This window comes from Vibrio rhizosphaerae (assembly GCF_024347095.1).
Classification (GTDB): Bacteria; Pseudomonadota; Gammaproteobacteria; order Enterobacterales; family Vibrionaceae; genus Vibrio; species Vibrio rhizosphaerae.
Window position 1 is genome coordinate 57672 of record NZ_AP024904.1, and the last position, 115343, is coordinate 173014.

The following is a 115343-nucleotide window of genomic DNA, read 5'->3' on the forward strand; positions in this document are numbered from 1 at the left end:
GGTTGCCAGTCCGGTGGATTGTTGACAGCGTTTCTGGAAGAACGCTGGAAAGGTATCAAACCGATTTTCTGGGGCAATGCATTACGGGAAGCCGAGTTCAGCTACTGGATCTATCAGGGATTGCTTGGGGTTGGAGAACAACCGGTGATAGAGATGGACGTGCAGCCGCAGGAGGAACGCCCATGATGAACTATGACATTGCCGTGATTGGGGGGGGAATTGCCGGCTATTGTGCAGCGATCCGCAGTCAGCAGGCGGGTAAGAAAACGGTGCTGATCAGTCAGGGGCAAAGTGCGCTGCATTTTTCGTCGGGATCGATTGATGTACTGGGGCGGTTGCCGACGGGCGAACCCGTGAATGATCCATTTGCCGCAATTTCCCGGCTCAGGTATGACTCACTCGGTTGCTCGCCATTACTGAAACAACCCGCGTCAGGATCGGCGATACCACATCCCTATGTGAAGGTTGGTCATTCAGCCGTTAAGCAGAGTCTGTTATGGTTTAAAGAGATGCTGGCTGCCGAGCTCCCGCTCTTTCATCAGCCCGACGATGCCAATCATTGGCGCATCACACCGTTTGGTACGCTGAAAGCAACGTGGCTATCTCAGCCGTATGTGTATCAGCATCGTTCGCAAACGAATTTCCGCGAAATTGTGGTGGTTGCGCTGGCCGGATACCGTGATTTTCAGCCTCAAATCCTCAAGGATAATCTAGCCCGCGTTGCGGATTTTGCGGGTATCCCCATCCGGATTGCCACAATTCATCTCCCCAGTGTTGCGCATGATCAACGTCATCCCTGTGAACGGCGGTCGCTGGATATTGCCCATCTGCTGCAACCGGAGTCAGCTTGGTCTGCATTTTGTGAGCAACTGAAACAGATGACTCAGGCAGATGATTTGGTGATTTTACCTGCGGTGGTCGGGCATGGTAACGGGATCGAGACACTGGCGCGTTTGCAACAAGCCACGCAACGTCAGTTTCATGAAGTCCCGACGATGCCGCCTTCGCTGATGGGGATTCGTCTCGAAACAGCGTTACACCGGATTTTTATCCAAGCCGGTGGTGTCCACCTGAAAGGGGATCAAGTGCTGCGCGGCCAGTTTGACGGCGCTCGTCTGACAGAAATATATACCCATCACCTGAGCGATATCCCAATTCGGGCCGGGCACTATATTATGGCGACCGGCAGTTATTTCAGTCAGGGTTTGCAGGCGTCCCGACAGGCGATTAAAGAGCCCGTGTTTGGTTTGGACGTCGCTCAAACTATCCCGCGAACCCAATGGGGCGGACAGGACTTCATCGCCCGTCAGCCGCATCCGTTTATGACATTCGGGGTCTCAACCAATTCACACCTGCATCCGAGTTATTGCGGAAAGACGATCGGGAATCTGTATTGTTGTGGTGCGATGCTGGCCGGATATGACCCTGTCTTTGAAGGCAGCGGTGGCGGGGTTGCGATTGCCACAGCCTATCATGCCATTGAACAATGTCTCAGCCATGATGCTTGCCCTGAAACGGGTCAGGAGGTACTTTTATGAATCGTGTTTTTACTCAGTTTGCCCCTCAGGGGACCTCGTTCGAACAGTGTATTAAATGCACGGTCTGTACCGCTTACTGTCCGGTTTCGAAGGCCAACCCGGACTATCCGGGGCCGAAGCAGTGTGGCCCTGACGGAGAGCGTTTACGGATCAAAAATCCGGCTTATTATGATGAGGCCTTGAAATATTGCACCAATTGCAAACGGTGTGAAACGGCTTGTCCTTCCGGGGTCAAAATCGGCGATATGATAGCCGTAGCCCGGGGCAAATATGGTCAGGAACCGCTCAATCCAAAACGTATCCGCGATTATATCCTCAGCCATACCGATCTGTTTGGTTCACTGGCGTCACCTTTCGCACCTGTCGTGAATGCCATGACAGCATTACCGGTGGTTAAAAAAGCCATGCATCAGGTCATCGGGGTGGATCAGCATAAAGCGTTACCCAAGTATTCACACGGAACATTCCGACGCTGGTTTAAACAACATCAGACGGAGCAGGCCCGGTATGCCGCGCAGGTTGCTTATTTTCACGGCTGTTATGTCAATTATAACCATCCGCAGTTGGGAAAAGATTTGGTGAAAGTGCTCAATGCGATGAATATCGGTGTTCGTTTGTTGGCGCGTGAAAAATGTTGTGGTGTGCCGTTGATGGCGAACGGGTTTCATCATAAAGCCCGGCAGAATGCGCAAGCCAATATTCAGGCGATGATCACTGCAGTAGGGGAGGATAACATCCCGGTTCTGGCTACATCATCAACCTGTTCTTATACCTTGCAGCAGGAATATCCGCATGTTCTCGGGGTCGATAATTCACCGGTGGCGGACAATATCGAATATGTAACCCGGTTTTTACTGCGGATGCTGATGAATGGCCGGCAACTGACGATGAAACCCCTGAATCTCAAAGTGGCTTATCACACGCCTTGTCATTTGGAACGCAGCGGACAAGCGATATTTACCATTGAGTTACTGAAAATGATTCCGGGGGTTACCGTCACGGTGCTGGATAGTGAATGTTGTGGCCTGGCCGGAACGTATGGTTTTAAGGCCGAGAACTATCCGGTATCGATGAAGATCGGTGCACATTTGTTTGAATCGATTGATCAATCCGGTGCAGATCTGGTGATCACGGATTGTGAAACCTGTAAATGGCAGATTGAAGAAAATACCCGGCTTGAGGCGATCCATCCGATCAGTTTGCTGGCGATGGCGGTTGAGTAGCAACCGGACCAATTGGGTGTTGACTTGCTTTTTTAAATATAAAACAGGGGAGCAGTGCTCCCCTGTTGTTTAGGTTGGGCCGAAGGCCCTATGGACAGTATCGATTTGGATTAGTGTTGTACTGAGATAAAGCGATGAGTGACGATTTGCTCACCATTTGGTTCTTGGACACTAATTTTGAAGCTACGCGCATGGTTTTCATTGTTTTCGACAATGACCGTACCGTGTTCAGACGTCATTAATGTTTGATGCTGACTACCGCCATCAACTTGAACAGGCACCTGACTAACCGGTTGGCCGTTTTCAGTCACTTTGACAATCGCCTGTTCTGGCAGCGTATAAATACTCATGTCATATTGTGATTCAGATGCAAATACATTGGCTGAAAGTAGCGTTGCAATTGCAGTAACGGCAGCTAGTGATAGTTGTTTTTTCATAATCTCACCCATATTCGTTGTTGGTTGTATTTATTATTTCTTGATGTCGGGAGTGATTATGGGCCGAAATAATTGTGACTTCGATAGCATAAAATCGTTCATTACTTTCTAATTTTTTGAACTTAGTCACATTTAAAATATATATGAGAGAAATCATTCTATTGACTTATATTTGCTTATCATATAGGGGTTAATTTTGGGTTAAGACCATGTCAGTATCACCCATGCCTGTTTATGCCAGCCCATAGAATCAGCACATGGCTGGCGGCAGACGGAGAAAAATAAGTGTCATGCTGATGAAGCGACCACTAACGGCAGGTTATCAGAGCGGATGTGTTGATTCGCGTAGTTCCAGTGAGCCGGAATATTCAAAATGCTGTGGGGGAATGGTTATTTTATTGGCCAGGCTAACTGCCAGATTCGTTGCATCGATGGTGAGTTGTTCGACAGGCAGAGAGACAGTCGACAGGCTTGGGATAGCATAAAATGCCGCTGGCTCATTATCGATACCCATGACTGAGATATCCTGAGGCACTGAAAGCCCCCGTTCATATAACGCCCGAATGGCTCCGAGTGCCATATCGTCATTACAAGAAAAGATGGCACTGAAGGTTTGCCCTTGATCCAATAACTGCATGACGGCGTTGTATCCCCAGACATGGGTACTTTCTCCCTCGACGATCAGGGCTTCATTGACTGGGATATTGTTTTGAGCAAGATGATCACGATAAGCCTGTAAGCGCAGCTGGCCGGTTTGATGATTGAGTGGTGTGGTCAGACAGGCAATATGCCGGTGGCCAAGTTGCAGCAGATGGTTTACAGCAAGGGAACCGAGTTGGTATTGATCAAAGCTGAAACTGATCAATTGTTGTGTCGATAGGCTGCGGTTCAGTATCACCAATGGTCTTTGCAACTGCTCTTGATAATGGATGAGTTGGGGTTCGCTGAGATGCCGACTATAGATCATGATCGCATCACAACGTTGCTGCGCGAGTGTATTCAGCGCTTCAATTTCGCCGGCGTCACTGTTGTGGCTTTCCATAACGAACAGTTTCTTTTGGGATTTTTGGAGCGTTTGGGCGGTTTGTTTTAAGATTGAACCGAAGTAATAGCTGTCAAAGTGAGGCAGGATTAATCCAATTGTGTTCGAGGTGTTGGTCGCCAATGCCTGCGCGAGAACGTTGGGTTGGTAGCCCAATGATTTCATCGCATCAAGGACGCGTGTCCGGGTTTTCTCTTTGACCTGCGGGCTGCCGTTGATCACGCGGGAGACGGTTGCTTTTGATACTCCGGCTGCTTTACAGACATCAATGATGGTCGCCATCTATTCCCTCAATGGATCACTTGCATGTATAAGGCGCGATTTTACCGAATTCACGCCAGCGGGGGAATGATATTTTTGTGTGTCCATGAAGCAGACACCATTTCTCTTTCATCAAAGAAATGGTGTCGTATCCGGCAGAATTACTGAGCTTGAGATTCGGTTAACCGGGTGATGGTCAGAACATTCTGATCAATTTGTGCCAGTTCAGACTGGACCTCATTGATATCATGGATGCTCTCTTCAATACTGGAAGAGGCTTCGCTGGACAAGGTTAACATCTTGCCCATTTCCTCATGCAAACCCAGTGAAGAGTGATTGACGTGCTCCATCAGTGCGACGGTGGTTTCAATGACATCTTTGATGGCATCAATTGAAGAATAGAGATTATTCACTGTTTCGCCGGTAGAACTGAGACTTTCCTGAGTATTTTTGGATAAGTTTCTGACTTCATCGGCAACCACGGCAAACCCGCGTCCTTGTTCCCCCGCCCGGGCTGCTTCAATAGCCGCATTGAGTGCCAGCAGGTTGGTTCTCTCGGCTATCCCATCAATCACATCCAGAATATCCTGAATTTTGTTTGAATTGGTTTTTAAGGTTTCAACATACTGCTGGAGCTCCTGACTATGCTCCGTCTGTTTTTTCACTTCACCGGATAGCCCGGCAAACTGAGTCTGAACTTTTTGCAGGACGTCTGAGGTATCCTTGGCGTAGGATGCGACGCTCTGTAAGCTTTGGAGCATGCGACCTAATAATTCTTTATAGCGGAACAAGTCGCGGATGGTGGACTGCTGCAGTGAGGCGACTTTCTTCAAGCTGTGCAATTCATTTTGTAAGAAGTAGGCTTTGAAATGACTGTAGTAAATCGGGAAATTATTGGTGTATTCATCGTGAAATGACTCACCTTCATGCACTTGATAAAGATAAAGCGCTGTCAGGGTCTCATTTTGATGGAGTCCCAAAAATTCACCGAAGGTACTGAACCCGGCAACCGCAGGGATATGATCAAAATTATGCACGGCTGAGAGCGAGGGGCCATTATGCAAGCGACGCAGGATACAGTCGTTTGCCAGCATCGCAATAGGCTCTCGCGGTTTACCGCGCTGAAATGCGGCATAATCGCGCTGGATTGAACCGGAGAAGTCTTTTGCCTTCATCAGATAGAGTTTGTCACCGAATGAAAAGTCGCAGAAGAAATGAATGGTTTCGTCTTCATAGTTAATATTGGCAATGGAGCGAATGTATGTTTCATTGCCAATTTTCACTCCGAAACTATAGTGTTCGAGCTGTGATTCCAGTTCGGCCGGGGGACAGCGAAAGTGTTGGCATAACATCGATAGTGGTGACTGGAGTGTCATGTTCGTTTCATCGAGGAATGTTTTGACCGTGCGCGTTGCTGCATTGGTTTCGGCAATCGTAAAGTGGGTTGAGGTCGCTTCAAAGTTGTGGGTTTTTAAAATGCCATATCGAATTGCCGGGGCCAGTTTCACAAAGACCAGACAGGCTTTGTTGGTCAGGATTTTTCCGTCTAAGGCAACATCGGCCTGACCAAAATCCAGTTTGCCACCGGCTGAGCTGCCAATGAAATAACAGGGGAAGCAATCAGATTGGTAGAGGGCTTGTACAAAGAAATTTTCAGAAGAAGACAGGCCATCGAAGAATGTCAGTGCGACGGTATCGAGGTAACTGACGGGGAAATCAAGGGTCACTTTTTTGATTTCATCCTGAATGCGTTTGATTCGGTCTTGGCGGCTGAGTTTGATTTGACCACTTTTGATATCTTCACAATGGAGCCCGACCTGTGCAATGGATATCGCTGCAAATGCCTGTTCGCTAAAGCTTTGGATGACAATGTTGTCCCAGCTTTCCGGGGCAGCATGATAGAGCCCCTTTTTACCCCGGCCTCCCAACTCACCGGCACTCATCACCGAGACGATATGTTTTGCGAAAGGCATCGCCTCTTTTAACTTTCTTGAAATGGCTTCAAAAGGAAGGTGTGGAGACACATAAGCGAGAACAAGCGTAGTTGTACTGCCATGAAAACTCATTTCTTTTAATTGATTGACACCAATCTCATGGCTGGTGATTGCCTTAACCTTGACTGGAGGTTCATGATGTAAGGATGGTTTTTTGGAGGCATTTCGCCAGGATAGGTTAAACATAAAGCCACTCCGCCTGTTAGGATTCCGGAAAAGTCTACATAATTATTATGTGCATATCTTGAGTGCATATCTGTTAATTGGATTTATTTTTATCGTACGTAAACAGCCGAAATATTATAAACAGGATGCATAAAAAACAATACAAATAGTATGGATAAGATCTCGATATGAAAACAAGTACATTATGACTGATTTCGAGAGGTAAGAGGACTGGTTAAATAGGTTTGGCAATTAGTTTGATTATCAAATATTATGAATTAAGTAAATTTTGATAATCAAGGTATATTATGCGTGCACCCCACTGTTCTCATATCGATGTATTTTCTCGCTTCAATCCAAACAATGAGCGGAAAACCTACTACGTTTTACTGCTAACCGCTGTCACCATGGTTATCGAGATTATCGCCGGGAGCGTCTATGGTTCGATGGCACTACTGGTAGATGGCTGGCATATGGGGACACATGCGGCCGCTTTTTGTATCACCCTGTTTACTTATCGTTATGCCCGTCAGCATAAAGACAGTCGTAAATATAGCTATGGAACCGGGAAAGTGAGTGTGCTCGGCGGTTATTCCAGCGCTGTTGGACTGGGATTAGTCGCAATCGTGATGTTGTTCGAATCACTGTATCGCTTTATTGATCCCGTTCAAATCCATTTTACCGAAGCAATGATCGTGGCTTCTATTGGTTTGCTGGTGAATGTGGTCAGTGTTTTTCTGTTACATGACCATGACCATGACCATGACCATGACCATGACCATGACCATGACCATGACCATCATAGCCATCATGATCACAACCTGAATGCAGCCTATATGCATGTTTTGGCTGACGCACTGACTTCAATTCTTGCGATCGCTGCGTTGTTGATTGGTAAATTTTTGGGATGGGTTTGGTTGGATCCGGTAATGGGAATGGTCGGTGCCGTTGTGATTACTCGCTGGGCGATCCGCTTAATGAAACAGACTGCCCCCGTTTTATTAGATGAAAGTATTGATCGTCACTATGCAGCGCAAGTGTTGCAGAAGTTGGAGGCACTGGATGCGGATGTCACGGATATGCATATCTGGCGAGTCAGTGCTGATCATTTTGCTGCATCAATATGCTTGAATGTGCGTGATATGCAAAGTCCGGGTTTTTTTAAACGTCAACTGGCAGAGTTTGGTAAAATTCACCACCTGACGATTGAAGTCAATCATATCTGATTGTGATGTTGACCATATGTGAGGTAAAAATGTCATCGCTGAACGAGCTGAATAATCTTTTGACGGAGTTTTACGACAAGATGTCATCTTGGGAACTTTCGGTTGTCAAAGGCACGGGTTATTCTCTGGCGCAAATTCATACGCTGGAAGTGTTGGGTAGCCACGGCGCAATGAAAATGAAAGATCTGGCAAATCGGCTTGGGATCACGACAGGAACCTTAACGGTTCAGATCGACAAATTGGTTAAACTCGGTCTGGTTGCCCGGCACTTCTACGAAACGGATCGCCGTTCGATTCTGGTTGATTTGACTGAATCCGGCCAACAGATTTTTCGTCAGCATAATCAGTTGCATCTTTCTCTGACTGAAGAATTGACTAAAAATTTGGATTCAGAAACCCGATATGCACTGACCTCAATCCTGAAACAAATCAATCAAGAGTTCTGATTGACTTCCAATGTTCACTTCTCTTTTGAGGAGAGAAGCTGAACGGATTGCATCACGCGATCCTTATTTCTTTACGTACTTTGTTATTCCTTTCTTTTTTATCCAGCGAGCTGGTATGACGAGTTCATGATGAACTGATATGACCAGTCTATAGATTGAGTGAATATAATTTAAGCATTTTAAATATACCGATGATTAAATATCCGAAATATCATGGATGAAAATAAGGATGTTGCATATTTTTATCTGAGTGAAATAAAAAAATATTTATCTGAATTGGATTAAAAATGGAATCAATGTCATGTTTTTATGATCTTATTATATGTGAAATCACTTATTTTTTTTATTTAATTCAACAAAATTATTGGTGTTTTTATCGAAAAACCGACTATTGTACATTTTTTTTGTCAAAATGAAAATTTTTTTGTGAAAATTCTATGTAAATTATCGGTGTTTATCATAAATGTAATCTGTTTGACATGTGAGAATGGGGCGTTTTGTGATCTTGTGCGGTAAACGAAAATTTATTAAATAATAAAAATGTTTTTAGATATGCTGCACTAGATTATTTTGTCAATATAAGAGAAAATTATTTCACCAATCAGGCAATATATTGCTTGAGCTAGGCAAGATATTGCCCAGTCGAATAAAAAATAACCGGCAAGAATAAATAAAATAGATAGATTCTAAGTAGTTGCCGACAAAATTTGGTTGTTTTTCAACCGGTTTTGTATTGATTTACACTTTTATCAGCTAACAACAGAGGCATAATATGGGAAACGGAATCGTTGTAGGTAATACAGGTTCTGATCATGATGGCTTTCCTCCTACTCCTGTCACTGCAGGGTCAGGGACCGTTAAATACGATGGTATTCCTGCGGCTCGGCAAGGTGATCCTCTTGCACCACATGATAAGCCGAAACATCCACCTCATGGACGCTCTATTGCAGCAGGTTCAGGAACGGTAATGGTTGATGGAAAGCCCGCAGCCCGTGCTGGTGACCCGATCAGTTGTGGCGGTGCTTTACAAGGTGGTAGCAGTGTTAATATCGGCTAAAAACAAAGCATTTTTGCTCAGTGCTATTGTATGCGGCTCTTGTAGCAGTGTTGTCATGGCAGATGATGTTGTGAATCCTGAGGCCGCGGTAACAATTGATGAAAACCCATATGGCACAACGATTACAACTGGCAAAAGTGCCACAGCGAATAGAGAAGATATTGCTGATGGAAACTTGAATCGTGTCTCGATTCAGATGCCAGAATCAGATCAGCAGGCAGATAATCAGCAAAAGTATGATTACGATATTAAATTTTTGACGCCTGCTCAGGCTTATGAGAAAGGGCGTTTGCTGCGCGCACAGTTTAAAAATGAAGAAGCAAGACATTATCTGCAATATGCTGCCGACAAAGGCGATGCGGATGCTGCTTATTTATATGCGATAGAGTTGTCGGAATATAACCCGACTATCCGCACCCCACGGCTTGTCAGAGAGTATGTCGAGCAGGCGGCTAATCTGGGTAATCTCCACGCGATGAATTACTTGTCTCAACGTGGAACTTGGTTGCGTACGACGATTCGGCAGTCATGGCAAAAACGCTATCATGATGGCTTAGTCAGGCTCGCAGCAACGCAACCCGCAAAGGCTGCTTACTATCTGTCTCTTTATTATGAAAAAACGGATCCCGAACAGTCTGAGTACTACTTAAAACGAGCGATGGATTATAGCTATCCGCTGGCATGGATGGATAATTCCAGACGTTCACTCAATGATATCAATCAGTTATATACCGAGACGCGTTTTTCGACTGGTATTTACACCAACTATCGTCATGCAGCAGAACATCATTTTATTCCGGCGATGAAAGCATGTGTTGAACTCTATGAAGGTCGCGGTGATTTTAAGAAAGCTTTTGAATGGCGTCAGCGGGCACTGGATGCCGGTGACCTGACATCTCTGGCGGTTGTGGCGAAAATATATGCAGGTGAAGCCCCATCTTATCGGTTTGTGGATGAAGACTTAATTAAAGCCCGTGCTTATTCTGAACTCTATCTGGATTATGCCGGTAGTGATCGTCTGACAAGTTTACATAAATCAATGGAACAGTTTTTTGTTGATATTACCAATGAGATGACGCCTCCGGATATTGAGCGTTCTCAAAGTATTACAGACACTTATAAAGAAAAGGTAACCTTTTATAATCACGACACTTATTGGGATTTATAAATAAGACAGCGTGTTTTTTATTTATTCCCACGAATAAAATAGGGGAATTGAATAATTGGTTGAATTTAAGTGTAATCTTATCGGTTTGAAAACATTATTAAATAAGTGGTTTTTTCATTTATTTAATTGATGCGAATGTTATTCGTGTTCTCATATCTGAGTCAGAATATTATTTTCTGCTTAGATACCATTTTGCTGGTGAAATGAATATACGCAAGCAACGACAATTGGCATAGGTATTGGAGACTTGATATGTCTAAAGAAGGTAGTGTCGCTCCGAAAGAGCGCATTAATATTAAATATGTTCCTGCAACCGGGGATCAACAGGCCGAAATTGAATTACCACTCAAAACATTAGTGATTGGTGATTTCAAGGGTCATACGGAAGAAACACCGGTTGAGGATCGTCAATCTGTTTCAGTTGACAAGAACAACTTCGAATCAGTGATGCGTGAGAGTAACCTCTCAATCAGCGCAACTGTAAAAAATAAATTAAGTGATGATCCTGATGCTGAGTTACCCGTCGAACTGAGCTTCAAGTCGTTGCAAGATTTTGCTCCTGATTCAGTTGCGGCTCAGGTTCCGGAATTGAATAAGCTGATCGAACTCCGTGAAGCCTTGGTTGCTTTGAAAGGTCCTTTAGGAAATATCCCTGCATTCAGAGAGCGCTTACAAGCACTGATTGCATCTGAAGAATCGCGTGAAAAGCTCCTTGCTGAACTGGATATTGTCGGCGGGTCTGAAGAGAAAGAACCTCAAGAGTAACGATAGACGCAATACTTTTGGTGTTTTTTAACTTATTGTCATAGGAACTTGATTAATGTCTGCTACAGAAGAAACGGTACTAGAAAGTCCCCAGGCTGGTGAACTCAGCCTGTTAGATGAAATTATGGCTCAAACACGTCTTGCGCCGAATGAAGAAGGTTATGATATCGCGAAAAAAGGTGTTGCCGCGTTTATCGAAAACCTGATTGGTTCGAGCCAGGAATCAGAACCGGTCAACAAATCACTGGTTGATCAAATGCTGGTTGAGCTGGATAAAAAAATCAGTGCGCAAATGGATGAGATCCTGCACCATGAAAAATTCCAACAAATGGAATCTGCATGGCGTGGACTGAAGCTGTTCATCGACCGTACCGATTTCAGAGAAAACAACAAAGTTGATATCATCCACGTCACTAAAGAAGAGCTGCTGGAAGATTTTGAGTTTGCACCAGAAATCTCTCAATCAGGCTTGTATAAGCAGGTTTATTCTTCCGGTTACGGCCAATTTGGTGGTGAACCGACAGGTGCGATGATCGGTAACTATGCGTTTACGCCATCAACGCCAGATATGAAACTACTGCAATACATGGGTGCGCTTGGCGCAATGGCTCATGCACCGTTCATTTCAAGTGTTGGTCCTGAATTCTTTGGTATTGACTCTTTTGAAGAACTTCCTAATATCAAAGACGTGAAATCGATCTTCGAAAGTCCGAAGTATACCAAGTGGCGTTCTCTGCGTGAGTCTGAAGATGCACGCTATCTGGGTCTGACTGCTCCACGTTTCTTGCTGCGTGTGCCTTATGATCCAATCGAAAACCCAATCAAAACGTTTAACTACCAAGAAAGTGTCCGTGAATCTCATGAACATTATCTGTGGGGTAACACCGCCTTTGCATTTGCAACGCGTCTGACTGACAGCTTTGCGAAATACAGATGGTGTCCGAACATCATTGGTCCTCAAAGTGGTGGTGCGGTTGAAGATCTGCCTGTTCACGTTTTTGAAACCATGGGTGCTTTACAAGCGAAGATTCCAACAGAAGTGCTGATCACTGACCGTAAAGAATTTGAACTTGCTGAAGAAGGTTTCATTGCCCTGACCATGCGTAAAGGCAGCGACAACGCAGCATTCTTCTCTGCCAACTCGATTCAGAAGCCAAAAGTCTTCCCGAATACGAAAGAAGGTAAAGAAGCAGAAACTAACTACAAGTTGGGTACGCAGCTCCCTTACATGATGATCATCAACCGTTTGGCGCACTACATCAAAGTATTGCAACGCGAACAGATTGGTTCATGGAAAGAGAGACAGGATCTTGAGCGTGAGCTGAATGGTTGGATCAAGCAATATGTTGCGGATCAGGAAAACCCACCAGCAGACGTTCGTAGCCGTCGCCCACTTCGTGCTGCACGCATCGAAGTATCTGATGTGGAAGGCAACCCGGGTTGGTACCAAGTATCTCTGGCGGTTCGTCCACACTTCAAGTACATGGGTGCGAACTTCGAACTGTCACTTGTTGGCCGTTTAGATCAGTAATATGTCTTATATTGCGCCTGAAGAGGTTGCATTTGGCGTCGGCTTCTTTGAACGCTTAGAAGCCGGCGAAAGACCTCGGTCGATGACCCAAGGACCAGATGCAAACGATGTGCTTAATTCGATCAAGCGGAACGTTTCCAATGTTCTGAATACCCGGCTGGGAGAAGCGCAGAGCGCACCTGAGCTGGGGCTCGTTGACTTTAACGATGCAACACTGGAAACCCTTGATTTAGCTGTCAGAATCCGCATGGCGATTAAGGACTGTCTGAGAAAATATGAGCCACGGTTGAAAGAGATTGTGGTGACGTCAGAAAGAGACGATTTGAACCCATTATCATTGAGATTTCGGATCACGGCTGAGGTGAACAGTAGTGCTGTTCATGAAACGGTCAAACTGAATCTGTTATTGGATCAGAATCGTCAATATCGAGTGTATTGATGCATGGCACAAGATAAGTACTTTCGAGAAGAACTTTCATTTCTGAAAGAGCAGGGGAAGCGTTTCACTGAAATTCATCCCCAGCTTTCTCGTTTTCTTCACGGTCAGGTGACCGACCCGGATGTTGAACGTCTGTTGGAAGGCTTTGCATTCCTGACAGCACGCTTGCGTGAAAAAGTTGAAGATGAATTTCCTGAGTTAACGCATTCGATTATTAATATGCTATGGCCGAACTACCTTCGGCCTGTTCCTAGCATGAGTATTGTTGCGTTTCAGCCGGAATCGAAAGTCAGTGAAAAGCAGATTGTCCGCGCCGGTATCCAACTGGATAGTTCCGAGAAAGTGCTGGGCACGGTATGTCATTTCCGAACCTGTCGTGACGTCGCGGTTTACCCGTTAGTGATCGAGGACATTACCTCTCACCATACGCGGGAATCGAGTACCGTTGATATCAATCTGGCAATGAAAGGTGAGATGTCAGTTGGCGAAGCGCTGGTCGATAGCCTGCGTTTTTATCTCGGCGGCGAAATTTATAGCGCGCAGATGCTCTACCTGTGGCTTCATCATCATCTGGATAAAATGGTGATTGACGTCAATGGGACTGAATTTAGTATTCCGCGCAATGCATTGCAGTCGGTCGGATTTGCCGGTGAAGACGCACTCTTGCCATACCCGAAGAATGTTTATGAAGGGTATCGGATTCTGCAAGAATATCTGTCATTCCCAGAGGCTTTCCACTTCTTTGACATTGGTGAACTGGATAAAGTATTGCCGAAATCTGTCCGCGGCAAAATGACACTTCGCATTCATTTTTCAAAAACGCTGCCGACCGATGTTCGGATTAATCAGAGTAGCTTCCAGCTCTACTGTGTGCCGATTATTAACCTGTTCGAACATGATGCTGATCCGATTGACTTGACCGGTAAGCAGTCTGAATACCGCGTGATCCCGTCGAGTCGTTATCCGTCCCATTATGAAGTGTTCAGTATTGATGGGGTATTCGGCTGGCAGGATAAAACACAAGATAGTCAACGGATTCGCGGTGAAAAACGCGTTTATCACCCGTTTGAAAGTTTTCAGCATCAGGTAGAAAGAGCCAGACAGCGTGAGGTGCTTTACTACCGTTCACGCGTCAAAGACAGCCAGCGTAATGATGGCTTCGATACCTTTATTTCGTTTATCCGCGGGGATGAAACGTTATCGGTCAATGTCGATGAAGCGATTTCGATCCAGCTCACTTGTACCAATCGGCTGTTACCGATTGAGCTCGGCGTCGGGGATATTTGTCAATCGACGGACACCTCGCCCGATTATGTGACCTTCAAGAATATTACGGCCCCGACTCAGCCGTTACGTCCGGTTTTGGATGGCAGCCTGCTGTGGGGGTTGATTTCAAATTTATCTTTGAACTACCTGTCGTTGCTTTCAAAAGATGCACTGAGCAGTGTACTCAGAACTTATGACTTCCGGGCACTGGTAGACCGTCAGGCCGAGCGTGTGGCGAAAAAACGTCTGGAAGGCATTATCAAAATCGAATCGAAGCCCATAGATAAATTATTAAGAGGGCTTCCGGTACGTGGTCTGCAATCCGAGATTCATATTGATCAGAGCTGTTTTGGCTCCGAAGGTGATCTTTATCTGTTCGGTCGGGTGTTGAGCCACTTTTTTGCTTTGTATGCCAACATCAATTCATTTCATGAACTGATTTTGGTCAACGTCAGTAATAACGAGAAATACTCATGGGGAACCCGGACAGGGATGCAGCCGCTGATCTAGATTCAGCTCAAAAAGAACAAGCGCTCATACCAATACCGGATAAGGTGAGGTCGTACAATTTCTTCCAGTTGGTGGAATTGCTACAAAAACTTCAGCACTCAAATCCGGAAGATGAAGATTGGGAAAGAGTTTGTCGCCTGATATTCAGTGCGAATCCCAGTTTGGGGTTCTCGCCTGCTGACGTGACAGATTTGACCCAGTTCGATGACGAGCATTTGATTTTACAAACTAATTTTTTTGGGTTGACCGGATCACAGTCTCCGTTGCCGGGTTTCATTCTTGAACAGTTGGTGACCGAAGAACCGGGTGGATTCAAACGTCCTTTTTTGGATTTTTTCAATAACCGCCTGATCAATCTGGTTTATCGGATCTGGCGCAAATATCGTTATTACGTTCGTTTTCAGGATGACGCACAGGATCTGTTTTCACAGCAATTATTTGCATTAGTCGGACTGGCTGATCCTGATTTGAGAGGTGATACACCGATCAACTGGTGCAAGATGCTGGCCTATGCCGGTGTGTTAGCCGGACGAAGTCGGTCTCCGCAAGTGGTTGCCGGGATTATTGCCCACTGTTTTGATTTGGAAGATGTCAGTATCCGACAGTGGGAAAAGCGCAGAGTGATGATTGACCCGTCTCAGCAATTCAGTCTGGGTCAGCAGAATGGCAACTTAGGGATGAACACTGTCATCGGTGAGTCGGTGATGGATTGCAACGGTAAGTTTGTGATTTGTATTAAAGGGTTGTCACGCCAGCGGTTTGCAGACTTTCTGCCGATCGGTAAGGAGTTTCAACCGCTGTGTAAATTGGTGGAATTCGTGTTGCGTGAGCAGATGGCTTATGACCTTGAGCTCTGCATGGATGAGAAAGAAGTTCCCGTCCTGCGACTGGACTCTCAGGATAGTGTGGCTTTGGGCTGGTATTCGTTTCTTGGCTCCGGTGAGCGTGAGAAAAACGTGTTAATTCAGGTGAGGCAATAATGATGGTTCAGAGTAAGCAGCCTTCCCTCAATATCATTGTTACCAATGTTCAGGTGTTGGAGTCCGGTTTGACCTCGCGGACGACTTGGACGCCTGCGGGGGGAACAATCGGAACGGCGGCAGATAGTTTCTGGCTTCTCACAGACAAGAATGGGGCGATTTCCCCCAATCATTGTGAAATCCAGGTCGTCGACGGTGCTTTTTGTGTCCGTGATAACTGCGGTGAAACTTATGTGAATGGTTCATCGATGCCACTGGGCCGCAACAAATTAGCCCGGCTGGAAAACAAAGATGAAATTCAAGTGGGGCCCTATTCCCTGCGAGTCCATCTCGGCAACAACGGTGAAGATGATATTGCATCAAGCAACGTGCTGGAGCAGTTATTTGACGATGACCGGCACAGCCTTTTAGCCGACGATGACGGAGAAGCCGCAACTTTACACCGGAGCGATGAAGTCGATCACAGTGTGATTGATCCGCTCATGGCACTGGATGAACTGTCGCCCCAGAACAAAGACGACAGCAATGTGCTGATCGACGGGGACGAAGAAGAAGCCCGCGCAGAAGAGGAAGCTCAGGAGCAACCTTTACTGGCGGCGGAAGAATACTACCAGCGTCCATTACAGGAGACGCAGCAAGAAAATGGTGAATACGATATGACCGCCTCGATTAGTCTGAAGAAAATTTTCAGATTCGGGGCGCTTAAATTGGGCAGAAAGTCCAAATCAGATGTCGCGCAGGCCGCGCCTGCCAATACGCGCAGTAGCAGTACCGTGAATCACAGTACCGTAAATCACAGTACCACGCGTAGTAACAATACCGATGCGCCAGACAATCAATCTGTGCACAACCGATCTGTGAGTCATGGATCAGTCGATTATCAATCAGAGAACAACGAATCAGAGGGCTATGGGATGGATGAGAACGTACTCGATCTACTCGAAGAAGAAGTCGCAAAAAGCATGTCATCGACATCAGAACAGTCTGTTGGCACAAATCATCATGGAAAACATCTGCTGACTGGCCCGATGTTGGATGGTCTGGGAGTCGATCTGACCGATAGTCATGATATGGAGAAAATGCACTTCCTTTCCGAAGAGCTGGGCCTGTCGCTTCAGGCATGTGTCAAAGGATTACTGGATCTGCACAAGCAGGTGAATCATGGCCGTTTCGATATGATGAACCGCAATCTTCAGCCGATTGAAGATAACCCGCTACGGTTGGGCTTGTCTTATGAAGAGACCATGAAAACCATGTATGACTCGCAAAAGAGTCTGGTTCACCTGTCAGCGCCAGCCGCGATTACCGAGAGCCTGAAAAGCATTCAGGATCATAATGAAGCGGTTCAGTATGCGACGACAGAAGCGCTGAGCCAGATTCTGGCGGCATTCTCACCTCAGGTCCTCCTGCGTCGTTTTAATAATTATAAGCGCCCGAATGAACAGCGTAGTGACTCCGAAGATGCGTGGGCGTGGAATATGTACAGCAGCTACTATCAGGAACTGACCTCGAACCGTCAAAAAGGGTTTGAAAAGCTGTTCTGGGAAATCTTCGAACAGGCTTACGACAAGAAAATCCGTGAGAAGCAACTGGAGTTCTGATTGTGAAAAAGTTTGCTTGTGTTTTATTCGCTTTGCTCATGCTCACTGCGTGCAGCAGTGGGAGCAGTAGCCCCCCGGCGGATGAATATAATCCGGCAGAAGCTCCGACAACAGTGACATTCAGTATGGTGACCGATGCGGGTGTCAACCCCAATATTTGGGGAGAAGCATCACCGGTTGAGGTGCAGGTCTTTGAGCTGGAGGACGATTCCATGTTCATGTCAGCTGACTATGACACCATCAAAGCCAGCTATAAAAAGGCACTGCGCAGTAACTTTGTCAGAGATTACGATTACATGCTGATGCCCGGCCAGTTTAAGTTTGTCAACGCATTCAAAGTGTCTCCGGAGACGCATTATATCGGCGTGATGGCGCATTTTGCCGAACCTGAGCTGAGTGAATGGAAGAAAGCGGTCAAAGTCCTGAATAAAGGCCGGGAGTATCACATGCTGATGCTGTTCAAAGACTACGATGTTAAATTAGAAAAAGTGGAATAATCGAGATGTTTGCACGTAACCGTGTTATCTGGAACGAAGGATTGTTTATCAAACCTCAGCATTTCCAACAACAACAACGATATACAGAATACTATGTTGATGCACGGATGAATTCTGTCAGTGGCTATCTGTACGGCATCTCTGAGCTGGCATTAAATCCGGAATATCTGGCATTCGGCCGGATTGCAATTGAACGTTTATCGGGCGTTATGCCTGACGGGACGGTCTTTAATGTACCGCAGGAAGATTCCCTGCCGGATCCGCTGGAGATCGAAGACGCATCACTGGCAGGGCAGCTGGTCTATCTGGCATTGCCATTGCGGACGGAGTCGCTGCTCGAGGTCAGTTGGCCGGAAGAGCGGGGCACCGGGCGTTATGAAAGCCGCCGGATGGATGTCCGCGATGTGCAGAGCCGACAAGGCGACACCACGACGATTGATGTCTCTCCGGTGCGCATGCATCTGATGCTGGAGAAAGAAGATCGCAGCTCTTATGCCTCATTCGCCATTGCCCGGATTCTGGAAAAGCGCCCGGACGGCAGTCTGGTGCTGGATCCTGAATTTATCCCCTGTCATCTCAACTCTGCTGTCAACGTGACGCTGCACCGGGTTGTGACTGAAATTGCCGGCTTGATGAATGAACGGGCCAAAAGCATTGCGGAGCGGATTAGCTCTCCCGGTCAGGGTGCCGTTGCGGATGTGTCTGACTTTATGCTGTTACAGGCCCTGAACCGTTTGCAGCCGTTGATTGAACATTTATCCAAGCTTCGGACCTTGCATCCAGAGCGGTTGTTTGAATGTCTGGCCTCAATTTGTGGTGAGCTGGCAACCTTTACGGATGAAAGTCGTCTGCCACCGACCATTCCTGTGTATAACCACGACATGCCAACCGACTGCTTTATGACGCTGATTCGTCATATGAGACAGAGTCTGAGTGTGGTGCTTGAGCCTCGTGCGGTCTCTATCCAACTGGATAAACGGAAGTACGGCCTCATGGTGGCGCCAATCCACGACACGAACCTCATGGAAGATGCCGACTTTATTATTGCGGTGAAAGCGAGAATGCCGTTGGACGAGTTGCGTCGTGTATTTGTCCAGCAGACTAAAGTCGCTTCCGTTGAGAAGATCAGAGAGCTGATCTCTCTCCAACTGCCGGGTATTCCTCTGACGCCGCTGCCTGTTGCGCCGCGTCAGCTCCCTTACCATGCGGGTTATACCTATTATCAGCTTGATAAATCCAGTGCAGCCTGGTCAATGATCAAACAAGCCAGCGGCTTTGCTTTCCATGTGGCAGCGGCATTTGAAGACCTTGACTTACAATTCTGGGCGATAAGGAGTTAATTGTGGTGCAGAATACGGGTGAACACATTGACAACCTACTGTTTGATAATGTGGAAAATATCAACCGGGACCAAGATTATTGGTTCCAGTTACGGGGGGATAACCCCAATGTCCTGATTGATGCAGCGACCCCGTTATTTGGTCTGTCACTCCGGGTCCGGAGCATGACCAGTTGTCCGAACATTGAACAGATCTATCATCAGACGGTTGAAGAGATCAAAGCGATTGAGATCGAACTGACCGAAAAAGGGTTTGATAACGCGGTATTGATGGCTTATCGATACATCTTGTGTACCTTTTTGGATGAAGCTGTCATGGGGACCGAATGGGGCTCTTCCAGCATCTGGGCATCCCACTCCATGCTATCCCGGTTTCATAATGAAACTTGGGGTGGCGAAAAGGTTTATACCATTCTGGCGCGTCTGGAAGGTGAACCGCAACGCTACAAATTGCTGCTGGAATTTATCTATCACTGTCTGATCCTCGGCTTCGAAGGCAAGTATCGCGTGATGGAAAATGGTCACAACGAGCGCGAAAGAGTGATCAGTCACTTATACGATATGCTGGCAGCGCTTGAAGAGAAAAAAATTCCACCGCTTAACCAAGCGAATCAACATATCGTCGATGCCAAGTACCGCCTCAATCGTCAACTACCGGTTTGGTCGGTTTTTCTTGGATTCTTCCTGCTTTGGAGCGGGATCTTTCTGGGTTACACATGGTTATTGCATGAGAAATCTGCTGACGTTGTGAACCAGTTAAGTCAACTTCTTAATTAATCTTTAGGCTAGGTGATCGCTGTGATCCGAATTGAATTACCCACTCTTATTTCAAAATTAAATCAACAAAGTAAGCTGGCGCTTGAGCAGGCAGCTTCTTTATGTATTGAACGTCAACATCCGGAAGTGACTTTAGAGCACTACCTTGATGTATTACTGGAAAATCCACTGTCAGATATCCGTGTCATCCTCAAGCAGGCCAACATTGATTTTGAGAGTGTCAAACAGGCGATCGCCAGCTCGTACACACGCGAGCATGTACTGGATACCTATCCGGCATTTTCTCCGTTATTGGTTGAATTGCTTCAGGAAGCGTGGCTGTTGTCGACGACTGAACTGGACCAACACGAACTCCGTTCTGGCGCGATCTTCTTGGCGGCGTTAACTCGCGTAGACCGCTATTTACCGGTGCGCTTGATTTCGCTGTTAGAAAGCATCAACCGGGAAACTCTGAAGAAAAACTTCGCTGCGGTTGTTGCAGATTCTTCAGAAACCGCAGTTGAAAAAACCGCAGAGAAGCGGGGCGCTAAATCACCATTGACAGAAGCAACCACACCGCTGCAAAAATATTGTTCAAATGTCAGTGAACAAGCCCGTCGTGGTGAACTTGACCCCGTATTATGCCGTGAAAATGAAATCAATCTGATGATCGACATTCTGTGCCGTCGTCGTAAAAACAACCCGATTGTGGTCGGTGATGCCGGTGTGGGTAAAAGTGCCATGATTGAGGGCCTTGCGCTGCGTATCGAAGCGGGCAACGTGCCTGACCAACTGAAAAATGTCGATATCATGGCGCTTGACTTAGGTCTGCTTCAGGCCGGAGCCTCAGTGAAAGGGGAATTCGAGAAGCGTCTCAAAGGTGTGATCGATGCGATTAAATCATCGCCGTCACCGATTATCCTGTTCATTGACGAAGCACATACCTTGATCGGTGCGGGGAATCAGGAAGGCGGCGCTGATGCGGCCAACTTGCTTAAACCGGCACTGGCGCGTGGCGAACTGAGTACCGTCGCAGCGACAACCTGGAAAGAGTACAAAAAATACTTTGAAAAAGATCCGGCACTGACCCGTCGTTTCCAACTGGTCAAACTGGAAGAGCCGAGCATCAATCAGGCGGTTGATATCCTGCGTGGTCTCAATAGTGTCTATGAGAAAGCACACCATGTGCTGATCACGGATGAAGCTCTGAAAGCGGCCGCAGAACTGTCGGCGCGTTATATTTCAGGTCGTCAGCTCCCGGATAAAGCGATTGACGTATTAGATACCGCTTGTGCCCGGATTGCGATTCATCTGACCACGCCACCCAAGCGTCTTGCGCAATTAGAAACCAACTGCTATCAGCGTCAGCTCGAAATCGACATGTTGGAAAGAGCGCAGTTCCTCGGTAGTGAAAATGATGTCAAACGTCTCGATGAGCTGCGCGCTCAGGAAGAGGCCGACGAGGCAGAAAAATTAACTCTGCTTGAAAGCTGGGAAAGTCAGAAAGAACTGGTTGAAACCATCATTGAACTGCGTTCACAGCTGATCGCCCTGTCGTTACAACAAGCTGAAGCCGTTGCTCAGCCGGTTGAAGCGGCTTCATTTGAAGTTTTAGATGAATTGGTTGAAGGCCAAGACGTTACCGTCGAGCAATCTCCGCAAGAACTGATGGAAACGCTGAAAATCGAGCTGAAAGAAAAATATGCAGCCCTTGAAGCCATTCCGCATCGTGAGCGTCTGATTTACCCACAAGTCGATGCGGACCAGATTGCAGAAGTCATTGCGGACTGGACGGGTGTGCCTGTAGATCAGATGAACACTGATGAACTGCACAAAATTACCCACCTGACGTCTATTTTAGGCGAAGCCATCAAAGGTCAGGATACTGCGATTGAACGGGTGCACCGCCACCTGTTGACAGCGCGTGCTGACCTGCGTCGTCCCGGCCGTCCGAAAGGCGCGTTCCTGTTGGTAGGGCCAAGTGGGGTCGGTAAAACGGAAACCGTGATTCAGTTGGCCGAACAACTATACGGCGGTCAACAATTCCTGACGACTATCAATATGTCTGAATATCAGGAGAAACATACGGTTTCGCGTCTGATCGGCTCACCTCCGGGTTACGTCGGTTACGGTGAAGGCGGTGTGTTGACCGAAGCGATTCGTAAAATGCCGTATTCAGTTGTGTTGCTGGACGAGGTTGAAAAAGCCCATCCTGAAGTGCTGAATATCTTCTATCAAGCATTTGATAAAGGTGAGCTGGCTGATGGGGAAGGTCGGGTGATCGACTGTAAGAACGTGGTGTTCTTCCTGACGTCGAACCTCGGTTATCAGACCATTGTGGACTATGCAGATGAGCCGAAAATCATTGCTGATCGGTTGTATCCGGAATTGGCTGAATTCTTTAAACCGGCGTTGCTGGCACGGATGGAAGTGATTCCTTACTTACCGCTGAACAAAGAAGTCTTGGCTGAAATCGTACAGGCAAAACTGGCTCGTCTGGAAAAACTGTTCCAAGAGCGTTACAGCGCTGAAGTTGAGATTGCCGATTCACTGATCGAGGAAATCCTGACCCGGGCGACCCGTTCAGAGAATGGTGCGCGGATGCTGGAAGCGATTATCGAAGGGCAACTGTTACCACCAGTCTCGCTGGCACTACTGAACAAACTTGCACAGCGCGAACCGATTAACCGCGTCTATCTGGCTGCGGTGGATGGTGAATTCATCGGTGAGGTCGAATAACGATGAACCGCTGGTTAACTTACGCGACCGATCTTGTCGGTATCAGAAAGCCGCAGCAACTTGCGACGCTTTTTATCGACACGGTTTCACGTGAGTTGGATCTTGATACTTGCTTATTGCTTGTCCCCAGCGCTGATGGGCGGACACTAGTCCCCCATCGGTCCGATCTGGAGATGGTCTGGTCGGTGACGGATTTTGATTGTCCGTTTGCCCACGTGCTCCAATCCTCAAAACCGATGGCGTTGTCATTAGACAGTCTGGTGTTTTGGCAGTCGAACCGGGCTTTTGTCCAGTTGACTGAGTCGGTCGGTTTGTTTGACGTTGTCCGCATCGTCCCGCTGCCCCTCAATCAGGATGTCGTCAAGACCGTGCTGTTTATGGTGGGTGAAGCGGATCATCTGCAGCAGATTTTTTCTGATGACGATTTTTGTCGTTATGTGGATGTGTTCAGCCAACAGTGGGCTTTGCTGACCGATATTGAACGGGAAGAGCAGAATCAGCGCGATCTGCGCGAATCACTGTTTGATGTTGAACGTGCCCGCCAACAGCAACGTCTGACCGATACATTGTCTCAGACACTGGTCGGGCAGAGTCAGCCAATGGTCAAACTCAGAGAGCAGATTGTCAGTGCGGCCGGCTCTCAGTTATCGGTCATGATTCAGGGTGATACGGGAACCGGGAAAGAGCTGGTGGCGCAGGCCGTACATGACCTGTCTGAACGGGCTAATCAGCCGTTTATCGCAATCAACTGTGCTGCGATTCCGGAAAATTTACTGGAGAGTGAGTTATTCGGCTATAGCAAAGGGGCTTTTTCCGGCGCTGAAGCCGATAAACAGGGGCTGATCGCACAGGCCAATGGCGGCACCTTATTCCTCGATGAAATCGGCGATATGCCTTTGGTGCTGCAAGCCAAGCTGCTGCGGGTGCTTGAAACGCGTACCTTCCGTCCGGTTGGTGGTAAAGAAGAGCAGACATCTGATTTTCGTTTGGTGTCTGCAACGCACGTTAATCTCTTGGGTCAGGTTCGTCAGAAAGCATTTCGTCAAGATCTCTATTACCGACTGTTTCAATATCCGATTACGGTGCCGTGTCTGACCGAACGCATCGATGATATTGCGTTATTGAGTCAGCATTTTGTTCAGTTATTTAACGATTCACACGGGACCCAGATCCGTGGATTGAATTATAAAGCGATTGATTGCCTGAAACAGCACAGCTTTAACGGCAACGTGCGGGAACTGAAGCATTTAATCGAGTTTGGATGTGCACAAACGCAAGACGGTCATGAAGTTCAGGTGAGTAGTTTTATTCACCGGATTCTGCCTCGCGAAGAGGTCAATCTGTTTCAGGTTGAAGAGCCGGAGTCGTGCACTGTGATTAAAGATCTCAAACAGGCGATTCAGGATTTTGAGTCAAAAATCATCAGAGAGCGCCTGCGATTGTTTTCCGGTGACCGTGCCAAAGCAGCTGAAAGCTTGGGGATACCCAAACGGACACTGGCTTACAAATGCCAGAAACTGGAGATTAAAGCGCCATGAAATTAGGAATTTCTCGCTCAGTTATGCGTCTGGCGACACTGATATTCTTTCCTGCGGTTGCAGCGACTGCTGCAACCGATCCTCAAATGCCGAAACTGCCGGTTTTATCTAAATCCGAGCAGTTAGTTGAACAGGCAAATCAGTGTCGCAGTGTTGCAGAGCGTCTGGAAAGATTACGTTGTTTTGACCGGGTGTTCGAAACCCCGCTGCATCTGAAGCCTATCGAAGAGCAAAAAGTCGGTGCATCTGAGTCGTGGTTACATGCGATGGATTCACTGGCGAAACTCGGCGATGGCAAAATGATGCATCTGACCGAACAAGGGGATGATGCATGGCTGATTCTGTTGGCATCCAATCCTGCGTCCCGGTTTGCGGATGACAAAAAACCGGTGTTAATGATGAGTTGTATTCACCGGATCAGCCGGGTTGAACTGGCTATGCCGAGTGAGATTCCTGATGCAAGGGCTAAAGTCACCATCCAGCGGGAAACACAATACTGGCGTAGTGATGATGCCGGCTTGTTACTCTCCTCGGGACGCGGTATGCCGGCCATTACTCTGATGAAGATTATGTCCGGGCAGGACAATACGGTGTTGCGTTCTAATTCAAAGGTGGTTGATGGCCTGACTTTTGACACCTCGGGTTTGAGCGAAGCACTCAAGCCGTTAAGAACACGTTGTGATTGGTAGCAGAAATTATGGAACTATCTGAATATCGCCCGTGCATTACCACACCGATTGCGGGAGAAAATCCGGTCGGTGATCGTCTGATTGACGATTCATTATTTGATTTTGTTGAAGATCAGATGATGAAGGTCGGTTCACTGTCCCATGCCAGTGTGCAGTGGGAAGAAGTTGAGCACAGTGTTTTAAAACTACTCAAAGAAAAATCAAAAGATATCAAACTGTTGGTTTATCTCTTACAGTGCTTACATCATCAGGTGACACCGGCCCGGTTCAACTTATCCTTGTTTATCTGGGCGGATTTTGTCTCGCTGTTTTGGGAAGAAAGTTATCCGGCACCGGGGCCGCGAGGTGCACTGCCGCGCCGTAAGTTTTTTGGACAGATCATCCAACGCTTTGGGATTGTGATCGACAAACTGGATTTCAACCGTTTTTCCGGCGAGTTAATGAGCGATCTGGAAAGCGCGCTGGAGAGTCTCAATCAGGCGGTGGAAAGCAAAGGCTTGGTGACGGAAGACTTTTCAGGATATCTCAACACCGTTCGCTCAAAAATGCGCTTGGCAGAAGAGCGTCAGCGTGCAGAACAGAAAGCCCAGAAACCGAAAGCGCAGCCACAGCAGGAAGCGAGCAGCCCCGCGAGTACCTTGTCGGTTGACAGTTCCAGTGATAAAGCGGCCAGACAGACCCTGTTAAAAGTATCTGAATTTCTGGCAGAGCAAGAGCAAGGCATTGGTCTGGCAATTCGTTTGCGCCGTCATGCGGTATGGTCTGGGATTCTCTCTGAACCGGATCACAATACCGACGGGGAAACCATGTTGCGGCCAATGCAGCAAGACCGCGTCAAAGACTATCAGGATCTGATGCGCAGTCCCGATTTGTCTTTATGGCGCAAGATTGAACAGAGTCTGACGATGGCGCCTTATTGGTTTGAAGGGCAGATGATGAGTTATCAAATTGCTCAGGCACTCGATAAAAAGGACTGGTGTCGGGCAATCCGGGAGGAAGCGGGATATTTTCTTGAGCGCTTGCCCAAATTAAAAGAACTGAAATTTAAAGGCGGACAACCGTTTGTTCCAGAAGAAGTCAATGCATGGTTGGGAGAACAAGAGCAGGCGACCACGCAAGCCTCGGTGGTCGGCAGCTGGCAGGAAAAGCGTAAAGAAGCATTTATGTTGGCAAAAGAAGCCGGCATTGCGGTCGCTCTCTCCATGATTAATGGCGGCCTTGAAAAGGCGGTCGAACCCAGAGATAAATTTTATTGGCGGATGATGTCTGCTGATTTGCTCAATGAACATGGCTTTTCCGCCATGGCCGAAGAGCAATATCAGACCTTGTACCGTCAGGCGGGTTCAGCAAGTGTTTCAGAGTGGGAACCCTCACTCATGCAACGATTAGAAAAATATTCAACGTCAGAGTAAGCGAAGGATATCGTCCATGTTGAAAAAGATTTTCGGGCTGCTAAAAAAATTAATGCCGAGTATGGTAGCACTGGTACCGGCATTGCTGTTGATTAGCTTTATTTTAATTAATATTGCCATTTGGTGGGCCGGCCCGTGGCTCACAATTTATGACACCAAACCACTGGCGACGATCACGGCGCGTTTCTTTGCCAGCCTGCTGGTCTTCTTGCTGGCCGTCGCAATTTGGGGGTTCTGGCAGTGGCGGAAATTACAAAGCTACGAGGCTGAACAGCAAAAAGAAGAGATCTTCCGTCAGGATCCGATCAAGTTAATGGAAGAACGCCAGGAAGTTGAGCTAAATCAGGTGATTACCAATATGCGTAAGAGCCTGAAGAATAAGCGCGATTTTCTTTACTCTTCGCCTTGGTATCTGGTTCTGGGCCTCGAAAATGCGGGCAAAACCAGTCTGATTAACCGCTCCGGACAGAATTTTACCCTGTCTTCAGTGATGCGTGCTTCCGGTCAGCGCAGTGAGAATCAATATTCATTTGACTGGTGGATCGGCGACAAAGCCGTGGTGATTGACCCCGATGGTGAGCTGCTGACGCAAGGCAATCGCGATGAAGACAATGACGGTGAGATGGAACGCCGTTTATGGAAGCACTTTGTTGAATGGCTCGAGCGTACCCGTAGTCGTCGTCCGCTCAACGGGATTGTGCTGGCGCTGGACGTGTCACATCTGGCAACCGCCAAAGCCTCTGAACGAAAAGCTTATGCCAGTATTTTGCGTGCCCGCCTGCGCGAGCTGATGGAAACCATGTCCATCCAACTACCGGTTTATATTGCACTGACCAAGCTGGATCTGCTTTATGGCTTTGAACCTTTTTTCAGACACTATTCCAAAGCAGAACGGGAAGAAGCGTTAGGGTTTACCTTCCAGCTGAATCCGAATGATGATCAGGACGCTTGGCTCAAAGAGTTTGAAGGTGATTATCTACAGTTCATGTCAACGATTAACGACATGTTGCCGAAAGCGGTCTCTGTACCGATGGAAGCGGAAGAACGGCACGGTGTGTATAGCTTCAGCCGCCAGATTTCCGGGCTGAAAGATATCCTGACCCAGTTCTTCCGCGAAACCTTGGGCAATGACCAGTATTCTCTGTCTGCTGTGGTTCGCGGGGCTTACTTTACCTCGGTGTACCAGCAAGGTGTGCCGACCAATGCATTTGATGATGCGGCGTCACGTCGTTATGGCTTAGACCATGCGATCAACCGGGCACAGATTGCAAAAAATTCGACGGTCTATTTTGCCTCGCAGTTATTTAGCAACATTATCTATGCCGAGTCCGGTCTGGCATCAGACAACCGTCGGGTTGCCAAACGCAAACGGCGTCTGATGATGTTGTCGGGGGTCACCTGTGCCATCGCTTCGCTGCTACTGTTTGGGGCGTGGCAACGTTACTACGCAGTTAACGTGGCCCATGCGGATGCGGTACTGACCAAAGTAAACGAGTTTAAAAACGAGCTGCCGAAAAATATCTATCAGGCCTCGCAACGCGATATGCTCGACTCGCTCAACAAAATTCGTCAGGCCACACTGGAATTCGGTTTCTTCCGTAATAAGTCGAAATATTTTTCAGATATGGGTCTGTATCAAGGTCACACCATCGGGCCGATGGTGGAGAAAACTTATCTGAATCTGCTTGAAACCCGTTTTCTGCCGATCCTGCTTTCTGATGTCGTCGTGCGCATGAACGAAGCAAAAACAGAAGTTGAAAAGCTGGATGCGCTGCGGGTCTACCGGATGATGACCGACAAAGAAGGGCGTTATAAAGACATCGTGCTGGATTACTTCGGTAAATACTGGCAGAAAGAGTTCCCGGCACGTCGTGCAGTGCAAGAAGAGCTGATGGGACACTTGGACTATGCGATGGATCATACCGACCTAACCACGGCGCGGAAAAATGGTGATCCGAATGCCGAGCAAATTATGGGGGCATACGATCAGACCATTACTAAAGTTCAGACCGAACTCAATGCAATGCCGAACAAACAGCGGGTCTATCGTAACCTGAAATTGAATGCACCGACGGTTCTTGGTCCGTCCTTGAACCTGCGTAATCTGGTCGGGCCGGTGTTTGACCTCGTCTTCGATGAGCGCGTCATGAACGGCGACGGGCTATACATTCCACAGATGCTGACCAAACGCGGCTTTGAAGACTACTTCATTCCACAGGTTGAATCAGTATCGAAACTGGCGTTGATCGATGGCTGGGTTCTGGGACAAAACCGTTCTGCTGAGTTCAGTGAAGCGGACAAACAAGATCTGCGGGATAAAATCCGGGGACTGTATGTCGCCGACTATACCAAGACTTGGCGTGCTGCACTGGCAGAAGTGGATATCAAATATTTCAAAGATATCAACGATGCGGTGACCGTACTGGATAATATCACCAGTAGTGTCGAGCCGATCCAGCGCCTGTTGAGAACGCTGGAAGCCAACACCAAAATGATTGCGGGCATTCCGGATGATTCTTCAGCGCAAAGTGAGCTGCTGAAATCACCGAAATACCGGGTTGCTTCAATGATTGATACCCCGTTTGCTGATTTGAACGGCATGTTGGACGCAGTCGGTGACAAGCCTGCTTATATCACCGAAGTGATGGGCGCCATTGATGAGCTGAAGCTGTATCTGAAAGGGATTCAGGCCTCACCGGATATGGGAATGGCAGCGCTGAATGCGACCAAGGCGAGAATGAAACTGGTGAACGGTGATCCGATCTATACCCTCAGACGGGTGGCATCGGGACTACCGGCGCCACTGGATCGCATTCTGACCAAACTGGCCGATGAAAGCTGGTATGTGATCAAGCAAGAAGCGGTTAAATATCTGGAAGTGCGCTGGCATGATGACGTTTATCGCGTCTTCCGTGAAAAACTGGCGGATCGCTATCCGTTCAATCCGAACTCAAACAAAGATGCATCATTGACTGACTTTGAAGAGTTCTTCGCACCGAACGGTATCTTAGATAGCTTCTATCAGAATCAGCTGAAGATCTTCATTGATGAGAAAGTCGGCTTGTCTGATGCGGACAGTGGCCAGAGTGTGGTGAAATCTGAAGTATTGGAGCAGATTGAGCGGGCACGCCAAATTCAGGATGCATTTTTCAACCGTAAAGGTGTTCTGGATGTGAGCTTCTCGATTGAGCCGATTCGCCTGACAGGTAACAAACGTCGCAGTGTACTCAATGTTGACGGACAGTTCTTGTCATACAGTCATGGTTCAAGAGAAAACGTCGAACTGATTTGGCCGAATACGCTGCGTGATTCTGCAATTTCGAAAATCACACTGATTCCGACCAAGTCGAATCTGTCGCCACGGAGTATTATTATTCAGGGGCCATGGGCATTCTTCCGCTTACTGGATGCGGGTGATGTACTGGCCGCGAGCACAACCTCGGTTGACTATAAGTTTACGGTTGATGGCGGTGACATGGTGTATCGCATTAACTCTGAAGCTGATGTCAATCCGTTTACCCAGCGTTTGTTTAAATCATTCAAACTCTCAGGTAACCTGTATTAATACTCAACAAATTGCGGAGTGCCTTCGGGCACTCCCTGCATTGATTAGGGCAATTTAACGCCATGTCTCCACGACTATTGATTGAAAACACACCCTTCACACTGACAGCCGAACAAGAAGAACTTCATAATCACACCCTGTATCAGGCGGTTAAGAAAGAGATCTATCGCGAGCGTTCTCCTTTCGCAGGCGGCACCGACTGGGAGCTGGTCAAACAGAATAGTGAACAGTTAGCGCAGATCACCGGCCTTGATCTGGCAATGTGCGTCTATTACAGCATTGCTTGTCTCAAGCTGGACGGCTTGCGCGGTTATACCAACGGGCTGGAGCTGATGTATGGTTGTCTGGTCAGTCTGAAAGACGAGATCAAAGAAACCGATAAGTATATCGAGCGTTTATTCCATTGGGCGAATGCACAAGCGTTGATTGAGCTGCAAAACCTCCGCGCCAGTTATGAAATGCTGCGTGAGCTTTACCGTTGTGAACAGTTGTGTGATCGCATCAGCTACTTACTCCAAGCGGAAAGACCGGGTGTGAAAGCTGATTTTGAGTCGATTGGATATCTGATTTTTGAACAGATTGATCGACTGGAAACCTGTTATCAGGTCGCGTTAAAGCGGCGTGAGTTCACCGAAACCGGTCGCCCTGCGGCGGTGGTTCAGGTCTCTCAACCGGGCACGCGCTGGTGGAAGTTGCTGCTGATGTTCGTGTTGGGCGGTGCGATTGCCGGCAGTGGTGTGTACTGGTGGTTGTTGCAGACACTTGGCAGTTGAATGACTTTTCAACGGCATAGGTTAGAACGATTGAAAGCCCCTGATGAAAGGGGCTTTTTTCGTTTTACAGTGTAAATAGTAGGGGATTTGTTGTATTGCTGTAGGTTGTTGTAGCCTCCGGCGTTGCAGTTTGACGCACAATTGCGTTCCTCAATTTCAGAGGTATCGGTGCCCTGTGCGCCAGTTACTCTTGCAAAGATGCAAGCGTAACCAGAAGATCTTTTTTGTTTGGCGGCGTCACACGCTTTCCAGAACCGGCTTTTACGGGCGTCCTGCCCGGAAAAGCCTAACCATTCTTCCATGAATGGTTTTCTTGGTTGAGTGGTTGATTTGAGTTGGGTGAAATCTCTTTAAGGCGAAGCCAACTTGATCGATGCTCTCAGGGTGAAAAATCATGGAAGATTTTTCAGGATTGCCTGAGCAGGATGCGAATCAATCCGACCCTGATTACGCGTGATGGACTCAACCCCGAGGCCTTTTGGGGTACTTTTTCGGCCGTGAAAAAGTACCTGGGGCGCAGTCGGAGATGGTAATGAGATCGAAGAAAGTCATTGCGTCCCAAACTCAGCATCCCCCTTTTACTTTTCCAGCCTTCGGCGTTGCAGTTTGACGCACAATCAGTGTCAGTGATTTCAGAGGCATAGGTGTTCTGTGCGCCAGTTACTCTTGCCAAGATGCAAGCGTAACCAGAAGATCTTTTTTTGTTTGGCTTGGTCACGCGTTGTCCAGAACCAGCTTTTACGGGCGTCCTGCCCGGAAAAGCCTAACCATTCTTCCTTGAATGGTTTTCTTGGTTGAGTGGTTGATTTGAGTTGGGTGAAATCTCTTTAAGGCGAAGCCAACTTGATCGATGCTCTCAGGGTGAAAAATCATGGACGATTTTTCAGGATTGCTTGAGCAGGATGCGAATCAATCCGACCCTGATGACGCGCGCTGAACTTAAACCTAGGCCTTTTGGGGTACATTTTCGGCCTTGAAAAAGTACCTGGGGCGCAGTCGGAGGTGGTAATGAGATCGGAGAAAGTCATTGCGCACCAAACACCTGCATCACAAGTTTTATCTTCCTAGCCTCCGGCTCCCAAATTTGACGCACAATCAGCGTCAGTGATTTCAGAGGCATTGGTGCTCTGTGCGCCAGTTCATCTTTCAGAGATGAAAGACGAACCAGAAAATCTTTTTTTGTTTGGCTTGGTCGCACGATTTCCAGAATCGGCTTTTACGGGCGTCCTGCCCGGAAAAGCCTAACCATTCTTCCATGAATGGTTTTCTTGGTTGAGTGGTTGATTTGAATAAAGTGAAACATTGAATCAACGAAGCTCAACTGATCGATGTGCTCAGGGTAAAATTCATGGATGAATTTTAAGCTTTTCGTGAGCAGGAGCGAATAAAAGCGACCCTGATTACGCGCACCGAACTCAAAAAGATGCTTTTGGTTCCTTTTGACATCCATCAAAAGGAACTGGGGCGCAGTCAGAGATGTCGATGAAATCGAAGAAAGTCATTGCGTCCCAAACCACAGCATTACCATTCCACATACTAAAATACAGTTTAATTACCTCAACCGAGCCTCCCTGTTACTCCCATTCCAAAAATAACCACTTCCCATCAAAACCCCAAATTTAAACATGTTTTATAAATCCATTTGAGTATAATTGTGGGTTCATATGAAAATAACTTTATCAATAAGCATTCACCAATAAAAACAATCACGGCTCAGCCAACAACGTCAATGAACTATCAAACCACTCAAATCTACAACCTGATGATGTACGAATTTGCTCAAGTTGAAGGGGATTTTGCATCTTTAAGTGAGTCAGATGTGAAATCTGTCATACCAGCTGGAATGCGCTTTGCTGATTTTCTCGAACAACTTCACTACGGTCATCAGGTGTTACTGACGGATGTGCCATCGATTCCGTTGCTGATCCGGGATCGGGATGAATGGGGCAATCTATACTGGCGAGTGAATCTTGCGGTTGAGCCTCATCTCGATTTGCTGGCTAACAAGGCTTATACCGCCAGAGTTGAATGGGTCAATCATGGCATTGGTTCAACTTATTCCGGCAGCGTTAACGCTTCTGTTTATACTGAGCCTTATGTCGAACGCGAACCTGTGAAGTTGAGTTTACAAGAGCGATTGATCAGGCAGCGTCAGGAGCGACTACGGGAGCTGGATAAAATCCCACTGCCTTCATCCGCATGGCAGAACGCATTTAACAAACCGCCAGTCAAACCTTCCCGTTTCGCCAAATCTGCGCGAGTGCCGAGCGGTACGTGTGACATCGGTACACAAAGAGAGTCGCTTTCTGCGCTGGGGGATTATGCAGCTTATACACTGGCCGTCGGGCAAGGGGTAAGTGCAGCATCTGGAGAAGCTTTTTTAACGCGTATTGGCGGCGCAGCGCTGGCAGAACTGCCGGGAATGGCGATGAAGATCGTCGGGCGAGCTGGCATTCTTGCTGCATTTGTGCCGAACAAATTAGCGGACAGTACGCTCTACAGCGCTGCTGATATGAGTAATAAAGACACGGTTGAAACCAATATTCGCTTGGGGTTCAATACGGAAGGTCGGATTTACGGCTATCACGTTAATGGGACGAATATCCCTAAGCGTGAGGTAAAACGGGTCGGTGAGCGGTTTGCTGTTGAGTTAGAGCCGGATATCATCATTGAATGGGTGCCGATCAGCGGCGATTTTGGCGGTAAACCGATCCTTGTCAATCCTATCCCGGAGATGGAAAAGTTCGATATCTGGATCCATCCGCAAGCGGATCAAGGCCAAGAATTTGATAACACCTACATCACCCCAATTGCTGATGCAGATCTGCAAGACTATATTCTGACCTTTCCGGTAGAGACTGGGTTACCGCCGTTGTATGTGGTGTATAATTTGACACCTAAAACGCGATTACCACGAACGAATGGACGGTGGATTCAAGGTGTGCCCGGTAATGGGCTATGGCAGTCTGATTTAGATGTAGTCAACAGAGTAACCAACGGTGAGGCAATCCCCTTTAAAAATGGGAGACCGATTTTTGATAAATGGTCAAAAGGTCGTCTTATCTTTGAAAATGGCGTGTTAGACGGGACGAAAGACGATTTCACTAGAGTTTATGATGAAATAGCAAACGCTAAAAATCTTTCTAGTAGTCATGCAGCAAAAACCCTTTTGAGAGATAAAGGATTAACACCTCACCATCATACTTTAACTGAAATACAGCTTATTCCGACGGACTTACATAGTAATATTCCACATATTGGTTCAGCATCAGACATGAGGTCACATAACAAATGATCAACATAGAGAAAAAACTTGAAGAACTCAATGTGATACTAGCTATTGAAGAGGTAAATACCGCGCTTCCACCTATGCCATCTAGTGCGAGCCATATTGTTCGCCACTACAAGAGATCAGTTCTTTTTTCTGAAAATGTCATTTTTAAACCGCAGTACAAAACGAGTTTAGAAGGCAGGAATGGAGATCTGTCATTAGAGGTTCTGTGGGGAATAGAGGATAGTCCTTTTAACATCGAGAAAGCCAACCAAAGTTTGAAAAATTTAGAAGCAGAGAGTGACCTTTACTCAATTGGCGGTAGTTCAGGAAGTAATCATATTTGTGTATCAACGGATGACAATGCTATTTATTTGTTCACGAATGGTATTGATATGACAAGGTTTAAATTATTTGATCATGCTGATGATTTTTTTAATGCCCTGACAATTGAAAAAAGCAGTGGTTCGGACAACTCTCAAGCGGTATCTGTTCAATTGGATTTCTAGACTTAGTCAGCTTGCGGAGGCTGTTCATTCTTGGTGTCATAGCTCGAAGCCGAAGCCTGAGAAAATCATTGGGGAAAGAAATAAAAAAGAACCGCGTCGCATTTTACCTTTGAGTCGTGCTAAAACGATGATAAACGGTGTTTTTTGCTGAGTGCTTCTTTTATGCTAGCGCTATTCATCCACAACGAGTTTCAATACTGCGATTATGAAAACATCCCTCGACCATCTGCCCGAATATAAACAGCGTGAGCTGGCGGACATCTCAACGATTCTGCGCGATACACTGGAAGATTACCTGCAAGGCAAACAGGGCAGTAAGCGTGAGTTTCGCATTCTGAAAATTATTCTGTTCGGCAGCCATGCTAAAGGCAGTTGGGTCAAGGATCCGGTCAATGGTTATATTAGTGATTACGATATTCTGGTGATCGTTAATAAAGCGGCTTTGGTGGAGGATTATGTAGTCTGGCAGCGTGCCGAAGAGCGAATTGATCGTAAAGTGAAATCGGCCCCGTTAGGTTTGATTGTCCACGATTTAAAGGAAGTGAACGAGCGCTTGCAACAGGGTCACTATTTCTTTAAAGATATTCGCGAAGAGGGCATTGAACTATTTGCCGCGACGCCGAAACCACTGGCAATGCCGGGGGATTTGACTGAGGAAGAGCTGCGAGAGATAGCCCGTAAGCATTATGAACAGTGGATAGAGAATGCCGCTGATAGTATTAAAGTTTTCCATTATACTTTTCATGAATCCATGCTTAATGCAGCAGCATTCAACCTGCATCAGGCAACGGAGCGTCTTTTTGCCTGTACATTGCTGACTTGTACTAACTATCTCCCGAAATCCCACAATATCGAGAAACTTGGCAACCTGTGCGCGCAGATTGATCCGGCCTTTGCTGAGATTTTCCCGATGGACAACAAATTTCACCGCCGTAGTTTCCGGCGTCTGCAACGGGCGTATATTGATGCGCGTTATTCAGCGCACTACGAAATCACTGAAGAAGAGTTGAATTATTTGGTGGCAGAGGTGCAGCGGTTGCAGGCGTTAACCGAACAGGTTTGTCGGGGGAGGATAGGGGATTGAGTGTTGTATTTTGGTTCTCTTAGCCTCCGGCTCTCAAATTTGACGCACAATCAGTGTCAGTGATTTCAGAGGCATTGGTGTTCTGTGCGCCAGTTCATCTTTCAGAGATGAAAGACGAACCAGAAAATCTTTTTTGTTTGGCGGCGTCACACGCTTTCCAGAACCGGCTTTTACGGGCGTCCTGCCCGGAAAAGCCTAACCATTCGCTCTCGTTGGCCGCGGGACGTCCAAAACGCTGCACTCATCTGGTTTCCTCTGTACGGGGGTAGGTTCTCCAGAGATTATGTTTTAATTTGATGCTGTATATAAATACAGTAATTTTATGATATTATCGAAGGCTAACAATTAATCACTGGGTAGTAAAATGAAAGAGTTTAAACTGGATAATAATGTGATTCTTCGGTATCAGGATCTTTCTGGAGACGATGTTCCGATTGTATTTATTCATGGACTTGGTTGCGCTTCATCATTTGACTATCCACAAGTAGCATCAGTGAGAAGCTTATCTAATCATCGACGCATTCTCGTTGACTTAATCGGGTCGGGTTACAGTGATAAACCAGAGTTATTTGATTACACGATAGCCAATCATGCTGATTGTATAAAAAAATTATTAAATCATTTACGTCTCGATAATGTTGTCATTTATGGTCACAGCATGGGGGGCGCAGTATCTATCGTGTTAGCTAATCTGCTAAAAGATAAAGTGAATACCCTTATCCTGAGTGAAGCTAATCTTGATGCTGGTGGCGGTTTTTTCAGTAAAAAGATTGCAAGTTTTACTGAAAATGATTTTAAAAATTTCGGATATGCGAATCTTATTAAAGAGAGTGTAGCAAGTGGTAATACTGAATGGGCTGCTGGATTGTCAAATAGTTCACCAATTGCGATTTACAGAAATGCAATATCTTTGATAAATGGTCAAGTGCCAAGCTGGAGACAATTATATTACTCACTTGACTTAGCTAAAACATATATTTTTGGAAGTCATAGTCTGCCAGATTCAGACTATGATGAATTGAATAAAAATAATATTAATGTAGTTGTAGTATCGAATGCCGGACACTCAATGGCATGGGAGAATCCGCAAGAGCTAGCATCAGTCATCGCTAGTTCGATTTAAACAAAAATAACAAACGTATCAATTGTACTAACTCATACACATTCTGACAGTTTAATCGTACACCTACACTCAAAATCTCTGGCTCACTTTTGGACATTAATCCGTTAGAGTAGCTCGCCTAGAATCTTATCGAAGTGAACAGCGCTCATACAACCTCAGATCGCATGGATATTATTTATTTAGATACTTGCATTTCATGTATTCTAAGGAGTTAGCGATCATCTTGCGGCTTTAAATGTTCCATTCCATTGAATATGTAGTCATTCAATATCACACGTTTGAAAAGTAACTTTCGAGTAACTTCAGGGACATCTACTTCGTTACACACGGATTCAAACTCTTGGATAATCGTATTAATTTGCAACCTAATAATTTCTTCTGCTTTTTCAGCCTTAATATTGAAGCTTGGTGCTGCTTTCATACAAAGTGATAACAGAGACAAATTAAAATTTTCGAAGAGCTTCATTCCATGACTCGCCTCTCCACCTGTACGGTTTTGTGGACAAATATCATAAGCAGGTGACAGGGATATTTTATCCCCTTCTACAAAGAAAGCGTGATTGCGAGCATGGTCATCCGTATTGCCGATCAGTACATTAAATACCATCCGTGCAAATAGCTCTTGGCTATCAGAGGCAAAATCGTTGCAATACTGCTTCATAATATTCACTAGGTCTACGTAAGATGCCTCTCTAGCCCATGCTTCATCTAAGCCTAAAACTGTCAGCCCTGACACCATTGAGCGACGACACCATGCCCCCCCAACTAACTCTCTATCAAATCGTTTTACAAGAAGAACATCTTTTCCTAATACTTTTTCGAAAATAACTTCGGCAACATTGAGTCCTGCTAACTTGGCTAGCCTCATGGCTACGTATTCTGATTGTACAACTTCGTAAGTATCATTTGATGCTGAAAACTTAGCAATATACTTAGCTTTACCAGTGATCATCGCTTTCGGACGAGCACCACCGAGCGATGTACCATGCATAAGTGCTCTATCCAAATCCGGCGAGATTTCCTTACCTTGACTGACGATTTCAGACGCTTGGTATAATTCTTCAAGAGTGGCCGCATCAGTAGAACGATCAACATACTCAGTGGCCGATTCTTGAAAGTCGAGAGAACCGATCCGGTCTGAAGCGGAATGCATCAAATACGTCATTTCGTCTAACTCAGCATCGTAGTCTTTGCCCATCAACCGAGAATTAATGACCCTGCGCCCCCAAGCATCAGGAGCTGCATCACGCAAGCACGAGAATATAGGCATACCTTGAACTGGCTCCTTAGTACCAGCAGAAAGCGGTAATTCATTTGAGTAAATTGGCTCTGCATCTGGACGCTTCAAGTAAGACTGACCGTACGTAAAATATTGGCCGGTTTCATCAATAGTGAGTCTACCGGCTACCACAGGCTCTGATTGTCCTCTAAGCCATTTCCAAACGAAGCATTGGTTACTAGAAGTCGTCATCTAAAATTACCTTTTTCCTTCTCACTCGATTAGGCAGCAATGCCTCAAATTTCGCATTTGTTTTACGTTTAATAGCAAACTGGTTTTCATCGGGTTCAAATAAGGAAACGCCTAACACCCAAGCAGTTTCGAAGTAGAGTCCGATACTTACAGACGGATCACCCTTAAGAATCTTTATCATCGTGGGCTTAGATACCCCAACTCGTGAACACAGCTCTTCTACAGTGATTTTCTTTTCCTTACGCTGGATTGTAAGCATAGTGGCGAAATGAGTTAGTGCAGCACTAGCAACAGTGCTAACCTGAGTATTTCCCCTTCCCATAGTAAATTACTCTTTACCATAAATTATATAAGGTAAAGAGTAATTTACCAATCTCTGAATGTCAAAGCGATAGGCCAGAAATAAAGGTAGTAAAATATATTTTACTATAAACCAGTTAAGGTAAATTATATTTTACCGTTCAAATGGTCATTGAAATGACAGTAAATGAACAACAGAGATCCAGTCTGAACTCTCTATTGAGTAATTGCTTTAACACACTTCGGGGCAATAATTAGTTGGGATACACGAAGATTGTTCATTTCAAAAGCTACACAGATGTTACATGAGGTTTTTATTTTGCTTTTACTTTATGTATAACTTATTGAAAGTAATGGGTTAAAGTGTTTTATTGCAACCCCTTAACAGGACGTTCGTTAGCTTGCTTAAAATATGTTAGCTCAGGCTGGCTCGAAGATCAGCAATCGTGATAAATAGTCGGTTTTCTGTATCTTTAAATGCGGTAAACCCATATTGTTCATAAAAGTGTTTTGCGCCGTCTTTTGCATCAACGATAACAACAGGAAACGCGACAGTATCACTGGCAGTCAGTAGTTTGCGAAGAGCGTCGATCAATAACCATTCGCCAAAACCTTTCCCTTGAAAATTGGCATCAACAGCTAAACGAGCAATGAGTCCGCCAGACGTTGATGAGTGGTGCTTTTTCTGTAGTTTATCTGGTAAAGCATTTAGATCAATTGGCGTCATGGTTAAAGTGTAAAATCCAATAATTCTGGATTCATCGTTATCATCTTCCAGAATAAAAGTTCTGGTGTTATCTTTCTTTGCTTGCTGACTCGCCATAACTTTCAGATAGTTATTCAGAGCACTGATACCGCAGTCGAATCGGTTTCTGTTATGTTTAGACTTATCAAGGAGTACCGTATTCATTGTTGAGTCTTATCTTCATAACGTTGAGCCGCAGTTTTCAGTTTTGCATTTGATGTAGCCGGACGGTCGAGTGCATCCATCAATAACATAGCGTCAGCTTGGCTAAGCTTTAGTGTTTCTTCGCGTTCGATAACTTGCATTGCTTTTTCAGTAGCGGCGCTGAGAACGAATGAATTAATACTCGGCATACCGGCAATAGCAGCAGCTTTAGCCAGTAAGTCTTGTGTTTCAACATCGACTCGGGCAGTGATGCGAGGTAGTGTTGCCATAAATAATCTCCCTTTGTGCCAAAATGGCACATCGAATTATGGTATCAAATAGCGAGAAAAGCAACCTGTGTGTCACTTTGGCACATAAACCTAACAAATCACATCAATTGACAGGTATTTTGTAACTGAACTCAGCATTAGCTGCTGCTTGTTGTTTGAGATTTATCATGTTGAAGAAATACAACATGGTGGTGCTATCTATGATGTTGATAATATGAGCGTTGTGGCTCCCAAAATCATAAGAGAACCACTATGGAGATAAGCAATGATACCGTTTAAGAACAGCCTCTCAGAGTATACAGAACGCGCATTTACTCAATTTGTTGAACTTATTTGTGATAATGAATGACCTGAGTCGGAAGAAGATAAACTGGTTCGTCATTGTTGATTGTTCGATGAAGTAATACTTCACTTGATCCAATTAACTACAGAACAGGCGTGCAAGACGGCGATATCTCAGAATTCTGAGTATGGCATTGTGTGTCATGCCTCGAAGCTGGAAGCGGAGACAAATCATAGAGGCAAGAAATAAAAAAGAACCGCGTCGCATTTTACCTTTGAGTCGTGCTAAAACGATGATAAACGGTGTTTTTTGCTGAGTGCTTCTTTTATGCTAGCGCTATTCATCCACAACGAGCCTCAATATTGCGATTATGAAAACATCCCTCGACCATCTGCCTGAATATAAACAGCGTGAGCTGGCGGACATCTCAATGATTCTGCGCGATACACTGGAAGATTATCTGCAAAGTAAGCAGGGCAGTAAGCGTGAGTTCCGCATTCTGAAAATTATTCTGTTCGGCAGCCATGCCAAAGGCAGTTGGGTCAAGGATCCGGTCAATGGTTATATCAGCGATTACGATATTCTGGTGATCGTTAATAAAGCCGCCTTGGTGGAGGATTATGTGGTCTGGCAGCCGGCTGAAGAGCAAATTGATCGTAAAGTGAAATCGGCCCCGTTGGGTTTGATTATCCACGATTTAAAGGAAGTGAACGAACGCTTGCAACAGGGTCACTATTTCTTTAAAGATATTCGCGAAGAGGGCATTGAACTGTTTGCCGCGACGCCGAAACCGTTGGCAATGCCGGGGGATTTGACTGAGGAAGAGCTGCGAGAGATAGCCCGTAAGCATTATGAGCAGTGGTTCAGTAGCGCTTCCCATTCACTGAAGAAATTTTATTTTTCCTTGAAGGAGCTGACTTTGAATGAAGCTTCTTTCGATCTTCATCAGGCAACAGAACGTCTTTTGGCCTGTACACTACTCACTTGTACCAACTACTTGCCGAAGTCTCACAATATCGAGAAACTCGGTAATCTGTGCGCACAGATTGATCCGGCCTTTGCTGAGATTTTCCCGATGGACAACAAATTTCACCGCCGTAGTTTCCGGCGTCTGCAACGGGCGTATATTGATGCGCGTTATTCAGCGCACTACGAAATCACCGAAGAAGAGTTGAATTATTTGGTGGCAGAGGTGCAGCGGTTGCAGGCGTTAACCGAACAGGTTTGTCGGGGGAGGATGGGGGATTGAGTGTTGTATTTTGGTTCTCTTAGCCATCGGCTCTCAGGTTTGACGCACAATCAGCGTCAGTGATTTCAGAGGCATTGGTGTTCTGTGCGCCAGTTACTCTTGCCAAGATGCAAGAGTAACCAGAAAATCTTTTTTGTTTGGCTTGGTCACACGCGTTCCAGAACCGGCTTTTACGGGCGTCCTGCCCGGAAAAGCCTAACCATTCATCCTTGAATGGTTTTCTTGGTTGGGTGGTTGATTTGAATAAAGTGAAACATTGAATCAACGAAGCTCAACTGATCGATGTGCTCAGGGTAAAATTCATGGATGAATTTTAAGCTTTTCGTGAGCAGGAGCGAATAAAAGCGACCCTGATTACGCGCACCGAACTCAAAAAGATGCTTTTGGTTCCTTTTGACATCCATCAAAAGGAACTGGGGCGCAGTCGGAGGTGGTAATGAGATCGGAGAAAGTCATTGCGCACCAAACACCTGCATCACAAGTTTTATCTTCCTAGCCTCCGGCTCTCAGATTTGACGCACAATTGCGTTCCTCAATTTCAGAAACTATGGTGCCCAGTGCGCCAGTTACTCTTGCCAAGATGCAAGAGTAACCAGAAAATCTTTTTTGTTGGGCTTTGGGCGTTAGCTTCTTAACTCACATGACTTGTTCGTTGAGTTAACCAAGCGGACCAAAATAAGCTGGAAAAAAACTGCTCAGCTTCAATGAACCCCGATTCTTCAAGAAGCTTGACTGCTGCTTCATTTGACATAATAGGATCTGCGCCTTTAAGTATTTTCGCCTGCTTACTTTCAACTTCTTCCGGTGAAGCTCCATTTATTCGCCAAAGCTCTCCCCAAGCTTTTAAAAATTGGGGCTTGCTTGCATATGGAAAACGATTTCCAGCCATAATAAAAGGGGCTTTTGGCTTAAGTTTTGCTGCTATATCACTGAGAATCTTTTTCTTTTCATTTATACCGTTTAGGTGGTGTATTACTCCGATTAACATAGCCGCATCAAATTTTTCAATGGTTTCTAGTTCTCTTAAATAGCCCAAATGAAATCTCGTTCTGCTAGTTAGCCCCGCTTTTTCTACTGCATCTATAGAAAGTTGTAACATTGATTCAGAAGGATCTACTGCAGTAAACTTCCATTTTGCCCCTAATTTAGATGCGGCTATAATTTCTTGGGCAGTACCTCCTGCACCAACGACGAGAATATTTGCATCGTTTTCAGCGCCGATAATTGCAGAGAGTAGGCACGCGGACAGGTCGTGACATGCGTCATAACCCGCCAATCCTATTCGGCTTTGAACTGCGTATTCACTTGCTCGCTCGTTATCAAATTTTCTTGCTGACTCGGTCATATGATGAACATCCTTGGTTTAATGAAGCTAACGTCTAATTTAATGGTACATAAACACCACGATTACAAAAAATAAGCGACTTACAACACCAAGAGTACCAGATGTTATATTCATCCATTGAAATTTCTTTCAAACCCTCCCCGTATCAAAGAAGAATTTACAATCTTTCAGGCCAATTTGGGCCTTAATCTTCATCCATACCTTGTTGAAGGTATAAGGGAGTCCATATATTAAACAGCAACATGGCCTAATTGACCCAAATAGTTAATTCGGCTCGATATCCATTCAGCTATTTTCTCTACGTGTTCTTGCGGCATAAAACTATGACGGTAGATATCAAGAATGGCATCTTGCTTGGCACACAAATCTTTAATCATTTTGGTCGCCAGCTTAGGGTTGAGGCCAATATTTTGTGCGAAGATGAGAAAGTCATAGCCGGTGTAGGTACAATGTGACTGATAGCCACTGGTATTGCCATTATCGCCTTCTTCACTAGCGAGCAGAGGTAATGCTAATGGGTTCTCGTTTGCGATGTAGCCTGGATAAGGTGCTATAGATACGTAATCATAGATTGGCGCTAGCCGAATGGCCTCTTGTTCCGGTAGCAGCACACCCATATTTCTAAGGTGCAGGTCATTATTCCCGAGAAAGTAGGCTACGAGTATTCGGTTAAATAACTCTTTCTTAAAGTTTAAGCTGCTGTCTACTTTATTCATTAAGAACTTACAGGCTTGCTCGTAGCTAACGTATCTCTCAGTATCGCCTTTTGTCTTCCCGTACTTGTCACGCACGTCCATTGCGGCATCCAATTGCTCTTGATGAATCGCTTCTTCACCTGCTTTTAAGCGGTCATAGCGCCTAATAATAAATGCGAGTTCACCTGCTTCATTCTGATCATGAAATCGAACTAATCCAAATGGAGGAGTGTCGAAACCGAGGAATTTCATGACTAACATTGTCGCGTGCTCGTTTTCGGCAAGATGAGGAAATTCTTCTGGTGAGGGCTTGAGAATAAATAGCGCTTTATCCGCTACTACCCCTAGCTGATTATCTTCATTGATCGCAAGAGAAAGCTTTGGCTGATAACCGGAAATACTCATGCCTTTTTGTTTCTTTGGCAACTCATTAACAAACTCAGCACGCGAAAAAGGTAATTGAATCTGGAATCTATTCGAACCTAGTAGGGTTTTGATTTCCCCTTTTTTGTACTCGACTTGTTCTCTATTTTGTTCATTGAGCTCATCGAGGCTAATAAGGCTTCTATTGCTCGGATACATGGTCTTCTAATCTCAACAGTTGGACAGCACCAAGTAAATTTTTGCCGTTGGACAAAAGCATACCTAGCGGATCGTTCTCATCAATTTTTTGTAGTTCTGAGTAGCGCTTCTTCAGCCATCCTTCGGGTGCAAGACTCTGGAAAAAAGGGTGTAGCGCTTTACTCTCAAATGGCCCATCTTCTAGGGGCATACTCAGCGATAAGCTACGACCTTTGTAGCTAGGTTCGTATTCGAATGTAAAGCCTTGTTCATTTTGAGACAAAACACCGCAAAACTTTCCGTACAAAAGAACTTTTACTTTTCGATCCATATTTTCATTCCGAGTTCGTTAGCAACGGTTAAAAAGTTCTCTAGTGAAGTCTTACTTGGGTCTTTAAGCATTCGTTTTATCGTTGATCTAGAAATATCCGTCTGCAATTCAAGGTCTTCTAATGAGATAGCTTTCTTTCGTGACTGCATATCATCAATCAGAGTGTCCGTCTCGTAAATTGAGTAACTTGAAATAGGGCGGTTGCTTGAGGCTTCAACATTGCTAAGCATTGCTTCGAAAACTTCGTGAATTTCGGACTCAAGTTTACTTGTAAGATTTCGAAGTTGTAGCACTTTAGGATTCATATTGTTGCCTCTGATGTATCAAATATGAGCCGTATATCGATTTTGTGTAAATATAAGCTCAAAAATAGGCCTTGTAAACCATTGATATGTCATTTTTGACCTTTATACAGTTTTTGGGATTGTAATGGCTCATATTTGAACTTCTAATGCGATTCAATTTGAAAAATTGGAAATTTTATCATCGAGGTATGTGCGTCTACCCTGAAAAAGCATCCGGGGGCGCTTTCAGAGATGCCATTGAAGTTGGGGAAAGTCATTGCGTCCCAAACAACAGACTCACCGTTTATTTCCCCAACCCCGACATCATTCGCCCCCAGAAAATCTACTCATCCACCACCACAATCACGATGAGCTCCCTTGGCCCGTGTGCGCCATAAGCCAGTGTCTGCTGGATATCCGCGGTTTTTGATGGGCCGGAGACTAAAACCACGTTGGTTGGCATCTGTTGGTGCCACTGCTGCGCGATCATCAGCTCCGAGAAACTGTTAAACAGCGTTGATTGACGGATCACGGCTACGTGGCATGGTGGCACCAGTGATAACGTGCGTGGCTGATGGTTATCCGGCCAGAGCACCAGCGCACCGGTATCGGCAATTCCGGCTCGTGCATCGGTCAGCCCGACATCAATGGTGGTGAATAAATCATCTTTCCACTGTTCGATGGTTTGCTGATATTCGGTGATCAGGATGGTTGCCAGCCCTTGGTAAAAATCCTGATGCCATTGTCCGCCGGTGCCGATCGCCGCATGTTGCCAGCCACGTTCTGCGCATAATTGCTCAAGAGTTGCCGTCAGTTGCTGCCGCTCGATAGGGAATACCTGCGCATGGTTGGACTCTAATGCGCTCTGGAAATGGGTCAGCTTTTCCTCGCGACTGAAGTCGTTGGGATGGAAATGCCGGGCAAGTTCTGCCGAGCCATTTTCCAGCGGTGCGGGCTGGGCGGCCTTGAGCCGGTTGAAAATCTGCTGTCTGGCGTTGTTCATGACGACTTACCTCCTTTCTGTGGCTGGTTGGCTCGTTCCTTCATCAATTGATGTAAGGTTTTGGCAGCCGGTTTCGGCGCGGTCCGGCATTGCGTCCACGGACCCAGTTTGGCCGGGATCAAATGGCGCATCTGTCCGGCAAGGCGAGTGCCGATTCGGTAAATGGTCGGGTGGGTCGCCGAATACGCAAAACTGCGCATTGCCAGTTTTTCGGTGGGTTTGTACGCCGACTTCTGGCCGCGCATGGCTTCAAGGCCGGGTTTCGGCGCGTGTTTTGCTTCACGACGCAGGCGCAATAACATGTCGGGAATCGGAATCCGAACCGGGCAGACTTCGCCACAAGCACCGCACAAACTGGAGGCGGTGACCAGATCTTGGGTTGCTTCGAGCCCCATCAGATGCGGGGAAATAATTTTGCCAATCGGACCGGGATAAACCGTGCCGTAGGCATGGCCGCCAATGCGGGTGTAAACCGGACAGTGGTTCATACAGGCACCGCAGCGGATGCATTGCAGCGTTTTGCGTAGCTCTTCATCCCGATAGGCTTGGCTGCGCCCGTTGTCGAGCAGCACCAGATGGACTTCTTGCGGACCGTCTTTCTCACCGGCCTGACGGGGGGAGGTGATCATGTTGAAATAGGTCGTAATCGCCTGACCGGTAGCCGAGCGGGTCAGGGCACTGAATAACGGTGGCACGTCGGTGAGAAATTCCACCACTTTTTCGATCCCGGTGATGGCGATATGGACGTTCGGCACGGTAGTGGACATTCGGCCGTTACCCTCATTTTCCACCAGACACAGAGTGCCGGTTTCAGCGACCGCAAAATTGACACCGGATAAACCGATATCTGCAGTGCGGAACTTTTCCCGCAGCTCGGTACGCCCGGTCTGAATTAAGCGATCCACATCGAGAGTCGGCTGAAAACCGGAGAGGTTATCGCGGAACGTGTCACTGACTTCCTGCTTATTCTTGTGAATCGCGGGCATGATGATATGTGAGGGCTTGTCACCATCGAGCTGAATGATGTACTCACCCATATCACTTTCCAGACAGGTCACGCCGTGCTTGGCCATTTCATGATTGAGTTCAATCTCTTCACTGACCATCGATTTACCCTTGACCATCAGTGACGCCTGATGCTGCGCAGCAATCCCGGCGATAATGGTATTGGCCTGTGCCGCATTGTCGGCCCAATGCACCTGAATACCGTTGTTCTGACAATTGGCTTCCAGTTGTTCCAAGAGTTGCGGCAGTTTACTCAGGCAGCGCTGACGAATCGCTTCCGCCAGATCCCGGGTCTGTTTTTCTTCCTGCGGGTCGGCAAAGGCGGCTTTGCGTTTATCTTTGAGGTAGTCCATCGCACCGCGAAAATTGGCGCGTAGCTGTGGGTCACCCAGTGCCGTTTTGGCCTGTGCATGAAATTGTTGCGGAGAGTCACTCATGAGGATTGCTCCTGTGTCGGCTCAGTGGTGGTTCTTTCCAGTAAGAAGCTCGCCAGATGACGCCCCTGTAGCGTGGCCGGATCGCCTTGCTGATGCTGAAAATCCAGTGCGCCATTGATATTGAGCAGACAGCCCCAGTCGGCACTGACCAGATGATCGGCTTGGGTGGCTTTGATGTGACGGGTTTTATCTTCCACCATCGCTTGAGAAATGTTCGGATGACGCACAGAGAATGTCCCGCCGAAGCCACAACATTCGCTTTCGTAGTCTTGGATTTTCAGCTCAACATGCTCAAGCTGGTTGAGCAGTTGGGTGGCGGTGACATGGACATTCATCTCTCGCCGGGCGGCACAGGAGGTGTGCATCACCACGGAGGTTGCCGGGCCGTGATCCTGCAACTTGACGCGACAGACATGCACCAGAAACTCGGTGAATTCAAACACCCGGTCACAAAAGCGATTGACCATACTTTCCTGTTCGCTGCCTGCAAACAGGCGACGATAATGGTGATGCATCATGCCTCCGCAAGAGCCGGAGAGCACAATCACCGGATAAGGTTCGGGAAACAGTGCGATTTGACTCAGCGCTACGGATTGCGCTTCATCATCATAGCCGGAAGAATAGGCCGGTTGGCCACAACAGGTCTGTTTTGCAACATAAATCACCTCGATGTTTTGCTGCTTAAGCAGGGTGATGGCATCGAGGCCCGCATTGGGGTCGAACAGATCCACCAGACAAGTCGCGTAGAAATAGACTTTGTCTGGTTTCGCTGGGTAAATTCTCATAAGGTTCTCCAGTGAATGCATGAGTAAATAAGGCCATCACCCTCAAAGAAACACGACGTTGGGGGAGTGTCGGTTGGGAAGAAGAGTGATGGCCAATGGGTAATTTTTATCGTTAACTGTCCGTCAGTTTGTTCTATTTCATCAGCGCGTCTGTGGCATGAAAGCCATAAATCACCAGCAATCCGATCAATCCGGTTACGACGAGATAATAGGCCGTTGGGATAATGGTCTTGCGCAAGGTTGCGCCTTCTCTGCCCAACAGGCCGACAGTCGCTGATGCTGCCACGACGTTGTGAATTGCAATCATGTTGCCCGCAGCCGCCCCGACGGCCTGCAAAGCAATCACAATCACGCTTGAAACCGAGAGTGTGTGCGCCACTTCAAACTGAAACTGACTGAACATCATATTTGAGACGGTATTTGAACCGGCGATAAAAGCACCGAGCGCGCCGACTGTGGCACTTAAAGCCGGAAACGCATTGCCGACCAGCCCGGCAGCGAAATCAGCGGTCGTGACCGGCATACTCGCAAGGTCAGCACCGTTGACGCCGGAGTTGATAAAGATCCGCACCATCGGGATGGTAAAGACCAGTACAAATCCGGCTCCGACCAGTGTTTTACTTGATTCACCGAGTGCGCGGATCATCGGGGCCGGATGTCTGGCCTGAATCAAAACGGCAAGCAGTGCCACGAATACCAGAATGCCTCCGGGTAAATACAAAGGCTGGAATGCGGTGCTGACACCGGCTTCGCCGAGAATATTGCTAAACGAGAGATTGAGGCTCTGTAATAGCGCTTTAAAGGCAGGGCTGACCCGGCTGGCGACCAGAATTACCGCAAGCAACAGGTAAGGTGTCCATGCCAGAGTGAGGCTCATCGGATTCGAGCGGATGCTGTTCAGATCCATTTTCAGCGAGCCGAGCCATTCGCCAGGCCATTCTTGCTCAGGGCGGAAATCCCAGACTGTGCGCGGCACGAGGAAGCCTTTTTTCGCCGCAGTGACCACCACCGCGAGTCCGACTAACCCACCGATCAGCGAGGGGAATTCAGGGCCGAGCAGTGCACCGGTCAGCGCGTAAGGGACAGTGAAAGCCAGTCCGGCAAACAGGGCGAATGGCAGAATGTCTAATCCTTCCGTCCAGCTTTTATTTTTGCCAAAAAAGCGCGTCAACATCATTGCCATCAGTACCGGCATCAGGGTGCCGACTGTGGCATGGATCAGTGCCACACTGGTGGTAATCTGCTGTAGATAGCTCTCCCAGCTGGAACCGTGCGCTGTCAGAAGCTGGCTGATATTGTGGCTGTCGAGCCCTTTACTGACACCGACCAGAATCGGGGTGCCGACCGCACCGAAAGACACGGGGGTCGATTGAATCATCATCCCCATCAGCACCGCTGCCAATGCCGGAAAACCAATCGCAACCAGCAGTGGTGCGGCAATGGCCGCAGGTGTGCCGAAGCCCGATGCCCCTTCAATAAATGACCCGAAGCACCAGGCAATAATAATGGTCTGAATGCGTCGATCCGGAGAGATATCGGTAAAACCGTTTCGGATGACGGTAATGGCACCGCTGTGTTTGAGAGTGTTGAGCAGAAAAATTGCGCCGAAGACAATCCAGAGTACCGAAACGGTTATACCCAGCCCCTGTAGTACCGAGGCTAAGACGCGATTGGCAGACATGTCCCAGACGAATAAGGCAATGACAACGGTCAGGCCGAATGCTATCGGCATCGCTTTTTTGGCGGGCCAGTTCAGGCCGACCAACAAAATTGCGGCGACCACAATCGGAGAAAAAGCAAGTAAGGCGAATAATGTTTCACTCATGGAGGCGACTTCCTTATGCGTAGAATAGAGCCATGGGGCGTGGTGACGTTTCATACGTTGAAACCAAGAGCCACATGGGTAGGGGGTTCTACAATTTGTTTTTATTTATGATGTTATTGTTAATTCAGTGTGAATTTAACGCTTTCTTTTTTTGGGATATACGGAAATAATGAAAATGATTGATTCCTAAAATGACATAATCAAATGAGAGCTGATGATCTGATTTTATTTTCTTCCGTGGTTGAACTGGGTAGTTTTAGTCTGGTGGCTGAGAAAAATAACCTTACTAATTCAGTGGTTAGCAAACGTATTGCGCGTCTGGAAAAAGAAATCGGGGCACAGCTGTTGTACCGGACGACCCGTAAACTGACCCTGACAGAAGCGGGAAAAGCCTTGCTTCAGGGTGCAAAAAATGTGAAGCAAGCCACTCAGGAAGCGTTGGATGCCGTGGCGGGGTACGGCGAAAATCTCAGCGGGCATATCCGCATGTCGGTGCCGACGATTTCCGGTGAGTTGCTGTTAGCCGAGGCCGTTGCTGAGTTCTGTCAGATGCATCCGGGACTGACCGTGGATATGTCGCTGGATAATCGCTTCGTGGATCCGATTGGCGAAGGCTATGACTTGGTGATTCGGACCGGATTACTGGAGGACTCGAGTCTGATTGCACGGCACATTATCGATTCGCAATGGGTGGTATGTGCCACGAGCAGTTATATTGCCCGCGCCGGGATACCGTATCAGCCAGAAGACTTGGTCAATCACAATTGTCTTCAGTATGTCTATCAGACCACCGGTGCCAGTGACTGGGAATTTAAAGGGCCGGATGGCAACTATTTATTAAAAGTCTCGGGGAGTTTTTCCAGTGATAATGCCGTGGCTCTGAGAAAGGCGGCACTGAGCGGCTATGGTATTGCCTATCTGCCGCGCTGTCTGGTTTACCCTGATCTGCAGGACGGGTCATTGATTGATCTCTTCCCGCGGCAAGTCGGCAAAAGGCTGGGGGTTTATGCCATCTATCCGTTCACCCGCCAGCCGCCGAATAAAATTCGGTTGTTGATCGAGCATATCCGCGACAGTTATCTCAAGATTGACTACTATTTTTATTAAATCACGATTAGGTATTCAATTACGATTGATGATGAAATGACGATCAGGGATGTGTGCTTTCAGTACAGCAAGCCATGGATATTTGACTTGCTATGTGAATGATTCCTGCGAATATTATAGCTTTGGTGGATTTTTTATTTGGTAATAAACAATAGGAATCATATGACGGTTGACAATGGATTGTTGAAGAATCGGTTTATTTTTTTACTCGCATTTCTCAGCGGCTTTTGCATTATGTCGGTCGAGCTGATGGGAGGGCGGATTCTGGCCCCTTATTTTGGCAGTAGCATCTATGTGTGGGGCAGTATTATCACCATTTTCATGGTGGCTTTGTCGGCGGGCTATCTGTTGGGCGGACAATGGTCGATGCATGCGCCTTCTTTACGCAAATTCAGTTTACTTTATCTGTGCGGTGCGGTGACTTTGTTGCCGCTGGTGTTCTGGGGCGATACCGTCATGGAACAGGTGTTCATCCGGATCATGGATCCACGGTATGGTTCTCTGGTGGCTGCAATGCTGCTGTTTTTCCTGCCGACGTTGATTTTAGGTATGATCTCGCCTTATTCGATCCGCTTGCTGATCAGTGATTCCGGGCGTAGCGGGCAAGTTGCCGGTAAGCTCTATTTTGTCTCGACCTTGGGCAGCGCACTGGGGACGCTCTTGACGTCGTTCTATCTGGTGCTGTGGTTTGAAGTGAATACGATCCTACTGAGTTTGATTGGGATTTTGTGTGCCGGCGGCGTGATTGCCTTTTATGTCCGGTTTCCCCGGGTGGTTGCAGAGGCTTAAAGTGATGTTGAAAAAGATATTATCGGTGCATATCTGGATGCCCGTTGTGATGTTGTTGATTGGTTTTTCCGCCCAGAGTGAAGTGATCTATACCCAGAAGTCGCTTTATCGGGATATTGCGGTGGTCGAGAAAAACGGTTTGCGCTGCTTGGTGTTTGCGCTGGTGAAAGGTGATAGTGTCCAGACGTGCCAGTATCAGGACGAGCATGACCAGCGGTTGGTCTATTCGTACAGTCAGATGGTGATGGGAGGATTGTTACTCAATCCTCAGCCAACACGGATCCTGTTGATTGGACTGGGCGGCGCCTCGATTCCGAATGTCTTAACGCAGCTCTACCCGGATGCTGAAATGGATATTGTGGAATTGGATCCGGGCGTGGTCAAAGTCGCACGGGATTATTTTCACTTCAAAGAAACCCCGCATACATCGGTGGCTGTCGCGGATGGGCGTGTTTTTGTCAAACGTGCGCTGCTGCGGAAGAAAAAATATGACTTCATCATTCTCGATGCGTTTACCGGTGATTACATTCCGGAGCATTTAATGACCCGGGAGTATCTACAGGAAGTGCAACGACTGATGACCGAAGATGGTGTACTGGTGGCAAATACCTGGTCGTCGAGCCGGCTGTATGCGCATGAATCCGAGACATATCGGCAGGTGTTCGGTCCGTTTTTCAATTTCAAAATCAAACAGGAACAAAATTACGGTAACCGGATCATCATTGTCGGTAATGGCAAACAGGCGCTGCCTTCCCGGCAAGTGATGCAGCAACGGGCGAAATCATTGGCCAAGCCGTTGGCACCGTATAATGTACTGATTGATCGCTATCCGGCACTGATGTCCACCAAAGCGGACTGGGATCGCACTGCCCGTCCTTTAACCGATCAGTATTCACCGGCCAATCTGTTGTGATGTCTTGCCATGCTTGATGTAAAACAGGCAGTCTGTACAGACTGCCTGTTCGTTTTTGGCTTGATGCTAAATCAATCCCAGTGATGACAGCACAAAAACCCCGAGAGTGGTGGTGAACAGCGACAACAAGGTTGTCAGCACAATGATATTGGCGGCGAGTGTTGCGTTGCCACCCATGGCGCGCGCCATCACATAGCTTGCCGCCGCCGCCGGGGCGGAGCTGCATAAATAGATAATTCCCAGTTCTGCGCCCCGGAACCCACAGACCCACGCGCCGAAGGTGATCAGAATCGGACAGGCAAGGAGTTTGAATGCCGTTGCTGACCATGCCGGCGCTTTATCATGATTGAGTTGACGAATATCCAGTGAGCCGCCACCGCAAATCAGAGCTAATGGCAGGGTCATATCGGCGAAATATTGTCCGGCTGTCCCGGCGATATCCGGCAGGGTCAGATTGAGACGGGAGAAAGCGAGCCCTGATAAGATAGCGATAATCAGCGGATTTTTCGTCAGGGTTTTGATCACGATGACCAGTGCTTTCATCCCGGATTGTTTGCCCTTCGGGGTAAGCGTGAACACCGCCTGTACATTAAACAGCAGCGTCAGCGCTGCCACGTAAAGAGCGGCCTGTGCCAAGCCGTCAGACCCATATGCGTTGGTAATTAAAGCCAGCCCGATAATCGCACTATTACCGCGAAACGCGCCTTGAATGATGACGCCTTGATCCGCTGCGCGCTTGAAATAATATTTGACCACCAGTGTGATCAACAGAAAAAAGGCAAAATTAGAGGCAACCCCATACTGCACCAATGAGCCACCACGCGTGATGTCATGTGGTGAGTTGGCAATACTCAGAAAGAGCAGTGCCGGGAGCGTGATCTTAAATACCAGACGCGATGCCACCTCGATAAAATGATCATCAATGAGCTGACTGCGACGGAAATAGATTCCTAAAAAGAGCATCAGGCAGATCGGGCCGGTCACTGACAGAGAAAATTGCAGTTGTTGTAGTAGTAAATCCATAACGCTCCTGATTGAAAAATAAAGCTATGATTCATGCTCTCTGGCATGATGACCACCGAATGGCCGGCCGATGAACGAAATTGGTATCATTTTTACTGGGACAACCGCTTTTATTGACTCGCGTAACAGAACCAAGATATGGGTTATGTCATTAATTGTTATGTCGCTTATTGCTTACTTGATTCAATAATGACTCACAACGGTTTGTCATGGATGGGCGTCTCATTTTGACCTTTTCCATCCGCGTTGTTGAAGTTTTAAAAAAGCCCAAATCAAAAGGAAGTCTAATGAATAAAAACGATAATGTCCCTCTCCCCGCGAATACGAGAGAATGGTTTTTTAACCGTAATAGTATCATCATCCTCGCGGATATCCTGCTGTTTCTGCTGCTTTATTTTAACCTGCCGTTCCAGCCTGATGTGGTGTTGGGGATTAGTCTGCTCGCATTCATTGCGGTGTTATGGTTAACCGAAGCATTGCACGTTACCGTGACTGCCATTCTGGTGCCGGTGATCTCGGTGTTGTTTGGTGTATTTGATACCACCACCGCGCTGAGCTATTTTTCCAATCCGATTATTTATCTGTTTCTGGGGGGCTTTGCGTTAGCCGCAGCCATGCACCGGCAGGGATTGGATAAAGTGGTCGCCGATAAGGTGCTCTTGATGGCGAGAGGCCGAATGAGTGTCGCGGTTTTCATGCTGTTTATCGTCACTGCGGTCATTTCGATGTGGATTAGCAATACTGCAACCACCGCGATGATGCTGCCACTGGTACTGGGTATTCTGAGTAAAGTTGATGCAGACAAAGGCCATAAAACTTATGTGTTCGTGCTGTTAGGGATTGCGTATAGCGCCAGTATCGGTGGGATTGCGACTGTAGTCGGCAGCCCGCCGAATGCGATAGCCGCTGCTCAGGTGGGGTTAACATTTATTGACTGGATGAAGTTTGGTTTGCCCACGTCGATTGCAATGCTGCCGGTGATGATTGTGATTCTCTATTTGTTGCTCAAACCGGATTTGTCCGGCCATTTTGAATTGAACCACGAACCGGTTGACTGGGATAAAGGCAAGGTGGTGACGCTCGGAATCTTTGCGCTGGTGGTGTTCTTCTGGGTGTTCAGTAAACCGATCAACGCGATGCTGGGTGGATTTAAATCGTTTGATACCATCATTGCACTCAGTGCGATTATTCTGGTGAGTTTCGCTCGGGTCGTCCATTGGAAAGATATTGAAAAAACCGCAGACTGGGGGGTGTTGTTACTGTTCGGCGGCGGTATCTGTCTCAGTAATGTTCTCAAGCAGACCGGCACCAGCGTATTTATTGCGCACGAGCTGAGCAGTCTGATTTCGAACCTCGGACTGCTATGGATCGTGGTGATTATCGCAACATTTGTAGTGTTCCTGACCGAGTTCGCCAGTAATACCGCCAGTGCCGCATTGCTGATCCCGGTGTTTGCCAGCGTCGCGGAAGCGTTCGGTGTTTCACCGGTTCTGCTCTCGGTGTTAATTGCGGTCGCGGCATCCTGTGCATTTATGTTACCGGTGGCAACTCCGCCCAACGCGATTGTGTTTGCCTCGGGTCATATTCAGCAGTCGGAGATGATGCGAGCCGGTATCTACTTAAATATCGCCTGTATTATTCTGCTCACGTTGATCGCGGTGTTCTTCTGGTAAGGGGCGCTATCAGACGGATTCCGGCTGATGATTCAGGTCGGCACAGTCAAGGGTGCTGAATGCGCCCTTGATTATACTTCACTCTATTTCAAGTGGTTCTCACTTTAAGCGGTTCTCGTCGTTTGGTGAGAACGCCTGCGTCTCGTTTTAATACTGACTACCTAAGTCCTGATCACTCTGTGAGCCGGTGAGCATACGGGTTAATTCTTCGCAGCGAATGATCTGGCCGTCAGCAACGGTAAAGTGTGCCAGCACTTCAAATATCGCATATGTACCATCTGCTTTCTCTGCCGTCACCTGATGGTGAGTCAAAACCGTATTACCCTCAGAGGCCGCTGCGAGCACCGTGAGCGAGATCTGCTTTGTTTGTTGTTTGAGTAATGCCAGATGATTGATGAAGTGATTGAAATCCAAATGTTCTCCATTCACAACCTGATGATAATGCTCAGAAAAATAGGTTCTGATGATGTGTATTTCATGCTCGGGGTGGGTCATCACGTCTGTTAATGCATGTAGCACTAGTTGGCGAGTATTCATGTTTTTAACCTTTTTGTTGGGGAGTCAAAACAAGATACAGGACAGATCAATGGTATGATTATCGATACTTTGCCATATTATATGGCTAATCGGCCATATGGATGGATATCAACATGATGGATGTCGCCCCTCTCAATCACAGACAACGGCACGAAACGCCGTGGCATGCGCACCCAACCGGCCAGCTTTACTGGTTACAGCGCGGCATGATCATCATTGAAACGGACACCGCCCAATGGCCGATCACACCCGGTTCCGTGGGGTGGATTCCCGAACACTGCTCACACAAGGCGACCATATTAGCTGCGGTGCAGGGGTTCATTCTGCATTTTGATGCGGCGGATGCGGTTGAATTCCCTCAATTACCCGGCGTGTATGGGGTCAACCCTTTTTTGAGCGCTCTGATGGACCGGGCAACGCGTTTAACGGCGGCTGATTATCCACCGGATTATTTCTCGCATTGGCTGGTGTTATTCGGCTATGAACTGATGAGATTGCAGCGGTTGCCTGTCGGATTACCGTTACCTTCAGACCGACGGGCCAGACGCATCGCAGATCAACTGCTCAACAGTCCTTCCACCGATTTGACCCAAGCGCAACTGGCCGCCCACAGCGGCGTGAGTGTGCGCACACTGAGCCGTATTTTTATCCGAGAAACCGGGCTGACGTTTAGCCAATGGCGTCAACAGTCGAAACTGGTCATCTCGCTCAAGTGGTTGCTGGCCGGTTGCACAATCAGCGATGTCGCAGAGCGTAGCGGCTATGGCAATGTCAGCGCCTATATTGAGGTATTCCGGCATCGTTTTGGCGAAACTCCGGGAAAATTTCAGGCAAAGTTGGGTTAGACAGAGGAACTAATTTTTTAAGTGGAGCCTAAAAGATAATAAATATAATTCTGCCATTCCATCTAGTCAGCCTTTAGATCTCAAAGTCAGTACGTTGGCGAAGATGTCCATGAGCTGAGGGAGAAAGATCATTCCCTTTAAACTGTCTTTTCAAATTCTTAGCCGCAACTAAGGTCGAACCTGAACCAAAAAATGGGTCAACCACCATTTCTCCTTCTCTACTACTCTGAGCTATGAGCACTTCAAGAAGGTTTACTGGTTTTTCAGTTGGATATCCTCTATATACCCGCTTATGGGTTAATATATCGGGCACTCCTAAATCATTGAGTTTTCTCTTACCCTTTTCAAAAAATAATATGTACTCATGTCGAGCGCGGTAATGATAGCCCATACCAATACTAACCTTGTCCCAGATGATCGGTTTCCAAAATTTGAATCCGACTTTTTCCGCAATCGGCTTAATGGCAAACATAGTTTCTTGGTCACAGAAAAGGTAAAAATGAGAGTGGTTCTTAAGCACACGATAGATCTCACTAAGTAACTCTTCAAACCTATCGTTAGGGAATATCTCAAACCATTGGTTGCTTGACGACTTACTAACCTTAAGTCGAGTTGTTGTACCAATTTTTCTGTGTTTTTCTAAAGATTCATAAGGGGGATCGGTTATTAATAGATCAACGCTCGCTGTATCGAGCGTTGACAACCATTTAACTGCATCATCTTGGAATAAATTCATCAGATTTCTATACAAGACTACTGCACGTTTTCCCATTCATATAGGTTTGAGATTGCATCCCCCTATCTAGTCGACGACAATCTATACAGTAGCTTTGGTATCCTTCAGGGTTTCGGGCGGTCACTCTAGCAGGTGTTTTACCAAAGGACGATGGATATGGATGGAAAACGTGCTCTAAGCCATTTGCATCAGAACAATGAGGACAGGACTTAAATTTTTGGCCTGTGTGGGGATCTTTCTTATGTATCATCCCTATGTTCAAACTTTTATTACAACAACTGCACGTCATGTAAATTTCCTCTTTAGCATCATTAAATCATTATGATGTCAGATGCTTATAAAGAAAACAGTGAGGAAAGCAACAAAGATCGTTTTAGCTAGATAGTCTTGATAACTATCTAGTCCCTACAGATACAGCACAACATGTTTCTGCTGAATTGCGCTGAGTGAATGAAACCAAGCATTGTCTTCGGGGAATCTGACCGAACTATTTTGCTCTTGCGTCAGACACTGGCCGTAAGCTTTGTCCCATTGAGTGAGTGCTTGAACACTATTGACCCGATGCGCACAACCACCCATCAACAGCATGATGAATAGATAAACAAGGCTATAACGCAGCTTCACTGATACATCTCCAGAATTCTCCTTCTTTTCCGCCAGTATACCAACTCATGGGTTCTGCAACAGAACGGATTCTATAGCGAACGATTTTCGGCACAGAGCCCATAGCATCGCCAAATGTTTGCCAGTCATATTGGTAAATCCAATGCACCAATACCGGGTTTGACAACCTGCTGCCGATTGGCTTTAAATACCTGAAACGGGTGGGGATGAACGGGTGAGTGATGAAATTTTGTGATGAAGCGTTGGGGCCGCCAATTATTGCCTATGCCCATAATTATTCTCACGGGGACGTGGAAGCGCCTCATATTCATCAGTGTGCCCAGTTTTTACATGCTCTCAATGGGGTGATTCGTGTCGATACCCAAGCGGGCGCGTGGGTGGTGACGGCGAATAAAGGGTTGTGGATCCCGGCAGGGGTTTCTCATAGTCTGCGAATTACCGGCGATGTGCGCGTTCGCACACTGTTTGTCGATCCGATGGCGCGGGCCGATCTGCCGAATACCTGTGTGTTATCGACGGTCTCCCCGTTGCTGACCTGCTTAATTGTTGAAGCGGTTGTTCTCCCGGATGTCCGTATGGCAGGCACCCGGGAAGAACGTATTTTTGAATTGATTCTGGACGAATTACGTCGTTTGAATCCCATCGATTTTTATTTGCCTCATCCGAGTTCTGAAGCGTTGATCACGCTCTGCCGCAATCTCTCGGAGCGTCTCTCCCATCCGTGGACGGCTTCTGATGCCGCCAAATCGCTCGGTCAGAGTGAGAGAACGGTATCCCGTCGCTTTCAGCAAGAGTTGGGATTAACCTTTACCGAATGGTTACGTCAGAAGCGTTTGCTCCACGCGTTAGAACTGTTAGCCAGCGGCTGTAGCGTGTTAGATACCGCTTTAGCGATTGGCTATGACAGCCCGAGTGCATTCAGCGCCATGTTTAAAAGCCGCACCGGGTTGTCACCGAGTGAATATTGCCCGCCGATCCTGCCTGTGGCGCGTGAGTGAGCGCGCTGATGTGGATGCCTGACCTAGCTCGCCTGTATGAGCTGTGCATAGGCGTTCAACAATGCCTGGAGTGAGGCTTTGGTGGCATCTTCTTCAATGGCGACGCCAAAAATACTCACATTCGACCTTGCAGACTGCAACTGAACATAACTCGCGGCTTTACTGTGGGTTTGGGTGCCCAGCGTATGTTCGTGGTAATCGACCACATTGGCCTGACAGTCAAATTGCTCCATTAATCCGGTTAATAAGGCCGACATCAAACCGATACCACTGCCGACACAGATGATCTCTTGCTCGCAGTAACGGATCTGTGCCTCAATCTGTTGCCCGTCTGCGGCGGGGTGGGTGTGATAGCGTTGCAGGCTCATCACCGGCTGGTGAACTAAGCCATAAGCGGTGCGGAACAGTTGCCATAACTCGGCAATGTTCATTTCGCGCCCGGTGCTGTCGGTATGCTGTTTGACCCGTTGGCTTAAATCGACCTGAAGCATTTTGGGCAGGTGCAAGCCGTGATTTTGTTGTAGTAACCATGCTGCCCCGCTTTTTCCGGACTGGCTGTTGACCCGAATTACTTCTTCATAAGTGCATCCCAGATCCATCGGGTCGATAGGTAAATAGGGGATATTCCAGTGGCTGGGTGAGGAGCTTTGAGCGTGGGCAAATCCCTTTTTGATTGCATCTTGGTGAGAGCCGGAAAACGCGGTAAACACCAGTCTGCCCGCGTAAGGATGGCGCGGATGCACCGGCAGCTCGTTACACTGTTCGACCAGTTCAACCGTCTGTTGAATGTCGTCGAAGCGTAATTGTGGGTCGATCCCTTGTGAGTAGAGATTTAAAGCCAGTGTCACCAAATCAACATTGCCGGTGCGTTCCCCGTTGCCGAATAAACAGCCTTCGACCCGTGTCGCCCCGGCGAGCATTGCCAGTTCAGCACTGGCCACCCCGGTACCGCGATCATTATGCGGATGGACACTGACAGTGACATGATCCAGAGAATCAAAGTTGTTGATGAAGTGTTCGATTTGATCGGCAAACACATTGGGCGTGTTGCGTTCCACTGTGGTTGGCAGGTTGATAATCAATGGCCGTGACGCACACGGTTGCCATACTGCGGCCACAGCCTGACAGATTTCAAGCGCAAATTCCGGCTCGGTAAAGTTAAATGTTTCCGGTGAGTATTCCAGCGTCCAGAGCGTTTCAGGATGCTGTTGACACAAGTCCCGGATCTGCTGTGCCCCTTTAACTGCCAGTGCTAAAGTGGCTGCTTGATCTTGGTTGAACACTATCTCGCGAAAAGCGGGCGCGGTGGCGTTGTATAAGTGAACAATCGCCTTGGAAGCACCGATCAGCGATTCGATGGTTCGCTCAATCAGATCCGGTCTGGATTGGGTGATGACCTGAATGGTGACATCATCAGGAATCAAGGCGTTGTCGATCAGTTGGCGGACAAAGTCGAAATCTGTTTGAGAGGCGGAGGGAAATGCCACTTCAATTTCTGTGAAGCCACACGCAACCAGATGGTCAAAAAACTTCAGTTTCTTTTCGATATTCATCGGGTTCGCCAGCGATTGATTACCATCTCTTAAATCGGTCGAGCACCAACGGGGAGCTTGTATTAACTGTTTTGACGGCCATGTTCTTTGCGGAAACGGGATCACCGGTGCCGGTGTGTATTTGTCTGCGGGGGTGGCTAACATATTGAATTGATCCATCGGTTTGAAAAAGGAATATTCATGCTAGAAGGGTTGGCTGAGGATATCTCAATAGAAGCTGACAAAAATCGTCGGGTTTTGGACAAAACAGTCACCTCAATTTTTAATTTTCCCAGTCTTCGGCTCTGATTTTTGACGCACAATCAGGCTTATAGATTTCAGAGGCTGGCTCGAATTACGCATATGATAAGTCTTGTCTATATAGACTTGCAGAGCCCCTAGGGTAATGCGACGGGGTTCGGTTTTGTTTTTCTATATGCTTTATCTTTTGGTAGGGTGTGTGTCCTCGTCAGGGGTTCTTTGGCTAAACTGGTCGGTGGTTTTTTATTTTGTCATATCAAGCTAGTCGTTTAGTCTTCGTTGACTCGACCTCGTAAGGCTTTCTTTTGTCCCATCTTCTTTTTAGTATTTATGCGCTTGAGTTTTGATGACCAGGTTGGCTTGGTCGCTCGCCGACGCTTTTGTACCACCATGACGGATTGGATCAGTCCCTTGAGGCGTTCTAATGCATCAAGTCGGTTTTGTTCCTGAGTTCGATAGGTTTGTGATTTGATCACGACAACGCCATCTTTGGTAATTCTAGAATCACTGAGAGCGAGTAATCTTTCTTTGTATACTGAGGGTAAACTCGAACGTTGAATATCAAAACGTAAATGAATGGCTGAGGATACCTTCTGCACATTTTGCCCACCGTTCCCCATGGCTCGGATAGCAGTCATTTCAATTTCCCATTCTGCAAGAATGACCGTATTAGAGATAGTTAACATGCTTTAGGCTTCGCTGATGGCTATTTTATTCGCAATAATATCGTCATTTGAAACGCAACAGTAGCTTTAAATGCGCTTATCCGAGTATTCTCTGCTTCTTGAGTTGTTGTTTCGCGAGATTAAGCCGTTCGGCTGAAGCGACCCTGAGTCTGGGTTTCTTTTCCAGCTTGGTGCTGAGTTTGAGGTATTCCTGCTGAGGCAGAGACAACCGTGTGAGAATATTGGGTAGGCGTTGGTTAATCTCTCCGGTAAAAATAATGCAAAAATTCCCTTTACAATCGAACAGTGTTCAATTAAATTTTATCCATCAATTGAACGCTGTTCAATTAAATTGGAGAATAAGTATGAATAACGCTACCACTGTCAGAGGCTTTGTCACCTTCCTATGGGTTGCCTTCATGAACGCTTTTGTCGATTTAGGCCATAAAATCGTCGTGCAGAATACCCTGTTCAAAACATTGTCAGATCACCAGCAGGTGCTGATGACTGCGATCGTCAATGCACTGATTCTGCTCCCTTTTGTATTACTCTTTACCCCATCCGGCTACCTGTCGGATCGTTATGCAAAAACCAAAGTGATGAAAATCAGCGCCTTATGTGCGGTATTCATCACCCTGATGATTACCCTCTGCTATTATCAGGGCTGGTTTTATGCATCCTTTGCCCTGACGTTTATTCTCGCAGTGCAGAGTGCGCTCTATTCTCCGGCAAAATATGGTTACATCCGAGAGCTGGTCGGCGCAGAAAAACTCAGCAACGGCAACGCCTGGGTTCAGGCGGTTTCAATGATTGCCATTCTTGCTGGGAGCGCCGTCTTTTCCGCACTGTTCGAACTGAAATTATCCCCTGAAACCCCGCTTCAGCCGGGGGCGATTCTTCAGGACATCGCCCCATTAGGCTGGTTACTGGTCATTGGTTCTCTGATCGAGTGTCTGCTGGCTTTCCGCTTACCGGGAAAAGATCACTTACGGGGACACACACCTCAGGATGGCGCCCGGCCTCAGATACAAGAACCCGTATTTATCTGGAAAGATTACATTCTGGGTAAAACGTTAGGCCGGAATCTCACCCTTCTGTTTCAGAAAAAAGCGATTTGGCAATCAGTCATCGGCTTAACCTTGTTTCTTTCGATCAGTCAGGTAATGATTGCTGCTTTCCCAGCCTACGCCAAAAGCCACCTTGCTATGGATAATACCTTTATCATTCAAAGTATTATTGCGATGGCGATTGTCGGTATGATGCTTGGTTCTTCATTTGCTTCAAAACACTCCGTCAATCACATTAATCTGGCACTGATCCCCGCTGGTGCTCTGATTATCTGTGCCGGACTATTTCTGCTGCCACAGGTCACCTCATCGGTTTTGCTTGGCGGTATTTTCCTGACTATCGGTATCGGCGGCTCATTTATGCTGGTCCCGCTCAACGCATTAATTCAGTTCCACGCGAAAGAAGACCAGATCGGTAAAATTCTGGCCGGAAATAATTTCATTCAGAATGTCGGCATGTTGTTATGTTTGGCAGTCACGGTCGCGTTCACAACGCAGGAACTCGATGTCAGCTATATCTTGTGGGGATTATTCGGCCTTGGGGCTTTGGTTGCGTTGGCAGCCATCATTCTGCTACCGGAAGTTCTGGTCCGTTCGGTGATGACCAAATTACTCGGCCGCAAATACCGTCTGCAAGTGTTGGGGTTCAACAATCTGCCGGAAGCCGGTCAGGGAACGCTGCTGCTCGGTAATCATATCAGCTGGCTGGACTGGGCAATTGTGCAGATGGCATCCCCGAGACGTGTACACTTTGTTATGGATCAGACTATCTACCAATGCTGGTATCTCAAATGGCTGTTCGATCTGTTTCAGGTGGTTCCGATTGCTCCCGGCAAAAGCCGTGAAGCATTAAACAAGATAACGGACCTCCTGAATCAGGGTGAAGTGGTCTGTCTGTTTCCTGAAGGTCGTATCAGCTATCTTGGTCAACTGGGAGAATTTAAAAAAGGCTTTGAACGTGCCTGTCAGGATGCCCGTGGTGTGATTATTCCGTTCTATCTGCGCGGGATGTGGGGAAGTTTCTTCTCCCGTTCCAGCAAACGTCTGGCAAAAGTGAGAAAAACCGGGATGAAAAGAGATGTCATTATCGCATTCGGAACCGCGATGGACATCCATTCAACCGCCACGGAAGTGAAACAGAAGGTATTTGAAATGTCCGTCGCAACCTGGAATGAATATGCCGACACGCTGGGAACGCTTCCTGAAGCCTGGATCGCAACGGCGAAAAACCATCCCGGTCAGTGGGCAGTCGCGGACAGCAACGGTCAACCAATCACACATAGCCGCTTTCTGGTCGGCAGTCTGCTGCTCAAGCGTAAACTTCAGCATCTGCCGGGACAGAATTTAGGCTTGCTGGTCCCGACTTCCAGTGCCGGGCTAATGAGTAATCTGGCAGCGATGATGGCGGGGAAAACCGTAGTCAATCTCAATTACACGGCTTCAGCGGAAGCGCTGCGCAGTGCAAAACACAATGCGGCAGTGGAAAGTATCGTCACTTCCAGACGCTTTCTCGCCAGACTGGAAAAACGCGGCATTGACTGCCAGACCCTCCTTGACGGCTGTCGTGTACTTTATCTGGAAGATTTCAAAGCCAGTCTCGGCCGGCCCGCACAACTGATGATGTTATTGGCGGTCAAAACACTGCCTGCCAGTTGGATTAGCCGATTACTCTGTCAGCAACAACAACGGGAAGATACCGCGGCAATCCTGTTCTCTTCGGGAAGTGAAGGCGTGCCAAAAGGCGTCATGCTCAGCCACAAAAATATTCTGGCCAATTTACGTCAGGTTTCGGATGTGCTGAATATCCGCAGCAACGATAAAATCATGGCGACCCTGCCACTATTCCACGCATTTGGTCTGACAGTCACCGGCATGTTACCGCTGATTGAAGGGATTCCGGTCATCTGCCACCCGGATCCGACCGATAGCCTGAATATTGCCCGTTCAGTCGCCAAATATGAAGCCACCCTGATGTGTGCAACCTCGACATTTTTAGGCATGTATCAGCGTAACCGTCGCATCAATCCCATGATGTTCAACTCACTCAGAGCTGTGGTATCCGGTGCTGAAAAATTAGACGCGAAGATCAAAGCCGCATTCCAGCAGAAATTTATGGTGCCTGTCCTCGAAGGCTACGGTACCACCGAAACCACGCCGGTTGCCAGCGTCAACCTGCCGGGGCATCTGGTTCGTCGTGAAGGCTTTATTCAGGAAGCCGCCCGTGAAGGAACCGTTGGTCTGGCACTTCCCGGAACCACATTTAAGATCGTGGATCCTGTGACACTGATGCCGTTACCTGCCGGTGAAGACGGACTGATCCTGATCGGTGGCGCTCAGATCATGCAGGGCTATCTCAATGACCCGGATAAAACGGCCGAAGTTGTCGTCGAACTGGACGGCCAACGTTGGTACAAAACCGGAGACAAAGGTCATCTGGATAGTGACGGCTATTTAACTATCGTTGATCGTTATTCACGCTTCGCCAAACTGGGTGGCGAGATGGTAAGTCTTGGGGCTGTTGAACAGTGTGCCCGTGAACTGCTCGATCAACCGGAATCCGGACTGGTTGCCGTGAATCTGCCGGATGAGAAGAAAGGAGAACAGATCATTATGCTAGTTGATCTGAATTTAGAACCGGCTGAAGTGAAAAAAATCCTGATCCAGAAAGGAATGCCGTCTCTGATGCTGCCAAATAAAATCATGCAAGTCGCCAATATTCCCCTCCTGGGCAGCGGCAAGCTCGATTTCTCCGCCGCAAAAAATCTGGCACTGGCGCAAATAGGATAAATAGCACAAAACGTCAAATAGATAGGTGAACATAATGAAAATAAAAAAAATCAAAGAATTAGAATACATTTCAGACATGGCTGATCTCGCTGTCCTTGCACTGTCTTCAATCTTGCTGGCTGACTATAAAGGCGTGTCTGCTTTGCAAAAAGGGATTATCGAGATCAGTAGAAAAGCAGAACAGCTGATAGAACAGGAAACTTGCATGGAACAGGAGATATAACAAATATCCAGAAGAGAATAAGCAGGACACGCACCTCAAGGAATGGATTTACTTCTGGTGTGTGTCCTCGTAATATCAAAGTATGGGCCCCACTCATCAGAGTTATTACCTCTATAATGGAAAGAGTTCAACCCGACAGCATAGTTACTACCAAGCCACGCTCCGTCACCATTGCCACTGCGCATAGGGTTACCGCGCATTTCAACGACCCCACCGGTAATCTGACCCTAGGGGAGGCAGGGGGAGAAGAGGATTGCCAAACCCGGTCTGCTGTTAACTGATATCTTGTCCGTTGCTGGCAATGACTTTTTTGTACCAGTAGAACGATTTTTTCGGTGTCCGGTTCAAGGTGCCTTGGCCTAAATTGTCACGATCAACATAGATGAAACCATAGCGCTTACTCATTTCGCCGGTGGATGCCGCCACTAAATCGATGCAGCCCCACGGGGTAAAGCCCATTAACGGCACGCCATCGTGCATGGCATCACTCATGGCCTGAATGTGCTGGCGCAGATAGTCAATCCGGTAGTCATCGTTGATGTTGCCGGTTTCATCCGGGGTATCTTTGGCACCTAAACCGTTTTCGACCAAAAAGAGCGGTTTCTGGTAGCGGTCATACAGGGTATTCATGGTAATTCTCAGTCCGAGCGGGTCGATCACCCAGCCCCAGTCGCTGGCGGGTAAATGCGGGTTGCGAATCGACTTCACCACGTTGGCGGCACTGGTGTTACCGTCATTCATATCGGCAGATGCACAGCGCGAGGCGTAGTAACTAAAGGAGATGAAATCGACGGTATGTTTGAGAATCTCAAAATCTTCGGCTTCGGTTTGCAGTTGTACCCCTTTTTTCTCGAAGACCTGCTGGCTGTAGGCCGGGTAATAACCGCGAGACTGAACATCGATAAAGAATAAATTTTCGCGGTCTTTCTCCATCGCGATAAAGACATCTTGTGGCTTGCAAGAATAAGGGTAGAAGTTACCCCCGGCGAGCATACAGCCGACTTGGTTTTGCGGGTCAACTTCATGGGCGATTTTGGTCGCCAGTGCGCTGGCAACCAGCTCATGGTGCGCCGCTTGGTATTTGACCTGATCGTGGTTTTCACCTTCTTGGAACAATAATCCGGCCCCCGAGAACGGGCTGGCCAGTAAGATATTGATCTCATTGAAGGTCAGCCAGTATTTGACCAGACCGCGGTAGTGTTCGAAACAGGTGCGGGCATAACGCGTAAAGAACGCAATCATCTTGCGATTACGCCATGAGCCATACTGGGTGACCAGATTCATCGGTACATCAAAGTGGCATAACGTCACCAAGGGTTCGATGCCATACTTGTGGCATTCCTGAAAGACGTTTCGGTAGAAATCTAAGCCGGCTTGATTTGGTTCGGCATCATCGCCATTGGGGAAGATACGGCTCCATGCAATGGAGAGGCGGAACACTTTTAACCCCATTTCCGCCAGCAGGGCAATATCTTCACGGTAGCGGTGATAGAAATCGATGGCATGATGGCTGGGATAGAATTCATCCTCACTGAGTGTGACGCTGGAGACTTGCCCCAGTTTAATCGGCAGCCGGTTTTCACCGTATGGGATCATATCCACGGTGGTTAATCCTTTACCGTCCGCAAGGTAGGCCCCTTCAGACTGGTTGGCGGCAATCGCGCCTCCCCAGAGAAAATCTGGTGGAAAATGCAGATCAGACATGTGTTTCCTCTTCAATGATCCAAGCCATCCGGATGCACAGATGACTTGAATCGCTTTAATACGGTTTAAGCGGTTGCTTGGGGTGATGTCACTTTGCCATTGTCAGACGGGCTGGCCGCAGATTGTGGCTCAGTGCTGACCATCTGGTCATCATCGACTTGCGGGTCATCTTCAAAGCCGAGTACCAGCGTCAGAATGAACGACAACACAATCGCAAGAGCAATCAGCCCAAACACCCACACAATACTCATCGGGTCGTTGACATCAAAGAACTGCACGCTGGTAAACAGGCTCGGTGACGCCATTGAGTGACTGGCTAAGCCGCCCATTCCGGCGAGTGCTCCGACGACGAATCCTGTAATCATGGTCGCAATCAGTGGCCGTTTCAAGCGGACGAGGACCCCATACAGCGCCGGTTCAGAGATCCCGGCAAAAATAGCAGAAGCGCCGGCTGCGAGTGCGGTCTGTCTGAGTGCGGTGCTCTTGGTTTTATAGGCGACGGCTAAACATGCGCCGCCCATGCCTAAATTCGCGCCGATTTCAGACGGCATCACCATACCTTCACGACCTGTTTCAGCAATGGTTTGGATAATGGTCGGGGTAAACACGCGGTGCATCCCGGTGAGCACCAATAGCGGCCATAATGCCCCCATAATTGCCACAGATAACCAGCCGAGTGTGCCGTGAATGGTATACACTACCGCTGAAATAGCCGTCCCGATCCAGATGCCGACCGGGCCAATGATCACAATCGCAATCGGTGCGGCAATCAATACGATCAGCATCGGCTTGAGGAAGTTTTTGGTTACCACCGGCGTAATCCGGTCTACCCAGCGTTCAATGTATGATAACACCCAAGTCATCACCAGTGCCGGAATGACGGTGTAGGTGTATTTCACCGCAGTAATCGAAACCCCGAACAGATCAACTTGCTGGCCTTGTGCTGCCTGAGCCATTAAGTTGATAAAGTTGGGATGAATCAGCACCCCGGCTATTGCAATCGCCAAGGACATATTGGTTTTGAATTTGATTGAGGCGGAAGCAGCAACCATCACTGGCAGGAAGAAGAATGCCCCGTCACCGATAGCTTTGAGAATGATCAATGTCGAAGCGTTCGGCTCAACCCAACCGCTCATTTCTAACACCATCGCTAACAGCTTGACCATCGATCCGCCGATAATCGCCGGAATGAGCGGCGACATGGTGCCGACAAGGGCATCGAGCATTTTTGCGCCGATAACTTTGGCAGTCAGTTTCTGTTTGTTCTCTGTTGCAGAAGGAGCGGTGGGAGATGTGCCATCAAGGTCAATCAATGCCATGACTTCTTTGTATGCAACGGCCACTTCGTTACCGATGATCACTTGTACTTTATCGCCGTTATCCACAACACCCATGACACCTTGGGTTGCTTTGAGTTGCGCGATATCAACCAAGCTCGCGTCGTTGAGCACAAAACGTAGTCGTGTCATACAGTGGGTCAGGGCGGAGACGTTGTCTTTTCCTCCCACGTTGGTCACAACGGATTGAGCGATTGTTTTGTAATTATTGGACATTTGAATCTCCCGGAAACTCTTCCCTGCCATGTTCATTGATGATTCGAGCCGCTTGTGGATCGCACAAGTTCAGCAGAAAAAAACGCATTTATTTTGTTATTGGATGAGTTGCGTAAGTGGCTTTACACTGATTTAAGTTACGGGTAACATGTTACCGGTAAACTTGGTTGGGTAAACCCTAATTTACAAGTGAATTTTAAAAATGGGATCACGCGCAAGTTTGTTATGAGGATTGAATATGTCAGGTAGTAGTATCGTCGTGATGGGGGTTTGTGGCTGTGGGAAAAGCACCGTTGGTGCGCGGCTGGCAAACCGACTCGGACGTAAATTTATTGATGGCGACGATCTTCACCCCAGAGCCAACATTCAGAAGATGGCAGCAGGGCAACCGTTAGACGATACTGACCGTCAGCCGTGGCTGGAAAGAATTCGCGATGCCGCCTATAGCCTCGAGAGTAAAAATGAACACGGTGTATTGGTCTGTTCGGCATTGAAAAAAGCATATCGTGAGCAAATCCGGGAAGGGAACCACAATGTGACATTTGTCTTTCTCGATGGTGATATGGATCTGATTCTAACGCGGATGCGTCAGCGGCAAGGGCATTTCATGAAAGAAAATATGGTAAAAAGTCAGTTTGATACGCTGGAGCGACCGGATCACGAACCTCAGACATTTATTGTCAGTATTGAAGGCAGTATTGAACAAGTGGTCGAGCGGATTGTTGCTGCACTTGAGGCGGCGTAACGCGCTGAATGAGAGATGCCTTCGTTTAAATACTTTCCCCTTCGCGAATGATATAGCCCATATCAATAATGGGCTGCGCGATGGGTTCATTTTTGAGCCTTGCGATGATGAGTTCAGCGCTTTTCTGACCGATATCAAAGCGGGGCGTATCGACACTGGTGATTTGGGGGCGAATCGTTTTCCCGATATCCAACGCGTTATATCCCACAATCGACAGTTGCTCAGGAACTTTGATACCACGCTGTTGCGCGGCAAATAAGGTGCCGATGGCGATATCGTCGTTGGTACAAAACACACCATCCAGATCTGGATATTGCCGGAGAGCCCGTTCAAGTAAATTTTCTGCCAGTGAGAAGCTAGAGTGCTCACTGGTGAGAATATGTCTGGTGGTCAGCCCGGCTTCTTGCATGGCTTTGTCATAGCCAAGCATCCGCAAATGGGTTCGGGTATCCAGACGGGCCCCGAAGTAAGCGATCGAGCGTTTTCCCGCGGCAATCATCCGCCGTACGACCTGATAAGAGGCATCCAGATGATCCAATCCGACCACCATATCAATCGGAGCCGGGGGAAGCTCCATGGTTTCAACCACAGGGACGCCGGCATTGTGGATCATCTGTAAGGTTCTTGGGGTGTGATTGCTGGCGGTGAGAATTAACCCGTCCACCTGATAGGAGAGCAGCGAGGCGATTTTGCGTTCTTCTTCTTGTTCGTCATAACCAAAGTGAGCCAAAAGTGTTTCATAGCCATTGGCTTTGGTCACATTTTCGACCCCTTGCATAAACGACGCGAAAATCTGGTTCGACAATGAAGGCAGCAACACGCCAATGGCATTACTGGAAGCGCGAGATAACATGGCTGGTGCCCGGTTTTCGATGTAACCGAGCTGTTCAATCACCGCAGCGATTTTTTCTTGAGTCTTTTTTGCCACTGATTCGGGATTTCGCATGTAGCGGGAGACGGTCATTTTCGTTACGCCGACCGCATCGGCTACGTCTTGTAAGGTGGTGCGGCTCTTTTTCGGTTTTGGGGGCATAACAGTTGCTTTGGTCATCGTGTTTTGGTCAGCCTAGCGAAGTCAATTATCCGCTTTCATCGGTTTCAGGTTTCAATCGGGAGTCATCTTACCCTGCGTTTGCTTGTGATAGAAGTACTGGTGGTTGAGAACGCTATCTTAATCATTCTTCCATCAATGATTTTCTTTGTTGAGTGGTTGATTTGAATTGAATTCGCTTGATTTCAGGCACTCTGAACATTTACTCAACGGTAATTTCCACTCGTTCTTTTCCTCGTCCCGGGTTTTTTCGTCGTAATTTGATCTTGCCAACCTCAGACGTTCTGCGGATATGCGTGCCGCCGCAGGGGACTTCGGAGAATCCGTCAATTTTCCAATATCTGCGCTCTTGACTGATATCGGAAAAGCGACTTTCAATGGCAAGATCAGCATCAATGATTGCTTGCACTTGCTTTTCTATCTCTTCAGCTAATTTTCCAATATTGCCGTCATAATAAAAATCGATCCTGCTTTTGTCTGCGGCAATATGTGCCCCTATTTTTTCGATGGTGAGCTGCTGATAAAAACATTCAAGGACCAACTCAGCAGCAAAGTGAAGCTTCATCAGCGCATATCTTCGGGGCCAGTTGATTTGTGTGATGACACTGTCTCCAACGGAGAAAGACGGGGCAGACTTGAGAGTATAAAAAATCCGTTTGCCTGCTTTCTCGGCATGAACAACTTCAATGCCACCGATGGTGCCGTGATCGCTTTCCTGACCGCCTGATTCTGCATAAAAGATCGTTTCGGACAATTCAATCATTTGACCATCGATATTCGTCACGTAAGAGGTTAATTCTGATTGATAGGGGTTTTCCCAGAATATTTTCTTAGTCATGATTTACCTTCTAAAATCCATTTCTAAATAAAACCAATGATGATGCCTTTGTTATCGCAATTGAGTCAGTAATTCGCCGTCGGATAATAAATAATGTTGTGGAAAATGACGCGATCATTACCAATATTTTATATGCATTCAGTTGTGTTTCATTAAACCGAATCCCTTGTCCTTCCCTCAAAACATGTCAGGCGTCATCACAGTGAATCGCCATTCGACCCGTCACGCTGTTTGATCTAAAGTTAGCCCCTTTTCGTGTCTTATGCGACGTAAGTTTTGGCTTACAGCTTGGTTTATTTTACATGCTAATTGTCAATAGAATAATTAATTCTCATCCAATATGTTTTAAATAGTTATGCTCATCAAATGAGACGTTAGTGCATTGTTCATTATTTCTGTCAGAATAATACAGGCCGTGTCTGGTTAAAAAATACAGGAGAAGAATGGACAAGATCATCGCATTAATTAAACGAGATCCGTTAAGAGTCGCGGCACTCGAATATGTGTTTGAGTTGGGCCTACCGCAATGTTATATCGCAGCGGGTTTCGTCCGGAATTTAGTTTGGGACTCACTACATCATTTCAAATCAGCAACGCCCTTAAATGATGTGGATGTGATCTACTTTGATCCTGATGAGTCTGATTCTCACGCCTATTTGAAATACGAAGCACAGCTAAGAGGTTGTATGCCTCAGCTGAACTGGCAAGTGCGTAATCAAGCGACAATGCACGAGCGTAATGGTGACCAACCTTACCAAAGTTCAGTGGATGCGATGCGTTATTGGCCGGAAAAAGAAACGGCAGTTGCAGTTCGTCAAACCGGTCTCAATCAATATGAACTTGTTGCTGTGTTTGGGGTTGGATCTCTAGTGAGAGGATGTATCACGCATAACCCTAAAAGGTCACGAACAATCTTTGAAACTCGTGTTCATTCAAAAGGCTGGTTAGTTCGATGGCCTTGTTTGAAAATTGCGCCCTAATAAAAATCTCAATGGATGCCTTGCCATGTTACATACCCCTCGCATCGATTCCTATAGCGCTACAATCGCTTCTATCTCGATTTGCAGATCTGGGTGAATGAATTGTGACACCTCAACCAGAGAGCAAGCTGGGAGGTGTCCTTCATAGAATTCAAACAACTGTTCCCGAATGGTTGCTAACTGGCTGATATCACGGACAAAGATTGTCAGTTTGACCAGATCACTTTTTAAGCGCTGCTCACAATTCAAAATTGTTGCGATTTGATTCAGGATCGCCTGACTTTGTTGCGGCAGATCCGATGATTGCGCCTTTGTGCCATACGCAGTCAACCCTGATATATACAGGGTTTGATTATGTTTGGTTGCGTGAACGTAAGGACCGGCAATTTGCGGTAATCCTTCATAATGAATTCTTTCGACCATTTTTCCTCTTCAAACTTAAGCCCAAATGCTAAATCACTTGTTCAAGTGACATGGTGGAACAAAACCGATTAGAGATAGGTGAAAATCTCAACAAAAAAGAAGCGAGTCAACAATGAGAAAAAGAATGTCCAACAAGTGTTACCTTGCCTCTATTTTTGCCATTAAAGGTATAGAAAAAAACACGGATGGACTACGTTTTATATGGTACGCGTATGTTTTGTTTGTTTTTGTTTTGAATGGTGTTGTGATTCATCAAAGTATGACGATCATCATTGTTATGTGTCGGAAATAGGCAGATAAAGTTAAGACACTTTTTCATATGAAAATATATCGTCACTGAACAGATGCTCATTAGGGAATATGTTTCATCACCTCAGTTAAACAAGGTGTGTTTATGTTTAAAAATCTATCATTAAAAAATAAATTAGCAATATCTGCCAGCATTGCCATTGTTGTTGGCTGCATATTGGTCGAGATCATTTCATTTAATGCCTCCTTGGATCGATTATCCGTTTCGGTCGAACAGCGCTTACGAAGTACCAGTGCTTCTTATAATCAATATGTGGCTGACTGGCTTAAGGCGAAAGAACTGGCTTTGACTTCTCTGTCTGAAGAAATTCAGGAAGGGGCTATTGTCGCTCATTTGAAGCAGATGAAACGATCTGCGGGGTTTGAGAATGTATTTCTCGCCTATCCTGACGGCAGTCAGAAAAATGCCAATGGCGTCGTGTTACCACCGGGCAATAATGATCCCAGAAAATGGGGCTGGTATATCAATGCGAAGAAAAATCCGGATAAAGTGTTTATGGATAACCCGACGGTTGCCGCAGCCACCGGCAAGAATGTCGTATCGATGGGGAAGGCTGTGAATCTGTTTGGTTCTGAGTTGGTCCTGGGGATTGATATTGAGCTGAATGACATTCTCAATAGCCTGAAGCAGGTAATTCTACCGGGTGATGGCTATATGTTTATCGCCAATAAGACCGGGCATATCTTCACTCATCAGGATGTTTCTTTACTGAATCAGCCAATTGATAAGCTGGGGATTCCTTTTGCGGATGTGCAGAGTATTGTCCGCTCGGGTCAAGATGAAGTGATTGATATTCAGGGTAAAAAGTATGTGGTCTATGCCCGGGCGATTCAAGGCAGTGATCTGATTACAGTGGCGGTGATTGAGCAGCAGTCTTTGGTCAAGCCACTTTATAATACCTTGTATAGTCAGCTTGCAGTCACTGGGGTGCTGGTCTTGCTCGGTGTCGCTTTGTTTAACTGGATTTGTAATATTTTGTTCCGTCCGTTGAAGCATGTGGCTGAAGCATTGGAGCAAATTGCAGGCGGCAGCGGTGATTTGACGCAGCGTATAGAGATCCGCAGCAATGATGAAGTGGGGAGAGTGGCACATGGATTTAATACTTTCGTGGATAGTCTGCAACAGTTAATTGGTCATATTCGTCAGCAATCCGACGCATTGACCGTGATGTCGCAGAAGAGTACTGAACGGGTCAATCAGACCGCAGAGGAGCTTGCGGTTCAGCAGCAGGAAATCACCCTGGTTGCAACTGCCGTGACGGAGATGGCTTCTGCAACTCAGGAAATTGCCTCTCATGCCGAACAGACGGCTCACTCAGCGCAGAGTTCTTCTGAGAGTACGCAACACGGGCATCAGTTGGTCATGAATACCAGAAAATCGATCAACCACCTGGCGAGTGAAGTGACCCAAGCCAGCTCAGTGATTTCTGAGCTCGATCAGCACTCAGCGGAAATTTCAGCGGTGCTGAGCACCATTCAGGGAATCGCTGAACAAACCAATCTGTTAGCCTTGAATGCAGCGATTGAGGCGGCTCGTGCCGGAGAGCAGGGCCGTGGATTTGCGGTGGTGGCGGATGAAGTTCGAATGCTTTCTCAGCGGACACACACTTCAACCGAAGAGATTAAATCCACCATTCAAACCCTGCAGGAAATGACCAAAAGAGCGGTCGGTTTCATGGAAAATAGTGCCAAACTGGCCGAAAGCTCAGTTCAGGATGCCGACCATGCCAGTCAGGCTTTAGAGGAAATTCTGACGGCTGTCGGTCTGATTAGTGATATGGCGACGCAGATTGCCACCGCAGCAGAAGAGCAGACCCATGTGACCGGTGAGATTACTCAAAATATAACCGCGATTAAAGATGTGACTGAGGGATTAGCCAGTGGCGCTGAATCTGGGTTGCATCAGACCAATGAAATGAAAGATCAGGCCATCGCCCTGAATTCGAAAGTGGCGACGTTTAAGTTGGACTAAAGTTACGATTGCAGCCTGAAAAAAACCACATGGGTCTCCATGTGGTTTTTTTGTTCAGAGAGCGCCGCTGATGGCCAATGTCTGTGGTAACGATTCAGTGAAGACCTCAGCAGGGTTTCAGTACGATAACAGCGTGATGATTACACCGATGAGTCCACCGAATACACCGCCCCAAATCACCAGCCAGCCAAGATGCTCTTTAATCATTTTCTGCACCATCTCTTTGACCAGTTGTGGTGTTAACTCACTGAGCCGCTGGTCGATAATCTGTTCGATATTCTGACGGATATCTGCTTTCATCGTCTCGGATTCTAACTGCTCTTTCAGGGCGTTTTGTACTGAATCACTGTGGCTAATCTCAACCATGGCCTGTTGCATTTTCTCGACAAAAGGTTGTTTGAGCGGTTGTAGCGCATCGGTGCCGCCAAACATAGCCAGCATACCGCCGAACGAGGATTGAGCAATGGTTTCAACTAATGCATCAAATGTCGGATTAAAATCGACCTGTGCAATGACGGGTTCGAGGCTAAGCTGACGGGTTTGGTTGAATTCTTGATCGAGGAATTTATCAATATTGGTGTCGGTAAAAAACTGTTCCATCATCAGTGATTTGATCGCAGAGCGAAATGCATCAAAGCGTTTAGGAATGACACCTGAGCCGTACAATCCGGGGACTTTCTCGAAGAGCATATGAATGGCGAGCCAGTTGGTGATCGCCCCGGAAAAGGCAAAGAGTCCCGCAGTGAATAAAATATCTTCGTTTAGTTGATAGCCTGCAATCATACAGAGAATCGCAATCAGATTGGTATAAAGGCTTTTGTTGATCATAAGGGTGTCTCATCTCCTGAAAATCTCGAAACAGGCGGATTTTAGAAGAAAAACAGTGTTTTTAGAAGAAAAGGATTGCGTTTAAATAACAAACATCATTTTCAGGCGGAAGTTGTCTGGAAGGCCTCCGGTTGTCGTCATACCGGTTGAAACTGGCGTCTGGGCCTCAGGGAGCGGATGACATGGCCACAATTGTGGCTCATGTCTTTGATTTATATATAACCGATAAGCTTATGTGTAACCGATAAGTTGATTTGGAACCGAGCCGTTATTTACAAGCGATCCGTTATTTACAACCAATCCGTTATTTACAACCAATGAAGCCACCGGTCTGATGTTCCCATAGATGTGCGTAAATCCCCTGCTTGGCGAGTAACGCTTGATGGCTGCCTTCTTCGACAATTTTGCCCTGATCAAGCACGATCAGGCGATCCATGGCTGCAATCGTGGAAAGTCGGTGAGCAATCGCAATGACGGTTTTCCCTTCCATCAGTTCATTGAGACTTTCCTGAATCGCTGCTTCGACTTCTGAATCGAGTGCTGAGGTTGCTTCATCGAGAATCAGAATCGGCGCGTTTTTCAGCAGTACCCGTGTGATCGCAATCCGCTGGCGCTGGCCGCCAGAGAGTTTGATCCCCCGTTCTCCGACTTGCGCATCGTATCCCCGGTTGCCGTGTGGGTCTGAGAGGGTTTCAATAAACTCATGGGCATGCGCCTGTTGAGCGGCGCGGATCATCTGCGCTTCGGTGGCGTCCGGGTTGCCGTAGAGAATGTTTTCACGGATGGAGCGGTGTAGCAGCGATGTATCTTGTGTCACCATGCCGATCACTCCCCGGAGCGAGTCTTGGGTGATGGCATCGATGGCCTGACCGTCAATCCGAATCTGACCGCCTTCGACATCGTGAAAACGGAGCAGCAGGTTGACCAGCGTTGACTTGCCCGCGCCGGACCGTCCGACAATACCGACTTTTTCTCCCGGCCGAATATACAGGTTTAAATCGTTGATGACATTGATATTGCTGCCGTAGCAGAAATGAACATGATCAAATTCAATCGCACCCTGCGTGATTTGTAGCGGCTTGGCATCCGGCTTATCTTGGACCGAAATCGAGCGGGAGAGTGAATTCATGCCGTCCACGACTGTCCCCATATTTTCAAACAGACCGCCGATTTCCCACATGATCCATTTGGACATGCCGTTAATGCGCAGCGCCAGTGAGATGGCGACGGCGATAGCACCGACGGTAATGGCCTGTTGTGACCACAGATAAATCGAAATCGCAGAAATAGCGAATAGCAGCAGATAATTCGCGACCTCAACCGAGAGGTTAAAACCGGTCACCAGACGCATCTGACGATAAACTGTACCGAGGAATCCTTCCATACTTTCTTGCACGTAACCCGTCTCACGGCGATTGTGTGAGAAGAGCTTGACCGTCTGAATATTGGTGTAGCTGTCAACAAACCGGCCGGTCATGGTGGAACGGGCATCTGCTTGAAGCGATGAGACGTGTTTGAGTTTCGGGACATAGAAAAACTGGATGCCGACATAGCTGATCAACCAAAGCAACATCGGGAGCATCAGTCGCCAGTCTGAATCCCCCAGCAACACTAATATTGCAGTGAGATAGACACAGACGTAAATAAACACATCAACCATTTTCATGACCGTTTCACGGATAGCCAGTGACGTTTGCATCACCTTGGTTGCGATCCGGCCGGCAAATTCATCCTGATAAAACGCAAGACTTTGTTTAAGCAGATAACGGTGGGCCATCCAGCGAATGGACATCGGATAGTTACCGAGCATCGATTGGTGGATCAACAGGGAATGAATTGCGACAACCAGTGGCATCCCGATCAGAATCAACACCGTCAGGCCAATCAAAAGGGACTGATTATCCGCAAGAAATGTTTCCGGCTGGCTGGCAGAGAGCCAGTCAACCAGACGACCCATAAATCCGAACAGGGAGACTTCAATAATCGCAATTGCCATACTCAAAACAGCAATGAGAATCAATGGCTTGATAAAGCCTTGGGTATAATGGCGACAAAACGCCCATAACGTGTCTGGCGGTTGCTGTGGCTCTTCCGAGGGAAAAGCCTGTGTAAACCCCTCAAATTGCTTAAACATAAAGGTCCTTTCGTATCGTAAATTACTCGGTCAATCACGGGAGAATGGTGTTGTTCCCGGAGCAGACAGTTAACCTGCCATCGGTGAGAAAACAGAGAATAAGCCTCCATTATAATCATCTTTGGCGGCTTTCACAGTCTGCTACGGAGTCGATGTTTTCGGAGAGACGCTATCCTGAGATGGGCAATCCTTGGATGCGCAGTAGAGGATTGCGAAAGACATGGCGGGTTGTAATCGCTCACGACTTGTTGTGGTGGACTGGATGTCAAAAGAGGCGGTATCACATAAGACTTGCCATGTTTGGTGGCCTTCGGGCAGAGAAAAACGAGCCGGCGCTTTGGTACGGTTAATTAAATACAGGATTTCATCGCCGTTGTCACCGATTCCCAGATGGAGTGACACACTATTGAGTTGGTTCCAGTCATCTTGCGTCATCAGTGAGCCATCCACTTTTCGCCAGAAAACACGGTTTGAGTTACGTGAATCACCGCTGAAGGCTTGGATAAACGGCACCATATATTGTTCGCGGGCGACGACAAGTTTGCCCAGCCATTGCTGAAACTGTTGTTCGTCTGCACCCAACTGCCACTGAAGCCAACTGATTTCGTTATCCTGACAGTAGGCATTGTTGTTGCCTTGTTGTGTATGGGATAGCAGGTCGGCCGTCAGTAGGTGCGGGATGCCAAATGAGAACAGAACGGTCACCATAAAGTTGCGTTTCTGCTGCATCCGGCATTTATTGATCTCCGCGTCTTTGGTCGGGCCTTCGACACCATAGTTATCTGAGCGATTGTCCCCGTGCCCGTCGCGGTTCTGTTCACCATTGGCTTCGTTATGTTTGTGTTTGTATGACACCAGATCTTGCAGCGTAAAGCCGTCATGGTAGGTGATGTAATTGACGGTCAGTTTAAATGGCCAGTTGGCGGCACTGTATAAGTCTCGCGACCCCATAATTCGGGTCGCAAATTCTTTAAGATATCCTTGATCGCCCCGCCAGAAACTGCGGCTGATATCTCTGAGTTTATCGTTGGTTTCGTTCCAGCCGAACGGAAAGTTGCCGACTTGATAACCATTCGGCCCGATATCCCAGGGCTCGGCAATCAGTTTGGTCTGTTTGAGAACCGGATCTTGCGCGACGGCTTTAAAAAACGCGGCATCGGGACTGAATGTTTCACCGGATCTGCCGAGGGTTGCGGCCAGATCGAAACGGAAGCCATCGATATGATATTCACTGACCCAGTAACGAAGGGTATCCATCACCAGATTGAGCGACGGCTGATACGCCAGATCGACGGTATTGCCACAGCCGGTGAAATTGGCGTAGTCATTTTCATGAGTGATGTAGTATTTGGGATCCAGACCTTTGAGATTGAAGACGGGCCCATCGGCACCCCCTTCGGCAGTATGGTTGTACACGACATCAAGAATGACTTCGATCCCAGCCTGATGCAGGGTGCGGATCACGGTTTTCAGCTCAGTGACCGGATCGTCAATCGCGTAGCGCGGGTCGGGCACCATAAACAGATAGGGATTGTAGCCCCAATAATTAACCTGTTGTGTCTCTAACAGATGAGATTCATGCATACAGGCCGCAATCGGCAGGAGTTGTAGCGTTTTGATATGCTGTTGGTCATAAAACGCCATCATCTCCGGGTGAATCAGTCCGAGATACTTTCCTCGTAACTTTGACGGGATATCCGGGTGTTGTTGCGTCAAACCTTTCACATGGGTTTCGAATAATACGGTCTTTTCCCGTGGGATATTGGGGCGTGTGGTTCCCTGCCAGTCAAAACGGTCATCCACCACCACACATTTCGCTAATTCAAAGCTGGATTTGATGGTGAAGGGTGGGTCATAGTGAAGTATCCCGTCCAGTGATTTCGCATAAGGGTCAGCGATATATTGCCACTTTTTTTGGTTGGGCAGCTTGAGCAGGTAACCATATTTCTGGCCGGCGCGAATGGCTGGAAGATAAGTAAAGCGAATGCCGGCATATTCACCGTCGAGCGGATAGCTCTCGTAATGTCCTTGTTCATCGAATAACGCAAGTCGGATAGCGGGGTTGCCCGGTGCATAAATCGCAAAGTTGCATCCGTCGGTATCCAGTGTGGCACCTAGAGGATAAGGCTGAGATCGGACATCATCGTTTACTTCATGCATGGCGTTTTCCACCTAGTGATCCTGACTCGTGTTCTTTCTAGTAAAAAACTGTTCTAGTAAAAAACTTTAGCACGCATTGGTCAAGTGTTCGTCACAAAATGTACACAGATCACGCGAGTGTCAATCGATTCACGCAAGTGCAGGTGACGTACGCTATATATTTTATATATCACAGGATTTGTATTTTTGCTGCGAAATCAAGGGAAGCCGATCAGACGTGACACGTCTTCATCATCAATTCACATCTTTATTTTAGGGAGACATCACTTTGTCATCACTTTGTGAGGAAAATGATTCGCGTCATTACATCTGTTGCTGATATTCTTTTTAATATGGGAATCGTCTGGCACAGAGTTTGGATACTCTGTTTTGCAACCAACCAGAAATAGGCATGAATGAATATTATCGGATTTTTAATGGGACTGGCTGGTCTATCACTGATTTTATTAGTGTCTTGGATGATGGTCCTGTCGTTAAAGCAAAAGCGTCTGGAAGCTGAACGTCAAGCCCGGGACAGTTTTGATCGCCGTGCGAGAGAACAAGCTATAGCAGAAGACCGGAAAGAGCGGCAGAGGAAAGCTGAAGAAGGCCATATTCCGACAATTCTCTATTTAGCCAAAGAAGCAGAGAAACGCGATTTGCGTGAAGCATTATTTTGGTATGAAAAGGCGGCGTCTCTGGAAAATATCACCGGGATGTATGGTGTTGTGCGGATTTGTCAGCGTTCGCGCAAAGATACGGTTCTGGAAGAAAAAGCGAAATTCTGGCAAATGTATATTCGCGGTATGGAAGGGGATTTACATTCGCTTTGTGAGACCGCAAAGGCTTATTTCGCCGGTCTGGGGATTTCGGTAGATATTGACAAAGGGGTTCGGATTCTTGAAAAAGTGGCCCTGTCAAACTTCATCCCGGCCCAATTGATTTTAGGTGACTGGTATGTCTCCCGCGAGAATCCGGTGCCGAAGCCTGAAGATGCTTGTTTTTGGTATGCCAAGGCTGCCAGACTCGATAGTTCGGAAGGGATGATGAAACTGGGTTTGAGTTACCTCAAGGGTAATGGGGTAGGTCAGGATCATCGTAAAGGTTGCTACTGGCTGGAATGTGCCGGAGAAAAGGGCAATGCCGAGGCGATGTATCATGCCGGGAAAGCATGGATGGATCATGGTGCCTACGGGAATTCGGTGGCTTATATCTGGCTCTTTTTATCGGCGCATTGTGGTTATGAGCCGGCAAAAGGGATGCGTGATGATGTTGGTAGCCGGCTTGGCGTTGACTCGATTGTCCTGTTACAAAGCTTTGCCAAACCCTTGTTGAAAAAAATTCAGGCAGGGACGATCGGGAAGCATCTGATTATCCGGGCTTTCAATAAGTTATATAAACGTAATGTACCGATTCCCCGACGGGAATATCCTGAGGATGATTTTTCGCCCGCTGATGATAGCGATGTGCTGGTTGCTGAAATGGAGGAGTTGTTGCCCGGAACCGATCACGAGACGCCGAGTGATCCTGCTCAGGGAGACTCAGAACAAGATGCCGGTAAGCAAAAGAAAGCAAAGCTGGACTTTACCGATAAGCATATGCACTAGTCTATAGACGTGAATGGAAATAATACGTTAGCGACTTAACGAAGCTACAGAGATGCCAACGAACGGTCGGCTCATTATAGGAATCGACACTATCCTGCCTTGGTGGCAGGATAGCATCACGAAAGCATCAGACCGTTTTCTGGTGCTCTGCCTGACAGACTGCCGCAGTGAATACAACATCTGTTGAACTGTTGAGCGCGGTTTCTGCTGAATCTTGAATCACACCGATAATAAATCCGACCGCCACGACCTGCATCGCGACATCATTGGAGATACCGAAAAGACCACATGCCAGCGGGATAAGGAGCAAAGAGCCTCCGGCAACGCCCGAAGCGCCACATGCTGAGATTGCAGCCACAAAGCTGAGCAGTAATGCACTCATCATATCGACTTCAATTCCCAGTGTGTTAACCGCAGCTAGGGTCAGAACGGTGATGGTGATAGCCGCACCGGCCATATTAATGGTCGCACCCAGCGGAATGGATACAGAATAGGTATCTTCATCCAATCCCAGTTTGTCACACAGGTTCAGGTTGACCGGAATATTGGCAGCACTTGAACGCGTGAAGAATGCTGTCACACCACTTTCACGCAGACATTGAAATACCAACGGGTACGGGTTGCGGCGTGTTTTGACATAAACGATCAACGGATTGACGACCAGTGCGATAAACAGCATCGATGCCAGTAAGACGGCAAGAAGATGGGTATAACCTGCCAGTGCCGAGAACCCGGTTGTTGCAAATGTTGACGCAACCAGACCAAAAATACCAAATGGGGCGAGGCGAATGACGAAGCGGACAATCATAGCAACACCGTGGCTGAGGTCTTCAAGGACGGCTTTAGTCGATGCACTGGCATGATGTAACGCCAGTCCTAAACCAATCGCCCAAGCCAGAATACCGATATAGTTGGCTTGAAGAATGGCATTGAGCGGATTATCGACAATCTTAAACAGAAGAGTATGAAGTACTTCTGTGATGCCTTGTGGTGGGGTTGCCCCATCGGCACCGGCAACCAGTGTCAACGTGGTAGGAAACATAAAACTTAACACCACTGCAGTCAGTGCCGCGGTAAAGGTTCCCAGTAAATACAAGCCCACGATAGGCCGCATAAAGGTATGTTGATTTCTTTTTTGATTGGCAATGGAAGCCGCAACTAAAACGAAAACGAGAACAGGTGCGACGGCTTTCAGTGCACTGACAAAAAAGCTGCCCAGCAGGCCGGCTTTAGTGGCAGATTCGGGAGAAAATGTTGCCAGAAGTGCACCGAGAACAATGCCTGCAATAATTTGCAGCACTAAGTTGCCCCGGGCAAAACGAGCGAAGATGTTGTTGCTTTGCATACTAATCCCTGCGATGTAGTGATGAGGGGATGTTGATCGTGGTTGATTTTGGCCGGAGGACGGCTTGTCTCTGTCTCAGATCACATCCAGATTCGAATTATAATAGTTCTGGACAGCAGTGAGACTGAAACCATGTGCTGTGATTCATGCCACTAAAGTCCAGAAAAGTCATATTATAGTGACAAAATGATGTGTCTAGAATTAATTAGATTTCAGGTAGGAAAATTGTTAATCAGGCGCAAAAATGTATGATTTTGTTGTTTATGTTAGATTTTTGTAACAAAAAATGCTGTGAAGAATGTGCTTGATTTTTATGTGTTTAGTTGCGCTTTTAAATGGGGAAGAATAACTTCCCCAAATTGAAAGGTTCTATGGCCTGTCATTTTTGTGAAGGACGGGCAAATTTTTCGAGCGCCAGAACCAGAATAATGGCGCTACACATCATGACGATCGCCAAAAACAGTTGCGCAGATTGAGAGGTGAGCTGCTCATATGCCATCGGCGACAGATTGTGTTGCACGAGCGGGACTTGCTCACCGTGAGAATTGGTGCGCCAGCTCAAGGTTTCTTTCCACGGCCAGATCTTTGGTAAGGTGCCGACCATTAAGCCTGTCAGGCCTGACAATGTGATATCCCGATAATGCTTCAGCAACCAGGAGAGCAGGTGAGAGAAACTGAGTAATCCGGCGATACACCCGAGCAAGAAGGTCATAAGAATCTCAATTTGCATTGCTTTGACTGCGCCGAGAATCGGTGCATACATGCCGAGTAGCAGCAGAATAAAACTCCCTGAAATGCCCGGTAGGATCATGGCGCAGATTGCGATACCTCCGGCAATGAAGACATTCAGGAGGGAGGGCTCCAGATTGAGCGGTTGTAATACCGTGATACTATAGGCGAATGCTAACCCCGCGGCCCATACAACGAGGTTCACCAAACGTTTCTGCTCAATTTGTCTGAAAATATGGTAGACGGAAACCAGAATGAGACCAAAGAAGAATGACCAAAGTGGGATGGGGTGGGTGTCCAGTAACCAAGAGATGAGTTTGGCCAGAGTAAGAATGCTGACCAAAATGCCACCGAACAGGCTCAGTAAGAATAGCGCATTAATGTGTTGCAATGTTGCGGCCATCCCGTGTTGACGCAGGAAGGCAATGAGTCTGGGGTTAATACGCCGGATACTTTCCAGTAATTTGTCATAGATACCGGTAATAAAAGCAATGGTGCCACCGGAAACCCCCGGCACCACATCCGCGGCTCCCATGGCGAGGCCTTTCAAGAACGTGATCAAATAATTCATTGAGTCAATCAAATATAAAGAGTTATCGGGCAGTCAGTATATCTAATTCTGATCGAGATCCCCATAGACTTTGCAAAATCGATGTTTGAATTCTGTTCGCTTTTTGCAAAATAACTGTGGTTTTTTGCAAAGTGCAATCATTTTATTCATTTGAATGCATTTGATTGATGTTTGTTCAAGCTAACATTCTGTATTATATGGTTTTTTAAAGTTGGCATAGTCTGTGCTTTATTCATTATGACCCTTAAGCCGAGGGTCACCTAGCCAACTGACGTTGTTAGTGGACCTTATTGTTCACATTGATTGTGCCAAGTGCGTATTGCACTTGGCTTTTTTTTGCCTGCAAATGCGCTTGTGCTGTGGCTGACCTGATGCAAATCTACGCTACAATCCCACCCGTATTTTGATTGATAATGTTCATTTGCTTCACAATCTTAAGAGCCCACTTCATCGCTGCAATGTCCGTGAGCGCGGTTCGTCAATATTGTTTGTCAATATGGTCTGTGAACATGCATTCTCATTTTTATCCGGACAGCGTATGATAGGGCTCTTTGTCTGAATCTAAGTAATCATGATGTTAAATCGGCAAGTACAGCGCTGGCAGAGCCCGACTCATTTTTTGTTAATGGTGTCGGTGATTGTGCCGATTGCTTTCTCAAGCTGGACAGCGTTGTTGAACAATTTTGCGATTGAAAAAGCACAGTTTAATGGGGCAGATATCGGGATTTTGCAAAGTGTCCGTGAAATTCCCGGCTTGCTTGCCTTTACGGTCGTCTTCATTCTGCCGTTTATCAAAGAGCAACGATTTCTGATGGTTGCCTTATTGATGTTGACGATTGGGACGGCGATCACCGGGTTTTTTCCATCGTTTTCAGGGATGCTTTGGACGACGTTATTGATGTCAGCGGGGTTTCATTACATGGAAACCCTCAAGCAATCACTGGCATTACAGTGGCTCAATAAAGAAGAAGCCCCGGAAATGTTGGGACGGATGATCTCAGTCGGTGCTCTGGCGTCGTTACTCACTTATGGCGCACTTTGGGTCATGTTAGAAGTGTTGTCATGGTCTTATCTGTGGGTTTATCTGGTCTGCGGGGGCGTTGCTTGTTTACTGGCGCTGTTTGTCTGGATGAGTTTTCCACAATATCAGGCGCATACCATTCAAAATAAGAAGTTATTACTGAGAAAACGTTATTGGTTGTATTACGCTTTGACGTTCCTCAGTGGTGCGCGCCGGCAGATTTTTACGGTATTTGCCGGGTTTCTGATGGTTGAAAAATTCGGTTATTCTGCCGGAGATATCACATTACTTTTTCTGATTAATTATGGATTTAACTTTCTGTTTGCCAAGAAAATCGGCCGCGCCATTGGCCGGATTGGTGAACAACGGGCGTTGATGGTTGAATATCTGGGGTTACTGTTTGTATTTATTGGTTATGCTGTGGTTGAAAACAGCCATTATGCGGCAGGATTATATGTGATTGATCATCTGTTTTTTGCACTGGCGCTGGCGATCAAAACGTATTTTCAGAAAATCGCAGATCCGGCAGATATGGCATCGACGGCGGGCGTTTCTTTCACTATTAATCATATTGCTGCCGTGGTCATCCCGGCTACCTTCGGCTTGATTTGGATGATCTCTCCGGCGATAGTTTTCTACCTTGGTGCCGGTTTGGCGTGTTTGTCTTTATTGTTGTCTCTGAATATTCCCCGGATACCTGCACCGGGCAACGAAGTCAAAATCTTGCAGTGGTAATCCATCGCCCGATAGTATTATGAGCGGCAGCCTGTCTGTCGCTCTCTGCCACTCAGTCCTCGGTTATTCCTCGGTACAGACTTGATTACGGCCGTTTGCTTTTGCCCGATAAAGCGCTTTATCCGCACGGTAAAAGGTACGTTGGGTATTTTCTCCTTCCCGATGTAATGTAATCCCAATACTGACGGTTAACCCTCTTTCTCCGAGTATTTCTTGCCAATTGAATTGATAGATATTTTCACGGAAGTGTTCACCGTGGATTTGCGCTTCTTCCAGAGTTGTCTGTTCAAGAATGACCAGAAACTCCTCGCCGCCAAAGCGTACGCAGGATGCCTGCTGAAAACTGAAATATTCGTTTAACTGTTTGGATACACTGACAATGGCTTTGTCTCCGACAAGGTGACTGAGCTCATCGTTAATCGATTTGAAGTGATCAATATCTACAACAAGAAAGGCGAATGATGTTTCATGTAGTAGCAGATCTTTCAGTTTGGTATCCAGCCAGCGTCGGTTATGGAGTTTAGTGAGCGGATCGGTAAACACATCTTGCTGAAGCTGTGCAACGGTATTCTTTTGGTTTTCCGTTGTCTCTTTGAGCTCCCGGTTTTCTATCTCTGACAAAATCAGTTTTAACTGAAGTTCGAAGCGCGACAGTCGCCGGAGTTGCGTTGTGCCCAAATCCCCGATTGGAATCCGCTTCATCAGATCGACTTCGACCTGAAAAGCACGTTTCTGACAGTCCAGTGCTTGCTGATATTTATGTTGGTATTCATAAATATAGCTGAGCACCTGATATAAATCTTTTTTCAGTTCAGGATGGGTAAATGAAGCGATTTTTTTATTCTGACTGAGCAGCAACATTTCTGCGAGATGTGCTTTGCCGATTTGGAGGAAGCACAGTGCCAACTCGATTTTGATTAAGCACGATAGTGAGATCAGATAGTTATGGCGTGTGGTATAAGGCACCGAGGCGATAACGTGCAGAGCGGAAGAGACATCATTTCTAGCGAGACAAAGTTTAGCTTTGTATAGCAGAATTTGCCCGGCCAGTGTTTTATCACTGACCAGTATACTCAGCTCTTCACACTCTTTGATAAGCTGGTTCGCCTGATCGTAATTTTTCAGGTCAATATAAGAGGCAAGCATCGATATTTTATAGCGCAGGCGGAGTGTCCGGCTGGAGATCGCGTGATCAATACTATCGATTTTTTGATAAAAGCGTACGGCTTTCGCCGCGTCACCATAACGGTGACAGAGTGAACCCATTCCCAGAACAGACTGAGCGTATTCGTCAATAAACCCATGTTCAACCGCGAGGTTTGAAATGGCAATATACGTTTGTAAGGCTGTTTGATAATCGCCGATTGCGATAAAGCGTTCACTTAAACTGATCTCTATCGATAAGATTTTCTCAGCATCTTGCGGGAGTTGCAGTAATGCCCGGGCTGCTTTGAGTTCCTCAATACTTTGCTGAAATTGATTCAATGAGGCCCGGTACTCGGCACTGATGATGTAGCACTGGGCTTTTTGCCAGGGCGTTGTCGCAATATTATTTTTGACTTGTGCCCAGAAAGTGATGGCCTTTTCCCCACTGACTGCAGTGACATCAAGACCTGCGTCTTTTACTTTATTGAGTAAGTCCTGCATTTTCACGACCCTTTCAGTGGTAATTCAGTGAGTTGATCTAAAGTAAACGGGAAAGAAAGGATATCATGCAGTGAAACATCCGGAAGTTCGCCGGTCAGACCTTTTCTTCCCCAAGGATAAATCTGAATCATCTGTTGCAAAATATTGAAAATCTGCTGTGCATTTTCACCCGTGTCCGCCAGTAATAGTCCGAGCCGATCTGCACTCAGACGGGAGACCAGATCCTGTTTTGAACAGAGAGAATGGGTTAATTCGGTACAGGCGTCGATATATCGAGGTGTTTCATGATAGATAATAATGACGGAATAGTTGGATGATTTCAGCGCTGTTTTAAATAGAACCAGTTGTTCCCACCAGTAGGTTTCCGAAACCACGTTGGTCAGGTGTTTTTCCGGGTCATATTCGTACTGTCCCCGAATTCGGTTGATGAGTTTTCTCGCTCTTTGTTCCAACTGTTTCTTTGATTTCCGGACTTGGTCTTTGCTTTCCCGCCTGTTTTGAATATTCAGCTGTGAGGTCGAGTAGCTTCGGTAGCGTTTAAAGGCCGTTAATGCACTTTGATAATCTTCTTGTTGCTCTGCAACTAATGATTGCTGAAAGTACACTAACGCGAGTAATTCACCATTGGCTGAATCCCGGGCGGCTTGTTCCGCTTTGTCGAGCAGTGTCATGGCTTCGGCCATATTTTGCCGGAGCGTCTCCAGCCGGGCCCGATTGATATAGGAGTGCGTTTTGACCCAGGGAAGATTGTTGGCAACAGCCAGATCGTGCGCATACTCAGCCGCTTCTTCGGCATCTTCCAGTCGCTCCAGTCCCAATAAAGCCAGAGCCCGGAAGTCCCACACCTCCGCGACTTCCTGAAGGAAGTCTTTATCCTCCAGAACTTCAAGCGCCCCGTCTAACACCGTTAACATATCGACATAACGGTTAAGTAGATATAAATCCCAAGCCCATAAAATTCTGGCTCTGCCTTCGAATGATTCCTGACGGGTATTATTGGCGACTTTCACGGCCAGTTCATGGGTTGCGCAAGCGAGGTGATATTCGTGCGTGCTGCGCCAGATATTGCCAAGCCCGAGCAGACTCTCAATCAGAATATGGATATCTTCTTCGAGCGTTGCCTGCTCCAGAGCATTAATCCAGTGTTGCTGGGCGGTATAAAATTTCCCTTCTTCCCAAGAATGTAAAGCATGGAGGTGCAGTATTTCCGGCAAATATTCGTCATTGTCGAGCTCGTCCTGAGCTGCCAGTGCTTCTTTGGCGTAGCGAATCCCCTGCGCATGTTTTCCGAGGATTAAAGCGCAGCGGCACATAAGCATCAGGCATTGAATTATCCCCTCAGCGAAGTGAATCTGTCTGGAACGTGTCAGACACTGTTCTGATTTCGACAGAACATCTGCCGGCGCTGTTTCGAAACGGCGCTTGAGTTGCTCTATTTCAATTTCAAGGAGATAAAGGCTTTTTTCCAAACTTAATTATTCCTTTGTTACGTCACTCCGACAAGTTACATTGATGAGCTTAGTTGAAATTATCAATGTGGGCGATTTTGGTCATTGTCTCCAGTCAGGGATCACTTCAAAAAACTGAGCGGATCATTCAAATCATGTATATCTTTTACATCCAGCATAAAATATGCCAATAAGAGATAATTGCCGATGACGAACCCCTCAATTGTATGTTTTTCTTGCCTGTACAGTCATTATCATAAGATGATTTTAAAAAGGTGAGAAATTTTTCTGTACGATATTTTGACTGATACAGAATTAAACCGTGGCAAATAATTTATACATGATTTTTTTTTGTACAATCTGCTATCATTGTTATACAGCTATATTTTTTGTATAACTATTTGTATGACGATGAGGGCGAAATCATGGACACGAAAATCCCGGTTGGTGTGAGTAGTTGTGTGACAGGTCAACAAGTTCGTTTTGACGGCGGACATAAGAAAAGTCATTTTGTCATGGGTGAACTGGCACCATTTTGCGAATTTATTCCCATTTGCCCTGAAGTCGGAGCGGGTATGTCGACACCCAGACCCACGATTCGTCAGTACGAGAAACATGGTGTGATTCGATTAGTGGAAACGAAAAACGACGCGGCTGATTATACCGAATCCATGGCACAGTTTACCGAGAAAGCCCTGCGGGAAATTGGTCAGTTTCAACAACCGTTATGTGGTTATGTGGTGGCAGCAAAATCACCGACCTGCGGGATGAAGCAAGTGAAGGTGTATCATGACGGCGGTGTCCGTAAAGCCGGGGTTGGTTTATACACCCAGAAGCTGATGGAGACGATGCCTTGGTTGCCGGTTGAGGAAGATGGCCGTCTGAATGATCCGAACTTGCGTGAGAACTTTATCCTGCGTGTTTTTTGTCTGCATGACCTCTATCAGACGGTCGGTAATGATCCGACCCCGGCGAATGTGATCGCATTTCACAGCCGCTATAAGTTTACGCTCATGGCGCATAGCCCGAAAGCTTACCGCGAACTCGGCAGAATGGTGGCCCACATGGGTGATCAAACCCCGGACGAATTTTTCGAACGCTACCGGCTGGCACTGATGCAAGCATTAGCCAAACCTGCCAGCCGGAAAAATAGCACCAATGTGTTGATGCACTTTCAAGGTTACTTTAAGCGGCGACTCGAAGCGGATCAAAAAGCAGAACTCACCCGCATCATTCACGAATATCGTCAGGGATTAGTTCCGTTACTGGTGCCCGTGACACTGATTCAACATTATCTGACGCTTTATCCAAATCCTTATTTGGCACAACAGCATTATTTAAATCCTTACCCACAAGCATTGAAGTTACGTTATGGACTCTAAAGAAAAACGTTATGCAATTCGTGAAGTCGCTGAAATCACCGGGGTCAAACCCGTGACACTCAGGGCATGGCAGCGCCGCTATCATTTGGTCGAGCCAAGCCGAACCGAAAAAGGGCACCGATTATATAGTGAACAAGATATTCAACAGATTCAGCAGATACAAAGTTGGCTGGCGAAAGGGATCTCGATTGGCAATGTCGCACAACTGCTTCAGGCGACAGACGCGGCGGATCTTGAATTGTCCGGTTCCGGGGGGCTGGAAGAGTGTGAGTCATTTCTTTCTGCACTGGCTCAGTTAAATCGGGGGAAAGCTGAGGCGGTCATGGTGGCGATCTTAAAAAATTATCCGCTGGAGATTGTCATACAGCAATTCGTGATCCCGATTGATGAAGCTTTGCTGCGGATGAAAAGCTCTCAGCAATCGATCCAGCGGGGGCTGTTTCAGTCGATGTTGATTGGCCAGTGTGCCTGGATGATCACCACGGCGAACCGGGCCTGCCATCTGGGGAAGTGTCTCTGTGTCAGTCTCGACCCGGTCGGGAGTATCTGGGCATGGCTGCACACGCTGAAGATTGCTGAACAGGGCTATTTTACCGCTTTACTTGATGGGGTTGAGGAGCTGTCAGGTCTGCTTGAACATGCCAGCGAAGGTACATTTCAGCGGATAGACTTTTTTTCTAACCGAGCGCTGACCGGCAAGCAACAGCAAGTGATTCGCCAGCTTCAGCAGGCACAAATGCAGACCGCGGATGTCGCGGCACAAACACCGCAACAAGGAAGAGAATTACGGGGACAGACGCCGCTGGTTGTGACCTGTGACGGTCTGTTACAACCATTGGATGGCGAAGCATGATATCGCTCAAGAATGGACATGATGCAAAATGATAGCGCACGAGGGGAATAAGCATGAAGCTGGTTTGGTTGAGACGTGATTTGAGAACCGTTGATCATACGGCGCTGAATGCGGCTATCCGTAGTGGTGAGCCGGTTTGTGCCATTTTTGTTGCCACACCGGAACAGTGGCGACAGCATGAGATGGCACCGATGCAGGCTGACTTGATTGCACGGCGCTTGCCCGTGATTCGTGATGAACTTCGGCAGTTGAATGTGCCTTTGTATTATCGGGAAGTGCGTGATTTTGCGCAGAGTGTTGAGACGGTTGTGGATTTGGCTCAGCAATTGCGGGCAGATACGGTGTTCGTCAATATCGAATATGAACTCAATGAACAGCGACGGGATCAACAACTGGAGCAGTGTCTTCAGCAACAGGGCATTGCTTATCGGGCCTGTCATGATAAATGTTTGTTCTCACCCGGACAGGTGCTAACCAAACAAGGGGAGTTTTTCAAAGTATTTACGCCCTTTCGCAAAGCTTGGCAGGCACAGTTCACCATACCCACGGTGGTTGCGCCGTCACCGGCTGTCGAGACACCGGCACATGATGCTATTGAGTTGAATGACGCTTGCGAGCCGTTCTCTTATCCGCGGGAATCCAGTCAGGCATGGCCGGTAACAACGCGTGAGATTCGCGATCGTCTCCGGACTTTTTGTCGGGATCGGGTCGATGTTTATCATCAACAGCGTGATTTTCCGGCACTGAGTGCGACCAGTGAACTGTCGCCATATCTGGCCATTGGCGCGTTATCGGTTCGTCAGTGTCTGGCACGGCTGTATCAGGCATCAGAACATGGCCATTTATCGGCAGGGGCTGAATCTTGGCTAAGTGAGCTGATTTGGCGAGAGTTTTATCAGCATCTGATCGCTTTTCAGCCCTCGTTGTGTCAGGGCAAACCCTTTCATCCCTGGGGAGCACAGTTGTGCTGGCATGATTCACCGCAGGCGCTGAAGCGTTGGCAGCAAGGCACGACGGGGTATCCGATCGTGGATGCGGCCATGCGCCAGTTGAATCAGACCGGCTGGATGCACAATCGCCTGAGAATGGTGGTGGCGAGCTTCCTGACCAAAGATCTGCACATTGACTGGCGTGCGGGTGAGCGTTACTTCATGAGCCGTTTGATTGACGGTGATTTTGCCGCGAATAACGGTGGGTGGCAGTGGTCTGCCTCTACCGGATGTGATGGTCAGCCCTATTTTCGGATTTTTAATCCGGTCTCTCAGGGGAAAAAATTTGACCCTGATGGCGAATTTGTGCGCCAGTGGGTGCCTGAACTGACGTCGGTGCCGGACAAGTGGATTCACGAGCCTTGGCGTGATCCATCTGCGAATTCTACGTCATATCCGCAGCCAATCGTTGATCATCAGGCCGAAAGAAAGCTAACCTTGTCCCTTTACCAAAAAGCAAAGGATAACTGCTGCCATGATTCGTAATCTGTTGTTGGCGTTTGTGATGTGCTGTCTGAGTTTACCGATTCAAGCCAAAACCTATCCTTTCCCGCCTCAGGGAAGTCGTATGGTCGGTAAAATTGTCTATCATGAGGTACAAAAAGGCGAAACAGTCGCGCATATCGCGGATGCTTACAATGTGGGTTTTTTGAACATGATGGAAGCCAATCCCGGTGTTGACCCGTTTTTACCTAAAGTCGGGCATGTGATGACTATTCCTGCACGGACGATTTTACCGGATGTCCCCTGGCAGGGGATTGTGGTGAATCTGGCAGAACTAAGACTTTACTATTTCGAACCCAAAAAACGTCTGGTGCATATCTTCCCTGTCGGCATTGGCCGGATTGGACGCGATACGCCGGAAATGGAAACGAAAATTAGCCAGAAACGCCCTAACCCGACTTGGACGCCTCCCCAGTCGATCCGGGCTGAGTATCGTAAGAAAGGGGTTGAGTTACCGGCGGTGGTACCAGCCGGGCCCGATAACCCGCTGGGGCTATTTGCATTGCGACTGGCTTACGGTGCCGGTGATTATCTGATTCATGGCACGAATAAAGACTTTGGGATCGGGCTGCGTGTCAGTGCCGGGTGTATTCGCATGAATCCGAAGGATATCGATTGGTTATTCCACCATGTTCAAGTCGGTGAAAAAGTGCGTGTTATTGATGAACCGGTTAAAGTATCGCTTGAACCGGATCGGTCGGTGTTTGTGGAGGCTCACGAACCTCTGACACGGAGTAACGGCAGTAAGAAACCACTGGTTTTACCGCAGGAGCTGGTCTGGTGGATGGCGGAATTTAACCATTCTGATCAGAAAGCCAAAGCGGCATTGATCAGTAAAAATGGCATACCGGTTGAGGTCGTCAAAGCGCCGTAGCCTGAGGCCCGCACATGAATCAACGGCTCTGATTCCGTTCATCTGTTTCTGAACATCAACAAGATGTGCGGCGGAGTGGCCTGGCTGGAAAGTTTGCGACTCGCGGATAAAATTCAGGGCAACCAAGGTTGCCCTGAATCGATATCGAAAAAAGAGGGAGTTATTTAGTGTAAGACTGGGCGATATGGTCGATACGTTCATTCGCTCGTTGAGCTTCTTCCCGTACCGCATTGACAGCATCGGAAGTCTGATCGATTTTATCACTCATCATGGTTTGATTGCTTTTCATCGATGCGACTTGATCACTCAATTGGCTGACTTGGTTGCTCAGCTCATCCATTTTTGCCGTAGTTGCACTATCTGTATTCGAAGCACACCCGGAAAGAAAGACCACACCTGACGCTGCGACTGCCAAAAATACTTTGTTCATTATGAACTCCTTGATTGTTCCTTCGGATCAAAGTCACTTGCTTTCCATCATTTTGACGATACGACGGCAACAAGCAGTATGTTTTATGATTGTAGCACCGAAATAGATAATGAAAAGTCAGAGGAAAATAAGAAATATGAAAAACTTATGAGAAAATTATTCCGGTTGTGCTGTTTTTGACCCGTCACAGTCATGGTCTTTTTCATTCACCACTTCTATTCACTTCCGGGGAATTGCGTTATGATAGCGCGCTTCATTCAGTCCCCCTGCGACACAGGGGCAGACATTCATTTGGTCACTCACAATTGGAGACTCCTTTGCAGTTTAAAGATTTAGGCTTAGATAATCGTTTATTGAAGAACGTGAACCATTACGATTTCAAGCAAGCAACGGAAATACAACGGAAAGCGATTCCTTTGATGATTGCCGGGAAAGATTTATTGGCGTCATCGCAAACCGGTTCAGGAAAGACGCTTGCCTTTGTTCTCCCTATGTTGCACAAGTCATTAAAGAGCAAAGCATTTTCGGCCAAAGATCCGCGAGGATTGATTCTGGCACCGACGCGTGAGCTGGCAAAGCAGGTCTACGGCGAGCTACGGACCATGCTCGGTGGATTGGTGTACGATGCGGCTTTGATTGTGGGTGGTGAGAACTTTAACGATCAGGTGAAAGCGCTGCGTCGTCATCCGCGGTTTATTGTTGCTACACCGGGACGCTTGGCCGATCATTTGGATCACCGCTCTCTGTTTCTCGATGGCTTGGAAACGTTAATTCTGGATGAAGCGGACCGAATGTTGGATTTAGGATTCGCGCCTCAATTGCGGCGGATTCACCGGGCCGCGAAACATCGTCGTCGTCAGACGCTGATGTTCTCTGCCACACTCGACCACGCTGAAGTCAACGATATCGCGATGGAAATGCTGAATCAGCCGAAACGCATTGCGGTGGGTCTGTCCAATGAGCAGCATCAGGATATTCAGCAGCGGTTTTATCTGTGTGACCATCTGGATCATAAAGAAGCGATACTCGATCGTGTGCTTGAGTCTGAATCTTACCGCCAGATGATTATCTTTACTGCAACGCGAGCGGATACCGAGCGACTGACGGAAAAAATGAATCAGCGCAATTTAAAGGCGGTGGCCTTAAGTGGTGAGCTGAATCAGACTCAGCGTAATACCATTATGAGTCAGTTTGAACGGGGTGTGTTTAAAATTCTGGTCACCACCGATGTGGCTTCCCGTGGACTGGACATCAGTACCGTGACCCATGTGGTCAACTTTGATATGCCCAAGCATACCGAGGAATACGTACACCGGATTGGCCGTACGGGCCGGGCGGGCAGTAAAGGGGATGCGATTTCGTTGGTCGGTCCGAAAGACTGGGACAGTTTCAAACGGGTTGAAGCATTTCTGGCTCAGACCATTGCGTTTTCGGTCTTTGACGGGTTAAAAGGCAAATTTAAAGGCATCACACCGAAGAAAGTGATTCCGCGTCAGTCGATGAAGAAAAAAGCGCCGGTTCGCAAAGCCAAGCAGCCGAGTCAGAAAAAGACGCCGCAACGGGATAAAGGCTTCTATCAGAATACGCCAGTGGGAGATGCGGTCTTTATTCCACGTAAGAAACCGAGCGGGCAGGAAGAAAACGACTGATTCAATGATGATAAACATAAATGCCGTGGCAGAAGATGCCACGGCATTTTTTATTGCGCTCGTTTTTGGTTGCACTCGCTTGGAATTATCGATGAATCATTTCCGTGGCGCGCACAAATGAAATGGTGCGCCTGTTGCGATGCAACAGAGCGCGGCATCCAATCGATCAACTGAGTTTAAAATGGCTGAGTTGTTGTGACTGCTGCTCCGCCAGTAAAGAGAGCTCCTGACTGGCTTCTGCGGATTGCATCACCCCCGTGACATTCTGCGTGACCAGTTGGTAGATATTGTGAATATTCCGGCTAATGTCTGTGGTCACTGCCCGTTGTTCTTCAGACGATGAGGCAACCTGAGTATTCACCGCTTCCAGATGCGTTATGGATTCGACGATATGATTGAGCGATGTCTGGACTTCTTGAACCATGGTTTGATTCTTATCCAACATGCCCAGACTGGTGGTCATACTTTCATTTGCCAGCACTGATTGTTGCTGAAGCGTATCAATGATGTTCTGAATCTGCTGGGTTGATTCTTGGGTTCTGGCTGCTAACTGACGGACTTCGTCTGCCACAACCGAGAAGCCCCGGCCACTTTCTCCGGCACGAGCCGCTTCAATCGCTGCATTGAGTGCCAGCAGATTGGTCTGCTCGGAAATGCTCTCGATCACTTCGATCACCGTCCCGATTTGTTCGGACTGATCTTTCAGGGAAGCGACAACCTGGGCTGCTTCACCGATTTGTCCGGCCATTTCGCTACTGAGCTGCTCGGTCTGTCTGAAGATGTTCAGACTTTCTCTGGCAAATTCACTGGCTTGGTGGGCGGCGGTATCGGCGGACTGAGCGTGACCGGTGACGTCGTTGGCTGTGACCTCTAACTGAGATACCGCCGAGGCAACTTGCTCAAGATCCCTTTTCTCCTGATCAAAATTGACACTGGACTGGGTCATCACGGTTGCCAGTTCAGTTGCTGCGGATGCCACATCGGTGCTGATGGACGTCAGGGTCTGTGTGGTCTGCTTCAGTTGTGTGACGGTGAGATTCACATTGTGGGCAAGTGAAGAGAGTTCATTATTTCCCTCTGCGGTGAGGTGGACGGTCAGATCCCCTTGAGCGACTTGCCGCATTGCGGTTTGTAACTGATGAATCGGTCGGACAATCACCCCGGCCAGCGACCAGGCAAAGAGAATGATGACCAGTAAAATGACCAGCAGTCCGATGACCGAATAACTGAGAATCGAATGGTGTGTTTGTTGATGCAGATGAATCTCTTGTATGGCCGTCTGATTGATCTGTTTTGACAGATTCTGTACGGCTGTGACCATATTGCGTCCGGCGGTGCGGTATGACTCTGCAGCTTGATGATAACGCTGTTCAAAATTTGAACTGAGCGCATGGTGGCTATGTTTTTCGTTGATCAGCGGTAGCATCACGTCGATAGAATAACGCACATATTCATCCATTGCCTGATGCAGTGCAGTGGCTTCCCGCCGGAGTGACGGGATTTGATTGAACTGATCGAGCATTTGCGCATTGATTTTCTGTTTTTCATACAAGGCTGTGGTGAGCTTTTGGGCATCTTCTGTTTGAAAAATGCTATAGATTGCCCGGATGCGCATGGCATAGATATTATCGATGATGGTTGTCAGATTATCTTTATTTTGAATAATGCGGGTCGTTGAAGTAGAAGCGCCATCGAAGGCTCGACTCAGTTGATTCGTCGCAAATAAAACACCTGTTGCTAATAAGACCAGAGCGATCAAGGCCGGAATAATGATTTGAACCTTGATAGAGCATCGACTGATGATCTGGCGCATGTTTTTACCTCTGATAATTGATAGGGTTGTCGATTCTAGCCCGTGATTTAAATAATTCAACGTCAAATATAACGTGTTACAGAAGTCACAATTTCGCTTGGATCATGCTGGGGGACAGGGGGCGTTAACGATGTAATGGTTTACTTGCTTGTCCTCTCTGTGATTGTTGCCGCGACTGCCGACAATCAGATATCAGGCACTTGGAAGCACGATCACATAAATAAAATCATCATTTGTCATACATGCTTCAACTGATTGAAACACAATTGTCATATTTCCGTCCTAAAGTGACCCTCGTTGAAACAAAACACAAACGGCAATCAAGCCACTTAAGGATATAGTGATGAAAAAAACAGTTATCGGTGCAGTTGCTCTTATCAGTGCATTATCAGTGAACGTTGCTTCAGCGAAGGAAACGATTTCAGCAGTGGGCTCTAGTAGTGTGACACCATTGATGGAAGTATTTGGTGAAACTTATATGAAAAGTCACTCAAATGTTTTCATTGAAGTTCAAGGCCCGGGTTCTTCTGCTGGTATCAAAGCTGCAAAAAATGGTAGTGCAGATATCGGTATGTCTTCTCGTAATCTGAAGGCTTCTGAAAAAGAACCAACATTGGTTGAAGAAGTGATTGCTCGTGACGGTATCGCAGTTGTAGTTAACCCGAAAAACCATCTGAAAGGTCTGACTTCTGAACAGGTTTCTGCAATTTACCGTGGTGAAATCACAAACTGGAAAGATGTTGGTGGTAACGACAAGCCAATCGTTGCAATCACTCGTGACACTGCATCTGGTACCCGTGGTGCATTCGAAGAAATCATGGAACTGAAGAAAAAGATTGGCGGTAAGAAAGTCTCTGCTATCTCTCAACGTGCGCAAGTTGCGAATGGTAACGGTGGTCTGAAAACCATGGTTGCATCAAACCCATACGCAATTGGTTATATTTCACTGGGTTCAGTTGACTCAACAGTTCATCCTCTGTCTATCGACGGTGTTGCTGCAAACGTCACGAACGTGAAAAATGGTTCTTATAAAGTTGCACGTCCGTTCTTGGTTCTTTACCGCGAAGGCAAGCCTTCTGCTGCAACGAAGAAATTCCTGGATTGGATGCTGACTAAAGAAGCTCAGAAAATCGTAGACCAGAAAGGCTACATTTCTATCCACTAAGTTTGGCTCTTATTTGATATCTTGCTCAGCCAGCATTGGCTGAGCCTTTTCTATTCACGCGGATTTGTCCGATAAGTGAGAAGAAGATTATGACCATCGCAACAACGAATAGTGACAAGTTTATGAACGATAGCTCCGCTCAAAGCTCTGTTTCTTCACCCCGGAAACTACGGATAGGCAAACGTATTGATTGGAAGGAAAGAATCTTTCACGGTCTGTTCCTGACCAGTGCGACCATCGGTATCGTTTCACTTTTTATCATTGCTTATTTTATTGTCAGGGAAAGTATTCCTGCGTTTGAAGAAGCCGGTGTCCTGGGGATTGTCCTCGGTGAAGACTGGTTACCACCTGCCTTATACGGTGTTGCGACAATGATCGTTGCATCGGTCGTTTCTACCTTCGGTGCGGTTATGATTGGGGTTCCAATCGGGTTATTAACCGCGATATTCATTGCTGAAATTGCCCCGAAACGTCTGGCGAATATCATTCGTCCGGCGGTTGAACTGTTAGCGGGGATTCCGTCCGTCGTTTATGGTTTCTTCGGATTGATCATTATTGTCCCACTGATTCAACAGATTTTTGATGTGCCGGCCGGTAACACAATTCTGGCAGGGATGATTGTGCTGGGTGTAATGATTCTGCCGACGGTGATTACGGTTTCTGAAACATCGATTCGTGCCGTGCCTGCTGCCTATAAAGAAGGCTCTCTGGCACTTGGTGCATCAAATATCTTTACGATTTTCAAACTGCTTGTTCCGGCTGCTCGTTCGGGGATTATGACCGCAGTGATTTTAGGGATTGGTCGTGCTCTGGGTGAAACCATGGCGATTATCATGGTGATGGGGAATGCGCCTGCGATGCCTCAGGGTATCCTTGATTCCGCCCGGACATTGACTGCGAACATTGCCATTGAGATGTCCTATGCCAGTGGTATTCACGCAAATGCCCTTTATGCGACAGGTGTTGTGTTGCTCGTGTTTATCATGATGCTCAATGCTGCCCTGTTATACCTGAATAGAGAGAAGGCGAAGTAAGTTATGAATCGCGCAAAATTAAAGCAGTCCCGAGTGCTGAAAGATAACATCCTCAGAGCGTTTATCTGGTTATCTGCTGCGTTTACGGTCGGGTTCTTATTCTGGATTATCTGGTACATTCTTTCGAATGGCATTCAGCATGTCGATTGGGATTTCATCACCGACAACTATACGCGGACCGGTGATGAGCATGGGATTTTCCCAATGATTGTTGCAACCTTGTACATGGTTATTGCCTCTATTGCCGTCGCGGCACCGATGGGGATTATGACGGCTATCTATTTGACGGAATATGCCAAAGTCGGTAGCCGACTGGTAAAAGTGATTCGATTCTGTACCGAGTCGCTGGCCGGGATTCCGTCGATTATCTTCGGTCTGTTCGGTATGACATTCTTTGTGGCCATTCTCGGATTTGGATTCTCCATTCTGTCGGGCGCACTCACGTTGAGTATTCTGATCCTGCCGGTGATTATCCGGACCACTGAAGAAGCGCTGATGGCGGTTCCGCAAACCTATCGTGAAGGGTCATACGGTCTCGGAGCATCTAAGATCTATACGATTTGGCGTCTGATTCTGCCGAGTGCTATTCCGGGAATTCTGGCATCAGTCATCCTGAGTATCGGTCGGGTTATCGGTGAGTCTGCGCCGGTGTTCTTGACGGCCGGGATGGTTGCACGGATTCCTGACTCTCTGTTTGACTCAGGGCGGACACTGACTGTCCATCTGTATAAATTAACGACTGAACTGTTTTCAGTGGAAGAGTGGAATCAAGCATACGGTACCGCCACGGTTCTGATTGTGGTCGTCCTGCTGATTAACATGGTCACTAAGCTGATTGCTAAGCGATTCAATACGGCAACTTATTAAGATAGCAAGCTTGGTGACAGGTCATAAAGAATTATTTGAGATTGAAGACAATGAATAAATTTGCGATTGAAAATTTAGATTTATATTACGGTGACAATCAGGCTTTAAAAGCGATTAATCTCCCGATTCCACAGCGTCAGGTTACCGCCCTGATTGGCCCGTCCGGGTGTGGAAAATCAACATTACTGCGTTGCCTGAACCGGATGAATGACCTGATCGAAGGGGTAAAAATCACCGGTAAACTGACTATGGACGGCGAAGACATTTACGGCAATATCGATGTGTCTGATCTGCGCATTAAAGTCGGGATGGTCTTCCAGAAGCCGAATCCTTTCCCGATGAGCATTTATGAGAATGTTGCTTACGGACTTCGTGCACAAGGCATTCGCGATAAAAAACATATTGATGAAGTCGTTGAGCGGTCCCTTCGCGGCGCAGCGCTGTGGGATGAAGTGAAAGATCGGCTCAAGTCTCACGCGTTTGGCCTGTCTGGTGGTCAGCAGCAACGTTTGTGTATTGCCCGGACGATCGCAATGGAGCCGGATGTCATCCTGATGGATGAGCCCACATCTGCGTTGGATCCGATTGCAACGCATAAAATCGAAGAATTGATGGAAGAGTTGAAGAAAAACTACACCATCGTGATTGTGACCCACTCAATGCAGCAAGCACGTCGTATCTCTGACCGGACGGCATTCTTCCTGATGGGTGAATTGGTCGAGCATAATGACACTCAGATTATTTTCAGTGAGCCGAAAGATGATCGGACCCGTGGCTACGTCAACGGTGATTTCGGTTAAGGCTGACTTGTCGCAATCAATACGCAATCCGAAAGACATACGCCCGGCCCCTTGTCGGTGCGTATCAAGTGATGGATATCACTCTTTGTAATCGTATTTATATAATAATAAGCGATGGTACACTTTTGCCCCTTCATTGAAGGGGTTTTTTTCGTTCGGCTGAGTCCCTTGCCGCTGTCAGACTGATCCGCTGGATCGTATCCCGACGTTGCATCCGCATTTTTCTTATATTCGTGGCTTTCCTGCCGCCGTCTCTCCGGCACTATTTTTCTTCTGTCACTATTTCTTCTGTCACGATTGTTCTTTTGTAACGACGGCTCTTCTGCAACCGCCGTTCTTGTGCCAAGGCTGTCGTTACTCTCGCTTTTTGTTTCAAAATATGATCTTCAACTCGCCCGGAGGGACAAAAGTCCGTTGCTGACTTGCCAGTGTTGGCTATGTTCGATAAAGATCAAAAAAACAAAAAGGGTAATGATATGGATATAACTTCATGGTTCGACATTAACAACACCTTTATGGTGATCCCCATTGGTGGTGGTTATGCGATGTCGTGGATAGAAATGATAGGGACCTTATTTGGTTTGCTGTGTATATGGTGCGCCAGTCAGGAGAAAATCATCAACTATTTGTTCGGTCTGATTAATGTCACGTTGTTTGGGATTATATTTTATCAAATTCAACTTTACGGACTGCTGATTCTGCAACTGTTCTTCTTCTGTGCGAATATTTACGGTTGGTATGCTTGGTCACGGCCTGATGCGATGAATGGTGAAGCGTTGAAGGTGCGTTGGCTGGCAAAAGACAAACTCATCAAAACCTCTGTGATCAGTGTGATTGCGATTATGCTGCTGACCGTGTTTATCGATCCCTTCTTCTCAGTGCTCGCCAGTTTAGCGGTCGGGGTATTAAACACCTTTGGTGCTTCAATCACGTTAAGCGCGCTTGACCCGGATGCATTTCCGTTTTGGGATGCGGCGATTACAGTCTTGTCGGTCGTTGCGCAGATTCTGATGACGCGGAAATATGTTGAAAACTGGATTCTGTGGGTGGTGATTAACATCATTAGTGTCGGTGTTTACGCCGCGCAAGGTGTGTATGCGATGTCGATTGAGTATGTGATTTTGTTATTTATTGCACTCAATGGTACCAAAGAATGGATCCAGACGGCGAAAGCCAATACCAGTGAACTGGAATATCGGGAGCGGGTACTGTGATACAACCACATATTAATGTACAAAGCCAACAAGTTGCTGAACGGGTCATCGTCTGTGGTGACCCCGCACGTGCCGAGCGAATCGCCGGTTGGTGTGATGATGGTCAGCATTTAACCACGAATCGGGAATTTAGCGTTTATTCTGCCTGGTTTCAGGGGGTTAATGTGACGATATGCAGTACCGGTATCGGATCGCCATCGATGCTGATCGCTTTGGAAGAGCTAAAGCAATGTGGTGCGACACACGTGATTCGTGTGGGCTCTTCTGGTGCGCTGCAATCTCAGATCGGACTGGGCGACTTGATCATTGCCGAAGGCGCTGTGCGGGATGACGGCGGGTCACTGAGTTATTTGCCGAAAAGTTATCCTGCGGTTGCTGATCTCGCTTTAACGACGCGTATGCTGGATGCCGCCGGGAAACTTGGCGCGGTTCACCATTTGGGGCTGGTTCGCTCACACGACAGTTTTTACACCGATGAGGAAACACAAATCTGCCAGTTCTGGCACCAACGCGGTATTTTAGCGGCCGATATGGAAACTTCGGCGCTTTTAGCGGTGGGACGATATCGGGGTTTGAAAGTTGCCTCCGTGCTGAATAACGTTGTGTTGTATGAGCAAGATGTTCAGCAGGGGATTGCTCAGTTTAATCAGGCTGAAGCTGACATGATGCAAGGTGAAAAGCTTTCTGCGCTGATTGCGCTTGAAGCGTTGGTGACTGGCTAAATCGACAACAACACGGCGCTGTTGCCGTGTTGATGATCAATGATCAATCGCGTGGTAAATAGACAGGACGCCATTTGCCTTATATGCTGAGCTTATCGATAGAATAGACGATAAGATGGTATGCAAGTTCAGCCGAACAAAAATACACGTTTCTATGAGTACTTACAGAGTCAGTTACCGGTGTTCAGACAAGTATTGGACGATAGCTGTGTGGCCCAACGTCGTTTTGCGGCAGGCGAATGGCTATTGACCCAAGGACAAAAAGTCGATCATCTGTATGTTGTGTCTGTCGGACGCGTGTCGATGAATATTACGGTAGCGAGTGGTAAACGCTTTCAGCTTGGTGAAGTTCAGTGTGATGATCATATTTTTGGGGAAATGGAGTTCTTCACCCAAATTTTATGCCAGTGGAATGTTGTGGCCGAAGAGGATATCGATGTCGCGGTGATTTCTGCGGCCCGTTTGTCTCAGGCCATGCTCCATTCCCCGGAAATCACCATGTTCTTTGCCAGTGCTCTGGCAGAAGATTATCAAGACTCGCTGAATATTTACACGCAACGTTTACTCTGGCCCATCATGTACAACATCGCTTATGATTTATGGGTTCGTCATCAAAGTGATGTTGTGCTCGGTGGCTTTGAGCGGATTGACAGCGAAGCGGAGCGGTTTGGCACGACAAGCCGAGTGTACCGTCGTGCTGTTAAAGCTTTGCTTGACCGAGGACTTGTCGTTAAACACGGCCATCATTTAGCGATTGGTGACCTGTCAAAGTTGAAAGCGTTTCTCGATGATAAAATCGATAGCGATGATTAGAGACACCCAGATATGATTATGTGATAACGAAATGCTGCTTAAAATGAATAAGGATGTTCAATGACTAAAGCGCTTATTTTAGTAGATGTACAAAACGATTTTGCCCCGAGTGGTGCTTTACCTGTCCCACAGGGGGATGAAATCATTCCAATTATCAATCAATTGTTACCGTGTTTTGACCATGTGATTGCCACTCAAGACTGGCATCCACAAGGTCATTCAAGCTTTGCATCGGAACACAATAAAACCCCGGGTGAGTGCATTGAACTCGGTGGCGTGACTCAAGTGATGTGGCCGGATCACTGCGTGCAAGGCACGGATGGTGCGGCATTTATCCCCGGATTAAACACCGGTGCGATTGATTACATCGTGCAAAAAGGTACCAACCCGAATGTTGATAGCTACAGCGGTTTTTTTGATAACCAGCGTATACAGGCAACGGGGCTGGAAGACTACCTCAGACAAAATGGCCTGACGGATGTGTATATCGTCGGTTTGGCGACGGATTACTGCGTAAAATTTACTGCCTTAGATGCCGTTGAACTCGGTTTTAACACTTGGGTGATTCAAGATGCCTGTCGTGGCGTTGATATGACACCGGGCGATGTCGAGAATGCCTTGAGCGAGATGCAAAGTGCGGGCTGTACGTTCATTCAATCCAGTATGTTCATTCAATCGAGTAAAGTTCTGAACTGATAGCGTAGCGGTGGACTCAGTAAGTGTCGCTCAGATGAGAACATCTGAGCGGACACGTTAAAATATCAGATGTGCCACCCCGGTGATGACCGGCAGGGTAATCAGGGTGCGCAGGATGAAGATAATAAACAGTTCGACAATATTGACCGGAATACGGCTGCCCAGCAGTAAGGCTCCGACTTCAGACATGTAGATCAACTGGGTAACCGACATGGCCGCGATAATGAAACGGGTCATTTCATTATCAATGCCTGAAGCCAGAATGGCCGGAATAAACATATCCGCAAAACCGACAACGAGAGTTTCCGAGGCCTGAACGGCTTCCGGTACTCCAAGCCATTGTAAAAACGGGATGAAAGGCTGACCTAACAGGGCAAAGGCTGAAGTGTGCTCTGCCACGATCAGTGCCAGTGTGCCCAGCCCCATCACAACCGGTAACACACCAAACACCATATCCGCAGCATTGCGCAGCCCTTCCGCCACGACGGCCCGACCGGATGTCACCTGCTGCGCTCGCTGAATTGCCAGCTTCATCCCCCAGGAAAAGGAGTGATGTCCGTCAGGAATCGCATCCGCTGCACGGTCAGGCTCACTGCCATCGACGTACACATCTTTTTTCAGGCTTAACGGGGGAATGCGCGGCAAAATAATCGCAGCAGCGAGACCGGCAAGACAGACCGTGGCATAGAAGGGTAAAAACAGTTGTTCCAGCTTGACCTGAGCGATCACCACCAGACTGAACGTAATCGAGACCGCAGAGAAGGTGGTGCCGACAACGGCAGCTTCCCGCTGGGTGTAAAACTTCTCTTCATATTGCTTGCTGGTCAATAAAATACCGACGCTGCCGTCTCCCAGCCAAGACGTCATACAGTCAATTGCGCTGCGTCCCGGTAAGTTGAAAATAGGCCGCATCACATTACTCAAGAGCGTGCCGAATAGCTCAAGCAAGCCAAAATTGAGTAACAAAGGCAGAAGCAATCCCGCAAAAATAAAGACAGAAAATAGCGTTGGCAGCAAGCCTTCCAAGACCATACCGCCGGTATTCTTTTCCCAAATCATCGCCGGGCCCCAGTGGTAGAGACTGGAGAGTGCCGCCACACCCCCGATGACCCGGACGATCAGCCAAAGCGGCGACGGCGATAGCAGTTGATCTAAAAACGGTTGCCGCCGGATGACGGCGGGCTGATAACAGCGATAAAGCAGCGATAATCCCGCCATACCGGCAATGATCAGCGTAATGATTGTCACAATGTATGTGTCGAGGAAATCACGCAGCGTTGCTGCAAGAATCGCAACGGGAATCGTTAAATCCCCCTGATAACGGAGCGGGGCCATGAACAGGAAAATCCCTGCTAATGAAGGAAGCAGAAAGCGCCAGAAATGGCTTCTGGATTCTGCAGGTTGTGCAACGTCAACCGCTTTTGTACTGTCTTGCATGGTTATTCTCAGATATGTCAGTGGCCTATGCATGGCGAACGCACTCGTTCTGAGGCGTATCTGTGATGCCTGACACTGGCAGATATTCAAAAAGTAAGTTGTCTGTTCAGGCTCAGAAGGTTGGATAGTGCCCAAATAATAAGGCGCGAAGAGTATCTGTTTTTGAATTTCCTTGCAACACTATTCATCTGAATTGTCTATTTATTCATTGTTTTTGTGCTGCAAATGTCGATTAAGTTAGTCAATTGTATCATTGTGTTGCGTGAACGTTACGTTGCGAACGTCAGAGGATATGCGCCGATGGCAGTGTCTGACTTGAGTCACATAAAATCAGTGCTTCATATCCTCGATATGACAGTGTGTTTATTTGGGTCTTCATCTATGATTGTAGATGTGTGTGATATTTCTTATGATAGATTGGTCTGGTCATTTTTTGCTCACATGAGGGCGCGGTACTCATTTTTGTCAGCAAACGAAGAAGATGATCAGATGAAAGCAAAGATAACTGGCCATACGATAAAACGGAGTTTGCAGATGATTAGTAAGCGCTTTTTTAAAACCAAAGATGAAGTCGAAGTCACTTTTGAACTGGATATCCCTGAGACAGCGTCCAATGTTGCCATTGTCGCAGATTTTCTGGACTGGAAACCGGAGCCGATGAAAAAAGTCGCCAAATCTTCTACATATAAGTATAAAACGCGGCTGCCGAAAGGTTGTGAATATCAGTTCAGATATCTGCTGGGTGACAGTCAGTGGATGAATGATCCGGATGCTGATCAGTATATTTCCAATGGGTATGGCGGAGATAACAGTCTGGTTTTCACGCATCAGTAATCCACGGATTTGGGTGCCGCATTGCCTCACCACGGTGAATCATATCCGTGCGATTCATATGTCGGGCTTAGGGAAAGGGTACTTTGGTACCCTTTGAATCATGCTTTGACTTTACTCTGATATTGATTACGTCATAAAATCCTATGCTTGAGCGTCTTTGATCTATTTTGCAAGGTGGGGTTGTGGTTAAGTTAATCGTTGAACGAGTGATGTCATTGTCGAGACGACAGCGTGTTTTCATCCTGGGATTACCTTTATTGGTCGGGGTTTCTTTTTATACGTTACTGACCGATCACTCGCCCCGTCACAGCCTCGATGTCAGCATTAGTTCAGAGCAACAGCTGGTCGATTCGCTGGTTGCAGAACAAACACAAGCCCCCGCAGAAAACCTGCCGGATTACGAATATGTGATTCGTTCTGGAGATAACCTCAGTACCATTTTTGAACAACTTGGATTCGGCTATCGTGATTTATTGAAAATCATGGAAACGGATTTGAACTATTTGGCACTCGATACCCTTCAGCCCGGTGATACTCTGAGATTCTGGCGGAGCAAGGAAAGCAATGACTTAGCAAAAATGTCGTTGCAATTTAGCTTAGTCAAGCAGGTCGTTTATACCCGTCTGGATGATGGGAGCTATGCCTATAAAGAGATCAAAATCCCCGGGACTTGGAAACAGTTCCCCTTGATTGGTGAGATTCAGGGATCATTTTCACAATCGGCCTACCGACTGGGGCTCAACAGTAATGAAATTGAGCAGATGGTCAGTTTACTGAAAGACAAAGTGAACTTTACCAAAGATTTGCGCGCTGGCGATCAGCTTGAAATTGTTCAGTCCAGACAGTTTGTCGGGGATCAGCTGACGGGCAACAGTGAAATTCAGGCGATCAAAATATCTACCCGGGGAACGGTTGTTTCTGCATATTTGCATACTGACGGGCAGTATTATGATCAGGATGGACACAGCCTGCAAAAGGCATTTCGTCGCTATCCGACCAGTCGTCACTGGCGGATGAGTTCGCCATTTAATCCTTTCCGCCGCCATCCGGTAACAGGGCGGATCATGCCGCATAACGGAACCGATTTCGCGACCCCGGTCGGAACACCGGTACTGTCTACCGGTGATGGTACGGTGATTATTGTTCGTAAGCACCCATACGCCGGGAATTATATTGTGATTCGTCATGACAGCACTTATATGACGCGGTATCTGCATCTGAGTAAGATTTTGGTGCATCGCGGACAAAAAGTATCCAGAGGGCAAAAAATTGGCTTGTCCGGTCAGTCGGGGCGGGTGACTGGTGCTCATCTGCACTATGAGTTAATTGTGAAAGGGCGTCCGGTTGATGCCATGAAAGCTAAAATCCCGATGGCAACCTCGGTTGCCAAAAAAGAGATGAAACAATTTATCGCGCACCGGAACAAAATGGATCAGTTACTTGAGCGACAAGAGTTAAAGCTCGCGGCACATACCGAAGACAACGGCGGGCAGAGTTAATCTCAATACGCTGTGTCTGTGGCCGACAGCCAGTGATAATGCAACGCAATCGGTTTGCGTTGCAGCCCAAAAAATCAAGCTAACGGCTTGATTTTTTTTGTTCGAGCAACTGGTGAATCACCATTTCGGGCGGCAGGGGGGCCGAAAACAAATACCCCTGAATTTGTGTACAACCCATCTCATAGAGCCGTGCCAGTGATTGTTCCTCTTCCACGCCTTCGGCAACTAAATCGACATCCAATTGTTCCGCCAGTTGAATAATCAAACTGACAACCTTCTCAGAGGTCTCATTGCATAGCATATTTTTGATAAATGATGCATCGATCTTGATGCAGTCGATCGGATAGTTATGAATATAATTCAAGCTGGAGTAACCCGTACCGAAGTCATCTAACGCGACTTTAAATCCGTTATTCCGCAGCTCTTTGAGAATATTACCCGTGATGGCGCGTTGTGATAGAAGGGCGGTTTCCGTTATTTCAATGGTGAATTCTCCCGGATAAAAACCATAGCGCACAATCCGTTCTTTTAGCGTCTGAATATAATCACTCTGATGGTTTAATTCGTAGGCTGAACAGTTAATACTCAGCCGGATTTTTTGGTTCAGTGATTGCTCAATGTGTTGTTTGGCCAGACAAGCGAGTTCAATCACGCGATGACCGAGTTCGATAATCAGGCCGGACTGTTCTGCCGCCGCAATAAACTCCACCGGGGAGATTTCACCGAGCACCTGACTCTGCCAGCGGCAGAGCACTTCAAAGTATTTCCAGGTGGACTGATGCTGCTTGACGATCGGTTGGAGCACGACATAGAGTTCCTGTTGAGACTCATCCAGATTTTTATTTAGTGCACCTCTGAGGGCATCAATCACTTGATTCTTACGGTGATATTCATCGCTCAGATGAGTGTCATAACAACAAATAGCGGGTGGACAAAGTTTCTTGCTATTTTTGAGTGCCAGACTGGCGTTGAGCATCAGTTGATCCGCATTGATTGATTCTTCCTTATAGCTGGCAATCCCGATACTGGCCGAGATGGTAATGTGGTGGGCAATATCTTGGTATCCGCTCCGAATCCGAGCGAGTATGTCCTGACAAACGGTTGCTGGCTGGGGATCAAAGGTGATGAACGCAAATTCGTCTCCGGCAATCCGAAATGTCAGTTGTTCGTCCTGAACACATGCAGAAATCGTTTGAGCAACAAATCTCAACACTTGATCACCGACATAATTGCCATAGAGATCATTGATGTGTTTGAAATCATTAATATCCAACATTCCTAGCGTAAAATTAAATTGGCTTTGAGATGCTGACACCAGTCTTTCCAGAGTATCGGCCAGAAAACTCCGGTTCATCAAATTGGTCAGGTCATCGTGGGAGACTTCATAATTCAGGCGATTGAGTAATACATCCGTTCGGTCGGTTTGGTGTTGAAAACGACGATATTGCATGACGACTTGTGAGACCAGACGATGCCACTGTACGATGATTGATGGATCGACAATCGGGGATTGTGTCAACGAAACAAACAGATAGATTTGGTCACCGGATACCGTATGGTTCACCATTGTTCCCAGATAGCCTTCAATTTGATGTTTTACCAAATAGTTGACCTGTGGGTAGCGTTGGTGAACCTGAGCCGGGATGAGGTAATACTGATGCGGCTGATACTCAAGCTGATACGTAATCAGTGTGTCCAGATGCGTCCCGATGTCTTCATCAAACAGTTCTCTCGAGGATGCCGCAAGCAAACGCCGCTGTTGTTTTATTTTGTCGATCTCAAACAGCAGGGCAGCGTTTGAATCGGTTGCCTGATGCAACATCTCGGTTGATTTCTGATAGAGAGAGCCGTCGGTAATCGAAATCAGTTCAGAAATCGACTGCAAATCCACTGCGCCGGACGAGCGTGGTTCTCTTATATTCATACTGAAAGCCTACTGACATTGTTATTTTGTTTTTACCACATAACTTTGGGCGAAGAGTGATGCTTTTTCCAGTTTTTGGCTCGATTGACGCCCATTGTCTGAGGTCAGGTATGGGGTTAGTCTTGAGAATAAATGAATTTGTGAGAGTATACGCGGGTTACCCGATGATGTGTTTTCCGCAGATTGGGATGATGATCAACGCCAGCAAAAACAGAGACGGAAATATAAATGTTACAGCATGATTTTGAACAGATGGTGAAACAAGCCTGTCAGGCCGGAAGTTTACCGCTCGCACTTGCCTATTTGAAGCAGGTTGATGAGGCAGAAATTGCTTCAGCGGCTGAAGCTTTAAGCGGGCAGTTTATGATTGCAGAGATTGAGGGTGAGCAACGTATTTATCATGTGACCACTCAAGAAGATGAATCGGGAGCACCAGAAGAACTGGCCGAATATGTGATGACGGAAGGGGATGATGTGATTCGCTTCGTGGCTTGGTTTTTCGATACGCAATTTAGTATCAAAGGCAAAGAAACCTATCAGGCTGCGGGTAAAACCTATACTCAGCCAAAGCGCAAATAGCCCCATAAAAAAAGCCTCCCTGATTAGAGGGAGGCAAAGAACATGAAGTGACCAGTGATTCTGCCATATCACTGTGAAAGAAGCACAAACGCTGCCTGCATTTGTCATCCTATAGATTGCAGAGTTTATGCCAACTTTTTAATGTGTTTTAAATCAATAAGTTATTTGTCAGTTTGTCAAAATCCATTTTGCGGTGTGCGTTACGATGGGGCAAGACTGTGATGAAATGGTGCAGGTTGCGCCGGGTTGGCGGTTCTGACATTAAAAAAGGTCAGACATCTCTGCCTGACCAATCGTGGATTATATGGTTCTAGGTGTTCAGATTAGAAATCGTAACGAATACCCGCTTGGAGTTGATCGTCTTTTTTCGTCAGCTGTTCGAACTTGTAGCCGGTATAAACACGCAGGTGACCATTGAACTTATGCTCAACTTCCAGCGCAAGATGATCGACCGTATCTTTGTTATCAACTTCTTGGAAGTTATAGACCGCGATCAGTGATGTTTTGCCAAGCTTGTATTTTGCACCCACTTCATAGTCATCGGCATCAACTTCTTTGCCACCGGTAACGGCTGTTCCTGTGCCGTATAGTGCACCCAATGTTAATGCATCCATTTTGAACTGTGCGCCGATATTAAATTGGTCTTCAGAGTTAGAGGCGTCACTGTCTTGCGTGACATAGCCCAGACCAACCGTCAGGTTATCCGTGAAGCCATACACTGCCGAGATACCGAAACTGTCATTGTCTTTTTTGTCTGAGGCAATATAGTTCGCCTGAAGACTCAGGGCATCGAACTGACCGGAATAAACAAAGTTGTTGTCACGCTTATCTTTGTTACCGCCGATAAGGTCAGCAGCTTCTTCATCGAAGGTATTCATCAGATCAGTAAAGTTGGTGACCTGAACCTGCGCTGAATCTTGCTTACCATAAGAGAACTCACCAATGCTGGTTCCCATACCTGCATAGAAATAACGGTTGGTCAGGTTATCGCCATCCCCGTCACCTTTGCTGCTACTGTTATCGAGTTCTGCTTCATATTTACCAAAGCCATACAAATCATCAGATAGTGCAGTTTTGCCGACCAGATTAACCCGGGCACGGGATTTGTCTTTAAAACGACTATTTGTAGTCGATTCATTTTGGTCGGAAAGATTGAAACGCGCTTCGGCACGACCGCCCACTTTCAGGGTTGTACCTTTGCTATCATAGACTGTGGCAGCAATAGAAGAGCCGGATACCAATGCTGTAAGAATGGCTGTTGTCAGAACTGCTTTTTTCATCTTGTTTACCTTATTCCATTGTGATTGAGCTTCTTTGCTCTTTTTTGTAATGACTGGAGTAAGTTAGAGGGGAAATATGAATATCAGATTGCAATGTTGTTACTATTAGATGTTGTTTTTATTTGATTTTTTTATGATTTTTATGAAAATATGAGTCTAGATTGCTATTCACTGAAAATGTAAATCATAAATACATTCTTTTTATTTATGATTTATTCCTGACTTATATGCTTTTTATGTATATAAACTCGCCTTGCAGCCCTGACCAAGCTAGTGCATTCGCTTATTTTGTGGTTTGATGACACATTCTGAATCACGGTGGTGAAGATTATGAATTTTTTAGCTCACCTGCATCTTGCTCAGGCCTGTCAGTCCAGTCCGCTGGGAAACTTGTTGGGGGATTTTGTCAAAGGTGACCCGCAGGGACGCTACCCTGAGCCCGTTGTGAAAGGGATTCACTTACATCGTTTTGTGGATGCATATACGGATCGACATCCACTGGTGCGAGCACTGAAATCCTGTTTCCCGGCAGAGAGCCGCCGGTTTGCCCCTATCGGACTCGATTTATTCTGGGATCACTGTTTAGCCCGTGACTGGCATGAGCTACATGACCACCCCCTTGATAGATTTTGCCAAACCGTGCATGGGCAAATTGAGCAAGAGTTGACGTTTACGCCACCGGAATCTTTTATGCAGGTTCACCAACGGATGTGGCAAGGGCGCTGGCTGGAGTCTTACGCCGAATTCGAGAACATTGAGTTTGCTTTACAGCGGATGTCGCGCCGCTCACCCCGGATGCAGGCGCTCACCAGCTGTATTCCATCGCTGAAGACTCATTATCAACATTTGTCTGAGAACTTTACTCAGTTCTATCCACAAGTTCTGGAAGCAGTCAGTGTGGCATCTGCAGAGATGGAATCAGGGAACGCATGATGGTATGGATGAACGCCTCAGACGATTGCTTCTTTAGCTGTCTGTCGTTGCCGGATTTTTTCCGAGAGCATAATAAAAATCAGACAGAACCCGCCCATACACAGCACCACCGTCGCCAGATAAATCGTATTGTTATCGGGTAACCGGGCAAAGTAGGTTGAGGTCAGACTGACCAGAATCATCTGTAAACTACTGTAGAGCGCACTCATTCGACCGCCGGATGTCGCCGGAAACAGTTGCAGTGCTGAGGCGATGGTATTACTGAATATCAGCGCCTGACCGAAGGTGGCAATCATGAATGGAATCATCAATACATAAATATTTTGGTATCCGTTCAGGTTGGCAAAGAGCATGGCTGCCCCGGCAGTGAGAATTAAGATGCTCCCGAGCAGACATGAAAAGTAAATGCCGTGTTTCAGAACCATCTGACGGTTCATCAATGCTGCCAGATAATAGGGCACCCCAATAAGAACCGCGAGATAGCCATACTCATCCGGAGAGAAGTTAAAATTGCCCTGAACTAAAAATGGGGTCATCACGTTGTAGGAAATCACAATGCAGTAGGCAAAAAATCCCCCCAATACGTTGATCATAAACTGCGAATTGGTTATCGCATGAAGATAATCCTTCAGGGTTATTTTTAATAAAGGAACCTGCTGTTTGTCCGGGGTTGCTGTTTTGGTTTCCGGGAGATAGAAAAAGCACAGGATCATGATGAACAGATCAAACAGAGCCAGAAAAATAAAAACGGAGGTCCAGTGAAAGGTCTTGGTCAGCAGGCCGCCAATCACCGGGCTTAATCCGAAGCCAAGTGCAAATCCCATCGAGAGATAGGACGATGCACTCGCCAGTTCTTTTCCGGAGAAAACGTCCCGGACAATCGACCGTCCACTGGTCAGTAATCCCCCACACCCCAGACCTTCCAAAATGCGGCATAAGATGAACACTTCAAACGTGGCACTGAATATATTGCCGACAAATCCGATCAATGCCAGTAGTAACGCGGTAAACAGAATCGGCTTTCTCCCGATGCGGTCAGAAATCGGACCGAAAAACATCGGAGATATGCCAAAGCCAATGATAAAGCAGGTCACGGTGAGTTTGGTCTGGAATTCATCAATCACCAGACCACGACTGATTTCAGGCAACGCAGGCAGATATAACGCAATCGACGCCTGACCCAAAATTGTGATGATCAGGATGAGTTTTTTAATGTGTGATTGTTGAGACTGAGCGCTGTGCATTTGGAGTCCGTGGTGTGTGAACGATATTCAGGATTGTATTCAAATGTGATCGGATTAATATAAAGATTCTTGCAATACAGCTTTGCGTAAGGTGCAAATCAGTGAATCATTATCCGAGTTCTGAGCAGCTTTTTTTATTCTCGACGGTTGTTGATCAAGGCAGTTTTTCCAAAGCTGCTGCACATATGGGGGTGCATGTATCCACTGTCACCCGACAGATAGACCAACTGGAGCAACGTATTAAAGCGAAGCTACTGATTCGTTCAAGCCGGTTTTTAGGGTTAACGGAAGCGGGGCGATATCTTTATGAGAAGTCGAAGCCGCTGTTAAAAGATCTCACCGATACAATGGAGACGATTCGTGCGATAGAGTCGTCAACATCAGGTGTTATCCGCATGAGCTGTTTGCCGACCTTTGGCAAAATGATCGTCATCCCTTTTCTTGCTCAGTGTCGCCGACAAGAGATAAACCTTGATATTCATTTGAATTTAACGGAAAGACTGGTTGATCCGATTGTTGAGCGTCTTGATCTTGCCATTCGCATCGGTGAAC

The 115343-nt window shown here is 47.2% G+C and carries 99 protein-coding genes (2 of these 99 cut by a window edge); 59 read left to right on the forward strand and 40 right to left on the reverse strand.

What is annotated here, in order from left to right; translation table 11 throughout:
• The 3 genes in view from glpA to glpC are tightly spaced (each overlapping or abutting the next) and all read left to right on the forward strand, a layout consistent with a single transcriptional unit that may run on beyond the window.
• Window positions 1–186, forward strand: the 3' portion of a protein-coding gene (gene glpA, locus OCV37_RS15480) for an anaerobic glycerol-3-phosphate dehydrogenase subunit A (protein ID WP_038184397.1). It extends 1467 nt beyond the left edge of the window; 186 of the gene's 1653 nt are visible here — the last part of the coding sequence; the start codon falls outside the window, past its left edge; it ends in the stop codon at window positions 184–186.
• Window positions 183–1538: a glycerol-3-phosphate dehydrogenase subunit GlpB gene (glpB, locus tag OCV37_RS15485; RefSeq protein WP_038184394.1), complete on the forward strand. Its 1356-nt coding sequence runs from the start codon at window positions 183–185 to the stop codon at window positions 1536–1538. Before glpA ends, glpB begins: the two co-directional genes overlap by 4 nt.
• The gene (glpC, locus tag OCV37_RS15490) at window positions 1535–2761 is read left to right on the forward strand and encodes an anaerobic glycerol-3-phosphate dehydrogenase subunit GlpC (protein ID WP_038184390.1); all 1227 of its coding nucleotides are present in this window, start codon (window positions 1535–1537) and stop codon (window positions 2759–2761) included. The genes glpB and glpC overlap by 4 nt, the downstream gene beginning before the upstream one ends.
• A gap of 110 nt (window positions 2762–2871) precedes the next feature.
• Here the strand turns inward: glpC and OCV37_RS15495 are convergent, their stop codons facing one another.
• The 3 genes from OCV37_RS15495 to OCV37_RS15505 all read right to left on the reverse strand — a co-directional run bounded on the left by OCV37_RS15495 (window position 2872) and on the right by OCV37_RS15505 (window position 6681).
• Window positions 2872–3198, reverse strand: coding sequence for a hypothetical protein (locus tag OCV37_RS15495; RefSeq protein WP_157635064.1), 327 nt, complete (start codon window positions 3196–3198; stop codon window positions 2872–2874).
• Between the two features lie 322 nt (window positions 3199–3520).
• A complete protein-coding gene (locus OCV37_RS15500; protein WP_038184383.1) occupies window positions 3521–4522 on the reverse strand; it encodes a LacI family DNA-binding transcriptional regulator in 1002 nt (333 codons plus the stop codon).
• A 140-nt stretch (window positions 4523–4662) separates the two neighbouring features.
• The gene (locus OCV37_RS15505) at window positions 4663–6681 is read right to left on the reverse strand and encodes a methyl-accepting chemotaxis protein (RefSeq protein ID WP_051680766.1); all 2019 of its coding nucleotides are present in this window, start codon (window positions 6679–6681) and stop codon (window positions 4663–4665) included.
• 287 nt (window positions 6682–6968) lie between these two features.
• Here OCV37_RS15505 and dmeF point away from each other — a divergent pair, with 287 nt between their 5' ends.
• From dmeF to OCV37_RS15600, 19 genes are all read left to right on the forward strand, one after another.
• Window positions 6969–7886 carry a CDF family Co(II)/Ni(II) efflux transporter DmeF gene (gene dmeF, locus OCV37_RS15510; RefSeq protein ID WP_038184380.1) on the forward strand — a complete coding sequence of 306 codons (918 nt, stop codon included), beginning with the start codon at window positions 6969–6971 and terminating at the stop codon, window positions 7884–7886.
• A 29-nt stretch (window positions 7887–7915) separates the two neighbouring features.
• On the forward strand, window positions 7916–8332 hold the full coding sequence (locus OCV37_RS15515; RefSeq protein ID WP_038184377.1) for a MarR family winged helix-turn-helix transcriptional regulator: 417 nt from the start codon (window positions 7916–7918) through the stop codon (window positions 8330–8332).
• 772 nt (window positions 8333–9104) lie between these two features.
• Window positions 9105–9389, forward strand: coding sequence for a type VI secretion system PAAR protein (locus OCV37_RS15520; RefSeq protein ID WP_038184374.1), 285 nt, complete (start codon window positions 9105–9107; stop codon window positions 9387–9389).
• Between the two features lie 55 nt (window positions 9390–9444).
• Window positions 9445–10557 carry an SEL1-like repeat protein gene (locus tag OCV37_RS15525; RefSeq protein ID WP_051680764.1) on the forward strand — a complete coding sequence of 371 codons (1113 nt, stop codon included), beginning with the start codon at window positions 9445–9447 and terminating at the stop codon, window positions 10555–10557.
• 252 nt (window positions 10558–10809) lie between these two features.
• Window positions 10810–11322 carry a type VI secretion system contractile sheath small subunit gene (gene tssB / locus OCV37_RS15530; RefSeq protein ID WP_038184371.1) on the forward strand — a complete coding sequence of 171 codons (513 nt, stop codon included), beginning with the start codon at window positions 10810–10812 and terminating at the stop codon, window positions 11320–11322.
• 55 nt (window positions 11323–11377) lie between these two features.
• Window positions 11378–12853: a type VI secretion system contractile sheath large subunit gene (gene tssC / locus OCV37_RS15535; RefSeq protein WP_038184369.1), complete on the forward strand. Its 1476-nt coding sequence runs from the start codon at window positions 11378–11380 to the stop codon at window positions 12851–12853.
• A 1-nt stretch (window position 12854) separates the two neighbouring features.
• Entirely contained in the window at window positions 12855–13292 is a 438-nt protein-coding gene (gene tssE / locus OCV37_RS15540) for a type VI secretion system baseplate subunit TssE (RefSeq protein ID WP_038184366.1), read from the forward strand.
• Window positions 13293–13295: 3 nt separating this feature from the next.
• On the forward strand, window positions 13296–15068 hold the full coding sequence (gene tssF / locus OCV37_RS15545; protein WP_038184363.1) for a type VI secretion system baseplate subunit TssF: 1773 nt from the start codon (window positions 13296–13298) through the stop codon (window positions 15066–15068).
• The gene (gene tssG / locus OCV37_RS15550; protein ID WP_038184360.1) at window positions 15032–16048 is read left to right on the forward strand and encodes a type VI secretion system baseplate subunit TssG; all 1017 of its coding nucleotides are present in this window, start codon (window positions 15032–15034) and stop codon (window positions 16046–16048) included. Before tssF ends, tssG begins: the two co-directional genes overlap by 37 nt.
• 2 nt (window positions 16049–16050) lie before the next feature.
• Window positions 16051–17649, forward strand: a complete 1599-nt coding sequence (gene tagH, locus OCV37_RS15555; RefSeq protein ID WP_038184683.1) for a type VI secretion system-associated FHA domain protein TagH — start codon at window positions 16051–16053, stop codon at window positions 17647–17649.
• Window positions 17649–18146, forward strand: coding sequence for a type VI secretion system lipoprotein TssJ (tssJ, locus tag OCV37_RS15560; protein WP_084717516.1), 498 nt, complete (start codon window positions 17649–17651; stop codon window positions 18144–18146). Before tagH ends, tssJ begins: the two co-directional genes overlap by 1 nt.
• Before the next feature lie 5 nt (window positions 18147–18151).
• On the forward strand, window positions 18152–19486 hold the full coding sequence (gene tssK, locus OCV37_RS15565) for a type VI secretion system baseplate subunit TssK (RefSeq protein ID WP_038184356.1): 1335 nt from the start codon (window positions 18152–18154) through the stop codon (window positions 19484–19486).
• A 2-nt stretch (window positions 19487–19488) separates the two neighbouring features.
• Complete coding sequence (icmH, locus tag OCV37_RS15570) at window positions 19489–20262, forward strand: type IVB secretion system protein IcmH/DotU (protein WP_038184355.1); 774 nt, start codon at window positions 19489–19491, stop codon at window positions 20260–20262.
• A gap of 21 nt (window positions 20263–20283) precedes the next feature.
• The gene (gene tssH, locus OCV37_RS15575) at window positions 20284–22980 is read left to right on the forward strand and encodes a type VI secretion system ATPase TssH (protein ID WP_038184353.1); all 2697 of its coding nucleotides are present in this window, start codon (window positions 20284–20286) and stop codon (window positions 22978–22980) included.
• Window positions 22981–22982: 2 nt separating this feature from the next.
• Complete coding sequence (locus OCV37_RS15580; protein ID WP_038184352.1) at window positions 22983–24518, forward strand: sigma-54 interaction domain-containing protein; 1536 nt, start codon at window positions 22983–22985, stop codon at window positions 24516–24518.
• A complete protein-coding gene (gene vasI, locus OCV37_RS15585) occupies window positions 24515–25207 on the forward strand; it encodes a type VI secretion system-associated protein VasI (RefSeq protein ID WP_038184350.1) in 693 nt (230 codons plus the stop codon). Before OCV37_RS15580 ends, vasI begins: the two co-directional genes overlap by 4 nt.
• A gap of 8 nt (window positions 25208–25215) precedes the next feature.
• Window positions 25216–26619: a type VI secretion system protein TssA gene (tssA, locus tag OCV37_RS15590; protein ID WP_038184347.1), complete on the forward strand. Its 1404-nt coding sequence runs from the start codon at window positions 25216–25218 to the stop codon at window positions 26617–26619.
• A 61-nt stretch (window positions 26620–26680) separates the two neighbouring features.
• Complete coding sequence (gene tssM, locus OCV37_RS15595) at window positions 26681–30184, forward strand: type VI secretion system membrane subunit TssM (protein WP_211252089.1); 3504 nt, start codon at window positions 26681–26683, stop codon at window positions 30182–30184.
• 62 nt (window positions 30185–30246) lie between these two features.
• Window positions 30247–30957 (forward strand): type VI secretion system ImpA family N-terminal domain-containing protein, encoded by a 711-nt coding sequence (locus OCV37_RS15600; RefSeq protein WP_051680762.1) that lies wholly within the window; start codon window positions 30247–30249, stop codon window positions 30955–30957.
• 8 nt (window positions 30958–30965) lie between these two features.
• On the opposite strand, the gene OCV37_RS15605 is transcribed toward OCV37_RS15600, so the two are convergent.
• Entirely contained in the window at window positions 30966–31259 is a 294-nt protein-coding gene (locus tag OCV37_RS15605; RefSeq protein ID WP_157635062.1) for a hypothetical protein, read from the reverse strand.
• Between the two features lie 1427 nt (window positions 31260–32686).
• Here OCV37_RS15605 and OCV37_RS15610 point away from each other — a divergent pair.
• The 4 genes from OCV37_RS15610 (at window position 32687) to OCV37_RS15625 (ending at window position 36944) form a co-directional block, all read left to right on the forward strand.
• On the forward strand, window positions 32687–34252 hold the full coding sequence (locus OCV37_RS15610; RefSeq protein WP_261888157.1) for an S-type pyocin domain-containing protein: 1566 nt from the start codon (window positions 32687–32689) through the stop codon (window positions 34250–34252).
• Complete coding sequence (locus OCV37_RS15615) at window positions 34249–34737, forward strand: hypothetical protein (protein WP_038181696.1); 489 nt, start codon at window positions 34249–34251, stop codon at window positions 34735–34737. Before OCV37_RS15610 ends, OCV37_RS15615 begins: the two co-directional genes overlap by 4 nt.
• 205 nt (window positions 34738–34942) lie before the next feature.
• On the forward strand, window positions 34943–35821 hold the full coding sequence (locus OCV37_RS15620) for a HEPN domain-containing protein (protein ID WP_261888158.1): 879 nt from the start codon (window positions 34943–34945) through the stop codon (window positions 35819–35821).
• 364 nt (window positions 35822–36185) lie between these two features.
• Window positions 36186–36944 carry an alpha/beta fold hydrolase gene (locus OCV37_RS15625; protein WP_038181634.1) on the forward strand — a complete coding sequence of 253 codons (759 nt, stop codon included), beginning with the start codon at window positions 36186–36188 and terminating at the stop codon, window positions 36942–36944.
• 211 nt (window positions 36945–37155) lie between these two features.
• On the opposite strand, the gene OCV37_RS15630 is transcribed toward OCV37_RS15625, so the two are convergent.
• The 4 genes from OCV37_RS15630 to OCV37_RS15645 all read right to left on the reverse strand — a co-directional run bounded on the left by OCV37_RS15630 (window position 37156) and on the right by OCV37_RS15645 (window position 39894).
• Window positions 37156–38415, reverse strand: a complete 1260-nt coding sequence (locus OCV37_RS15630; RefSeq protein WP_038181631.1) for a type II toxin-antitoxin system HipA family toxin — start codon at window positions 38413–38415, stop codon at window positions 37156–37158.
• A complete protein-coding gene (locus tag OCV37_RS15635; protein WP_038181630.1) occupies window positions 38402–38737 on the reverse strand; it encodes a helix-turn-helix transcriptional regulator in 336 nt (111 codons plus the stop codon). The genes OCV37_RS15630 and OCV37_RS15635 overlap by 14 nt, the downstream gene beginning before the upstream one ends.
• Window positions 38738–39130: 393 nt before the next feature.
• A complete protein-coding gene (locus OCV37_RS15640; protein ID WP_038181627.1) occupies window positions 39131–39625 on the reverse strand; it encodes a GNAT family N-acetyltransferase in 495 nt (164 codons plus the stop codon).
• Complete coding sequence (locus OCV37_RS15645; RefSeq protein ID WP_038181625.1) at window positions 39622–39894, reverse strand: type II toxin-antitoxin system TacA family antitoxin; 273 nt, start codon at window positions 39892–39894, stop codon at window positions 39622–39624. Before OCV37_RS15645 ends, OCV37_RS15640 begins: the two co-directional genes overlap by 4 nt.
• A 151-nt stretch (window positions 39895–40045) precedes the next feature.
• Between OCV37_RS15645 and OCV37_RS19830 the strand changes: the two genes are divergently transcribed.
• Together OCV37_RS19830 and OCV37_RS15650 are read left to right on the forward strand one after the other, a co-directional pair.
• Window positions 40046–40156 (forward strand): hypothetical protein, encoded by a 111-nt coding sequence (locus OCV37_RS19830; protein WP_342665181.1) that lies wholly within the window; start codon window positions 40046–40048, stop codon window positions 40154–40156.
• Window positions 40157–40547: 391 nt separating this feature from the next.
• Window positions 40548–41426, forward strand: coding sequence for a HEPN domain-containing protein (locus OCV37_RS15650; RefSeq protein ID WP_261888159.1), 879 nt, complete (start codon window positions 40548–40550; stop codon window positions 41424–41426).
• 631 nt (window positions 41427–42057) lie between these two features.
• On the opposite strand, the gene OCV37_RS15655 is transcribed toward OCV37_RS15650, so the two are convergent.
• From OCV37_RS15655 to OCV37_RS15690, 8 genes are all read right to left on the reverse strand, one after another.
• Window positions 42058–42771, reverse strand: coding sequence for an SAM-dependent methyltransferase (locus OCV37_RS15655; RefSeq protein ID WP_038180117.1), 714 nt, complete (start codon window positions 42769–42771; stop codon window positions 42058–42060).
• Between the two features lie 230 nt (window positions 42772–43001).
• A complete protein-coding gene (locus OCV37_RS15660) occupies window positions 43002–44048 on the reverse strand; it encodes a type II toxin-antitoxin system HipA family toxin (protein WP_038180120.1) in 1047 nt (348 codons plus the stop codon).
• On the reverse strand, window positions 44032–44358 hold the full coding sequence (locus OCV37_RS15665) for a HipA N-terminal domain-containing protein (RefSeq protein WP_038180122.1): 327 nt from the start codon (window positions 44356–44358) through the stop codon (window positions 44032–44034). Before OCV37_RS15665 ends, OCV37_RS15660 begins: the two co-directional genes overlap by 17 nt.
• The gene (locus OCV37_RS15670; RefSeq protein WP_038180123.1) at window positions 44343–44663 is read right to left on the reverse strand and encodes a helix-turn-helix domain-containing protein; all 321 of its coding nucleotides are present in this window, start codon (window positions 44661–44663) and stop codon (window positions 44343–44345) included. Before OCV37_RS15670 ends, OCV37_RS15665 begins: the two co-directional genes overlap by 16 nt.
• A gap of 322 nt (window positions 44664–44985) precedes the next feature.
• On the reverse strand, window positions 44986–45645 hold the full coding sequence (locus tag OCV37_RS15675) for a LutC/YkgG family protein (RefSeq protein WP_038180125.1): 660 nt from the start codon (window positions 45643–45645) through the stop codon (window positions 44986–44988).
• A complete protein-coding gene (locus OCV37_RS15680) occupies window positions 45642–47087 on the reverse strand; it encodes a LutB/LldF family L-lactate oxidation iron-sulfur protein (RefSeq protein ID WP_038180127.1) in 1446 nt (481 codons plus the stop codon). Before OCV37_RS15680 ends, OCV37_RS15675 begins: the two co-directional genes overlap by 4 nt.
• Window positions 47084–47872 carry a (Fe-S)-binding protein gene (locus OCV37_RS15685; protein ID WP_038180129.1) on the reverse strand — a complete coding sequence of 263 codons (789 nt, stop codon included), beginning with the start codon at window positions 47870–47872 and terminating at the stop codon, window positions 47084–47086. Before OCV37_RS15685 ends, OCV37_RS15680 begins: the two co-directional genes overlap by 4 nt.
• Window positions 47873–48005: 133 nt before the next feature.
• Window positions 48006–49697 carry an L-lactate permease gene (locus tag OCV37_RS15690; RefSeq protein WP_038180132.1) on the reverse strand — a complete coding sequence of 564 codons (1692 nt, stop codon included), beginning with the start codon at window positions 49695–49697 and terminating at the stop codon, window positions 48006–48008.
• A 204-nt stretch (window positions 49698–49901) separates the two neighbouring features.
• Between OCV37_RS15690 and OCV37_RS15695 the strand changes: the two genes are divergently transcribed.
• The 3 genes from OCV37_RS15695 to OCV37_RS15705 all read left to right on the forward strand — a co-directional run bounded on the left by OCV37_RS15695 (window position 49902) and on the right by OCV37_RS15705 (window position 52506).
• On the forward strand, window positions 49902–50804 hold the full coding sequence (locus OCV37_RS15695) for a LysR family transcriptional regulator (RefSeq protein WP_038180135.1): 903 nt from the start codon (window positions 49902–49904) through the stop codon (window positions 50802–50804).
• Window positions 50805–50966: 162 nt separating this feature from the next.
• On the forward strand, window positions 50967–51593 hold the full coding sequence (locus tag OCV37_RS15700; RefSeq protein WP_051680458.1) for a fused MFS/spermidine synthase: 627 nt from the start codon (window positions 50967–50969) through the stop codon (window positions 51591–51593).
• Window positions 51594–51597: 4 nt separating this feature from the next.
• Window positions 51598–52506 (forward strand): spermidine synthase, encoded by a 909-nt coding sequence (locus OCV37_RS15705; RefSeq protein WP_038180310.1) that lies wholly within the window; start codon window positions 51598–51600, stop codon window positions 52504–52506.
• Between the two features lie 66 nt (window positions 52507–52572).
• On the opposite strand, the gene OCV37_RS15710 is transcribed toward OCV37_RS15705, so the two are convergent.
• Window positions 52573–53529: an AEC family transporter gene (locus OCV37_RS15710; RefSeq protein WP_038180144.1), complete on the reverse strand. Its 957-nt coding sequence runs from the start codon at window positions 53527–53529 to the stop codon at window positions 52573–52575.
• A 287-nt stretch (window positions 53530–53816) separates the two neighbouring features.
• Between OCV37_RS15710 and OCV37_RS15715 the strand changes: the two genes are divergently transcribed.
• On the forward strand, window positions 53817–55202 hold the full coding sequence (locus tag OCV37_RS15715; RefSeq protein WP_038180147.1) for an SLC13 family permease: 1386 nt from the start codon (window positions 53817–53819) through the stop codon (window positions 55200–55202).
• Between the two features lie 147 nt (window positions 55203–55349).
• Here the strand turns inward: OCV37_RS15715 and OCV37_RS15720 are convergent, their stop codons facing one another.
• Window positions 55350–55739 carry a nuclear transport factor 2 family protein gene (locus OCV37_RS15720; protein WP_038180149.1) on the reverse strand — a complete coding sequence of 130 codons (390 nt, stop codon included), beginning with the start codon at window positions 55737–55739 and terminating at the stop codon, window positions 55350–55352.
• A gap of 113 nt (window positions 55740–55852) precedes the next feature.
• On the opposite strand from OCV37_RS15720, the gene OCV37_RS15725 reads away from it, so the two are divergent.
• A complete protein-coding gene (locus tag OCV37_RS15725) occupies window positions 55853–56584 on the forward strand; it encodes a helix-turn-helix transcriptional regulator (RefSeq protein WP_038180150.1) in 732 nt (243 codons plus the stop codon).
• Window positions 56585–56657: 73 nt separating this feature from the next.
• Here the strand turns inward: OCV37_RS15725 and OCV37_RS15730 are convergent, their stop codons facing one another.
• Together OCV37_RS15730 and OCV37_RS15735 are read right to left on the reverse strand one after the other, a co-directional pair.
• Window positions 56658–57320, reverse strand: a complete 663-nt coding sequence (locus OCV37_RS15730) for a DNA-methyltransferase (protein ID WP_038180152.1) — start codon at window positions 57318–57320, stop codon at window positions 56658–56660.
• A gap of 405 nt (window positions 57321–57725) precedes the next feature.
• Entirely contained in the window at window positions 57726–57944 is a 219-nt protein-coding gene (locus OCV37_RS15735; RefSeq protein ID WP_157634935.1) for a hypothetical protein, read from the reverse strand.
• 221 nt (window positions 57945–58165) lie between these two features.
• Between OCV37_RS15735 and OCV37_RS15740 the strand changes: the two genes are divergently transcribed.
• Window positions 58166–58942: an AraC family transcriptional regulator gene (locus OCV37_RS15740; protein ID WP_038180155.1), complete on the forward strand. Its 777-nt coding sequence runs from the start codon at window positions 58166–58168 to the stop codon at window positions 58940–58942.
• A 23-nt stretch (window positions 58943–58965) separates the two neighbouring features.
• Here the strand turns inward: OCV37_RS15740 and leuA are convergent, their stop codons facing one another.
• Both leuA and arfB read right to left on the reverse strand, forming a co-directional pair.
• Window positions 58966–60639 carry a 2-isopropylmalate synthase gene (gene leuA, locus OCV37_RS15745; RefSeq protein ID WP_038180312.1) on the reverse strand — a complete coding sequence of 558 codons (1674 nt, stop codon included), beginning with the start codon at window positions 60637–60639 and terminating at the stop codon, window positions 58966–58968.
• A gap of 365 nt (window positions 60640–61004) precedes the next feature.
• Window positions 61005–61421, reverse strand: a complete 417-nt coding sequence (arfB, locus tag OCV37_RS15750; RefSeq protein WP_038180158.1) for an alternative ribosome rescue aminoacyl-tRNA hydrolase ArfB — start codon at window positions 61419–61421, stop codon at window positions 61005–61007.
• 344 nt (window positions 61422–61765) lie between these two features.
• Between arfB and OCV37_RS15755 the strand changes: the two genes are divergently transcribed.
• Together OCV37_RS15755 and OCV37_RS15760 are read left to right on the forward strand one after the other, a co-directional pair.
• Window positions 61766–65254, forward strand: coding sequence for an acyl-[ACP]--phospholipid O-acyltransferase (locus OCV37_RS15755; protein WP_038180161.1), 3489 nt, complete (start codon window positions 61766–61768; stop codon window positions 65252–65254).
• 34 nt (window positions 65255–65288) lie between these two features.
• On the forward strand, window positions 65289–65477 hold the full coding sequence (locus OCV37_RS15760; RefSeq protein ID WP_038180166.1) for a hypothetical protein: 189 nt from the start codon (window positions 65289–65291) through the stop codon (window positions 65475–65477).
• Between the two features lie 273 nt (window positions 65478–65750).
• Here OCV37_RS15760 and ascB read toward each other — a convergent pair whose 3' ends face one another.
• Window positions 65751–67181 carry a 6-phospho-beta-glucosidase gene (gene ascB / locus OCV37_RS15765; RefSeq protein WP_038180167.1) on the reverse strand — a complete coding sequence of 477 codons (1431 nt, stop codon included), beginning with the start codon at window positions 67179–67181 and terminating at the stop codon, window positions 65751–65753.
• Window positions 67182–67246: 65 nt separating this feature from the next.
• Window positions 67247–68734 carry a PTS cellobiose/arbutin/salicin transporter subunit IIBC gene (ascF, locus tag OCV37_RS15770; protein WP_038180315.1) on the reverse strand — a complete coding sequence of 496 codons (1488 nt, stop codon included), beginning with the start codon at window positions 68732–68734 and terminating at the stop codon, window positions 67247–67249.
• 238 nt (window positions 68735–68972) lie between these two features.
• On the opposite strand from ascF, the gene OCV37_RS15775 reads away from it, so the two are divergent.
• On the forward strand, window positions 68973–69479 hold the full coding sequence (locus OCV37_RS15775) for a gluconokinase (RefSeq protein ID WP_038180168.1): 507 nt from the start codon (window positions 68973–68975) through the stop codon (window positions 69477–69479).
• Between the two features lie 25 nt (window positions 69480–69504).
• On the opposite strand, the gene OCV37_RS15780 is transcribed toward OCV37_RS15775, so the two are convergent.
• Window positions 69505–70512 (reverse strand): substrate-binding domain-containing protein, encoded by a 1008-nt coding sequence (locus OCV37_RS15780; RefSeq protein WP_038180169.1) that lies wholly within the window; start codon window positions 70510–70512, stop codon window positions 69505–69507.
• Between the two features lie 220 nt (window positions 70513–70732).
• A complete protein-coding gene (locus OCV37_RS15785; RefSeq protein ID WP_038180170.1) occupies window positions 70733–71368 on the reverse strand; it encodes an alanine--tRNA ligase-related protein in 636 nt (211 codons plus the stop codon).
• Window positions 71369–71811: 443 nt separating this feature from the next.
• Here OCV37_RS15785 and OCV37_RS15790 point away from each other — a divergent pair, with 443 nt between their 5' ends.
• Complete coding sequence (locus OCV37_RS15790) at window positions 71812–72348, forward strand: nucleotidyltransferase family protein (RefSeq protein ID WP_038180171.1); 537 nt, start codon at window positions 71812–71814, stop codon at window positions 72346–72348.
• Between the two features lie 51 nt (window positions 72349–72399).
• On the opposite strand, the gene OCV37_RS15795 is transcribed toward OCV37_RS15790, so the two are convergent.
• Window positions 72400–72771: a RidA family protein gene (locus OCV37_RS15795; RefSeq protein WP_038180174.1), complete on the reverse strand. Its 372-nt coding sequence runs from the start codon at window positions 72769–72771 to the stop codon at window positions 72400–72402.
• 394 nt (window positions 72772–73165) lie between these two features.
• Here OCV37_RS15795 and OCV37_RS15800 point away from each other — a divergent pair, with 394 nt between their 5' ends.
• Window positions 73166–75052, forward strand: coding sequence for a methyl-accepting chemotaxis protein (locus OCV37_RS15800; RefSeq protein WP_038180176.1), 1887 nt, complete (start codon window positions 73166–73168; stop codon window positions 75050–75052).
• Between the two features lie 117 nt (window positions 75053–75169).
• Here OCV37_RS15800 and OCV37_RS15805 read toward each other — a convergent pair whose 3' ends face one another.
• The 3 genes from OCV37_RS15805 to glgX form a co-directional block, all read right to left on the reverse strand.
• Entirely contained in the window at window positions 75170–75877 is a 708-nt protein-coding gene (locus OCV37_RS15805; RefSeq protein ID WP_038180316.1) for a DUF445 domain-containing protein, read from the reverse strand.
• Between the two features lie 307 nt (window positions 75878–76184).
• On the reverse strand, window positions 76185–78014 hold the full coding sequence (locus tag OCV37_RS15810; RefSeq protein ID WP_038180179.1) for an ABC transporter ATP-binding protein: 1830 nt from the start codon (window positions 78012–78014) through the stop codon (window positions 76185–76187).
• 141 nt (window positions 78015–78155) lie between these two features.
• A complete protein-coding gene (glgX, locus tag OCV37_RS15815; protein WP_051680460.1) occupies window positions 78156–80174 on the reverse strand; it encodes a glycogen debranching protein GlgX in 2019 nt (672 codons plus the stop codon).
• A 395-nt stretch (window positions 80175–80569) separates the two neighbouring features.
• On the opposite strand from glgX, the gene OCV37_RS15820 reads away from it, so the two are divergent.
• Window positions 80570–81760 (forward strand): tetratricopeptide repeat protein, encoded by a 1191-nt coding sequence (locus tag OCV37_RS15820; protein WP_038180189.1) that lies wholly within the window; start codon window positions 80570–80572, stop codon window positions 81758–81760.
• Between the two features lie 127 nt (window positions 81761–81887).
• On the opposite strand, the gene sstT is transcribed toward OCV37_RS15820, so the two are convergent.
• Window positions 81888–83105 (reverse strand): serine/threonine transporter SstT, encoded by a 1218-nt coding sequence (gene sstT / locus OCV37_RS15825; protein WP_038180192.1) that lies wholly within the window; start codon window positions 83103–83105, stop codon window positions 81888–81890.
• Between the two features lie 379 nt (window positions 83106–83484).
• A complete protein-coding gene (locus OCV37_RS15830) occupies window positions 83485–84405 on the reverse strand; it encodes a DUF368 domain-containing protein (RefSeq protein ID WP_038180195.1) in 921 nt (306 codons plus the stop codon).
• A 571-nt stretch (window positions 84406–84976) separates the two neighbouring features.
• Here OCV37_RS15830 and OCV37_RS15835 point away from each other — a divergent pair.
• Window positions 84977–86161, forward strand: a complete 1185-nt coding sequence (locus OCV37_RS15835; RefSeq protein ID WP_390902298.1) for an MFS transporter — start codon at window positions 84977–84979, stop codon at window positions 86159–86161.
• Window positions 86162–86224: 63 nt separating this feature from the next.
• On the opposite strand, the gene OCV37_RS15840 is transcribed toward OCV37_RS15835, so the two are convergent.
• On the reverse strand, window positions 86225–87808 hold the full coding sequence (locus OCV37_RS15840) for a GGDEF domain-containing protein (RefSeq protein WP_038180197.1): 1584 nt from the start codon (window positions 87806–87808) through the stop codon (window positions 86225–86227).
• Between the two features lie 2 nt (window positions 87809–87810).
• Window positions 87811–89277 (reverse strand): ATP-binding protein, encoded by a 1467-nt coding sequence (locus OCV37_RS15845; RefSeq protein ID WP_038180199.1) that lies wholly within the window; start codon window positions 89275–89277, stop codon window positions 87811–87813.
• A gap of 401 nt (window positions 89278–89678) precedes the next feature.
• Between OCV37_RS15845 and OCV37_RS15850 the strand changes: the two genes are divergently transcribed.
• Genes OCV37_RS15850 through OCV37_RS15865 form a run of 4 tightly spaced genes read left to right on the forward strand, consistent with a single transcriptional unit; the run spans window position 89679 to window position 93858 of the window.
• Window positions 89679–90638 carry a YbgA family protein gene (locus OCV37_RS15850; RefSeq protein WP_390902311.1) on the forward strand — a complete coding sequence of 320 codons (960 nt, stop codon included), beginning with the start codon at window positions 89679–89681 and terminating at the stop codon, window positions 90636–90638.
• Entirely contained in the window at window positions 90628–91491 is an 864-nt protein-coding gene (locus OCV37_RS15855) for a MerR family transcriptional regulator (protein WP_084717447.1), read from the forward strand. The genes OCV37_RS15850 and OCV37_RS15855 overlap by 11 nt, the downstream gene beginning before the upstream one ends.
• A 53-nt stretch (window positions 91492–91544) precedes the next feature.
• The gene (gene phrB / locus OCV37_RS15860) at window positions 91545–92966 is read left to right on the forward strand and encodes a deoxyribodipyrimidine photo-lyase (protein ID WP_038180204.1); all 1422 of its coding nucleotides are present in this window, start codon (window positions 91545–91547) and stop codon (window positions 92964–92966) included.
• Window positions 92956–93858, forward strand: a complete 903-nt coding sequence (locus tag OCV37_RS15865) for a L,D-transpeptidase family protein (RefSeq protein WP_038180206.1) — start codon at window positions 92956–92958, stop codon at window positions 93856–93858. Before phrB ends, OCV37_RS15865 begins: the two co-directional genes overlap by 11 nt.
• 160 nt (window positions 93859–94018) lie before the next feature.
• On the opposite strand, the gene OCV37_RS15870 is transcribed toward OCV37_RS15865, so the two are convergent.
• Entirely contained in the window at window positions 94019–94288 is a 270-nt protein-coding gene (locus OCV37_RS15870) for an Lpp/OprI family alanine-zipper lipoprotein (RefSeq protein ID WP_038180209.1), read from the reverse strand.
• 305 nt (window positions 94289–94593) lie between these two features.
• Between OCV37_RS15870 and OCV37_RS15875 the strand changes: the two genes are divergently transcribed.
• Complete coding sequence (locus tag OCV37_RS15875) at window positions 94594–95937, forward strand: DEAD/DEAH box helicase (RefSeq protein ID WP_038180323.1); 1344 nt, start codon at window positions 94594–94596, stop codon at window positions 95935–95937.
• Between the two features lie 166 nt (window positions 95938–96103).
• Here the strand turns inward: OCV37_RS15875 and OCV37_RS15880 are convergent, their stop codons facing one another.
• Entirely contained in the window at window positions 96104–97750 is a 1647-nt protein-coding gene (locus OCV37_RS15880) for a methyl-accepting chemotaxis protein (RefSeq protein WP_038180219.1), read from the reverse strand.
• 343 nt (window positions 97751–98093) lie between these two features.
• Here OCV37_RS15880 and OCV37_RS15885 point away from each other — a divergent pair, with 343 nt between their 5' ends.
• From OCV37_RS15885 to pncA, 8 genes are all read left to right on the forward strand, one after another.
• A complete protein-coding gene (locus tag OCV37_RS15885; RefSeq protein ID WP_038180223.1) occupies window positions 98094–98915 on the forward strand; it encodes a phosphate ABC transporter substrate-binding protein in 822 nt (273 codons plus the stop codon).
• An 89-nt stretch (window positions 98916–99004) separates the two neighbouring features.
• The gene (gene pstC, locus OCV37_RS15890; protein WP_038180227.1) at window positions 99005–99949 is read left to right on the forward strand and encodes a phosphate ABC transporter permease subunit PstC; all 945 of its coding nucleotides are present in this window, start codon (window positions 99005–99007) and stop codon (window positions 99947–99949) included.
• A gap of 3 nt (window positions 99950–99952) precedes the next feature.
• On the forward strand, window positions 99953–100816 hold the full coding sequence (pstA, locus tag OCV37_RS15895; RefSeq protein WP_038180228.1) for a phosphate ABC transporter permease PstA: 864 nt from the start codon (window positions 99953–99955) through the stop codon (window positions 100814–100816).
• A gap of 50 nt (window positions 100817–100866) precedes the next feature.
• Entirely contained in the window at window positions 100867–101616 is a 750-nt protein-coding gene (pstB, locus tag OCV37_RS15900; RefSeq protein WP_038180229.1) for a phosphate ABC transporter ATP-binding protein PstB, read from the forward strand.
• Between the two features lie 476 nt (window positions 101617–102092).
• Window positions 102093–102830: a nicotinamide riboside transporter PnuC gene (gene pnuC, locus OCV37_RS15905; RefSeq protein ID WP_038180325.1), complete on the forward strand. Its 738-nt coding sequence runs from the start codon at window positions 102093–102095 to the stop codon at window positions 102828–102830.
• Window positions 102827–103552 (forward strand): nucleoside phosphorylase, encoded by a 726-nt coding sequence (locus OCV37_RS15910; RefSeq protein ID WP_038180231.1) that lies wholly within the window; start codon window positions 102827–102829, stop codon window positions 103550–103552. The genes pnuC and OCV37_RS15910 overlap by 4 nt, the downstream gene beginning before the upstream one ends.
• Before the next feature lie 120 nt (window positions 103553–103672).
• Window positions 103673–104365, forward strand: coding sequence for a Crp/Fnr family transcriptional regulator (locus OCV37_RS15915; protein ID WP_038180233.1), 693 nt, complete (start codon window positions 103673–103675; stop codon window positions 104363–104365).
• Window positions 104366–104425: 60 nt separating this feature from the next.
• Window positions 104426–105061: a bifunctional nicotinamidase/pyrazinamidase gene (pncA, locus tag OCV37_RS15920; RefSeq protein ID WP_038180236.1), complete on the forward strand. Its 636-nt coding sequence runs from the start codon at window positions 104426–104428 to the stop codon at window positions 105059–105061.
• A 57-nt stretch (window positions 105062–105118) separates the two neighbouring features.
• Here the strand turns inward: pncA and OCV37_RS15925 are convergent, their stop codons facing one another.
• Window positions 105119–106498: a YjiH family protein gene (locus OCV37_RS15925; protein WP_038180239.1), complete on the reverse strand. Its 1380-nt coding sequence runs from the start codon at window positions 106496–106498 to the stop codon at window positions 105119–105121.
• 534 nt (window positions 106499–107032) lie between these two features.
• Here OCV37_RS15925 and OCV37_RS15930 point away from each other — a divergent pair.
• Entirely contained in the window at window positions 107033–107332 is a 300-nt protein-coding gene (locus OCV37_RS15930; RefSeq protein ID WP_038180327.1) for an isoamylase early set domain-containing protein, read from the forward strand.
• 209 nt (window positions 107333–107541) lie between these two features.
• Window positions 107542–108831: a peptidoglycan DD-metalloendopeptidase family protein gene (locus OCV37_RS15935; RefSeq protein ID WP_038180242.1), complete on the forward strand. Its 1290-nt coding sequence runs from the start codon at window positions 107542–107544 to the stop codon at window positions 108829–108831.
• A 79-nt stretch (window positions 108832–108910) separates the two neighbouring features.
• On the opposite strand, the gene OCV37_RS15940 is transcribed toward OCV37_RS15935, so the two are convergent.
• Window positions 108911–110755, reverse strand: a complete 1845-nt coding sequence (locus tag OCV37_RS15940) for a putative bifunctional diguanylate cyclase/phosphodiesterase (protein ID WP_038180245.1) — start codon at window positions 110753–110755, stop codon at window positions 108911–108913.
• 228 nt (window positions 110756–110983) lie between these two features.
• Here OCV37_RS15940 and OCV37_RS15945 point away from each other — a divergent pair, with 228 nt between their 5' ends.
• Window positions 110984–111334 carry a hypothetical protein gene (locus tag OCV37_RS15945; protein WP_038180247.1) on the forward strand — a complete coding sequence of 117 codons (351 nt, stop codon included), beginning with the start codon at window positions 110984–110986 and terminating at the stop codon, window positions 111332–111334.
• A 323-nt stretch (window positions 111335–111657) separates the two neighbouring features.
• On the opposite strand, the gene OCV37_RS15950 is transcribed toward OCV37_RS15945, so the two are convergent.
• Window positions 111658–112614 (reverse strand): porin, encoded by a 957-nt coding sequence (locus OCV37_RS15950; RefSeq protein WP_038180257.1) that lies wholly within the window; start codon window positions 112612–112614, stop codon window positions 111658–111660.
• A gap of 330 nt (window positions 112615–112944) precedes the next feature.
• Here OCV37_RS15950 and OCV37_RS15955 point away from each other — a divergent pair, with 330 nt between their 5' ends.
• A complete protein-coding gene (locus OCV37_RS15955; protein WP_038180264.1) occupies window positions 112945–113547 on the forward strand; it encodes an acyl carrier protein phosphodiesterase in 603 nt (200 codons plus the stop codon).
• A 17-nt stretch (window positions 113548–113564) separates the two neighbouring features.
• Here OCV37_RS15955 and OCV37_RS15960 read toward each other — a convergent pair whose 3' ends face one another.
• On the reverse strand, window positions 113565–114791 hold the full coding sequence (locus OCV37_RS15960; protein WP_038180265.1) for a multidrug effflux MFS transporter: 1227 nt from the start codon (window positions 114789–114791) through the stop codon (window positions 113565–113567).
• A 101-nt stretch (window positions 114792–114892) separates the two neighbouring features.
• Between OCV37_RS15960 and OCV37_RS15965 the strand changes: the two genes are divergently transcribed.
• Window positions 114893–115343, forward strand: the 5' portion of a protein-coding gene (locus tag OCV37_RS15965; protein WP_051680465.1) for a LysR family transcriptional regulator. The gene runs 449 nt beyond the window's last position; the window shows 451 of its 900 coding nt (coding positions 1–451); its start codon is at window positions 114893–114895; its stop codon lies off the right edge, out of view.

Coding starts and splice junctions, on each gene's coding strand:
- OCV37_RS15885 (WP_038180223.1), top strand. CDS start 98,094: ATGAAAAAAACAGTTATCGGTGCAGTTGCTCTTATCAGTGCATTATCA.
- OCV37_RS15830 (WP_038180195.1), bottom strand. CDS start 84,405: ATGAATTATTTGATCACGTTCTTGAAAGGCCTCGCCATGGGAGCCGCG.
- OCV37_RS15775 (WP_038180168.1), top strand. CDS start 68,973: ATGTCAGGTAGTAGTATCGTCGTGATGGGGGTTTGTGGCTGTGGGAAA.
- OCV37_RS15600 (WP_051680762.1), top strand. CDS start 30,247: ATGTCTCCACGACTATTGATTGAAAACACACCCTTCACACTGACAGCC.
- OCV37_RS15640 (WP_038181627.1), bottom strand. CDS start 39,625: ATGAATACGGTACTCCTTGATAAGTCTAAACATAACAGAAACCGATTC.
- OCV37_RS15500 (WP_038184383.1), bottom strand. CDS start 4,522: ATGGCGACCATCATTGATGTCTGTAAAGCAGCCGGAGTATCAAAAGCA.
- pstA (WP_038180228.1), top strand. CDS start 99,953: ATGAATCGCGCAAAATTAAAGCAGTCCCGAGTGCTGAAAGATAACATC.
- OCV37_RS15615 (WP_038181696.1), top strand. CDS start 34,249: ATGATCAACATAGAGAAAAAACTTGAAGAACTCAATGTGATACTAGCT.
- tagH (WP_038184683.1), top strand. CDS start 16,051: ATGGTTCAGAGTAAGCAGCCTTCCCTCAATATCATTGTTACCAATGTT.
- OCV37_RS15635 (WP_038181630.1), bottom strand. CDS start 38,737: ATGGGAAGGGGAAATACTCAGGTTAGCACTGTTGCTAGTGCTGCACTA.
- OCV37_RS15935 (WP_038180242.1), top strand. CDS start 107,542: ATGTCATTGTCGAGACGACAGCGTGTTTTCATCCTGGGATTACCTTTA.
- OCV37_RS15715 (WP_038180147.1), top strand. CDS start 53,817: ATGAATAAAAACGATAATGTCCCTCTCCCCGCGAATACGAGAGAATGG.
- OCV37_RS15955 (WP_038180264.1), top strand. CDS start 112,945: ATGAATTTTTTAGCTCACCTGCATCTTGCTCAGGCCTGTCAGTCCAGT.
- OCV37_RS15620 (WP_261888158.1), top strand. CDS start 34,943: ATGAAAACATCCCTCGACCATCTGCCCGAATATAAACAGCGTGAGCTG.
- OCV37_RS15650 (WP_261888159.1), top strand. CDS start 40,548: ATGAAAACATCCCTCGACCATCTGCCTGAATATAAACAGCGTGAGCTG.
- OCV37_RS15740 (WP_038180155.1), top strand. CDS start 58,166: ATGAAATTTTGTGATGAAGCGTTGGGGCCGCCAATTATTGCCTATGCC.
- OCV37_RS15675 (WP_038180125.1), bottom strand. CDS start 45,645: ATGAACAACGCCAGACAGCAGATTTTCAACCGGCTCAAGGCCGCCCAG.
- OCV37_RS15800 (WP_038180176.1), top strand. CDS start 73,166: ATGTTTAAAAATCTATCATTAAAAAATAAATTAGCAATATCTGCCAGC.
- pnuC (WP_038180325.1), top strand. CDS start 102,093: ATGGATATAACTTCATGGTTCGACATTAACAACACCTTTATGGTGATC.
- OCV37_RS15505 (WP_051680766.1), bottom strand. CDS start 6,681: ATGTTTAACCTATCCTGGCGAAATGCCTCCAAAAAACCATCCTTACAT.
- OCV37_RS15795 (WP_038180174.1), bottom strand. CDS start 72,771: ATGGTCGAAAGAATTCATTATGAAGGATTACCGCAAATTGCCGGTCCT.
- OCV37_RS15930 (WP_038180327.1), top strand. CDS start 107,033: ATGATTAGTAAGCGCTTTTTTAAAACCAAAGATGAAGTCGAAGTCACT.
- OCV37_RS15810 (WP_038180179.1), bottom strand. CDS start 78,014: ATGTTTAAGCAATTTGAGGGGTTTACACAGGCTTTTCCCTCGGAAGAG.
- OCV37_RS15700 (WP_051680458.1), top strand. CDS start 50,967: ATGACGGTTGACAATGGATTGTTGAAGAATCGGTTTATTTTTTTACTC.
- OCV37_RS15720 (WP_038180149.1), bottom strand. CDS start 55,739: ATGAATACTCGCCAACTAGTGCTACATGCATTAACAGACGTGATGACC.
- phrB (WP_038180204.1), top strand. CDS start 91,545: ATGAAGCTGGTTTGGTTGAGACGTGATTTGAGAACCGTTGATCATACG.
- tssF (WP_038184363.1), top strand. CDS start 13,296: ATGGCACAAGATAAGTACTTTCGAGAAGAACTTTCATTTCTGAAAGAG.
- glpC (WP_038184390.1), top strand. CDS start 1,535: ATGAATCGTGTTTTTACTCAGTTTGCCCCTCAGGGGACCTCGTTCGAA.
- OCV37_RS15670 (WP_038180123.1), bottom strand. CDS start 44,663: ATGAATCCTAAAGTGCTACAACTTCGAAATCTTACAAGTAAACTTGAG.
- OCV37_RS15705 (WP_038180310.1), top strand. CDS start 51,598: ATGTTGAAAAAGATATTATCGGTGCATATCTGGATGCCCGTTGTGATG.
- OCV37_RS15580 (WP_038184352.1), top strand. CDS start 22,983: ATGAACCGCTGGTTAACTTACGCGACCGATCTTGTCGGTATCAGAAAG.
- pstC (WP_038180227.1), top strand. CDS start 99,005: ATGACCATCGCAACAACGAATAGTGACAAGTTTATGAACGATAGCTCC.
- OCV37_RS15630 (WP_038181631.1), bottom strand. CDS start 38,415: ATGACGACTTCTAGTAACCAATGCTTCGTTTGGAAATGGCTTAGAGGA.
- OCV37_RS15870 (WP_038180209.1), bottom strand. CDS start 94,288: ATGAACAAAGTATTTTTGGCAGTCGCAGCGTCAGGTGTGGTCTTTCTT.
- OCV37_RS15915 (WP_038180233.1), top strand. CDS start 103,673: ATGCAAGTTCAGCCGAACAAAAATACACGTTTCTATGAGTACTTACAG.
- OCV37_RS15525 (WP_051680764.1), top strand. CDS start 9,445: ATGGCAGATGATGTTGTGAATCCTGAGGCCGCGGTAACAATTGATGAA.
- tssC (WP_038184369.1), top strand. CDS start 11,378: ATGTCTGCTACAGAAGAAACGGTACTAGAAAGTCCCCAGGCTGGTGAA.
- tssK (WP_038184356.1), top strand. CDS start 18,152: ATGTTTGCACGTAACCGTGTTATCTGGAACGAAGGATTGTTTATCAAA.
- OCV37_RS15780 (WP_038180169.1), bottom strand. CDS start 70,512: ATGCCCCCAAAACCGAAAAAGAGCCGCACCACCTTACAAGACGTAGCC.
- OCV37_RS15925 (WP_038180239.1), bottom strand. CDS start 106,498: ATGCAAGACAGTACAAAAGCGGTTGACGTTGCACAACCTGCAGAATCC.
- glpB (WP_038184394.1), top strand. CDS start 183: ATGATGAACTATGACATTGCCGTGATTGGGGGGGGAATTGCCGGCTAT.
- OCV37_RS15960 (WP_038180265.1), bottom strand. CDS start 114,791: ATGCACAGCGCTCAGTCTCAACAATCACACATTAAAAAACTCATCCTG.
- OCV37_RS15695 (WP_038180135.1), top strand. CDS start 49,902: ATGAGAGCTGATGATCTGATTTTATTTTCTTCCGTGGTTGAACTGGGT.
- OCV37_RS15685 (WP_038180129.1), bottom strand. CDS start 47,872: ATGAGAATTTACCCAGCGAAACCAGACAAAGTCTATTTCTACGCGACT.
- dmeF (WP_038184380.1), top strand. CDS start 6,969: ATGCGTGCACCCCACTGTTCTCATATCGATGTATTTTCTCGCTTCAAT.
- glgX (WP_051680460.1), bottom strand. CDS start 80,174: ATGCATGAAGTAAACGATGATGTCCGATCTCAGCCTTATCCTCTAGGT.
- leuA (WP_038180312.1), bottom strand. CDS start 60,639: ATGTTAGCCACCCCCGCAGACAAATACACACCGGCACCGGTGATCCCG.
- OCV37_RS15515 (WP_038184377.1), top strand. CDS start 7,916: ATGTCATCGCTGAACGAGCTGAATAATCTTTTGACGGAGTTTTACGAC.
- sstT (WP_038180192.1), bottom strand. CDS start 83,105: ATGCAAAGCAACAACATCTTCGCTCGTTTTGCCCGGGGCAACTTAGTG.
- pncA (WP_038180236.1), top strand. CDS start 104,426: ATGACTAAAGCGCTTATTTTAGTAGATGTACAAAACGATTTTGCCCCG.
- OCV37_RS15790 (WP_038180171.1), top strand. CDS start 71,812: ATGGACAAGATCATCGCATTAATTAAACGAGATCCGTTAAGAGTCGCG.
- OCV37_RS15725 (WP_038180150.1), top strand. CDS start 55,853: ATGATGGATGTCGCCCCTCTCAATCACAGACAACGGCACGAAACGCCG.
- ascF (WP_038180315.1), bottom strand. CDS start 68,734: ATGTCCAATAATTACAAAACAATCGCTCAATCCGTTGTGACCAACGTG.
- pstB (WP_038180229.1), top strand. CDS start 100,867: ATGAATAAATTTGCGATTGAAAATTTAGATTTATATTACGGTGACAAT.
- OCV37_RS15680 (WP_038180127.1), bottom strand. CDS start 47,087: ATGAGTGACTCTCCGCAACAATTTCATGCACAGGCCAAAACGGCACTG.
- OCV37_RS15760 (WP_038180166.1), top strand. CDS start 65,289: ATGAAAATAAAAAAAATCAAAGAATTAGAATACATTTCAGACATGGCT.
- OCV37_RS15710 (WP_038180144.1), bottom strand. CDS start 53,529: ATGGATTTACTACTACAACAACTGCAATTTTCTCTGTCAGTGACCGGC.
- OCV37_RS15835 (WP_390902298.1), top strand. CDS start 84,977: ATGATGTTAAATCGGCAAGTACAGCGCTGGCAGAGCCCGACTCATTTT.
- OCV37_RS15820 (WP_038180189.1), top strand. CDS start 80,570: ATGAATATTATCGGATTTTTAATGGGACTGGCTGGTCTATCACTGATT.
- OCV37_RS15840 (WP_038180197.1), bottom strand. CDS start 87,808: ATGCAGGACTTACTCAATAAAGTAAAAGACGCAGGTCTTGATGTCACT.
- OCV37_RS15855 (WP_084717447.1), top strand. CDS start 90,628: ATGGACTCTAAAGAAAAACGTTATGCAATTCGTGAAGTCGCTGAAATC.
- vasI (WP_038184350.1), top strand. CDS start 24,515: ATGAAATTAGGAATTTCTCGCTCAGTTATGCGTCTGGCGACACTGATA.
- tssM (WP_211252089.1), top strand. CDS start 26,681: ATGGTAGCACTGGTACCGGCATTGCTGTTGATTAGCTTTATTTTAATT.
- OCV37_RS15655 (WP_038180117.1), bottom strand. CDS start 42,771: ATGACCGAGTCAGCAAGAAAATTTGATAACGAGCGAGCAAGTGAATAC.
- OCV37_RS15520 (WP_038184374.1), top strand. CDS start 9,105: ATGGGAAACGGAATCGTTGTAGGTAATACAGGTTCTGATCATGATGGC.
- tssA (WP_038184347.1), top strand. CDS start 25,216: ATGGAACTATCTGAATATCGCCCGTGCATTACCACACCGATTGCGGGA.
- OCV37_RS15950 (WP_038180257.1), bottom strand. CDS start 112,614: ATGAAAAAAGCAGTTCTGACAACAGCCATTCTTACAGCATTGGTATCC.
- OCV37_RS15645 (WP_038181625.1), bottom strand. CDS start 39,894: ATGGCAACACTACCTCGCATCACTGCCCGAGTCGATGTTGAAACACAA.
- tssB (WP_038184371.1), top strand. CDS start 10,810: ATGTCTAAAGAAGGTAGTGTCGCTCCGAAAGAGCGCATTAATATTAAA.
- OCV37_RS15940 (WP_038180245.1), bottom strand. CDS start 110,755: ATGAATATAAGAGAACCACGCTCGTCCGGCGCAGTGGATTTGCAGTCG.
- OCV37_RS15605 (WP_157635062.1), bottom strand. CDS start 31,259: ATGGAAGAATGGTTAGGCTTTTCCGGGCAGGACGCCCGTAAAAGCCGG.
- OCV37_RS15495 (WP_157635064.1), bottom strand. CDS start 3,198: ATGAAAAAACAACTATCACTAGCTGCCGTTACTGCAATTGCAACGCTA.
- OCV37_RS15755 (WP_038180161.1), top strand. CDS start 61,766: ATGAATAACGCTACCACTGTCAGAGGCTTTGTCACCTTCCTATGGGTT.
- OCV37_RS15660 (WP_038180120.1), bottom strand. CDS start 44,048: ATGTATCCGAGCAATAGAAGCCTTATTAGCCTCGATGAGCTCAATGAA.
- OCV37_RS15945 (WP_038180247.1), top strand. CDS start 110,984: ATGTTACAGCATGATTTTGAACAGATGGTGAAACAAGCCTGTCAGGCC.
- OCV37_RS15865 (WP_038180206.1), top strand. CDS start 92,956: ATGATTCGTAATCTGTTGTTGGCGTTTGTGATGTGCTGTCTGAGTTTA.
- OCV37_RS15730 (WP_038180152.1), bottom strand. CDS start 57,320: ATGAATTTATTCCAAGATGATGCAGTTAAATGGTTGTCAACGCTCGAT.
- OCV37_RS15880 (WP_038180219.1), bottom strand. CDS start 97,750: ATGCGCCAGATCATCAGTCGATGCTCTATCAAGGTTCAAATCATTATT.
- OCV37_RS15665 (WP_038180122.1), bottom strand. CDS start 44,358: ATGGATCGAAAAGTAAAAGTTCTTTTGTACGGAAAGTTTTGCGGTGTT.
- OCV37_RS15690 (WP_038180132.1), bottom strand. CDS start 49,697: ATGAGTGAAACATTATTCGCCTTACTTGCTTTTTCTCCGATTGTGGTC.
- OCV37_RS15625 (WP_038181634.1), top strand. CDS start 36,186: ATGAAAGAGTTTAAACTGGATAATAATGTGATTCTTCGGTATCAGGAT.
- ascB (WP_038180167.1), bottom strand. CDS start 67,181: ATGTCTGATCTGCATTTTCCACCAGATTTTCTCTGGGGAGGCGCGATT.
- tssG (WP_038184360.1), top strand. CDS start 15,032: ATGGGGAACCCGGACAGGGATGCAGCCGCTGATCTAGATTCAGCTCAA.
- tssE (WP_038184366.1), top strand. CDS start 12,855: ATGTCTTATATTGCGCCTGAAGAGGTTGCATTTGGCGTCGGCTTCTTT.
- arfB (WP_038180158.1), bottom strand. CDS start 61,421: ATGTTAACTATCTCTAATACGGTCATTCTTGCAGAATGGGAAATTGAA.
- OCV37_RS15610 (WP_261888157.1), top strand. CDS start 32,687: ATGAACTATCAAACCACTCAAATCTACAACCTGATGATGTACGAATTT.
- OCV37_RS15785 (WP_038180170.1), bottom strand. CDS start 71,368: ATGACTAAGAAAATATTCTGGGAAAACCCCTATCAATCAGAATTAACC.